Raw genomic sequence first — 115,343 nt, 5'->3', positions numbered from 1 at the left:
GACAGCCGTTCAAGCATGCCCGGCGACAGGAGCCGTTCGGGGGAAACATACAGGATATCAAGCCGCCCGGCGGCAAGGTCGGAACGGACGCGCATGGCATCGTCCGCTTCCTGTTCGGAATGGAGGGCGCCTGCATTGACGCCAAGCTGGCGCAGGGCCGCGACCTGATCGTCCATCAGCGCGATCAGGGGCGAAATCACCAGCCCCGTGCCGGGACGGCTCAACGCCGGCACCTGATAGCACACGCTCTTGCCGCCACCGGTGGGCATCAGGACCAGGCAGTCCTGCCCCGCCATCACCTGATCCACGGCCTGCTGCTGCAGGCCACGGAAATCAGGGAAACCAAATATGCGTGACAGTATGCCGCGCGGGGATGTGTCAATGTCCTGGGCCATCGTCACACATCCACCGGCAGATGAAAAAACCGGATCACCGGACGGATCATCCCGTCGGGGATCAGTTGCGGGTCACCTCGATCTCGACGCGACGCGACGCAAGGGCGCCGTCCTCGTTATTCACGGGGCCACGGGGCTGCTGACGGATGCGGCTGGCGTCCACGCCATCGACCGCCAGCTGGCGCGCCACGATCTTGGCGCGGTCGATCGCCAGCAGTTCATCAGCCGACAGGTCCTTGGACGCCGCGGCATATCCCTCGACCCGGACGGTACCGTTATGCGACAGGGCGCGCTGGGCCGCCTGCGAGATGACCGTCTGGGCCGGGGGATCGATCTGGGTGGAATTCTGGGTGAAGAACACGACGTACTTGGCAGGGTGCCCCCCCGCGCAACCCGCCAGCAGACCAAGACCCAGAAGGATAGACAGGCGACGCATGATGGACCACTCCTGATAAAAATATATTTACGCTGGACCGTCGGAACCGCATCCCCGCATCCTGCGCAGGCGCGATACGATCCGTAATTTCCGCTACTTCGTGCCCCCAGAGCGGACCTACGTCAATCCTTTCCGGGCGGCGGGCATTCATTATCGCGCCACCGCCACCGCATGGCCGCCCGAAATACGCCATATTCTGTCCAGCTGCTCCACCCCCGTCAGGCGATGGGCGATCAGGATGACCGTCCGGCCCTGCGTCACTTCATTGAGGGTCCGCAGGAAGTCCTGCTCCGTTTCCGCGTCCAGCCCGGTGGCGGGTTCGTCAAGGATCAGGATGGGCGCGTGCGACAGCAGGGTCCGCGCCAGCGCGATGCGCCGCCCCTGTCCGCCCGACACACTCGCCCCGCCTTCGCCCAGCCACGTATCAAGGCCTTCGGGCATGTCGCGCACCAGATCGCCAACCCGCGCGCGGTCCAGCGCGACCCACAGGTCATCGTCGGACGCATCCGGACGGCCCAGCAGCAGATTGTTGCGAATCGTGTCCTCGAACAGGTGGGTGGCCTGCGACAGCCACGCCATGCGCTGGCGCAGGGCATCGTCGGAAATGCCGGCGATATCCTCGCCCCCCAGCAGCACGCGCCCGGAATCCGGCGCCACTACCTTGAGAAGAAGCGCGGCCAGAGTGGACTTGCCCGCGCCCGACGGCCCCAGCACCGCGACACGGCTGCCCGCCGGGATGTCGAGCGACAGGCCGTCGAACACCGGCACGCGATCCTCGCTCCAGCGGAAAGCGACATTGTCGAAACGGATATCGGTGCCGGCGGGGGCCGGGGCGCTGCCCTGCGGGGCCGCGTGCCGGACGTTGGCATCAACCCCGACCACGCGTTCCGCCGCGCGGGTGACATTACCCGCAAGCGCGCCAGCGCGGGTCAGGCCGCCAATGCTTTCGAACGCCGCGACCGTCAGGAACAGCACGCCCGCCGCCGGCAGCGGGGGCAAGGGTCCCATGCCACCGATCCCGAGTGCCGCCGCCAGCACGATGACAACGGCAAGCTGCCCGCACAGGTACGACGCCCCGCCGGCAAGGGCCAGCGCGCGGGACTGGCGCATCTGCGCGCGGAACAGGGCCTCGTCCCGCGCCGTGACGTTGGCGAGCATCCGTCCCTCCGCCCCGAAGGTCCGGATTTCACGCAGGCCCGTCACCATGTCCAGCACGCCGATGCGCAGCTGTGCGGCCTGATGGTTGACCAGCCCGCCGTCACGCCGCGCAAGGACGGCGGCGCAGACCGGCATGACGAACGCGCCGATGGCGAACAGGACCGCGATGACGATCGCGAGGGGCGAATTGACCAGATTGATGGCAAGGAACAGGAACGGCAGCACCATGACCGCGCCGGCCAGCGGCACGATGATGCGAAGGTAAAGGCCGTCCAGCGTCTCCACATCCGAGACAAGGCGCGACAGCAGGTCTCCCGCCCTGCGGAAGCCAAGCCCCGCCGCGGCGCCGCGCGCAAGGTGACGGAAAAACCACACACGCACGTCCGCCAGCGCGCGGAACATCGCGTCATGGGTCACCAGCCGTTCCACATATCGCAGGCCGACCCGCGCCACGCCCAGGACCCGCAGGGCCGCGACGGTAATCACGATCCCGCCCATCGCCATGCCCGCGACACGGATCCCCGCCTCGCGCGTCAGCAGCAGGCCGCACAGCAGCGCCAGCAGCGACAGGATGCAGCCCGCCGTCAGCAGGGGCGCGCGCAGCCGCCAGATCGACAGGATGGTCAGTACGGGCGCGAACACATGCTCCCGCCTGCCTGTATGATGGCGATGTTCCGTACGCGATCTCATCATGCCGCCGTTTCCCCTGAAATCACCTGTCCATGGTCCAGCTCCACCCGCTGTCCCGTGAACATGCCGACCGATGCCGAATGGCTGGCAAGGATGACGGTCCTGCCCTGCGCCAGCCTGCGCAGGCAGTCGAAGACGTCCGCCTCCGTCGCGGGATCAAGGTGCGAGGTCGGTTCATCCAGCAGCAGCAGCGGCGCGTCCTTGAGGAAGGCGCGCGCGATCGCGATACGCTGCGCCTGCCCGCCCGACAGGCCAAAGCCGCCTTCGCCGATACGGGTTTCAAGCCCCTGCGGCAGGTCGGCTGCGAACCGGTCCACCGAGGCCGCATGGATGGCGGCCTGCACCGATGCCTCGTCCGCGTCGGGACGGGCGAACAGGATGTTTTCCCGCAAGGTGCCCGCGAACAGCACCGGCTTCTGCCCGATCCAGGAGATCAGGGCGCTCAGCGCCTGCGGCGGGATCGTGGTCATGTCCGTGTCATTGAACACGACGCGCCCCCGGTCGGGCGTGATGAAGCCCAGCAGCATTTCAATGATCGTGGACTTGCCCGACCCCGACGCCCCGGTCAGGATCAGCGTCTGGCCGGCGGGCACGCTGAAACTGACATCGCGCAATGTCGGCCCACGCGCCGCGTCCCACATGAAATCGACATGTTCGAACCGTACGCCGACGCCATGCCCGGCCACATCCAGCACCCTGTCCCGCGCCGCGCGCGTCTCCTGCGGGGTGGGAAGGGCGACCATCGCCGCCGCCGCGCCAGAGGCATGGGCACGATCCTGGTAGGCCAGCGCCAGCCCACGGAAGGGCGCGAAGAATTCCGGCACCAGAAGCACCACGAACAGCGCCCTGACCGCCGTTTCCGTCATCTGCGTCGCGGGTGCGCCCGCCTGATGCAGCGCCAGCAGGGTCGCGCCATTGCGCAGCGCGATCAGCACAAGCGCCACGACCATGGCGCAGTCGATGGAGGCGGAGGACAGGAACGCCACGCGCAGCACCTTCATCGTGCGCCGTCGCAGGTCATCGGCGGAAATGGCGAGCCTGCGCGCCTCGTCCTCGGTCCGGCCCGCCAGAACGATGGTCGCGATCCCGCGCACACGGTCAAGGAAGCGCGCCTGCAGCCGCTGCATCGCAAGAAACTGGTTGCGTGAGGCGACCGCCGCGCCAATGCCGAAAACCGCCTGCCCGAATGGCACCGCGATCCCGCACAGCGCCATGATGAGCGCCGATCCCGGCTGCACGAAGGCGGCGATGACGCCAAGGACGAAAGGTGCCCCCACCCACAGGATGGAGGCCGGAAGCCAGCGGGCGAAAAATCCGTCCAGCGCCTCGATCCGGTCGACCGCCAGCGCCGTCAGCGCCCCGCTGTGATGCTGGCGCAACAGGGCGGGGCCGCCATGCAGGATGGCGGACAGCACGTCGCCACGCAGCCGCCTGCGCGCGCCCATGCCGGCCCGCGCCGCCGCCATGTCCGACATCGCCTGACAGCCGGCGCGCAGCACCGCAAGAACCACCAGTGCCACCAGCGACCATGCGACGGACCCGCCGGGCGAAGGCGCAAGCACGTGGCCCAGCACATTGGCCACGCACCATACCTGTCCCGCGCCGAGCATGCTGGAAACAAGGCCGAGGCACACGATGGGCATGGCCTGCCTGCGTCCCAGACGTGACTGCGCCCGCGTCCACGCCTTCATCACTGTCTTGTCATCACTCATGATCGCTCCCTATACCGAAGGAACCGGGTCAGGGACAGTCATCAGGCCCCATGCGGCTGTAACGCATGCATGGGGCAGCCATGCGTTTTTTACCCCTCAGATATCATCCTGATCGGGTTCGGGCTGCTGGATGACGAAGACAAGCACGTAGCGCGTGCCATTTTCCTCGAACATCTGAAGCTCCCCGCCCAGCTGGCGGGCAAAGCCACGGATCAGCTGCAGGCCGATGCCGCTGCGCTCATCCCCGCCGCGTCGCACGCGGCCTGCCGCCATGCCGACGCCGTCATCGGCGATCCACAGGCACGCCCGCATCCTGTCGACCTGCCGCAGCCCGACCTCCAGCGTGCCGCGGGCGTGATCGGGAAAGGCGTATTTGATGGTGTTGCTGACCGCCTCGGTCACGATCAGGGCAAGCGGCACGGCCTGATCGGGCACCATCAGCAGGTCCTCGACCTGAATGTCGAGCGTGATGCGCCCGTCATCCGGCTCGCCGATCGCATGCATGATCTGCCCGCACAGTTCGCGCACGAAGCTCTGCATGTTCAGGTTGTACAGGCCGCCTTCGGCATAAAGGTAGCGATGCAGCGTCGCGAGCGCGCGCACCCGGTCGCGGGCCTGCGCGAATTCCTCCCGCGCGGCGGGCTGCGTTATGCGGTCGGCCTGCAGGTTGAGGAGGGAGGCGACGATCTGCAGGTTGTTCTTGACCCGATGATGCATTTCCTTGAGCAGCAGCTCCTGGCGCACCGCCGCGCGTTCCAGCCGACGCTCATGCCGCGCCAGCCTGCGCGTCGCCTTGCTGAAGGCATGGGCAAGCTGTCGCACCTCGAACGGCATGGCCCAGTTGGAACGCACGTCGTACACGCCCCCCAGCTGCCACAGATTGACCGAGGCCGTCAGCTTGCGCAGCGGGGAGACAATCAGCACATCCGCGCTTTTCGACGCGCCCAGCAGGCCGGTCAGCAGCAGCAGCCCGCTGGTGACCAGCGCGATCGCGAACATCAGCACGGCGTGGCGTTCGTTGGCGTTGCGCCGCGTGGCCGCCAGCACGAAGACGCCCCCCTCCACCCGGCCGAGGGAAAATGCCCCATCGGGCAGCGTGCCGCGCGCATGATCACGGCCGACATGCATGATGCGCCGCACCCGTTCCATCAGCATGGGCGATGGCATCGCGGGCCAGCCACAATCCCCGCACAGCGGCGCCGCCGCCGATCCGTTCGGGCTCATGACCCAGATGGCGACGGGACTGTCGCGCTGCACGATGTCGGGACGGGAATCGCCCGGACGCTGCGTGCGGTCCTGCCATGACAGCGGCATGATGCCGGTCAGGAAGCCACTGCGCGCCAGATGGCCGCTGCCATCGCCGATCATGGTCGCCACGGTCACGCGGAATGCGATGGGAATACCCTGCCCCTGCCCGTCGGCAGTGATGTAGGACACGCGCACGTCGCCCTGAAAGCGCGGCATGTCGTCAAGGACGAGGCGCTTTGCGCCCCCCGCCTGGCCCACCTGGGTGACGACATTGCCCAGCGCGTCCACCAGCGCGATCTGTTCGTAATGATGGCCGGTCAGGGACTGCGCCAGTTCCAGCATGTGCCGGATGCCGTCATCATCCAGCGCCATGTGCCCGACAACCCGCAGCATGCCGCCAAGGTCATCGACTTCGTGGCGGATTTCCAGATTGACGCGCTCCAGCATCAGGTCGGTGCGGTAACCGGGGGCGGCTAGCGTCTTGTGATAGTTCCGCCACGCCTGCACCCCTCCGATCAGGGCGATCGGCATGGCGGCGAACAGGATGATGGCCATCATGCGCACCCGCACCGCATCGAACAGCCGCCCGATGCGAAGCAGGGTGCGATGGGATCTGCCCTCGCCATTCCCGGCCGAGGAACGGCGAAACCATTTCTTCATCTATTTCTTGCGCTCGCGATCGTTCTTGATCAATCGCAGCAGTTCCTCAGGTATTGGTTCATTGGCGACATCATCGAACAATTGGTGCAGTCCCCGCTTCAACCACAATTCGAACGCGTCATTCGAACTATTATTGTTCTTTTTTTCTGGTTGCCTAGGAGGACAGTTCTCCTTTAACGGCATTTCATTATCCCGAAGCTTATATTCATTTGTTCACAAACTTCGGATAAGCATCGCAGTTGCAATCTATTTTCCGAAAGAAGTCGGGGGCACACGGACCCCGCTTCCTCACGTGCCACATTTTGATCACAATTCAAAGCGTCATTTAATAACTAATTAATGTGCAGGTTAATGTGCGGCCATCCCTATCGGGAACGGGCCTCCAGCCGGGAGGCAGCGCCCTGCCGCAGACGGGCGACCACACCGCGCAGGCGCACCGTTTCGGTGGTCTGTTCCTCGCCCTCCAGCCATGCCTCAAGCTGGCGGCGCGCGCGGAAAACGCGGCTTTTGGCAGTGCCGACGGCGCAGCCGCTGACTTCCGCCAGTTCCTCGTAGCTCATGCCCTGCATCACCACCATCACCAGCGCCTCGCGCTGGTCGGCCGGCAGGCGATCCATCGCGCTGGCCAGTTCCTTGACCGCGAGGCGTTCCTCATGCGCGCCACTGCAGGCGAGGACGGCGGTGGGGACGTCCTCGATATCGCCGGTCTCGCGCTTCTTGCGTAGGTCGGAGATGAAACGGTTACGCAGGATGCGATGCATCCACGCGGGGAAATTCGTGCCGGGGGTAAAGCTGTGCTGCGCGGACAGCGCGTTGCATACGGCGTCCTGCACCAGATCATCGGCCGCGGCACGGTTGCGCGTCAGGGAGAGGGCCTGGACCCGCAGTCGGGGCAGGAGTGCTATCACCTGGTCGTGAAAGTCATTTGTCATTGTCTTGTCCCCTTTCATACCTGTGCAATGAACGGGCTTGCAAAAGGGTTGCATCCTTGATGTAACGAAACCGTGAGTTGTAGCGCTCCCTCCCCGCGCCATGCGGCTCAGTCGTCGGAACCGGGGCCGGATTCAGCTGTGGGCGGCGCGTCGCGACCGGTGCCGATCATGTGCATGATCTGCGTCCTGGCCCGCGATACCCGCGCCTTGAGCGTGCCCACGCTGACGCCACAGACCTCCGCCGCCTCGGCATAGGTCATTTCCTGCACGCCGATCAGGATCAGCGCCTCGCGCAGGCGGGGCGTCAGCCGCCATATCACCCCGTCCAGATCGCGCAGGTCGTCGCCGTCGCTTGCGGGCCGGTCGGAACACGCGCGATCGGGACTGGTCGCGTAATCGGACATCACGTCGCGCTCACGCCTGCGCCGGCGCGCGGTTTCGTAAAAAAGATTGCGCGCGATGGTATAAAGCCACGCCCGCATGTTCGTGCCCGGCTGGAACTGGTCCAGCCCCGCCAGCGCGCGCAGCACGGTTTCCTGCACAAGGTCGTCGGCGGACGAGACCTCGCCGGTCAAAAATCTGGCAAACCCACGCAAATGCGGCAAAAGAGACATGATCTCCTTGCGCAGTTGGGTTACGGTCTGGGAACTGGCTGATATGCTCTGGGTCAGTTTGTTTAACTCTCCATAACTCCAGTTGCGCAGCCTAACGCCGTAATGGTTTACGGTGTAACAATTTCTTCGGGGGGATGAAGTCCACATGCCGCTTTCCCGGCGTCAAGATCTGCTCCGCGCCCTTCCCTATGCCAGACGCTATGCCAGGGCGCTGTCAGGCAGCCAGTCACGGGGGGATCTCCTGGTGGCTGAGAGCCTGCGTGAACTCATCGCCGTTGACGACCCCGCCCTGCGCCCTCGTCTTCGACTGTATCAATGGATATCGCGCCACTATACCTCGTCCGCGCCACCGCATGGCGGCGACCTTACGGTGCTGGACCGCCAGCTCCTGCTGCTGACCGCGCTGGAGGAATTAAGCCTCCCGGATGCGGCGCGCGTCCTGGGCCTGGACGAGGCCACCGCGCGCGCCACGCTGGAACGCGCCTATACCGGCCTGAAATCCTGCGCGCAGACGAACGTCCTCATCATCGAGGACGAACCGATCATCGCGATGGATATCGAGGAACTGGTGCACAAGTGCGGCCACAAGATCGCCGGCGTGGCCGCCACGGAAAAGGAGGCGGTCGAAATCGCCACCCGCACCCGTCCCGGCCTGATCCTGGCCGACATCAACCTTGGCGCGGGCGGCGACGGCATGACGGCGGTGTCGCAGATCCTGCAGCAGCAGAACATCCCGGTGATTTTCGTCACCGCCTATCCCGAACGCCTGCTGACGGGCGAACGGATCGAACCGGCCTTCGTCATCACCAAGCCGTTCGAACCCCTGACACTGGCGATCGCGACATACCAGGCGGTCAGCGGCGGCCTGCCCCTGACCTGAGGTCCCCGCCCTGGCGCCATCGTCCCGGTGTCATTTGATGCCATTGCCCTGGCGCCACCGGCCTGACGCCCGCGACATGATGTTTCCGGCCCGACATCAGACCCCCGCCACCGCGCGCCGGGGGCGCGGCACCCATCTTCCGGCCCGGCGCAGAACAGACACGCGACACAGGCATGACGAGGACCGGCTTGCATCGGTCAAGGTGCCTGCGACATTGTGAGGCCACCCGCTCGCGCAGGCATGAGGGCCCGGACAGATTGGAAGAGGAAAACATGAAACGGCTGGTCATCGTCTCCAATCGCGTCCCCGTCCCTAAAGAAGGCCTGAGGCCCGGCGGGCTTGCGGTTGTACTGCATGACCTGCTCGCCCTTCAGGGGGGTATGTGGTTCGGATGGAACGGCACCACCAGCGCGGACGCCGAAACGACCCCGCCGCAGATGCAGCAGGCGGGGGGCGTCGAATACGCGACCATCGGCCTGACCCCGGCCGAACACAAGCATTACTATACCGGCTTTTCCAATTCGACCCTGTGGCCGCTGATGCACTCCCTGCCGGAGTTCATACATTTCGAACGGCGCGAACTTGCGACCTACTGGGCGGTGAATGAACGGTTCTGCGCCAACCTCCTGCCGCTGCTCAGGCCCGACGACACGATCTGGATCCACGACTACCACCTGCTGCCCCTTGCCGCACTGCTGCGCCGCAAGGGGGTGAAAATGCCGATCGGCTTTTTCCTGCACACGCCTTTCCCCGCGCCGGACATGCTGGCGATCGCCCCTGACGGGGGGACGTTCCTGCGCGACATGCTGTGCGCGGACCTGCTGGGTTTCCAGACCAGCGACGATACGGCCAACTTCATCTTCGCGGCCCAGCGCACGGCCGGGGCCACGCTGGTCACGCACGACACCCTGCAGTTCGAGGGACACACGGTGCGCGTCAGCACGTTCCCCGTGGAAATCGACCCCGAAGCCTTTGCCAAGACGGCCGCCGACGCCATCGAGGTCCCGGAACTCAAGCAGCTCCGTTCCTCCCTCGCGGGGCGCAAGCTGATCTTTGGCGTGGACCGGATGGACCCGACCAAGGGCCTGTGCGACCGGCTGGCGGGCTATGACCGACTGCTCGAAAGCTATCCCATCTGGCAGCGCAACGTGACGTTCCTGCAGATCGCGGCGGAAAGCCGGGTGGACGTGCCGTCCTACAAGGCCCTGCGCGCGGAACTGGAGGGACTGATCGGCAGGCTGAACAGCCGCCGCGGGCAGGCCGACTGGACCCCGCTGCGTTTCCTGACGCGCGGCAGCCCGCGCCGGGTCGTGTCGGGATACATGCGGCAGGCGCAGATCGGATACATCACGCCGCTGCGCGATGGCATGAACCTTGTGGCCAAGGAATATGTCGCGGCACAGGACCCGGACGATCCGGGCGTGCTGATCCTCTCGCGCATGGCCGGGGCCGCGCGGCAGCTGGATGGGGCGCTGCTGGTCAATCCGCTGGACCATGACGACCTGGCCGACGCGCTGAACCATGCCCTTGGCATGCCCAGGGAAGAACGCCGCGAACGCTGGCGGACATGCCGCCGCAACCTTGAGGGCTGCACCGCGCTGGGATGGGGACAGGCGTTCCTGCGCACGCTGGAAGCAACGGTCCGCTGACCCCTTGCACCTGCGGCGGGAGTAGGTGACAAACGCGCATGGCCTTACCTCCCCTCCTCCTCCTTCAGGACATTACTCTGACCCTTGGTGGCGCGCCGCTGCTGGACGGGGCCGGATTTGGCGTATCGCCCGGTGAACGGATCTGCCTTGTGGGGCGAAACGGCTGCGGCAAATCGACCCTGCTGCGCATCGCGACGGGCGAACTGCAGGCCGACAGCGGCACGCGTTTCCTCCAGCCCGGAACCACCGTGCGCTACCTGCCGCAGGAACCCGACCTGTCGGGGTTTGAAACCACGCTGGATTACGTGCTGGCGGGCATGGGGCCGGGGGATCGGGATTACCGGGCGGCCGCCCTCCTGTCCGAACTGGGCATGACGGGACGCGAAAACCCCGCCAACCTGTCGGGGGGGGAGGCACGGCGATGCGCGCTGGCGCGGGCCCTGGCGCCAGAGCCTGACCTGCTTTTGCTTGATGAACCGACAAACCACCTCGACATGCCGACCATCGAATGGCTGGAACGCGAACTGCTGTCGCTGTCTTCCGCCATGGTCATCATCAGCCATGACCGCCGCCTGCTGGAAACGCTGTCGCGTTCGGTCGTCTGGCTGGACCGTGGCGTCACGCGCCGCCTGGACCAGGGCTTTGCCCGGTTCGAGACATGGCGCGAAGAGGTGCTGGAACAGGAAGAACGCGACGCGCACAAGCTGGACCGCCAGATCGCGCGCGAAGAAGACTGGATGCGTTACGGCGTGACGGCGCGGCGCAAGCGCAATGTCCGCCGCGTCGCCGAACTTGCCGCCCTGCGCCAGACCCGGCGCGAGGCGATCAAGCCCGCCACCGGCGCGAAGATGGAAGCGCGCGAGGCCGAACTGTCGGGCAAGCTGGTTTCCGTGGCGGAGGACATCAGCAAATCCTATGGCGAGCATACGGTGGTGCGCGATCTGGACCTGCGCATCCTGCGTGGCGACAGGCTTGGCATCGTCGGGGCCAACGGCGCGGGCAAGAGTACCCTGCTGCGCCTGATGACAGGGCAGGACACGCCCGACAGCGGCACGGTCACGGTCGGCACCGCCCTGTCCATCGTAACGCTGGACCAGCAGCGCAGGCAGCTTGACCCCAACCGCACGCTGGCCGACACGCTGACGGGCGGCGGCGGCGACATGGTGCAGGTCGGGCATGAAAAACGCCATGTCATCGGATACATGAAGGACTTCATGTTCCGCCCCGAACAGGCCCGCACGCCGGTGGGCGTCCTGTCGGGGGGGGAACGCGGACGCCTGATGCTGGCATGCGCGCTGGCGCGGCCGTCCAACCTGCTGGTGCTGGACGAACCGACCAACGACCTTGACCTTGAAACGCTCGACCTGCTGCAGGACATGCTGGCGCAGTACGCGGGGACCGTCCTGCTGGTCAGCCATGACCGTGATTTCCTCGACCGGGTCGCCTCTTCGGTGCTGATGGCTGAGGGCGAAGGCAGATGGGTTGAATATGCCGGCGGCTACAGCGACATGCTGGCGCAGCGGCAGGACGAAACACTTGCCGCCCGGCCATTGGCCGCCCCCCCGGCAAAGGCGCGTCCGGCGCAATCCGCCACCCCTGCCCCCAAGTCCGCCAGCCGCAAGCTGTCATACAAGGACCAGCATGCGCTTGAACGGCTGCCGGGACAGATCGCGGATCTGGAAAAGGAGGTCGAACGCCTGCGCGCCATCCTGGCGGATCCGGGCCTGTACGCCCGCGACCCGGACGGCTTCACCGCCACCACGGAGAAGCTGGAAAAGGTGCAGGCGGACCTGACGGCGGCGGAGGAAAAATGGCTGGAGCTGGAAATGCTCAGGGAATCGCTCAAGGCCAATTGAGGGACAGTCTGGAAACTGTTCATCAATAAACAGTCCCTGGCCCGGGCCGTCATGCCCGCATCATGATCAGTCCGGGAAACGCAGCACGCCTGATGCTTCCATCCGCGCGCGGGTGTCCGCGATGCTTTGCCCCACGGCAAGGGCGGCGGCCAGTGCCCGGCGACCCGCCTGCGCATCGACCAGAACCGGCGCGCCATCAAGACAGGACGCCGCGAACGCCTCGTGCTCCGCCGCCAGCGTGTCATGGTCGCTCCACGTCACGCTCTGCCGCCGGAAGCCCCCCGTCCCCGGCAGGGGCAGGCCGCTTTTGCGCCCGATCATCGTCAGTTCGCGCCGCATGAAATCCGCCGACAGGTATCCCTCCTGCGAGAAAAGGCGCATGCGCCGCTCGGTCTTCAGCGAAATGCGGCTGGCGGTAATGGTCGCGACACAGCCATTTTCAAACCGCACGCGCGCGTTGGCGATGTCTTCATGCTCCGAACTGACGGCCGCCCCCAGTGCATCGACACTTTCGATCGGGCTGTCCACGATCGCAAGCACGAGGTCCAGGTCATGGATCATCAGGTCGAGGATGACGGAAACATCCGTGCCGCGCGGCTTGTACGGCGCGATACGCGTGGCCTCGATATAAAGCGGGCGGCTGATCCGCTCGGTAATGGCGCGATGTTCCGCGGAATAACGCAGGAGGTGGCCAACCTGCAGTACCAGCCCACGCGCGCCAGCCAGTGCCGCCAGACGGTCGGCCTGTTCCAGCGTCGCGGCGATCGGCTTTTCGACAAGGACATGCCGCCCCGCCTCCAGCGCCTGCTGCGCCAGTTCGAAATGATACTCCGCAGGGGCCGCCACCACGATGGCATCGGAAACTTCCAGCAGCCGGGCATAGGACAGGGCGGGCGCACCGCCTGCCTCCCGCCCGACCTGTTCGGCGCGCGCATGGTCGGGATCGTATATGCCCGACAGGCTTTCCCGGGCGGAGGACGCGACCTTGAGCGCATGGTAACGCCCGAAATGCCCCGCCCCCGCGATTCCGACCCTTAACCGCCGTCCCGCCGTCGCGCCATCCGATCGTGCCTGCGTCATTGCCGCCGCTCCAAGCCATCCATGTTTTTTTCGAGCAGTGTCATGAATGGGCGCGATTAACAACCCGCGCCCCCGCACCCCAGCCCCCACCACGGGCGGCAGGGTCCCGCGCCATCCGGGTCACGTGGATGCGACAAAACGGCAACGCAATGATCCCGACATCCGCAACAGCGGTTGCATCCTGCGCTGTGGACCGGCATGTTCCCGCCCTGTTGTGATGCGTCATGGCACCATGGCGCCAGCAGATACGACACCAACAGACAGGGAGCCGGTCGCGGCCGGGCGTGGGGAGCACTCCTTTCAGTCATGATGTATTATAGTCGGCTCAAGATGGCTTCGGTCCTTGGCGTATGCCTCATCGGCCTGGCGCTGTGCCTGCCCAATTTCATACGCCAGCCCGTGGCCTCCATCCCGTGGCGGCAGATTCACCTCGGGCTTGACCTGCGCGGCGGGTCCTACCTGCTGCTTCAGGTGGACATGCAGAGCGTCACATCCGACCGCCTGCGGACCCTGACCGATGAAACGCGCCAGACGCTGCTGAAGAACGGGCTTGGCTACCGCAACCTCACCACGGGCACGCGGGCGGTGACGTTCACCCCGCGCGCACCGACTGAGGCCGAGGCCGACCTGAAGGCGCTGCGGGCGATGCCGATGAACGTGCCGTCGGAGTTCACGGTGACACAGGCGCCTGACGGCCTGGTGTCCGTCGCCCTGTCGGACGAGGCCAGCCACCAGCGCGCGCGCGACGCCATCACCCAGTCGATCGAAATCGTCCGACGCCGCATTGACGCCACCGGCGCGATCGACCCGCAGATCACCCGCCAGGGCGAGGACCGGATCATTGTCGAACTGCCCGGCATCAGCGACCCCGAGCGCGTAAAGCACCTGCTGGGCACGACGGCGAAGATGACCTTCCACCTTGTCGCGGATTCCGCGATCGGGTCGGCCGTGCCGCCGCCCGGCGTGACCATCCTGCCGATGAGCGACGCGGCACTGGGCACGCTTCCGGTCTATAACCATGTCGATGTCGATGGCGCGGACCTGACCAACGCCAGTGCTTCCATCGACCAGCAGAGCGGCGAATGGGCCGTCAACTTCACCTTTGATTCCGTGGGTGCCCGCCAGTTTGGCGAGGTCACGCGCACCAATGTCGGCAAGCGTTTCGCCATCGTGCTGGACAACAAGGTGATCGAGGCCCCGGTCATCCGCACCGCCATTACCGGCGGGTCGGGCCAGATCACCGGCGGGTTCAGCGCGCAGCAGGCGACCGACATGGCGCTGCTGCTGCGGGCCGGCGCGCTGCCCGCGCCACTGAACGTGATCGAGCAGCGTTCGATCGGGCCGTCGCTGGGCGCCGATTCGATCCGGGCCGGCGCGATGAGCCTGCTGGCCGGGCTTGTGCTGGTGATCGTGTTCATGGCGCTGTTCTATGGCCGGTTCGGCTGGTACGCGAACATCGCGCTGCTGGCGAACCTGGTGCTGATGATCGCGATCCTGTCGATGTTCGAGGCGACGCTGACGCTGCCGGGCATGGCGGGCATGCTGCTGACCCTGGGCATGGCCGTGGATGCCAACATCCTGATCAACGAACGCATCCGCGAGGAAATCGCGCGCGGCCGCACCGCCCTGCAGGCGATGCAGGCGGGTTTTGAACGCGCGACCTCCACCATCATCGACAGCAATGCCACCGCCCTGCTGGCGCATGTCATGCTGTTCGTTTTCGGAACCGGGCCGGTCAAGGGCTTTGCCCTGACCATCACGATCGGCATCGTGACGACCCTGTTTACCACCCTTGTGCTGTCGCGGATGCTGATGGTGCGCTGGTACGCGCGCACCCGTCCGACAGTCCTGCCGGTCTGAGGCGCGCTGACATGATGCTTGATCGTCCCCTTCTGCGTTTTGTTCCCCGTGGCACGAAAATCGATTTCATGCGCGGGCGCTTCATCGGGCTTGCGACGTCGGCCGTGCTGTCGATCGCCTCCCTGATCCTGTTTTTCCACCCCGGCCTGACGCTCGGCCTCGACTTTCGGGGCGGCATCGTGGTGGAAGCCCACACGCAGGGGCCGGCCGATGTGCCGGCCATCCGCGCGGCGCTGGCGGCGCAGCATGTCTCGGCCGCCGGCGTGCAGTCATTCGGCGGCCCGGACGATGTGCTGATCCGCCTCGATACCCCGGCGCAGAGCGATCCCGCGCATGAGGCGCAGACGCAGGCGCTGGTGGATTCCGTGCGCCACGCCATCGGCACCATCCCCGGCGCGCAGGTCCTGCGCGCCGACGCGGTCGGGGCGTCGGTATCGGCGGAACTGTTTCGCAACGGCATGCTGGCGCTGGGCATCAGCCTGCTGATGATCCTGGCCTATATCTGGTTCCGTTTCGAATGGGAATTCGCGGTCAGCGCCGTGGTCACGCTGGTGCTGGACCTGACCAAGACCGTTGGGTTCCTTGTGCTGACGCATTTCGAATTCGACCTTGTGATGGTCGCCGCGATCCTGACGATCCTTGGCTATTCCACCAACGACAAGGTGGTGGTCTATGACCGTATCCGCGAAAACCTGCGCAAGTACCGTTCCATGCCGCTGGCGGAACTGATCAACCTGTCGATCAACGAAACGCTGAGCCGCACGCTGGGCACGTCCTCGACGGTGTTCCTTGCCGCCCTTCCGCTGGCCCTGTTCGGGGGCGCGAGCCTGTCGGGCTTTGCATGGGTCATGCTGTTCGGGATCGTGGTGGGCACGTCCTCGTCCATCTTCATCGCGGCCCCCCTGCTGTTGCTGCTGGGGGAAAAGCGGCTGCGCCGCAGCGCGCGTCCGCCCGCGCGCAACTGAGCCACCCCGCCTGCCCCCCGGTGAGCATGGCCCCCGGGCATGGTCTTCCGGGGGCGGTCATTTGTGGGTCGTTCGCCGCCATTGCAGCCGATTACCCGGGGTCGGTTCAATAATCCGCTGAAATCATAAAAGCTTCCGGGTGTCGCCTTTTTTTTCGGAAAGGCGGCGTCTTAGGAAGCTTTTTGCAAAAAGCTTCACCAAAAACTTCTGTCATTTTTTATCGGCAGGTTATTTCAACCGGCCTCTTATCGTGGCGGCTTTATTTTGCTGGCATTCTTCAGCAGGGCATGGGGATCGGCGATGCAGTGCGGCGCGGGCGGCGCATCCTTGCTGAGGGTGTCCGGCTGCGCCGTGCAGGCGATGATCAGTTCCACCGCCTGACGCGCGCGTTCCCGCCGGCGGTGGGAAGGATGCATCAGGTTGTTCAGGACCATGAGCCTGCCGTATTTCAGGGAAATCGACATGTCCAGCACCTGATCACGCGACAGGGCGCCATCCTGGATACGGCTGAGCAGCCCCCCTTCCGCCATCGCGTAGGTGGTCACCAGGAGGTAGTTCTGCACGTCGCGGGGCAGGTGATTGACATCACGCACCTGCTGTTGTCCATGACAACCCGCAAGAATGCAGCAACCGGCCACGGCGAGGACCGATGTTCGTAATCGCCTGAAAATACTTTTCATCGGGCCGAAGCCTAGCACGTTCCGTGACACGATGGGCAAGGGATCGCGTCACGGCCGCCCGGCAGCAATATCCCCATGAATGCAAAAGGCGGGTCCGGCACCATGGCCGGACCCGCCCCGCATGGACGCAACCGCGAAGCCGTATCAGGCGGACGGCGTCGTCTTTGTCTTTTCCTGTTCCTTGAGGACATCAAGGATTTCCTGAAGCAGCACTTCGCTGCGCGGCGGCGGCGGCGGAGCGGCGGGCGCTGCCTCCTTCTTGGCGGCGAAGCGCGAAATGATCCGCACCACCCAGAAAATCACAAAGCCGATAATGATGAACTGGATCACGGCATTGAGGAACACGCCGATATTCAGCGTCACCGCGCCGGCCTTCTGCGCATCCGCCAGCGTGGGCATGTGCGGCCCGCGCAGGGTGATGAAAAGGTTCGTGAAATCGATGCCCCCGATCAGGAGGCCCAGGAACGGGGTGAAGATATCCTTCACCAGGCTGTTGACGATCGCGGTGAAAGCCGCGCCGATGATCACACCGACTGCAAGATCAACCACGTTGCCGCGCATCAGGAACGCGCGGAAATCCCCCAGCCAGCTGGGGGCGTGGATTTCAGGCACATGCAGGTGCGTTGGCTTTTGCGCCATGCTGTATCATCCTCTTTTGAAAATCACTCTCCTGCACTGTCTAACAATCTGTCATCTTATTTACGACATGGGAAATGACATGCCATGCGCTCCGTCATCCGGGTGATGCGGAAAGGTGACAGATTTCCGCCGAGTGTAACGTGATGGATACATGAAAAACCGCATGTGCCGGCATGGCGCCGCCTGGCGGGACAATCAGATGTTGATCGGGACGGCGTCCTCGTCTATACGCCAGCGAAAGTTATGCCCCGGTCGGCATCGGGGCCCCCAACGCGCGAAAGTTGTTGAACATGAAACCCGGCATCCATCCCGACTATCACGAAATCACTGTCGTCATGACCGACGGGACCGAGTTCAAGACCCGTTCCTGCTATGGCACGCCGGGCGCGACCCTGCGTCTGGACGTCGATCCGAAGTCGCATCCGGCGTGGACGGGCGTGCAGCGCATGCTCGATACCGGGGGCCAGGTGGCGAAGTTCAACAAGAAGTTCGGCGGCCTGGGCCAGCGCAAGAAGTCCTGAGGGGCGTAAAACCTCCGCCCGCAGTCAGGCCTGCCTGCCAGCACGTGAATGCCCGGCCCTTGAAAAAGGGACCGGGCATTTCCATTTCCAGTGTGTCGCAATGCCGCATGACGGGTTGCGGCGAACTACCGGAAATGGCGGTCCGCTCCGTATCGAGGGACCGCGTGACAACAGGCCTTGCTCACTTTCAGGAGGTTTTTATGAGTTACGATTTTGCCCCCCTGTTCCGCAGCGCGATCGGTTTCGATCGTCTGGCGCAACTGGTCGACACGGCGGCACAGAATCCTGTCAGCCCGTCCTATCCCCCCTACAACATCGAAAAGCTGGCGGAGTCGCAGTACGTGCTGACGATGGCGGTGGCGGGTTTCGGGCCGGATGACATCGAACTGACGGTGCAGGACAACACGCTCATCGTCGCCGGACGCGTGTCCAGCACGCAGCCCGACCGCGAAATGCTGTATCGTGGCATCGCAAAGCGCGCGTTCGAGCGTCGCTTCGTGCTGGCTGACCATATCGTGGTCGAAGACGCCAACCTCGATAACGGGCTGCTGTGCATCGCGGTGCGCCACATCGTCCCCGAGGCGCTGAAGCCACGGCGCATTCCCATTTCGTCCGGCGCGCGCGCCACGGTTCCGACCCCGGCCGAACATGCCGCGTCCGCGCCACAGGCAGCCGGGGCCGGCGAACATGCCACAACAGGCTCCGTCCCCGCGCCATTGCCAGGCACGTTCGGCGCGCATGATGCGGAGGCCAGCCACGCAGGCGCCGCCCGGCAGGCCGCCTGACGGGAACAGGTGCGGTCAGGCAGACAGTCAAAGGGGAGGCCGCATTATCGCGGCCTCCCCTTATTTTCATTTACAGGGCCGCACCTCGGCAATGGTGATGAAATGCGCCGTTGCGCGCACAACCCACTTGACCTTTGCATGGCCGCGCCTTCATATCCCATCCCATCAAGTGCTTTTGTTTCTTGCGCGCCAGCAGGCACGCACGATGCCCGCGGGGGCATTGACGATTTGCCCTTCGTTCCGAGGTGCCTGCGCGTGGCGCCATCACACGCAGTAGGACCTGTCTTGCAATGAACGCTCTGCCCCTTATGCCCAAGGCCACCGCCGTGTGGCTGATTGAAAAGACTGCGCTGACCTTTACCCAGATCGCCGAATTCTGCGGCATGCATCCGCTGGAGGTCCAGGCAATCGCGGATGGCGAGGTCGCGCAGGGGATCGTGGGTTATGACCCGGTCAAGAATCATCAGGTCACGCAGGCGGAAATCGACCGCTGCGAAAAGGACCCGGCACAGCGCCTGAAGGTCCTGCCGGCCCCCAACCCGATCCATCGCCGGTCCAAGGGCGCGCGCTATACCCCGGTGGCCAAGCGGAATGACCGCCCCGACGCGATTGCGTTCCTGCTGCGCAATTTCCCGCAGCTGTCGGATGTGCAGATGGTCAAGCTGCTGGGCACGACCAAGGACACGATTGAAAAGGTCCGCACGCGCCAGCATTGGAACAGCGCGAACATCAAGCCGCGCGACCCGGTCATTCTGGGCCTGTGCAGCCAGACGGACCTGAACGCGATGGTGACGGCCGCCAACGATCGCCTCGCCCGGGAGGGACAGGCCGTCCCGCCGCCGATCGAACTCGACAACGACCCGGTCTGATCTGCGGGCTACCGTCCCCCTGCGCCCCGCGCGACAGGGGGACGGGCCATGTTTCAGCCCTGAAGGCTGAGCCGTTCGATTTCTTCCTTGAGCCGCAGTTTCTCAAGCTTGAGTCGCATCAGTACCCGCTGGTCGGGCATGGGGCGCCTGTCTTCGTCAAAAATCTGGTCATCCAGACGGGCATGACGGGTTTTGAGGCTGTTGATACGCGCTTCGTACAGCATGGACTCTCCTCCAGCATGTTTGGCTACGACGGGGGTACGCTAACGCAACCCGATTGCCCGATGCCATGACAAAATCGCACCCTTGCGCGAATTCGCCATCATTTCGTTTTTTGCATGCGATGTGCTTAGGATGGCATCATGTTCATGTGCTGGATGGAGCGCCATGCTGACAGACCGGGATACCCTCCTTCGCAAGCTGCACGAGCTGCGCAGCGAGCATCGCGACCTTGACACCGTCATCAGCCGGATGGGCGAACAGCCAGTGGACCAGCTGCATATCCAGCGCCTGAAAAAGCGCAAGCTGCTGCTCAAGGATGAAATCATGTGGCTCGAAAGCCGCCTGATCCCCGACAGCATTGCCTGATCGCGGCATTTCTTCTAACTGCCGCTGGCATATCCGCCCTTCCTGCCGCAAAGCCGTGAAAGTAAAGACGCCGTGACCAATTCCCCTGCCCCTTCCTCCGCCAAGGACAGCGCCGTGCATGTGGGGCTGATCATGGGCAGCCAGTCCGACTGGGAAACGATGCGCCATACCGCCGCCGTTCTGGAGGAGCTGGAGATTGCCCATGAAATCCGGATCGTGTCCGCCCACCGCACGCCGGACCGGCTGGCGGAATACGCGCGGACGGCGCGCGGGCGGGGGCTGTCGGTGATTATCGCCGGGGCGGGCGGCGCCGCCCACCTGCCGGGCATGTGCGCCGCGTGGACCAGCCTGCCGGTGCTGGGGGTGCCGGTCGAATCGCAGGCGCTCAAGGGAATGGACAGCCTGCTGTCGATCGTCCAGATGCCCGGCGGCGTGCCGGTCGGCACGCTTGCGATCGGTCGCGCGGGGGCGAAGAACGCCGGGCTGCTGGCCGCGTCCATCCTGTCGCTTGGTGATGCCGCGCTGACGCAGCGGCTGGAAACGTGGCGCGCGACCCAGACGGAGTCCGTCGCGCAGGAGCCCGTGCGATGACGCCGCTTTCCCCGAACTCCGTCCTTGGCATCGTTGGCGGCGGGCAGCTTGGCCGCATGTCGGCCATCGCCGCGGCACGCCTGGGCTTTCGCGCCCATATCCTGACGTCGCAGGCCGATGGCCCGGCCGCGCAGGTCGCCCATGCGGTGACCATCGGCGCCTATGACGACCATGACGCGCTGCGCCGCTTTGCCAATGCGGTGGATGTCGTGACGTTCGAATTCGAAAACATCAGCGCCGACGGGCTGGACCTGCTTTCCTCCCTCCGCCCGGTCCATCCGTCAGGCAGGATCCTGCGCATCAGCCAAGACCGCATTGCGGAAAAGACATTCCTGCGGGATGCCGGAATCCCCATCGCCCCTTTCCATCTGGTGGAGAACGAGGCCGACCTGCAGGTCGCGGCCACGCAACTTGGCTATCCATTCATCCTCAAGACCACGCGGCTGGGATATGATGGCAAGGGACAGGCGCGCATCCACGCGCCGGAAGACCTGTCCGCCGCATTTTCCCGCCTTGCCCCCCATCCGCTGGTGGCGGAGGGCATGATCGATTTCGCGTGCGAGGTCAGCGTCATGGTGGCGCGCAACGCCATGGGCGGGACCGTCACGTTCGATACGACGGAAAACCGTCACCGCAACGGCATCCTTGACCTCAGCCTTGCCCCCGCGCGGATTTCCGACGGACTTGCACAGCGCGCCCGCGAACTGGCAGCCGAAATCGCCCGTGCGCTGGACCTGACCGGCATCATGGGGGTGGAGATGTTTGTCGATCGCGACGGGGGGCTGCTGGTCAATGAAATCGCCCCGCGTCCGCACAATTCGGGTCACTGGACCATGGATGCCTGTCCGGTGGACCAGTTCGAGATGCATGTCCGCGCGGTCACCGGGCTGCCGCTGCCGCCCGCGACGCGCCATAGCGACGCGGCGATGAAAAACCTGATCGGCCCCGACGACATGGCCCTGTGGCCCCGGATCATGGCTGCCCCCGGCCTGCTGGCCCACCATTACGGCAAGGCGGAGGCCCGTCCGGGGCGCAAGATGGGACATGTCAACGTGCTGTTCCCCTATGGCGGCCTGCCGGGGGAATTCGGGGTGGAGGCGGCGCTGGGCCCCCTCGCGACGCCGGCGGACGGGGACTGAGGCCCTAGATCAGGCCCGCCCTGCGGAAACTGAGGCTGCGGCCGTTTCCCACGACCATATGGTCATGCAGGCGGATGCCCATGACGCGCGCGATCTGTTCTATGTGCATCGTCATCTGGATATCCGCCGCGGACGGCATGGGATCGCCGCTGGGGTGATTATGCGCGAGGATCAGGATACGGGCATCCAGATCCATGGCGTGGCGCATGATTTCACGCGGGTAGACGGGGGCCTGATTAACGGTCCCCACCCCCAGCACCCGGTCATCCACCAGCCGGTAGGCAGCGTCAAGGAACAGCACCCTGAACTGTTCGGTGCTGTCATGACCCATCACCGCCTGCAGGTAATCCACGATGCGACGATGCCCCGACAGCGCATCGCCATGGCGTACATAGGCACGGTGCAGGCGCAGCGCCGCCTCCCGCAGGGCGGCGATCAGGGGGGAAAGCATGGGATACATGCCCGTCACCGCGTCAAGATCCTGCGGGGATGCCGACAGCACCATCCCGGCGGATCCGAAGCGCGCCAGCAGGATATCGGCCAGAACGTCGGCATCGGCATGGCGGGGATCCAGCGTCCGGATCACATGGCGCAGGAGTGTCCGGTCATCCATCCCCGCCGCGTCATTTTCGCCCTCCCATGGCGCGGGCGGGGCGTCATGTGGCGATCCGTGCAGTCCCATTCGCGGCCAACCCCGTGCATGTGTCGATAAATTCAGGACAGACAGCCCGACGACAGGGCATAATGGGAACCAATAATCGATAACAGACGGAGGTCACATACCCGCATGAATTTTTCCATCCCCCCTGCCCCGCGCAATGCGGTCCTGTTCGATCTGGACGGCACGATCATCCGTTCCCATGACGGCATCATCGAATCCATCCATGCCGTCCTGCGCGACCTTGGCCATGAACCGGACCTGTCGATCGACCTGACATGGGTGGTGGGACCGCCGCTGCGTGATCTTCTGGGGCATATCCTGGCCCATTACGGCGACGACCGCGTAGACGAGGCGATGGACCTGTACCGCAGGCATTACGAAGGCGGCGGCATGCGCAAAAGCCCGCTGTTCGACGGAATGCGCCATGTCATCGAAACCCTGCATGCCGGGGGCACGCAGCTTTTCATCGCCACGTCAAAGCCACGCTACCTGGCGCGCAAGATCCTGCACCTGCGCGGACTGTCGGAGTATTTCGACGGCCTGTCAGGCGCGCGCGCCGATGACAGCGGCGCGGAAAAGCCGGAACTGATCGCCGCACTGCTGCGCGAACATGACGTGGCGCGCAACCATGCGCTGATGATCGGCGACCGCCGCTTCGACATCACGGGCGCGCATGCGAACCATGTCCGCGCGCTGGGCGTGCTGTGGGGATATGGGGGACGCGACGAACTGATCGCGGCGGGCGCCGATGCGCTGGTCAGCCAGCCGGACGAACTCCTGCAGGCCATCGCCACGCAGTTCGAACTGATGGCGAAGCATGCCGCCTGATCCTTGGCAGGCTGTTTGAAAACAGAAGTTTATTGGGTGTCGCCTTTTTTCAGTAAAGGCGACGTCTTACGAAGCTTTTTGCAAAAAGCTTCACCAAAAACTTTTATGATTTCAGGGTTTGGGGCCTGCCCTTTCAGGCTCTACCTAAAGCATCTTCTCCCGCCGCAGGGAGGTCCACTCCTTCGCGCCCGCGATGATGCAGTCATGCATGACCGTGGACAGCAGGCGACCATGGGCCTCCACCTGCCGCATGACGACGGCCGCGTCCTCCAGCAGCCGGGGCGCGGGCGGGAACGTCCCGCCCTCCCATACCGCCACCATCGAAACCGCATGCAGGTGCAGCACGCGCTGCAGGATCGTCCGGCACATGTCGGCGGGCGGGCCCGCGGGCACCCGTTCATCGCCCACCAGGCGGTTGCCCGCGTCCAGCAGCAGGATCGTCACCTGTCCCTGCGCATTGCTGTCCTGCCCATCGCGCGACGACGCGGGCATGGCATCGCGGGTGGTGGCGTAATGGGTCCATGCCGCCTGCAGGTCATGGATGTACGGACGCGATCGCCCGTCCCCCCGGCACAGCCGTCCCGCCACCAGCGCGGGCAGCCCCAGCACGGCGCAGGCACGCGGCCCGGCACCGGCGGCACGCAGTTCCCCCGCCCCTGCCGACAGCACCCCGCCAAGGGAGCCGAAACGCGCGATCAGGTCCTTGGCCATCGGCTTGGTATCGCGACGGGGAATGGCGGCGAACAGCAGCACCTCCAGAATCTCGTAATCCGCCAGCGATCCCTCCCCGGCGGCGCGTATGCGCGCGCGCATGCGTGCGCGGTGCCCGCCCGGCCCGCTGTTTCCTGATCCACTTCCCCTGCCATCCGCGCGCGATGCCACCTGTCCCCCTTCATTCCGTGCGGCCGCCCTGTCATGTCCGGCAGCGTTTCAGTTCCCGATGCGTGTGCGTCATGGCCTGTTGGCAAGGACATTGCTATAGGTAACCATGTGATGGACAGTCTTTTCCCCCCCACGCGCATTCCCGACGAAGGCGCGCCCGAGTACCTCGCCCGGCTGAACCCGGAACAGCGCGCCGCGATCGAGACGACGGACGGTCCGCTGCTTGTCCTTGCCGGGGCGGGCACGGGCAAGACGCGCGTGCTGACCACGCGCTTTGCCCATATCCTGCTGTCGGGACGGGCGCGGCCCAACCAGATCCTTGCCGTGACCTTCACGAACAAGGCCGCCCGCGAAATGCGGGAGCGAATCGGCGCACTGCTCGGCGCGCCGGTGGAGGGGCTGTGGCTGGGGACGTTCCATTCCCTGTGCGCGCGCATGCTGCGCCGCCACGCGGAATATGTCGGACTGACCAGCAGCTTCACCATCCTCGACACCGATGACCAGATCCGGCTGCTCAAGCAGGTGATCGAACCGCGCCGCATCGACACCAAACGCTGGCCGCCACAGGGCATCATGGGCGTCATCCAGCGGTGGAAGGACCGGGGCCTGACGCCCGATCGCGTCAGCGATGCCGAGGACTGTGATTTCGCCGATGGCAAATGCCGCGCGATCTATGCCGATTACCAGAAACGCCTGATCCAGCTGAACGCATGCGATTTCGGCGACCTGATGCTGCACATGACCGAAATCATGCGCACCCATCCCGACGTGCTGGCGCAGTATCACCGTTTCTTCCGCTATATCCTTGTCGATGAATACCAGGACACCAACACGATCCAGTACCTGTGGCTGCGCCTGCTGGCGCAACGCGGGGACGGGCGGGCCAACATCTGCTGCGTGGGCGATGATGACCAGTCGATCTATTCCTGGCGCGGGGCGGAGGTGGAAAACATCCTGCGCTTCGAACGCGACTTCCCCGGCGCGAAGGTCGTGCGGCTGGAACGCAACTACCGCTCCACGCGCCAGATCCTTGGCGCGGCGTCCGGCCTGATCGCACATAACGAGGAACGGCTGGGCAAGACGCTGCAGCCGGGACGCGAGGACGCGGAAGGCGAGAAGGTGCGCGTCGTCGCGGTATGGGATTCCGATGACGAGGCCCGCATGGTGTGCGAGGAGGTGGAACGCCTGCGCAATGACGGCCATTCGCTGGCGGAATGCGCCATCCTTGTCCGCGCCGGCTTCCAGACCCGTGCGTTCGAGGAGCGGCTGATCACCATCGGCCTGCCCTATCGCGTGGTGGGTGGCCTGCGTTTTTACGAACGCGCCGAAATCCGCGACGCGCTGGCCTACATGCGGGTGCTGAACCAGCCTTCGGACGACCTTGCGTTCGAACGCATCATCAACGTGCCACGCCGGGGCATCGGCGCGACGGGGCTGCAGAAACTCCACCTCCACGCCCGCGCGCGCGACATCCCGCTGACGGCGGCGGTGCTGGAACTGCTGGCCGATGGCGCGATCAAGGGACGCGCGCGCGAACATCTTGCGACGCTGATGCGCTGTTTCGGACAGTGCCGCGAGGACCTGCCGCGTGAAGGGCACGTGGTGGTGGTCGAACGCCTGCTGGAGGACAGCGGCTATCTCGACATGTGGAAGGCGGACAAGTCGCCTGACGCGCCCGGACGCCTCGACAACCTCAAGGAACTGGTGCGCGCGCTTGCCGATTTCGAGAACCTTGGCGGTTTCCTCGAACATGTGGCGCTGGTGATGGAGACGGAGGAGAATGCCGGGAACGAACGCCTGAACATCATGACCCTTCACGGCGCCAAGGGGCTGGAGTTCGATACGGTCTTCCTGCCGGGGTGGGAAGAAGGCGTCTTCCCGTCGCAGCGCACGCTGGATGAAGGCGGGATGAAGGGGCTGGAGGAAGAGCGCCGCCTCGCCTATGTCGGCATCACGCGCGCGCGGCTGCGCGCCATCATCAGCCATGCGGCCAACCGTCGCATCTATGGCAACTGGCAGTCCTCGATCCCCAGCCGCTTTGTCGAGGAGCTGCCGGACGAGCATATCGAGGCCGTGGGCGATTCGACGCGCGCGCGCCACAATGGCGCGATGCGCACGCCGGTATTCGGCGCGACCCCGTTTCCGGTCGTCGCCCGCCGCCGTCCCGTCACCGACGTCGCGACATCCCCCACGCAGGCGCGCAAGGGTGCCTTTCCCGTGGGCACCCGCGTCTTTCACCAGAAATTCGGATACGGCACCGTCGCGTCCGCAGAAGGCAGCCGTCTGGAGGTCGCGTTTGAAAAAGCGGGCACCAAACGGGTGATCGATTCCTTTGTTGAGCAGGTATCATGACCATTCCCCCCCGCCGCCACGCCACCGAACTGGAGACCATTTCGGTCACCGTGCCGCCAGAGGCCGTGGAAGCCTATGAAAATGCACTGGCCACCGCCTGCGCGACCATCGGCATCTTTGAAGTGGACGACGCCCAGACCCGGTGGCGGGTCGAGGGCGTGCGCGATATCGGCAATGCCGAAGCCGAACTGCAGGCGGCACTTGTGCTGGCGGCGGCCCTGAGCGGCGTGAACGCCCCGCTGGAACGCGCCCGCACGGAATCCGAGGGCTGGCTTGCCCGCACGTACGAGGCCTTTCCCGAACAGACGGCGGGAAAGCGGTTCGCCATTCGTGGCACGCACCTGGAACCCGGCGCGAACCCGCAGCGCATCACCCTGGTGCTGGATGCGGGCGTCGCGTTCGGGTCGGGGGAACATGGTTCGACCCGCGGGTGCCTGCGCGCGCTGGAAATGGTGGCCCATCGCAGGCCACGCCGCATCCTCGACCTCGGGTGCGGGTCGGGCATCCTTGCCATGGCGGCGGCAGCACTGCTGAAACAGCCGGTTCTGGCGACCGACATCGACCCCTGGTCCGTGCGCGTCACCCGGCGCAACGCGCGGATGAACGGCCTTGCCAACATGGTGACATGCCGCCTTGGCAACGGGTGGAGCACGCCTGCCATCCGCCGGCATGCGCCCTATGACCTCGTCTTCGCCAACATCCTTGCGCGTCCGCTGTGCGCGATGGCGGGCGATCTTGCGCGCAACCTCATGCCGGGGGGGACGGCCATCCTCGCGGGGCTGCTGCAGACGCAGGTGCGCATGGTGCTTTCGGCCCACCGCCGGCAGGGGCTGGTACTGGAACGTCGCCTGCGCGAAGGCGACTGGGCCACGCTGATCCTGAGAAAACCCGATGCCTGAGCCCACGCCCCCCGTTCATATCCGTCCCGCGACGGACGACGACATCCCCGCGATCGTGGACATCATCAACGACGCCATCCGCAACAGCACCACCCTGTGGGAAACGCGCGAGACGACGGTGCCCGCCCGGCTGGAGTGGCTGCATGACAGCCAGAAGAACGGCTTTCCCATCCTTGTTGCCGTCACGCCGGAAGGCGTGGTCGCGGGATACTGCAGCTGGAAGACCTTCCGCCCGTTTTCGGGCTATGCCCACACGGTCGAACATTCCATCTATATCGCCCCCGCGTACAAGCGCCGGGGCATTGGCAGCCTGCTGCTGGGGCACCTGTGCGAGCTTGCACGCCATTCGGACGTGCATGTGATGGTCGCGGCCATCACCGCGTCGAACACGGCGTCGCGCCTGCTGCATGAACGTTTCGATTTCCAGCGCGGCGGCACGATCCCGCAATGTGGGACCAAGTTCGGAAAATGGATGGACCTGATGTTCCTCTACCGGCTTGTCCCGAACGACTGAGCGTCGTCATGAACATGACGCGCGCGCCTGCTTTTCCATTCCAGAAACGGAGTCACGTTCCATGACGGATGCCCCCACCCGCCTCCGCGCCCTGCGACAGATCCTGCGGGAGGACAATGTCGATGGTTTCATCCTGCCGCGCGGGGACGAACATCTGGGCGAATATGTCGCCCCCTGCGCCGAACGGCTGGCGTGGCTGACGGATTTCACCGGCAGCGCGGGCATGGCGACGGTGCTGATGGATCGCGCGGCGGTCTTTTCCGATGGCCGCTATACCACCCAGATGGAACATCAGGTGGACGGGCTGTGCTGGGAACGGCTGCACCTGCGCGAAACGCCGCCCGCCCAATGGCTGGCCCAGCACGCCGCAGGCGCGCGGATCGGGTACGACCCGCGCCTGCTGAGCGAAAATGCCCTCCTGCCCTTCATCCAGGCGGGACTGACGCTGGTGGCCCTGGTGCGCAACCCGGTTGACGCCGTATGGACCGACCGCCCCCAGCCGCCACGCACCCCCTGCCTGGAACAGCCGCTTGAATATAGCGGCATCGACAGCCTGACCAAGCGCCAGACGCTGGCGGCACAGCTGCGCGCGTCGGGCGAAGCCTGCGTGGTGCTCAGCGATCCGGCCTCCATCGCATGGCTGCTCAACATCCGTGGCAACGATGTGCCCTATACGCCGCTGAGCCTGTGCTTTGCCATCGTCAACGCGGATGCCTCCGTCTCCCTGTTCATTGACCCGGTCAAGCTGACCCCGCGCACGCGCGAATGGCTGGGGGAGGACGTGCGCGTCTTCACCCCCGATGACCTGCCGGCGCAGCTGGCGGCGCAGGCGGGACAGCGGGTGCAGATCGACCCGGCGGCGAATTCCGTGTGGTTCATCCAGACGCTGGAACAGGCCGGCGCCACCGTCATCCGCGCCACCGACCCGTGCCTGCTGCCCAAGGCCATCAAGAACCAGGTGGAACAGCAGGGCGCGCGCCACGCCCATGAACAGGACGCCATCGCCATCTGCCGCTTCCTGCACTGGCTGGACACCGAAGGGGTCGGCACGGGCGAGCTGGAGGCGGCGCAGCGCCTGGACGCATTCCGCAAGGGATCGCAGGATTATCGCGAGGAAAGCTTTCCCGCCATTTCCGGCTCCGGCCCCAATGGCGCGATCATCCATTACCGCGTCACGGCCGAAACCGACCGCATCCTGCGCCATAACGAGGTGTACCTGATCGACAGCGGGGGACAGTATCCCTATGGCACCACGGACATCACCCGCACCGTGTGGACCGGCCCCGAACAGCCCGACGATGATGTCTGCGACGCCTTTACCCGCGTCCTGCGCGGCCATATCGCGCTGGCGCGCGCCCATTTCCCGCACGGCACCACGGGACACGCGCTCGACGCGCTGGCGCGGCAGGCCCTGTGGGAAGGCGGGCTGGATTACGACCATGGCACCGGGCATGGAATCGGCAGCTACCTGTCGGTGCATGAAGGGCCGTGCAACATTTCCACCAATTACCGCCCCGTCCCGCTGGAAGCGGGGATGATCATCTCGAACGAGCCGGGATATTACCGCCCCGGCGCGTTTGGCATCCGCCTGGAAAACCTGCTGCTGGTGCAGCCCGCGATCACCCCGGCGGCCACCACGGGCGCGACGCGGCGTTTCCTGGCGTTCGAGGTGCTGACGCTGGCGCCGTTCGATCGCCGCCTGATCGCGGTGGACATGCTCAACACCACCGAAATCGCATGGCTCGACGCCTATCATGCACGCGTTTTTGAACAGGTCGCGCCACATCTGGACAAAGTCGGGCAGACATGGCTGCAGGCGGCCTGCGCGCCGCTGAGCGCCAGATAATGTGACCACGAATCTGGTCCCGGACGGGGGGGATGGAATTGTCACATGCCGGTCCGGGGCCTAGGACTTTTTACCAGTTCCGACGCAACTGGATCCGAAGCATCAGCGGAAACAGCCAAGCCGGTGCGCAACCTGCCCCCCGGGCAGGCGCAAGCACGATAGGGAGACGTTCAAAATGTCCGCAGAAAAAACAATTCCCGCCACCCTGATCCCCGGCGACGGGATCGGCCCTGAAATTGTTGACTCCGTCATCGAAATCCTCGACGCCGTCGGCGCACCGTTCAAGTGGGAAAAGGCACTGGGTGGCGTCGCGGCCCTTGATGCCACCGGCAGCCCGCTTCCCAAGGAAACGATCGAAAGCATCCGTCGCACCGGCCTCGCGCTGAAGGGTCCGCTGACCACCCCCGTCGGTGGCGGCTTCAAGTCCATCAACGTGACACTGCGCCAGGAGTTCGGTCTGTTCGCGAATGTCCGTCCCACGAAAACGATCGTGCCAGGTGGCCGCTTCGACAACATCAACCTCGTCATCTTCCGCGAAAACCTCGAAGGCTATTACGCCGCCCTGGAAAACTACATCCCGGTTGGCGACGACCCGCATGCCATCGCCACCAGCGCGGGCTATACCTCGCGCGCGGAATGCAACCGGATCGTGCGTTACGCCTTTGAATACGCGGTCAAGAACAACCGCAAGCGCGTGACCCTGGTGCACAAGGCCAACATCCTGAAGCTGCTGACCGGCCTGTTCCTGGAAGAAGGCCGCAAGGTCGCCAAGGAATATGAAGGCCGCGTGGAAGTGAACGAGCGTATCGTCGATGCCTGCGCCATGCAGCTGGTGACCGATCCGTGGCAGTTCGACTGCATCGTGACCACCAACCTGTTCGGTGACATCCTGTCCGACCTGACGGCCGGCCTGGTGGGTGGCCTGGGCCTAGCGCCCGGCGCGAACATCGGCGAAAAGGCCGCCGTGTTCGAAGCCGTCCACGGTTCCGCCCCCGACATCGCGGGCCAGAACAAGGCCAACCCGACCGCGCTGCTGCTGGCGGCGAACATGATGCTGCAGCATGTCGGCCGCAAGGATCTTGCCGATCGCATCGACAGCGCCATCAACAAGGTCATCACCTCCGGTGCGGTGCGCACGGGCGACCTTGGCGGCAAGGCAACCACGACCGACCTGACGGCGGCCCTGAAGCAGGCGCTGGTCTGATCCGGTGATTACTCCCGCGACGGCCGATGGCTGTCGCGGGACATGAGAAAAGGGCCGTGGCAGATGATGCCACGGCCCTTTTTACGTTTCCGTCCGGCGGAAACAACAAAAGTTCCCGAGTGTCGCCTTTTTGCAAAAAGCTTCACCAAAAACTCCCTACCGGCTTTCAGCTTCCGCGATAGGTCGAAAACCCGTAGGGGGAGACCAGAAGCGGCACATGGTAGTGCCCCCCTTTCTCCCCTGCCGTGGCCCCCGCCATGCCAAAGACGATCGGCACGACATCGAGGAATGGCGGATCGGACAGCGCCACCCCACGCCCCCGGAAATAGGCTGCAACGCCAAATTCCAGCCGATAGGTGCCCTCCGCCATCTCCCCCGTCGCGGCCGACAGGTCGGGGCAGCGCCCATCCGCATTGGTGATCCCGTGGAACAGGCGCTCATCGCCCGACCACAGGGTAATTTCCATGCCAGCCGCAGGCAGTCCGGAGACAAGGTCCAGCACATGCGTCGAAAGGGTGCTCATGACGCGTCGCCCATCTGTCTGAGGATGCTGTCCTGTCGCAGGGCCGCGATCCTGGCGATTTCGTCAAGCGCTGCCTGAATTTCGGTGTCGGGGTCATGCTCCAGCCGCCGCTCCATCTCCGCGAGGATCCGTTCCTTGTCCGCCAGCCGGACGCAGATGATGAACGGAATGCCGAATTTGGCCGCATAGGCATCATTGAGCGCACGGAACCGGGCGAATTCCTCCGGCGTGAGGCGGTCCAGTCCGGCGGAGGCCTGCTCGGCGGCGGAGGCATCGGTCAGCGTCGGGTCCACCCCGACGCGACGCGCAAGTTCGGGATGGGCGCGGATCAGCGCCATCTGTTCCCCGTCCGTGGCGCGGCGCATCTCATGGTCCATGACGCGCAGCATGTGCGCGGCATCCGTGAACGGACGGTGGTCGAACGCGCGTTCGGCCACCCAGGGGGAATGTTCGTACATCGGCCCGAACAGTTCGACGAACCCCGCCTCGTCCAGCGCATTGACGCGTGCGATATCCGCCGTCATGCCGGATGCACCGACAGCCAGTGCCGCGCGATATCCAGCCGTGTCGCGACCCACACCTGATCCTTGGTGGCGATGTAATCAAGGAACCGCGCCACGGCCCGCGCGCGGCCCGGCCGCCCCGCCACCCGGCAGTGCAGCCCGACCGACATCATCTTCGGCGTCTGTGCCCCTTCCTCATACAGCTCATCGAACGTGTCGCGCAGGTAGTGGAAGAACTGCTCCCCCTCGGTAAAGCCGTTCAGGGCGACGAAGCGCATGTCATTCACATCCAGCGTATAGGGCACGATCAGCTGCGCGCGGCCATTCGCGCGATCGTAATACGGCAGGTCGTCGGCGTAGGAATCGGCGTCATAGACAAACCCGCCTTCCTGCGCGACCAGACGCGCGGTGTTGGGGCTGGTGCGGCCCTGATACCATCCCAGCGGACGCGATCCCGTCACCTTGGTATGCAGGGCGATGCATTCCTCGATATGGGCGCGTTCCACCGCCTCGGGGATGTGCTGGTAATCGATCCAGCGCAGCCCGTGGGAGGCGATTTCCCACCCGGCGTCCTTCATCGCGCGCACGGCATCGGGGTTGCGGGCCATGGCCATCGCGACCCCGAACACGGTCACGGGCTGGCGCCGCTGCGTGAAAATCCGGTGCAGGCGCCAGAACCCGGCACGCGCGCCATATTCATACAGGCTTTCCATCGCGATCGCCCGCGCGCCGGGGATGGAGGACGCGCCGATCATTTCCGACAGGAATGCCTCGGACCCGCGATCGCCATGCAGGATGGAGTTTTCGGCCCCCTCCTCGTAATTGATGACGAACTGCACCGCGATGCGCGCCCCGCCCGGCCATTTCGCGTCCGGCGGCGATGCGCCATAACCGACAAGGTCACGCGGATATCCGGTCTGCTGTTCCATCACGTCATTCACCATATTCTGCCAGCGCGGCATCGACCGCACGTCCCGAAACCAGGTCGTGCCCCTCCTGCCGCAGGACTGCCTCCAGCGCGCCGAGCGTCAGGAGGACCTTGTGCTTCGCCGCGTTGTATCCCATCGCGCCGATACGCCAGATCCTGCCCTGCAGCGGGCCAAAGGCCGATCCGATCTCGATCTCGAAATCCTCGCGCATGCGCGCACGCACCCGTTCGCCGTCAACGCCATCGGGGATGAGGACACCGGTCACGTTGGTCATGCGGTGCGCGTCACTGCCGAACAGGCGCAGGCCCATCGCGCGCAGGCCCGCGCCCATCGCCCGGCTGGCGGCGGCATGGCGGGCGAAACGCGCCTCCAGCCCTTCCTCCACCATGATGCGGGCGGCCTCGCGCGCGGCATACAGCATGCTTGTCGCCTCGGTATGGTGGTTCAGGCGCTTTTCGGACCAGTAATCCATGATCATCGCAAGGTCGAAATAGTTCGAGGCAATGCGCGCGCGCGTTCCGTCCGTGGTCGTGGCGCTGCGGATCCCGGCCTCCACATGGCGGCGCGACATGATGTAGTCGGCGGCGCGGTCCGAAATCGTGATGGGCGAGGATCCGGGCGGCCCGCCCATGCATTTCTGCAGCCCGCCGGTCACGATATCCACGCCCCAGCGGTCGGTCGCAACCGGCATGCCGCCCAGCGTCGCCGTCGCATCGACATACGACAGCACATCATGCCGGCGACACAGTTCCCCCACCCCGTCCAGCGGCTGCGCCATGGTGGTGGAGGTATCGCCATGGATGCACGCCAGCACATGCGGGCGATGCGCGACGATGCCCTCCTCGATCTGCTTCAGGGTCGCGACCTCGCCCCACGGGATGTCGATGGTAAAGATTTCCGCGCCTATCCGCTGCGCGATTTCCGACAGAAGCAGCCCGAAGCGCCCCGCGCGCACGATCAGCAGCCGCGCGCCGGGTTCCAGCAGGGAGACAAGCGCCGCCTCGATCCCCGCGCGCGCCGTGCCGTCAATCAGCAGCGTCCAGCGGTTTTCGGTCATGAAGACCTGACGGTACAGCGCCATGGTCTGGTTCATGTAGCCGGTCATTTCGGGATCGAACTGCCCCAGCATGTCGGCCGCCATGGCGCGCAGCACGCGCGGATGCACGTTGACCGGCCCCGGCCCCATCAGCATCCGCGAAGGAGGATCGATCTGGCCAAAAATATTCTGTGTCATCAACAACGTCTTTCAAACAGGCGGACAAAATCCATCATGGCGCGCAGGGCGATTTCCACATCCGCCGCCGTCACGGCCTCGGCCGGGTTGTGGCTGATCCCCTTTTCACAGCGGACGAACAGCATCGAAACCGGGACCAGATGCGCCATGACCATCGCGTCATGGCCCGCGCCACTGACCAGCACGCGCGCCGGGGTACCCGTCACATCCGCCACCGCCTGTTCCATCAGCTGCGTCAGGACGCCATCACAGGGGGTAGCCGACAGGTCCTGCTGCAGCTCGACCTCCAGCCCGATCCCGCGCCGGTCCGCAATCTGGCGCAGTTCGTGGCGTATCGCCTTCGCCGCCGCATCGCGCCGCGCGTTGGTGCCCGCGCGGACATCGATGCTGAAGACCACGTCGCCGGGCACGACATTCGCGGCACCCGGCGAAACCTCCAGCCGTCCCACCGTGGCGACAAGGTCATCCGGCCCGCCGCGGCCGATACGTTCCACCATCGCGATCGCTTCCGCCGCCGCCGCCAGCGCGTCATGGCGCAGGCGCATCGCAATCGTGCCCGCATGGCCCGCGACACCGTGCATCCTCACGAGATAGCGGTACTGCGCGGCAATGGCGCTGACGACACCCACGGCGTGTCCTTCTGCCTCCAGCACCGGCCCCTGCTCGATATGCGCCTCGACATAGGCCAGCACGCGTTCGCGCGACATCCGGGCCTCGTCGATGCTGGCAAGGTCGAGGCCGAATTCCGACAGGGCCTCCGCCAGGGAAATCCCCTCACGATCCGTCATCGACAGGTCGAAGCCATCGCGTGTCCCCGCGACCGTGCGCGACGTCAGCATGGCGGCGGGAAAGCGTGATCCCTCCTCATCCCCGAAACCGATGACCTCCAGCGCGAAGGGAAAGCGCCGTCCCTCCCGCGCGAAGCAGGCCACCACCTCGATCCCCAGGATAACGCCAAGCATCCCGTCATAACGGCCGCCATCGCGCACGCTGTCCACGTGCGAGCCAAGCAGGAGCGCGGGCGCGTCGGGGACACTGCCTTCGTACCGTCCCACCACGTTGCCCACCGCATCGACATGCACGGACATGTCCGCCAGCGACATCCACGCCGCGATCCGGTCCAGCGTCGCCCGGTAGCCGGAACCGAGATAGGGGCGGAACAGGCTGCCCGCCTCGTCGGAATAGGGGGGACGGCCCAGCAGGTCGCAGCGTTCGACAATGCGACGCCCGCCCGGCGGCAGGGCGGAAATTTCCTGCATGTTCACCATGCCGCCACCCCCCCGTCGCTGCGGGGGTCGGTCGCCCCCTCGATCAGGCCCGTTTCATGGCGCACCAGTGCCCCCGCATGTCCCATGGCCTGTGAAAATGCCTCCACCCGTTCCATCTGGTGACCGGCGGCCGACATGCGCGCGATCAGTTCGGGGTCAAAGCGGTCCTCGTATTTCAGGCTGACGCTTTCCTCCCCCCACGTGCGGCCTAGCAGCCAGCGCGGGGCGGTGACGGCGCGCTGCAGCGGCACGCCGTAACAGGCGTAACGGGTAAACACCGCCGCCTGCGTCTGGGGCTGTCCCTCGCCCCCCATGGTGCCATAGACCATGGCGCGGCCGTCATCGAAACGCGCCCCGGCGGGATTGAGGGTATGAAAGGGCTTGCGCCCCGGACGCAGGCCGTTCCAGCCATCAGGGTCCATGCCGAAGCTGGTGCCCCGGTTCTGCCACACCACGCCGGTGCGCGGCAGGACAATGCCGGAGCCATATTCGAAATACAGGCTCTGGATCATGCTGACCGCCAGCCCGTCGGAATCGACGACGCCCAGCCACACCGTGTCACCCGGCTGTGACGGGTCGGGCCACGGCGCCGCGCGCTGCGGGTCGATGGACGCCGCCATGCGGTCCAGCGCCCCCGCGTCGTCAAGGATATCCTGCGCCCGGACGGTCATCAGTGCGGGATCGCCCACATGCGTGTCGCGATAGCGAAAGGCGATCTTCGTCGCCTCTACCAGGGTGTGCATGTAATCGTAACTGTCCGCCTTCGCCGCGCGCAGGCGATCGAACAGCGACAGGATCAGCAGGGAGGCGACGCCCTGCGTCGGGGGCGGGACATTGTAAAGATCCGCCCCCCTGATGCGCGCATGCAGCGCGGGCTGGTGCACGGCGCGATGGGCCTGAAGGTCCGCCAGCGCAAGCGGGCTGCCCAGATCGGCAAGGTCGGCCGCAAGGTCGGCCGCGACCCGCCCGCGATAGAAACTGTCCAGCCCGTCATCCGCCAGCGCGCGCAACGTGCGGGCAAGGCGCGGGTTATGCAGGATATCGCCCGCGCGTGGCAGGCGGCCATGGGGCATGAACTGATCCGCGAACCCCGGAACCTTCCGCAGTTCGTCCGCCTTTGCCCGCGTGATGTCGGCGGCACCCGCCGTAACCGGCGCGCCCTGTTCGGCGTAATAGATCGCATCGCGCAGCACGCGCCCCAGCGGCAGGCCGGGCTGTATGCCATGGCTCCATGACAGGGCCATGTCCCAGCCCGAAACCGTGCCCGCCACCGTATTCGCCGCCAGCGGCCCGCGCCATGGAATGCGCGACAGGCCCCTGTCGCGGTAGAAACCGACATCCGCATGCCGCGCCGCCGCGCCGCAGGCGTCGATCGTTTCCGCCCGCCCGTCAGGCCACAGCGTCAGCCAGAACGCGTCCCCGCCAATGCCCGTCATGTGGGGATAGACCACGGCCAGCGCCGCCGCGGTGGCGACGGCGGCCTCGATCGCCGTGCCCCCGGCCTTGAGGACATCAAGACCCGCCTGACTGGCGAGGTGATGGGGCGATGTCACCATCCCCCGGCAGGAGCGCGGCGTGTTGAGCATGAAGGTTCAGTTCCCGGTGGTCAGTGGCGTGCAGCGGGCAAGCCCCGCGCGTTGCAATTCCCCCGCCACCGCGAACAGCGCGGCCTCCGCCCCGGGCGCGCCGATCAGCTGCAGGCCCAGCGGCAGCCCGGACGGATGGGCCAGCGGCGTGGAGAGCACCGGCACGCCCGCCAGGCTGATCGGCTGCGTGAACAGGCCCAGGTTGGCGCGGGCCGAAACCTCGCGTCCCTCCACCACGATGGTGGGCTGGTCGATACGCGGCGCGGGACCGACGGTCGCCGGCGCGACCAGAACGTCATGGTGGCTGAACAGTTCATGGATCCGCGCGCGGAACCAGTTGCGAAAGCGCTGCGCCTGCACCAGCGTCGCGGACGGCAGCATCGCCCCGGCCATCAGGCGGCTGCGGGTTGCGGGGTCGTACTGCATCGCGCGCTGGCGCAGGCGCGGCAGGTGCAGGTTGCCGCCTTCGGACGCGGTAATCAGGAACGAGGCGGCACGCGCGCGCGCGGCCTCGGGCAGTTCGATGACCTTCGTGCTGTTCAGGTGGGCCATCACCGCGTCAATGGCGGCGGTGAAATCCGCGCTGATATTGCGCGCGAACCAGCCCCCCAGACGCGCGACACGCAGCGAGGCGACATCGGGCAGCGCCCCCAGCGAACGGCCATCCATGACCTCGAACACCGCGCGCAGGTCCCCGATGCTGTCGGCCATCGGCCCCACGACATCAAGGCTGGCGGCAAAGGGATAGGCCCCGTCGCGCGGCACCCGTCCGAATGTCGGCTTCAGCCCCCATACCCCGCACAGTGCCGCGGGCAGCCGGATCGAGCCGTTGGTGTCCGATCCCAGCGCGAACGGCATCAGCCCCGCCGCCACCGCCGCCGCCGAACCGCCCGATGACCCACCGGCAAGGCAGGCCGGGTCATGCGGGTTGCGCGTCACGCCGGTATGCGCGTTCTCGGTGGAGAAGCCATAGGCGAATTCGTCCATGTTCAGGCTGGCGACCGCGATCGCGCCCTGCGCCTGAAGGCGCGCAACCACGGTGGCGTCATGCTGCGCGGGCGGATTGCCGCGCAGGACGATGGACCCCGCCGTCGTGACCTCGCCCGCGATATCGAACAGGTCCTTGACCCCGAACGGCACGCCGGCCAGCACGCCGGGGTCCTCCCCGCGCGCGATCCGCTGGTCCAGCGTTTCGGCGCGCGCCACTGCGGCGGGGCCGAAGATGCGCGTCACGCTGTTGTAACGGGTGTCGCGGGCCTCGATATCGGCGATGACGCCCGTCACGACGGAAACGGCGGTGCGCCGGCCCGCGCGGACGTCCGCCGCGATCCCCAGCGCGTCACGCGCCGTCGTCCCCGCCTGCGCCTGCGTCATGGGACGTACTCCCCGGCGGGTTCGCACGTATCGGGCAGGGCGAAACCGTTCAGCAGGTCGGCATATCCCTGCAGGAGCGCCGCATTGGCGGTCACATCGTTCATGCATGCCGGCGGGACGCTCAGCCCGATGCACCGCGCGACCTGAACCACTGGAAAGACGCCATCGCCACCGGGCGTCACGACAGGTGATGGCGGGGGTGCCGTCTCATCATGCAAAGGGCTGCTCATCCGTTCTTCTCCCGGAACTGTCCGTTGAAATACCGTCTCCTTTTAGACGGGATCGGAGACAGGGGGGTCAAGGCTGACGAGTTCGGGCGTGTCGTAGGAAAGCAGGCTGTCGAGGTGTTCCTGCCCGTCCGCGACATACAGGTCGCGCCCCAGCCCCTGCGCCAGCCGTTCGACGCCGAAACGCATGCCACTGATGGAGGCGCCGGAAAGGCCCATGCTCGGCGTGGCGGCGAAGGTGAAGTTATGGATGTTCGCAAGCATCGGCGCCAGCGGATCGGCGGGATCGCGCGCGATGAACTGGTACCGCTCCCCAAGGTAGGGATACGTGCCCAGCACCTCGCTTTCCTCGCCCGCGGGCGGGACATAGCGTTCGCGCCACAGCGCCACGGAATGCGCGAACGAACGGGTTTCGGGACGGCGCGACAGGTCGACACTGAAGCCCGTGCCGATGATGACGAAATCGAACCTCATCTCCCCCTTCGGGGTGCGCACGACAATGTCATCGCCGTCCATCCGTACACCTTCCCACGGACAGCCAGTGTGATAGGCGAAATTCGCATGGCGACGGCAACGCCAGAACGTATCCTGCGGCGGGGGCTGGTTCAGTTCGAAGATGCGCCGCATGAAGCCCCAGCGCAGCCGGTCCTCCAGCGCGGGGAAATAGGCAAGGAAGCCGGTGTTTTCCATCCAGCGGTACGGGTTGATCGAGGGGATTTCCCGCCGGCGCAGGCACAGCGTGACCGACCCGGCCCCGGCCTCCAGCGCGGTAGCGGCGTTGTCAAAGGCCGATGCCCCGGCCCCCAGCACCCCGATCCGCCTGCCCTTCAGCGCGGCGAAATCGATGGATTCGGACGTATGGGCGAACCGTTCGCGCGGCAGGCTGTCGCGGATGAAGGCGGGCACGTGCCATTCGCCGCATCCCTCGATCCCGGTCGCAAGCACCAGCTTGCGCGCGTAATGGGTGTGGACATCCCCGCCCGACGTGCGGAACGACAGGCGCAGCAGGCCGTCTTCCCATTCCACCGCCTCAAGCGCGTGGTCATTGGCGACCGGCAGGTCGAGGATGTCGCGATACCAGTCCAGATAGGCCTGCCAGTCCTGACGCGGTATCTTGTCGAGCTTTTCCCACGCCTGCGCGCCGTAACGCGCCTCGAACCACGCGCGCGGCGTCAGGTTCGGCACGCCAAGGTCGGGTCCCGTCACGTATTTGGGCGTGCGCAGGGTAATCATGCGGGCAAAGGTGATCCACGGTCCCTCCCCCCCACGGGCGGCGCGGTCGAAGATCTGCACGTTGTCGATGCTGGTGCGCCTGAGCGCGAAGGCGGTGGCAAGGCCACCCTGCCCCGCGCCGATGATCGCGACATCAAGCACCCGCCTGCCGTCATGATAGCGTGGGGGCACCCATTCGCGCCGGGGATAGCCGATGACCTCCAGATCACGGCGCACGGCCTCATCCAGGGTCCCGAGGCCACCGCGCGCATCCGTGCCGTCCCGTCCGTGCATCGTCATATGCCTGTCCCACCGTCATTTGCGTCATTGCCGATGCAGTGGGCGTGGCGTCCCCCGACACCACGCGTCCGATATCCCCCCAACCGCACCGTTGATGAAACAGTGTAATCAGGCCGTCGCGTGTTTCGTCCAGTAGAATGATCTGACCATTCTGTTTCAGAAAACAGAACAGGAAGACAGTGCGCTGAGCTACAGTATCTTTTCGTCGCCCACGCCCTGTATCCGGCGCAGTTCCTGCCGCAGTTCCTCGATCACCGTTTCCAGCAGCGGCGGCAGCCAGCGCGATTCCCGCACATAGACCCCAAGGTCCGTCACCGCGCGGGTATCGCGCAGGGGGACGTGGCACAGGCTTTCATGGCCGGCCTGCATTTCCACCGCCAGCGGCGACTGGAACGCAAGGCCACTGCCGGCAGCCACCATGCGGTTCGTCAGTTCGATGGATCCGGTATGCAGCACGACATGCAGGTGTTCCTGCCAGGGACGCAGCATCGGTTCCATCACGCGGTACAGCGACAGCGTCCGCGTGGGCAGGATCAGGCGATGGCGCACGCATTCCTCGATCGTGACGGTGCGCAGGGGGGCGACCGGATGGTCCCGCCGCACCACCGCCCCCACGGGGAAATGCGCCACCGCCACGCGACGCAGGTCGGGATACAGCGCCAGCGAGAACGCGATGCCAAGGTCCACGCTGCCATCCTGCAGGGCGGAGACGATGTTCTTGGGCGATCCGATCTCCACATTCAGGTCCACGGCGGGATACATCCGCGTGATCCGTTCCAGCAGCGGCGGCAGAAGCTGGCCGGTCACCCCCTCCACCGCCATGATGCGCAGGCGCCCGTCCTGCCGTCCCGACAGCGCGTTGATCTGTTCCTCCGTCCGGGCGGCGTCCTGCATGACGGTCACGATATGCCGCGCCATGATGCGCCCCACCTCCGTCAGGACCATCCCTTCGGGCAGGCGGTCAAACAGGGGGGCGCCGACCTCGGCCTCCATCTGCGCCAGCTGCCGCGTCAGGGCGGAAGGGGTGACATTCAGGCGGCGCGCGGCCTCGCGGATGGAACGGCATTCCCGCACGGCGTTGAAATAGGAAATGCCCCGCGCATGCAGGCGCATCATGCGCGGGGTGCGCAATAACGGCTCACTCATGCGCGATCACCCGCCAGCATCACGGACACCGCCGCCAGATCCCCCCGCGTCGCACCGCCATGGCGGCAGGCCATGCGTTGCGTGCCATCCGACCGTGCCTGCCATTCCATGTCCAAAGCCGCTCCCCGCGTCATACAGATGCGCCCGGCATCGCCCCATCGGGCACGCAGGCGCGAAACATCCCGGCGGGATGATACTTCATTCGCGCCCGGTTGCCAGAACCCGCGCGGGATATCGTCCAATATCGCCTAACCATCCTGTGCCGCCAGATGCGCGCCGCGCCTGACCCGCGCGGAAAGTTCACGCCCGAAACAGGGGCGCGCGACATGCCGGCCCCGCCCGGCCCCGCACGCCTGCGTGCCGGACCATGCCAGCACGCCACCGCGCACCACGTGGCGGACGCATCCCGACATGACCGGCGCGCCGTGACAGGACGACAGCGCCCTGGCCTCGCCCCGCGGGTCCCACAGCACGAGGTCCGCATCGGCCCCCACCATGATCGCGCCCTTGCGGGGGTAGATGTTGAAGGCCCGCGCCGCGTTGGCGGAGGTCACGGCCACGAATTCCTCCACCGACAGGCGACCTGTTCCCACCCCGTGATGCCACAGCAGCCCCAGCCGTCCGGACAGGTCGGGCATGGGACGCGCATCCTCATCCGTCAGCGTCCCCTCATCACCCGCGCCGCTGGCGGTCATGCCCGCCATGCCCGCCGACAGGCCGCCCCACAGGGCCTGTCGGTGCTCTTCCCCCCGCAATGGCGGCAAATCCGGGCAGAACGGCGCATCGTCGTCTTCCGTCATCACCAGATGCCGGACCAGCACCTCCGCGCTGGTGCGCTGTCCATGCAGGCGTGCCGTCGTGATCGCGCTGATGGCCCCTTTCGTCGAAACCGGCCCCAGATGCACCGGCGAACCAAGGACGCCCACCAGCATGAGGGCACGGGCGGTCCCGGCGTCCTCGATCATGGGGACGCAGGACAGCGCCTGTGCCTCAGCCGTTCCGATCCCGGCATCGCATAACCCGACACGCAGATAGTCCGCGACCTGCCCCCGGTGCGTATCGAACGCACACAGCGCGCCCAGCGCCATCGCATGGTCGATCACGCCCAGCAACTGCGTATCCAACAGGTCGCCGCCACAGGACAGGCGAAAGGAATTGACCCCGCAATCCCGCGTGACCGCCCGCATTCCGGCCGCCATCCGCGCGTCCCAGTGATTGACGACCATATGGGCCGAAAAATCAACGCCGCCCCCGCGCGCCGCGTGCCGCCATTCCTCCCACGCCGCGCGCATTTCGTGCCCGGCGGGCACGTCGATGCAATCGATAAGCGTGGTCGTTCCCGCCGCCAGCGCGGCATGGCCGATATCGGCAAAGCGGCCGGCATCCCCCCCGATGCGGGTATGGGGATCAACGCCACCGGGCATCACCAGCAATCCCCCCGCATCCAGCACGCGGCATCCATGGGGGATGTCCAGCGCGGGGCCGATGGCTGCGATCTCCCCGCCCCTGCCGCACAGGACGTCAATCCTGAAGGAGGCCTCCGCCGTGACCACCGTCCCACCGCGCACCAGCAGCATCGCCTGTTTCCCCCATCCATTCCGAACAGCCCATTTTCAGGGAAGATGACGTTCCATGCAAAAGGCCGCGATATCCCCCATCCGGCAGGCGCGAATCCCCCGATGACAGGCGCGAAGGAGACAATAACGGCCTCCGGATGTCGCACTTTTTCAGGAAGGCGACATCCCTCGAAGCTTTTTGCAAAAAGCTTCACCAAAAACTTCATGATTTCAGGAGATTACTGAACCTGCCCTTTTGAATGGCCCGCTAGACGCTCTGCGCGATCGCGGTCGCCACAGACAGGCTCGCGCCCAGCCGCTCCAGCCGCCGCCGCACGCTTTCGCCCTGCACCACGTCCTGCCCCGACGCGAAACGCAGGGTCAGCGTCTGCCCGTCGAACAGGAGTTCCGTCCCGCGCAGCAGCGCATCGGTGCCCCCACTGACGCTGTAGGCCAGGCGAAGCGCCTGCCCCAGCACCACGGCGCGCGCGAATTCCGCCTCGTCCAGCAGCCGGCGCGAGGGTTCGAGGCAGGCGATTCCCATGTCGACGCCGTACCGCACCGCCAGCGTCAGCGCGAGGGAGGCGCGCGCCGTATGCGTGAAACCGACCCCCTGCATGCGCAGGATCCGCAGGTAGGTCTGCTCCGCCCGGTATTCCGGATGATCGTATGACCCGACATCCGACATCCAGCACGCGGCATGCCGCAGGCGGCGCGCCGCCTCGTCCTCCGCCGGGAACAGCGGCGCCGTCCATGGCACAAGCCGCAGCGGCAGCGTCATGCTGCGTCCCAGGCGCGCGCACATTTCCTGCGCCACGGCTTCCTGCGGATCGGTGCCGGCCACGGCGGCCGCGACCTTGCGCATGTACCATCCCTCGCGCAGGCCATCGACGCAGAACACCAGCCGTTCGGGCTGCACCCGGCGCATCAGCCGGCGCAGGACCGTCGCGGCGAAGGGCGCGTCCTCCAGCCGCTTGCGCGGGACGCCGGGCAGGCGTTCAAGCGTGCGACGCGACGATCCGATGATCCACTCCGCCATGTCACGCGCGTCCGTCGCGCCCAGTTCATAAAGGTGGACGATATTGAGCGGATAGGCAGTGCGCGCGATCTGCAGGCGCGCAAGCGCGCGGAACCCGCCGCCAACGACATACAGCGGGCATCCGCGCACTTCATCAAGCCAGTCGATGCGCGACAGGTCCGCATCGACGATCTGCCGCGCGGAGCCGAGATCGCCCTGCGCCCGGTCATTGAGGCGGATGACCCCCAGCGGCAGCGTGCACGCCTCCATCCTGCGCCCGCCCACCAGCCGGATCAGTTCCAGCGACCCGCCGCCGATATCGGCCACCAGCCCATGGGCGTCGGGAATCCCGCACAGCACGCCGGTGGCGGAATATTCGGCCTCCTGTTCCCCCGACAGGATATGGATCGGAACCCCCGGCAGGCGGGAACGCAGGCCCGCGACGAAATCCGGGCCATTGGTGGCGTCGCGGACCGCCGCCGTGGCCAGTACCTCGAACGGGCTTGCGTCCATGCCGCGGGCGATGGCGTTGAAACGGTCCATGACCTCCATCGCCATAGGGACCGCCTCCTCGTTCAGGCGGCCCGTCGCGTTGAGGCCGCGGCCAAGGCGCAGGACAACCTTTTCATTGAAAATCGGGACGGGATTGCGCGAAATCCCGTCAAACACCACCAGGCGCACGGAATTCGAACCCAGATCGATGACGGCCGAACGGTTCTGCCCCGATGCCCCGCTCACGCAGGGGCTCCCGCCATGGGGAAGGCGACGGTGGGAACGTCACGGGTCATCATCATGGTGCCTGCCATGGCGGGTATGTCCTCAGTCCTCAATACTCTGCTCCGTATGCCACGGCTGCGATGCGCTGACGCGGATACCGCCATCGCCGGGCGCGCGTCCCCCGCCAGAGGGATGCTCCATGAAATATTCATGCGCCGAAAAAGGCGCGCGTCCGGGTTCCAGTCGTCTCCATACGCCATTTCGCTGCAATATCCATGACTGAAGATTGTCCTTCAGGTCCGCCATCATGATCTGGTTCAGCACGCGGGCATGCACGGCGGGATCGCGCATCGGCACCATGCTTTCGACGCGCCAGTCCATGTTGCGTACCATCCAATCGGCGGATGAGATGTAAAGTTTCGCGTTGCGCGACGGCAGGCGGTGCCCGTTGCCAAAGGCAAAGATGCGGGCATGTTCCAGGAAACGCCCGACGATCGACTTGACCCGGATGTTTTCCGAAAGTCCCGGCACACCGGGGCGCAGGCAGCAGATGCCGCGCACCACCGCCATGATGTGCACCCCCGCGCAGGACGCCTCGTACAGCCGGTCGATCAGCCCCGGATCGACAAGGGAGTTCATCTTGAGCCAGATGCGCCCCGGACGCCCGGCCTTCACATGTTCGATTTCCGCGTCGATCAGTTCATTGAGGGTGGAGCGGATGGTCACGGGCGAAAACGCGATCGCCTCCATCCGCGCGGGCATGGCATAGCCGGTCATGTAATTGAACAGCCGCGCCGAATCGCGCACCAGTTCCGGATCGCAGGTAAAGAACGACAGGTCGGTATAGATGCGCGCCGTGATCGGGTGGTAATTGCCGGTCCCGAAATGGGCATAGGACCGCAGCGTCCCCCCCTCGCGCCGGACCACGAGGCTGAGCTTCGCATGGGTCTTGAGGTCGGAAAAGCCGAAGACCACCTGCACGCCCGCCGCCTCCAGCGCGCGGGCAAGGCGGATGTTCGCCTCCTCGTCGAAACGCGCCCGCAGCTCGACCATCGCGGTGACGGACTTCCCCCCTTCCGCCGCCTCGATCAGCGCCTTGACGATCGGGCTGTCGCGCGAAGTGCGGTAGAGCGTCTGCTTGATCGCGACCACCGCCGGGTCCAGCGCCGCCTGACGCAGGAACTGCACCACCACGTCGAAGCTTTCGAACGGATGGTGCACGATCATGTCGCGCGCGCGGATCGCGGCGAAGCAGTCACCCCCGCAATCGATGATCCGTTCGGGAAAACGCGGGGTATAGGGCGGGAACAGCAGGTCCGGCCGGTCATCGACGATCAGCTGCTTCAGATCCACCACCCCGATCAGGCCCGACTGCACCAGCACCTCGTCCGGCGGCGCGTTGAGGGAGGCGGCCATGGAGCGGGCCAGGTCCTCGGGCATGCGCGATTCGATGTCGAGATGGATGACCACCCCGCGACGCCTGCGCTTGAGCGCGCTTTCATACGAGCGGACCAGATCCTCGGCCTCGTCCTCGAACTCCACGTCGGTATCGCGCACCACGCGCATCACCCCCCACTCCCCGGCGACCAGACCGGGGAAGAGGCGTCCGATGCACATCACGATCAGGCGTTCGAGCAGGATGAAGCGCGTCTGCCCCGGCGGCGAGAGGGAATCGGGCATGCGGATGAAACGTTCGATGCGCGAGGGCAGCAGGATCAGCGCCTCCATCACGAACTGCCCGGTGCGCGCGTTCATCAGGCGCAGCGCCTGCGCGATGCCCATGTTGGGAATGAAGGGCAGCGGATGGGCCGGGTCGATCGCCAGCGGCGTCAGCACCGGAAAGACCCGTTCCATGAAGCAGGTGTCGAGCCATTCCCGCTCCGCCGTGTCAAGCTGGTCCTCGTCACACAGGACGATCCCCGCCTCCGACAGTTCGTGGAGGAGGTCGCGCCAGATGCGCTGCTGTTCATGCAGCAGGCGGGCGGTACGTTCACGCACCGCGACAAGCTGCTGCGCCGGGGTCATCCCGTCGGGCGACGGGGCGATCAGCCCCTCGCGCACCTGTCCCACCAGCCCCGCGACGCGCACGGAATAGAACTCGTCCAGGTTGCTGGCGCTGATGGACAGGAACCTCACACGCTCCAGCAGGGGATTGCGGGGATTGTCCGCCTCGTCCACCACGCGCTGGTTGAAATCAAGCCATGACAGTTCGCGGTTTATGAAACGCTCGGGCGAATGCGCGTCCGGCGCGGGCATGTCGGGACACGGGTCATGCACCACCAGATCACGCGACGGCGCGGCATCGGCATCGTCCGCCGCCTTTGTCGTGGCGCGCGCCGTCGCGTGCGCGCGCGTGGTCCGGCGCGGAGCGCGACGCGGCGCGGCCCTGCCGTCTTTTGCCGTGGCGGAGGAAGCTGGCTTGCGCGGAGGTCTGGACAAGGAACTCGATCTCCCGATAGGGACCGCCGCCGCGAAAGGGGGCGACCGTGGCCAAAAGCAGTCATGCAAGGGTAGGACAGCAGCGCGGGCATTGACCAGAGGGGGCTTTGCTACGCCTCCCCCGCCGGAAGGGTTTCGCATGCGGCATCGGGGGGCAGCAGGTCGCCCAGTTCCGCTATCGCCATGGCGCGCGTGACCGGCCGCCCTGTGGCAAGGGCGGCATGGTCAAGCCGACGCGCGACCTCCACCATCGCGGCGGCAGTGCGCGGCAGCCGGCGCAACAGCCACTCCAGCACGGGATGCGCCACGACAATCTGCCGCTCCGCCAGCAGCCGCAGGAGCACGATCCGCAGCAGCGTATCCTCGGGCTGGCGCATCTCCACCGCCATGGTCGCGCGCAGCCTGCTCTGCAGATCCGCCAGTGTGACAGGCCAGCGCGCTGGCGCCGCCCGCCCGGCCAGCGCCAGCGCCATGCCATGTTCGCGCGCGCCGTTGAGCAGGTGCAGCACCGCGCGTTCGTCCGCGCATCCCTGCGCATCATCCAGCGCGATGGCCATGATGCCCGAACGGCGTTGCGCCCCGAACAGGCGCGCGACATCATCGCGCGTCAGGTCCGGCCCCGACAGCAGCACCGCGTCATGTTCGCTGGCCCAGATTTCCAGAAGGTGCGTCTTGCCGCATCCCCGCGCGCCCCACAGCGCCAGCCGCCGGTCGGGCCACGCCGTGCGCCCCAGCAGCCACGCGCGGGCCGCCGCGTTGGAGGGGGCGGCGACAAAACCCGCCCGCGTGAAACGCGGCTTGTGCGCAAAGGGCAACACAAGCTGCCCGATCGTGTCGCGGATCGGCATTTTCTCCGTTTTCGGCCCTGTGCGCGTAACCACCGCTTGGTGCCCGGCCCCGGCTTGACGTAAAGAGAAGCGCAAAGACCGTATTGACCCCAATGCTGTCGCATCCATCGCGTCTTCCATAGCCCGCGGGCAGGAGTCCGGGAAAGCGATAGTTTGACGATGAAGGCCCCTGCGCATGACTTCCGCCCCCACCAATCCCCCCACCCCTTCGTCCCCCGATGCGTCCCGCGCGGACGCAGCGTCCGGGGGGGCGACCTATCGCGATGCGGGCGTGGACATCGCCGCGGGCGACGCGCTGGTGGAGGTGATAAAGCCGGCCGCCCGCGCCACCGACCGTCCCGGCACGATGGGCGGGCTTGGCGGATTCGGCGCGCTGTTCGACCTGAAGGCGGCGGGGTTTTCCGACCCTATCCTGGTGTCGTGCACCGATGGCGTCGGCACGAAGCTGATGATCGCCATCGAAAGCGGACTGCATGAAACGGTGGGCATCGACCTTGTGGCGATGTGCGTGAACGACCTTGTGGTGCAGGGGGCGACGCCGCTGTTCTTCCTCGACTACTTCGCGACGGGGCACCTGTCGGTCGATGACGCGGCGAAGGTCGTGCGCGGCATCGCGGCGGGCTGCGCGGGGTCGGGCTGCGCCCTTGTCGGGGGGGAAACGGCGGAAATGCCGGGCATGTACGCCGCCGGGCATTATGACCTTGCCGGGTTTTCGGTGGGGGCGGCCGAACGCACCGCGCTGCTGCCGCGCGACATCCGGCCCGGCGACACGCTGATCGGGCTGCCGTCCGCCGGGGTGCATTCCAACGGATTTTCGCTGGTGCGCGCGATCGTCAAGCGTTCCGGCCTGCAATGGGACGCGCCGTGCCCGTTCGCGGCGGGACAGACGCTGGCGCAGGCGCTGATGACGCCGACGACGCTGTATGTCCATCAGGTCCTGAACCTGCATCATGCGGGCCTGTTGCAGGCAGCGGCTCATATCACGGGTGGCGGCCTGCCGGGCAACCTGCCGCGCGTGCTGCCGCGCGGCACGCGCGCCGTGATCGACGGGCAGTGGGATATCCCGCCCGTCTTTGGCTGGCTTGCGAAAACCGGTCAGGTCGCGACCGACGAAATGCTGCGGGTATTCAACTGCGGGATCGGCATGGTCCTTGTCACGCGCGATCCTGACGAAGTCATGAAGCGCCTGTCCGAAACGGGCGAAAAAGCACATGTCATCGGCCGGATCGAGGCCGCCGACACCCCCGACGCCGATGCCACGCTGGTGATGAAGACGCAGCCGGATTTCGGCGCGACCGGGACCCGTGCCTGAAATGACGGCCATGACCAAGCGCCCCATCGGCATCCTGATCAGCGGGCGCGGCAGCAACATGGGCGCGCTGATCGCGGCATGCGCGGCGGCGGATTATCCCGCGCGCATCGCCATCGTCATCAGCAACAACCCCGACGCGCCGGGGCTGGAGACCGCGCGCCGGGCGGGACTTGCGACGAAGGCGATCGACCACCGCACCTTTGGCCGCGACCGCGCGGCGCATGAGCGCGTGATTGACGCCGCCCTGCGCGACGCAGGCGTGGAGGTCGTCTGCCTGGCGGGATACATGCGCCTGCTGACGCCGTTCCTGACGCAGGCATGGGCCGGGCGGATGCTGAACATCCATCCCAGCCTGCTGCCGTCCTTTCCGGGGCTGCACACGCATGAACGCGCGCTGCAGGCCGGGGTGCGCCTGCATGGCTGCACCGTGCATCTGGTGACGGAAGAAATGGATGAAGGCCCCATCATCGGGCAGGCGGCGGTGCCCGTCCTGTCCGGCGATACGCCCGACAGCCTTGCCGCGCGGATCCTGACGCAGGAACACCTGCTGTATCCCGCCGCCCTGCGCCGCGTGCTGATGCCCGACACGCGGGCGGAGGCGACGGCGGACGCGCTGCTGTGTGTCTGAAAAACCGCTTTGGGCGGGTTACTTGAAATAAACGTTTCCGGGTGCTGTCTTTTTTAAGAAAGGCGGCATCCTTCGAAGCTTTTTGAAAAAAGCTTCACCAAAAACTTCTGATATTCAAAGGCAGCCTTCATAAAGATCCGTCCATAAAAAAAGCCGGCATTTCTGCCGGCTTTTCCCACTGATGTCCGCAGGGACGATCAGGGCAGGATTTCGGTCCCGGCGAAGAAGAACGCGATTTCGTTCTTCGCGTTTTCCAAGCTGTCGGAGCCATGGACGGAGTTCGCTTCGATGCTTTCGGCGAACTGCGCGCGGATCGTGTGGGCCTCGGCCTTCTTCGGGTCGGTCGCACCCATCACTTCGCGGTTCTTCGCCACCGCGTTCTCGCCCTGCAGCACCTGCACGACGACCGGGCCGGAGACCATGAAGGACACCAGGTCGTTATAGAACGGGCGTTCCTTGTGCACTTCGTAAAACGCGCCGGCCGTGGCGGGCGTCAGCTGGATGCGCTTCTGCGCGACGATGCGCAGACCCGCGTCCTCGAACACGGCGTTGATCTTGCCGGTCAGGTTGCGGCGGGTCGCGTCGGGCTTGATGATCGAAAGGGTACGTTCGACAGCCATGGAACTGGCTCCTTTTTAACTCAGATACGTTGTGATCGACAGGACATGGCACCACAAGGGCACGTGGCGTCCTTACCTGACGCCATCTAGAGCATATCGCCAAGGACTGGTAGGTACTAGCGCGACGAATCCTGCCATCCGCGCCACATATTCCCGGAGTACCGCGTTTCGTGAGCCTGCTTGTCATATCCGACCTGACCCTTCGCATCGCGGGGCGCACCCTTCTCAACGGGGCCAGCCTGACCATCGATCCCGGCCGCAAGGTGGGACTGGTGGGGCATAACGGGGCGGGAAAATCGACGCTGCTGGCCGCGATCGCGGGGGATATCGCGCCCGATGGCGGGGAAATCCGCCTGTCGTCGCGCGCGCGCATGGCCCGCATCCGGCAGGAGGCGCCGACGGGACATGGCTCACTGCTGGAAACGGTGCTGGCAGGCGATACGGAACGCACCGCCCTGCTGGCGGAGGCGGACAGCGCGACCGACCCGATGCGCATCGCCGACATCCATGAACGCCTGCGCGCCATCGACGCCCACAGCGCGCCCGCGCGCGCGGCGGGCATCCTGTCGGGCCTGGGATTCGACATGGCGGCGCAGGCACGTCCCGTCTCGGATTTTTCGGGGGGATGGCGCATGCGCGTGGCGCTGGCGACCGCGCTGTTCCTCAATCCCGATCTGCTCCTGCTCGACGAGCCGACGAACCACCTCGACCTTGAGGCCACGCTGTGGCTGGAGGGGTGGCTTGCGCGTTTCGCGGGCGCGGCGCTGATCGTCAGCCACGATCGCGGGCTGCTGGACCGCGCGGTCGATGCGATCGCCCATCTGGACCGCGGCAGGCTGACGCTGACGCCCGGCGGGTATGAGGAGTTCGTGCGCATCCGCACCGAACAGGCCCTGCAGCAGGCACGCATGGCCGAACGCATCAATGCGCGGCGCGCGCACATGCAGTCCTTTGTCGACCGTTTCCGCGCCAAGGCCACCAAGGCGAAGCAGGCGCAGGCGCGGCTGAAGGCGCTGGAGAAGCTGCCGGTCATCGAATCGGTGGTCGAGGATGCGCCCAGCCAGTTCTCCTTTCCCGAACCCTCCCCCCTGCCGCCGCCGATGCTGACGATGGACCGGGTTTCGGTCGGATATGGCGACACCACCATCCTGTCGAACCTGTCGCTGCGCATCGACATGGAGGACCGCATCGCCCTGCTGGGCGCGAACGGCAATGGCAAGTCCACCTTCGCCAAGCTGGTGGCCGGACGGCTTGCGCCGCAATCGGGCACCCTGTCGCACAGCCCCCGCCTGCGCGTCGGCTATTTCGCGCAGCATCAGGCCGAGGAACTGCGTCCCGACGAAACGCCCGTCGATCACATGGCCCGCGCCCTGCCGGACGCGACCCCGGTGGCGGTCCGTTCGCAGCTTGCGCGTTTCGGGCTGGATGCCGCGCGGGCCGAAACCGTCACGCGCGACCTCTCGGGCGGGGAAAAGGCACGCCTGCTGCTGGCCCTTGCCACGCGGGATGCGCCACACCTGCTGATCCTTGATGAACCGACGAACCATCTTGACCTGGACGCGCGCGACGCGCTGATCCGCGCGCTGGCGGAATTCGAAGGCGCGGTCCTGCTGATCAGCCACGACCCGCATCTTGTGGAACTGGTGGCCGACCGGCTGTGGCTGGTGGGCGATGGCGGCGTCCGCACGTTCGAGGGGGACATGGCGGAATACCGCGCATGGCTGATCGAACGCGCCCGCGCGGCCTCCTCGGACGGGGAAAGCCCGCGTCCGGCCGCGCCCGCGCGTCGGGAGGACCGTCGCGAACGCGCCGAGGCGCGCAAGGCGCTTGCCCCCCTGCGCCGCCGCATCCGCGACGCGGAGGCACGCATGACGAAGCTCGCCACGGAACAGGCGAAGGTGGAAGCAAGGCTGGCGGATCCCACCCTGTATGAAGCGGCAGGCAGCGCGGAAGAAGTAACCGCCCTCAACACCCGCCTCGCCACCCTGCGGCGGGAGCATGAAGCAGCGGAAGAAGACTGGCTGGCCGCGGAAACGGAACTCGAAGCCGCCGAGGCGCAATGAGCTTGCGCCCGGCATGGCGTCCGCGACCGTCCTGTCGCGCCCCTGTCGCGACGGGGTTGCGCGCATGGCGCGTCGTTCCTGCACGCTTTCTTCATATCGCGGGGCGCATGGTGGCCCCGCATGTTGCGGCGGCACATGGACGCGACGATGATGCATTCGCGGCGTGACCTTGCGCGTGGCGACATATCCGCCACCGCATGAAAAAACACGAATGTCGCGGGGGCGACCGCCATGTTGGCGCGTTTCCCAAGACCTTCGCGCAACGCGACGGCAGCATTCCGATCATTTCCCCCATCCTTACCAACCCACGGAAACCCTGATGCCCTCTTCCAAGACAGAGCGTGACGCCCCGCCCGAAGCGGAAGGAGCGGCGGAGACCGCCCTTGCCCGCGACCCGCAGGCGGAACAGCTTGCCCGCATTCACCACCTCCTGCGCCTTGCCCTGGTGGTCACGATGCTGGTGGTGTCGATCTGGCTGGTGGGCGATGTGCTGATGGTGCTGTTCGCTGCCACGCTGGTGGCGGTGATCCTGCATAACCTCGCCACCCATCTGGAACGTCACACGCGCCTGCCCTACTGGCTGGCGCTGAGCATTGTCGTGCTGGTCATCATCTCCGCCCTGACCGGCCTGATCTGGAGCAGCGGGCCGGAGATTTCGGAACAGGCCATCCGCCTGCGCGCCGCCCTGACGGAACAGGCGCATAACCTTCGCGACCATATGGCCGACAGCACGCTGGGGCGCATGATCCTCGACAACCTTCCCGCCTCGCTCGGCGGGAACGAACATTCGTCCGAAGGCAACGGCTTTGGCTCCATCGCGGGATCCATGACGGGGTTCGTCACCTCCGCCTTCGGCGCGGCGGGCACGCTGGCGGTGGTCCTGATCGCCGGGCTGTATTTCGCGATATCGCCCGAAATCTATGTCAACGGCACGCTGCGTCTGGTGCCGCGTGACTATCGCGCGCGGGCGCGCGACCTGCTGCTGACGGCGGGGCAGACGCTGTGGGCGTGGACGGCGGGACAGGCGCTGGACATGACGGTCGTGGGGCTGCTGTCATTCATCGGCCTGTGGATCATCGGTGTGCCGCTGGCCCTTGCGCTGGGGGTCGTGGCGGGGCTTGCGAACTTCATCCCCTATATCGGCGCATTCGTCGGGGCGGTGCCTGCCGTCCTGATCGGGCTGTCGCAGGGGACGCGCGAAGGGCTGACGGTCCTGGGCCTGTATGCCGCCATCCAGTTTTTCGAGGGCAACGTCATGGCCCCGCTGATCCAGCGTCACGCGGTCAAGATGCCGCCGGGACTGACCATCCTGTCCCAGACGATTTTCGGCACCATCCTGGGCATTCCGGGGCTGATCCTTGCCTCCCCCCTGACGGCGGCACTTCTGGCGATGATGGACAAGGCCACGCCGCCACTGTCGGATGACGAACGGGTCTGAACGCATCACGGGCGCGGAAGCCCCCTCCCGCGCCCGTTCATGACATCCTGAGCGACACGCGCCGCCCCGATACGCGTCCCTGGGGGACATGGTCCCCGAAGTCAGGCCCGATGGCAGGGACGCATGCCGCCACCTGCCGATTCCCCGCACCGGCAACTATCGGTCCATGCCGCCTGACACCCGGCATAGACGGGGCAGACGTATGACGGCGGACTCGCCATCATGATGTTTCTGACGGTTCAGCGCCGTGGGTATATCGTGGCATTCTTCTACATTCATGTCCGGCAAAAAACGTCTGAGAAGACCCGTATAGTCCTTTTCGCCGGGGTCGCCGGGTTCCACCATCCAGATGGGCCGTCCCGATGTCAGAAGCATCCGGGCGGTTCTGCCGGGAAAGTAATCAAATGACGCCTCCATCATGTCATTCATGCCCACGAAATGAAGGTTTTCCGGGTGTCTGAAAAACGGGGCCAGATAACTCAGGTTCCGGCCCATCAGAAGCACGACGCTATCCCTATCCACATCCTGTGCCGCCACATCGAATGTCTTTTTGGAAAAATTGTTATGCCCGAACCCCGGATAACGTGTCGTCAGCCCCAGAAAGACGAGGAGTGCGGTTGTCGTAATCATGACGGGCGTCCTGATCGATTTATGATCCGCGCATAACAACAGATCCCTTGTGGCACTTATCATCAGGAACCCGGTCATGGCCTCTATGGGAATGGCATAGCGCAGGATCGAATACAGTCTGATCCAGACGACATATCCCACGATAGAGAAAGCAAGGACGGCGATTTTCCGGCGCCCATCAACCGTAAGCGGGCCTTTTTCCCTGAACGAAAAGGCCAGATGCACGACCAGCCAGAGACATGAAATCATGGCCAGGGCAAAGCGCCAGTCGGTAAAGGCCGGTTCGGTGACGATCTTTTCCTTATGGCCCAGCCAGAAAAATGGATATGCGATCCATTGAAGTATTGTCTTGGGCTTGTAACGCTGATCCGTGAATGCGCTGGCTGGCGCCCAGTTGGAATGGAAGAATTCGTTGAACATCGGGAAAACAGGATTTCCCGTCTGGTGCCACAGATGGACCGCCCACCATCCATATGTCACGAAGAATCCCATGGCGCATCCGGCAAGGCACAGAAGCGCCGAAAGCATGCGCGTGCGCCTGTCTGATGACATGACCAGAACCGCGGCAAGGATGGCGGGACCGTACGTCACTTCGGTAGGTTTGATCCCGGCGGCCAGACCGGTCATGATCCCGCCGGCAAGGCTCCTCCATTTCAGGGAACTGTCAGTCTCCTCCACCGTATTTTTCTGCGGAGAGAGTATGACAAGGCCAACGCCGACAAGCACAAGATCGGCAAGCGGCACTTCATTGGACGACAGCCCCGCCTGACATACCGCCGCGGATCCGGTCACGCCGATAATTACGGATGCAATTATTTCATACAGGCCGAATCCCTGCTTTTTGTCGTCATTGCAGGCAATGCCCTTCATGAACCATATGACGATGCATATCAGTACACCGTACCAAAGCCCCTGATACGCAGCGAAAATACGTGGGTGGTCGGAAAATATCCCGGTCCCGAGCCAATAAAGCGGAAGGTCACCAAGGGGATTGAAAAAGGTCTGCAGATCCGCCGGATAAAGGTCCAGCCCTTCGCGATGCGTAACAAAGGCCCAGGGATCATAAAGGTGGTAATTCCTTAAATCTGCCGATCTGTCCTGCCTCATGCCGACTGAAACAACAGAACCTGCGATCAATGATAATAAATAAGGAACCGCCCGTCGGAAGATCGTGTGAAGCAAGCCTCACCCCCCAGTAATATTAAACCGCGACATGCGATCGAATGAGAAACCTATATATTTGATGGGAAGGAATTTCCGGTCCTTTCTGACACCCTGCCGAAATATGATAAGGAAACCCGGACCTGCCGGATTCGATCTTTACCGGCCGGACAGGAAGGGAATCTGGCATGATTTAATGAAATCCGCTGATCTGTGTTTGATATTCGCATATGTATGCGCTGTAAATTATTTATAAGTATCAATAGGTCACAACTTCCTCCTCCTCCCTTGCGCCCTGTTACGACAGCGTGGTTTCCCGGGCGGTTTCTTCGGTCAGGATATATGCCAGCTCCGTGGCATCAGGGGCCGCCTGAAAAGACAGGCCCAATAATTCCTGAAATCATAAGGAAGTTTTTGCTGAAGCTTTTTTCAAAAAGCTTCAAAGAACGCCGCTATTTTGAAAAAAAGACAACACCCGGAAACGTTTGTTGCCTTATATCAGCAGGCTGTTTTCAAACAGGCCCGGAAATCCTTCTTCCAGGATCAGGCCAGCAATGTCGCGACATCGACATAGGCCATGCCGGCGTTCCGCGCGGCGGCCATGCCTTCGCGACTGTCCTCGAACACGAAGCAGTGCTCCGGCGCGACCCCCAGCCTTTTCGCGGCGGCAAGGAACAGGTCCGGCGCGGGTTTGCCATGCTGCACGTCATCAATGGTCAGCATCGCATCGAACAGGTGATCCAGCCCCACCCGCGACAGCGATGCCCGCACGATCTGGCGCGACCCGTTGGAGGCGACAGCCATCGGCAGGCGACGGTGATACTGCCGCGCGATCGCGGCCACGGCCGAAATCTCCTCCAGTTCCTCCAGCAGGTCATGCAGGCTGGCCCGCGCGGTGGTGATGATGCGTTCGCGGTCCACGCGACGGCCCAGACGATCCTCCACGATATCAAGGACCATGTGTTCGGACATGCCGCCATGGCCGTAAAACCATTCGCGTGGGACGGGCTGCCGCGTCACCTCCTCCAGCGTCGCAAGCCACGCCCGCAGATACAGGGGCAATGTATCGACAAGCGTGCCGTCACAATCGAAAATCAGCGCCTTCATGCCCGGCGGCACGATGCTCATGGAAATGCGGACCGGGGATAGTTGTACTGGTTGATGAGTTCGCGCAGCGGGGCGAAATCCTTGTCGCTGAAATGATGGATGCGGATGACCGCGCCAGGCCGTTCCTCGACAAACACGGTGTTGTTCCAGTCGGCGGCACTGATTCCGGTCCACAGGGTGATGCGGAACGGCCCGTCATCGCCCGGCGGCGGGGCGGAGGCATTGTCCACATGCGCGACGCGCAGTTCCAGGATCGCGTCACCACTGGATGGCGGCGTCTGACCCAGCGGGCCCCAGCCCGCCTTGTGATCGGCAAGCCAGTCGTTAAGCGTCTTGACCTGTGCCGCGGTCAGGACCCGATCCTTGCGCATCGGGCCGACGGAAATGGTGCCTGACTGCAACTGCGGGAAAGTCAGGGGATGGAAATTGGGCATGGCCATCGACCACAGCCCCGCGGCCGTACCAATCGTTATGACCAGGAACCCGATCAGCAGGGCTGTCTCACGTCTCATCTGTGTCTGTTCTCCTTGGCGCATCTTCCGGCGCCATGTGCCCCGGAACGCGCGAACGCGCCCCCATCAGTACCGCATATCCGCATGCCGGGATATCCGGATCCCATACTGCAAACCCGCGCGCCGCGACCACCCTGCCGGGGTAGGACCTGCCACGCGCCGCCGCCGGTGGGCAGATGCCCCGTCATCAGGCGGGATTCAGTCATGCCCGCAGACAGCGGCGACGACACGCGCGACATCCCACCGCGCCAGCTGCGGATGCAGCGGCAGGGCGAGGATGCGATTCGACAGGTCCTCCGACACCGGCAGCGACACGCCATCATGATGCGGCTGGTACGCGGGCTGCTTGTGCAGGGGACGCGGGTAGTAAATCGCGGAGGCCACGTTGCGCGCCTGCATCTGCCGTTGCAGGGCGGCGCGATCCTCCGGCCCGCGCGTCAGCACGGAATAGATCGCCCACACCGACTCGCTATCGGGCACGCGCGCGGGGGGGATGACCCGCTCCGCCACGCCGGCGTCATAGACGCGCGCGATGTCGCGACGGCGGGCAAGATCCAGGTCAAGGACATCCATCTTCGCCAGCAGCACCGCCGCCTGAATGGTATCAAGCCGGGCATTCATGCCGGTCCGCAGCACCTCGTACCGGGTTTTGCCCTCCCCATGGCTGCGGAGCGAACGATACAGCTCGGCGCGTTCCGGGTCGTCGGTCAGGATGGCCCCGGCATCGCCATAGGCGCCCAGCGGCTTGGACGGAAAGAACGACAGGGTGGTCGCCGTCGCCTCGCGCCCCAGCCGCCGTCCCGACAGGCTGGCGCCAAAGGACTGCGCGCAGTCCGCCATCAGGAACATGTCCTCCGCCGTGGCGATGGCGCGCAGTTCCGGCCACGGCGCGGGCTGCCCGAACAGGTCCACGCCGATGATGGCGCGCGGCCGCAGCCTGCCCTGCGCGCGGACATGGGCGATGCGCTGGCGCAGGCTGGCGGGATCGATCTGGAAGGTATGCGGATCGACATCGACAAAAACCGGGGTCGCCCCCAGTACCAGCGGCACCTCCGCCGTGGCGGTATAGGTAAAGGCGGGCAGGAACACAGCATCGCCCGCGCCGATTCCTTCCGCCATCAGGACGACCTGGATCGCATCGGTACCCGATGACACGCCCACGCAGGCCGCGGCCCCGACATAGGCCGCCAGCCGTTCCTCCAGCTCCTGCACCTCGGGCCCCATGACGAAACGGCAGTGTTCCATGACCCTGTCGAGGCGGACCCGCAGGTTATCGGCTATCACCTTCTGCTGGCGGGGCAGGTCCAGAAAACCAATCGGTTGTTCAGCCGAAGAGGTCATGATGCGTTCCTTTCACGGTCGGTCCCACGGGCCGGCGCCGGCTGGACGCCGGATGCTCCCCTGTGGACGAATTCAGGCACAAGCTTCTTGAGCAGCACAAGCGCGGCGCCAGCATCGCCTGCCCTGCATGCCCCTACCATCGCATCCATGATAGACGTCGCCAGCGCAAGGTCCACCGTGCGCGGCGTTGCCATGCGCAGCCCGCTATGGCCGGTGGGGCGCGGCACCTCGCGCTGGTGAAACAGGTCTTCGGACAGCTTTTCGCCCGGCCGCGCGCCGGTAAAGCGGATGTCGATGTCCTGCCCCGGACGCAGCCCGGCAAGGATGATCATCTGATGCGCCAGGTCGACGATACGGACCGGCTGCCCCATATCGAGGACGAATATCCCCCCCGCCCGCAGCATGTCGTCGATCCGCCCCTCCCCCGGCCGGGTGTCCATCCCGCGCGCGCTGGCCTGCAGCACAAGGGCCACGGCCTCCGCCACGGTCATGAAATAGCGTTCCATTTCGGGATCGGTGATTGTCAGCGGGCCGCCACGTTCGATCTGGTGGCGAAACAGCGAGACGACGGACCCGGCGGAGCCCAGCACATTGCCGAAACGCACCGTGATGCAGCGCAGGTCCCGGCCATCGCGCCGCGCCGTCATGTCGAGGGCCTGGCAGTACATTTCCGCCACGCGCTTGGACGCGCCCATGATGCTGGAGGGATTGACGGCCTTGTCGGTGGAAATCTGCACCATGGCCCGCGTGCCATGCCGGCGCGCCGCGTCCGCGACGACGCGGGTGCCCTCGATATTGGTCAGCAGTCCCTCGCACGGATTGTCCTCGACCATCGGGACATGTTTCAGCGCGGCGGCATGAAAGACCAGTTCAGGGCGATAGCGCGCAAAAACCTGTTCGATGCGCTGCGGGTCGCGCACATCGGCAATCACGATATGGCGCGGCACCCGTGGCGCCTGTTCGGACAGGGCGACGTCGATGCGCCACAGGGGATATTCCCCGTTATCCAGCAGGATCAGGCTTTCGGGGGCATAATGCGCGATCTGGTGGACAAGCTCGGTCCCGATGGATCCCCCCGCCCCGGTCACCAGAACCCTGCGCCCGCGCAGCATCCCCTCCAGCCGCCCGAAATCGGGGGGAACAGGCGGCCGGTTCAGCAGCTCCTCGATCTCCACGGGGTAGAGTTCGCTCCATTCCGGGGCCGTGACCGCCGCGATATCGGGCATGCGCCGCACCTGCGCCCCATGCGCCTGCGCAATCCGCAGCACCGTGGCAAGCGCGGTCCCGGTGCAGCACGGATCCACGATGACCCTGACCGCATGGGACGCACCGTGGGCGCACAGGCGGTCGAGGACCTGATCGAGTTCATCGACCGTCCCCAGCACGGGCACGCCATGGATGCGTCTGCCGCGACGGTGCGCGCCATTGACCACCATGCCGGTCACCGCCATTCCCGCCGACGCCGCGCGCAGGAACAGGTCCGCGCTCTTGCCGTCCGCCACCAGCACGATGCGGCACTGGGCGTCGCTTCGCGCCCTGCGCTGCTGTCGCCACTGCCGCCATTTCTGGTAAATCAGGCGGCTACCCGCCAGCATGACCATCAGTACGAGCATATGGATGACGGGAAACGTCACCCCCGGCGGCCCGTGGCCGACAAGAACCTGCCCCCCGGCATAGAAAAGGGCCGCCAGTAGGGCAGCCCATGCCAGACGCCAGAAATCGGCACTCCCTGAAAAACGCCAGTGCTGCTGCGCGATGCGGAAAGGAAGTCCCCCCGCCAGCAACGCAATGGCGCCAGCCGCCATCGGCCGCCAGCCCCAGCCTGCGACCTCCCCTCCGGAGGCCAGCCATCGCGCGCAGGGCACGGCGCAGGCCCCGATGCAGCAATCGAGACTTACGTTCACGACGATTGCCTTTATCGTAAGCAGCCGATGAATGAACGCGCCTGACCTGAGAGATTGCACAACCATTGCCCTTCCCCCTATAGCCCAGCAGAAAGAGCGTCCAAAGGGAAGATCATGTTCCAAAGCGTAAAGCCGGTCCCGTGATGGCGACGGCGGCACTGTCCGTGGCGATCTGGTGTCTTTCCGCGCTGCTGGTGCGGGTCATGATCCGCGTGCGGGTGCTGGATCATCCCGTCGCGCGCAGCGCCCATGCCGTCGCGGTGCCGACCGGCGGGGGGATCGGCGTCATGACCGCGTTCATGGCCGGGCTGCTTCCCGCCTTCATGATATGGGGAACAGGCTGGAGCAGCTTTCCGGTGGGGGGTTTCCTCGGCGGGCTCGCGCTGCTCTGCCTTGTGTCGTGGTACGATGACATCCGGCCACAATCCGCCGCCATCAAGCTGCTGGCACAGTGCGCGGCAGCTGTCACCATCGTCTTGTCCCTGCACGTTTCATACGGCGGCCAGACAGGAATTTTCGACATCATCGCCAGCATCGCCTGGCTGGTCTTCATGGCGAACTGCGTCAATTTCATGGACGGGCTGAACGGGCTGGCATCGGGGACGGTCCTGTGCGCCTGCCTGATGCTGGCATGGCTTGCCCCCATGGCGGGGGCCGGGGTCGTCACGCCCATCGCCCTGGCCATGGCGATCGCGATGACAGGCTTCATGCCGTTCAATTTTCCCCATGCCCGTATTTTCATGGGCGATGTCGGCAGCCAGGGATGCGGCATGGTGCTGGGGACGCTCGGCCTGATCATGGGCCATAAGGGCGGCTGCTGGGGCTGGAGCGTCATGGTGCTGCTGCTGGCCAACTTCATGGGCGACGTGCTGTTCACGCTGGTACGGCGATATTACGAAGGCGAATCGGTTACGACGGCACACCGGGGGCACCTGTACCAGATCGCGCACCGGACCGGGCTGTCCTGCGCCATCATCGCACCCATGGCATGGGGGGGCTGTCTTCTGGGGGGGAGCATGGCGTGGATGGCCCGCGCGGGACTGGTATCGCTTCCGGTCGCCTTTGCACTGGCCCTTGGTCCACAGGTGGCGTGGGCCGCCTATGTCATCCATCGCACCCACACCCATCCCATCGGCGGGTGGTAGGCTTTTCCCAACAAAAAAGGGACCGACCCTACGGCCGGTCCCCCTTGTGACTGTCGCCCCGCAACGGGGTGCATGGATGTCAGGCGCGCTTGCTGGACGCCAGCTTACCTGACCATCGTGATCTTCATGCCCTGCGCCGCGGCGGCAAGGCGACCGCCCTTGCTCTGGGTCACCAACTTGATCTTCACGCCGTTGGGGTTGCTCAGCACGATACCCCCGACGCCTGTCCCGGCAGTGGCCTCGCCATTCACGGCGGCATAGCTGCCTTCCAGATCCTTGGCGGCATGCAGATTATAGACTTCGCCGCTGCCCGTGACCTTGGAATAGCCGACCGCCGCGATGGACCCACCATCGATGCGGAAACGATAGGTATGTTTCTGGAACGTCAGACGTCCCGATCCCCAGGTGCGACCGATACCGATATCGGCGGACTGAACCTTGATCGTGACATGTCCCACCGGCGTTCCAAGCGCATCATCGGCCTGAGCCGCGACGCCAAGAAGAGGCATCGCCACAAGGGCGACTGCCGCCGCGCGGGTTACCATGCGAATCATCGATTTCTCCTACCCGTTTGCCCGTTACCGTATGAAAGGAAGATAGCCACCACCTGACGCGCCACAAGGGCGGCGGTTGCATGGGGCCATGAGAAACTCACAGCCCCCTGGCCAGGCAGCCTCAGCCCGCGCGACGCAGGCGATCTTCCATACGGCGGCCGCGCACCTTGCGGACCGGGGCTGCGGCTTCCTCTTCGCGCGGGGCCGTCGCCTCGTTCACGATGGCCGACAGGTCGCGCAGGTAGGCCTTGCCCTTGAGCGTGCGACGGATCAGGACCGAACGGCCATCCATCGGGTCGCGCGTGCGCCACGCAAGGTCGAGGTCCTGCAGGCGGTCCAGCGCGCGGGTGATCGCGGGCTTGGACACGTTCAGCTCCGCCGCGAGGCCACGCACCGTATGCGCGTCATCCTGCAGGTAGCAGGTCAGGAAGACCGCCAGCTGACGCGCCGACAGATCGGGGCCATCACGACGCACCATCGAAACAATGGTGTCGCGCAGGGTATTGATCATCGAATCCGAACCTGATGACATTGCCATCACTACAATCCTTGTCTGTTGTCCAGAGGCCGGCCCGGACAGGCCTCCCTGCCTGCGGTGTCGGTCGGACACGGGGTAACTATGGTATTGCACATATAATTGGCAATTACGGCATATATAAGTCGCAGAATGCAAATTAGTTTCTGGGACGGATCGTTACTTCAGTCACCTTTTCTCCCACCGAAATCGAAGATTTTTAAAATTCCTTCGTAAGTTGCTCTTAAACAAAGGTTTTCTCCACCCTCCGGACGACCGGGACGTGCGGAATCATTCCATCCATACGTATCGATATGAGCCCAGCGCACACCAGTTTTGACAAAATTCTGCAAAAACAGGGCCGCCGTGACCGCCCCCGCCATGGGTCGGGATGAAATATTGTTCATATCTGCCACCGGACTGCGCAGCCATTCGCGATACCCGTTCCACAGCGGCAGACGCCACATCGGATCGGCGCACATGTCGCCCGCCGCCAGCAGGTGAACCGCAACCGCATCGTCATTGCAGAACAGCGCGGGCAGGTCCGGCCCCAGCGCCACGCGCGCCGCCCCGGTCAGCGTGGCCGCGTCGATCAGGAGATCAGGGCCGGAGTCGCACGCAGCACTCAGCAGGTCGCACAGCACCAGCCGCCCTTCCGCGTCGGTATTGCCGACCTCCACCGTCTGTCCCGAACGGGTGACAATCACGTCCGACGGACGCATGGCATGGCCCGACACGCTGTTTTCAACACAGCCCAGCCGCAGTTCCAGACGCAGCGGCAGGTCGCGCAGCATCACCAGCCGCGCCAGCGACAGCATCAGCGCGGCGCCCCCCATGTCCTTTTTCATCCGCAGCATGGAGGACGCGGGCTTGATGTCGTATCCCCCCGTATCGAAACACACCCCCTTGCCCGCCAGCGACAGCAGCGGCGCATTCACGTCCGCCCCGCTGCCACGCCATTGCGCCACCACGACGCAGGGCGGCCGGTCGGATCCCATGCCCACATGCGCCACGGTGGGATAGTCGCGCCGCAGTTCCTCGCCCGTGATGACCTTCACATCCGCGCCCTGCGCCGACAGCGTCAGGCGCGCGGCATCGGCCAGGTCCATCGGTCCCATCAGGTTGGGAGGCGTGTTGATGAGGTCACGCCCCTGGCAGATGCATGCCGCGACCTCGGCGGATGCGACGGCCTGTTCCGTCACCACAAGGCGGGGGGCATCACTGTCCGATGACCGGGCGCGCCCGAACGCGGGCATCCGGTAGGCGCCAAGGCAGAAGCCAAGGACGATATCCCCCGCCCCGACATCCGCGGGCGCCTGCACACGCCACGCGCCTGCGGGCAGGCGCGGCGGCAGCGCCCCGAAGACGAACGGATCACAGCCGCCATCGTCCCTGCCATCGCCCAGCCCCAGCAGCGCCGATTCCACGCCCTGATCGCCGGGCAGAAGCAGCACCTCGCCATATTTCGCGCCAAAGCCCATGTCCGTGGCAAAGGCCACCGCCCGGCCGCCCGCCAGGTCAGCAAGCTGCGGCAGCTGGGCAGGGCGAAGCGCATGGACCACCCGCACGCGATGCCCGCCCACCGCCGCCTGCGGCAGCAGGCAGGGAAAATCGTCAAGTGTCATGACATCTGGCCCTTTCATGTCATTTTCATCTCCAGCGTGCGTCCGACACGCGCGGCGTGCAAGCCATGACAGTGCAATATACGGACAGGTATGCGGGTTTTGCTTGCATTTGCACGCAGGTCGCCAGAGCATGCTGGCATGACGGGTGTACCCATGGGGGCTGGCCCCCTTCATTCCGCCGCCGGACGCGCGACCGGCATTTCGTCCTCCGCGCAGGTGCGCGCCGTACTCGGCCCCACCAATACCGGAAAGACGCATCTGGCCATCGAACGGATGCTGGCGCATGCCAGTGGCATCATCGGCTTTCCGCTGCGTCTTCTGGCACGCGAAAACTATGACCGCATGGTCGCGCGCAAGGGGGCCGGGGCCGTCGCGCTCATCACCGGCGAGGAAAAGATCATCCCGCCCAACGCGCGCTGGTTTTCCTGCACGGTGGAGGCAATGCCCCTTGACCGGCGGGTCGCGTTCGTCGCCGTCGATGAAATCCAGCTCTGCGCCGATCCGGACCGGGGGCATATCTTCACAGACCGCCTGCTGCATGCGCGCGGACAGGTGGAAACCATGTTCCTGGGGGCCGACACCATCCGCCCCCTGCTGCGCCGGCTGGTGCCGGGCATCGAAATCGACCACCGCCCGCGCCTGTCCCACCTGGCGCATACCGGGGCCACCAAGCTGACGCGCCTGCCGCCCCGTTCGGCCATCGTCGCCTTTTCCGCGGCCGAGGTTTACGCCATCGCCGAACTGATCCGCCGCAGGCGCGGGGGATGCGCCATCGTGATGGGACAGCTGTCGCCGCGCACCCGCAACGCACAGGTCGCCCTGTATCAGGACAAGGAGGTCGACTACCTCGTCGCGACGGATGCGATCGGCATGGGGCTGAACATGGATGTCAACCATGTCGCCTTCGCCAGCCTGTCGAAGTTCGACGGCACGCGCATGCGCCCCCTGACGCCCGCCGAAATCGCGCAGGTCGCGGGCCGGGCCGGGCGGGGCCTGCGCGACGGAACCTTCGGCACGACCGGAATGTGCCGCCCCCTGTCCGAAGAGGTCGCCGAAGCGGTGGAGGAACACCGTTTCGACCCGCTGACGCGCCTGTCGTGGCGTAACAGCGAACTCGATTTTTCCAGTCCCGACGCGCTGCTGTCGAGTCTGGGGCGCTCCCCGCCGCTGCCGGAACTGACAGCGGGGCATGAGGCGTCGGATGTGCTCGCGCTCGCCAGTCTGGCGGCCAATCCGGAAATCCGCGCCCTTGCCCGTTCACGCGCGGCGACCCGCCTGTTGTGGGAAAGCTGCCAGATCCCCGATTTCCGCAAGCTGGGCGATGAAAGCCATATCCGCCTGTGCGCGCGCGTCTTTTCCTATGTCATGCGCGACGGACGGGTGCCCCCTGCCTGGATGGAAGGGCAGATCGCCGCCTTCCTGCGTCCCGAGGGCACGATCGATTCCCTGATGCACCGCCTGTCCGGCATCCGTGTCTGCGCCTATATCGCCGCGCGTCCCGACTGGCTGCGCAACGCGCAGTACTGGCAGGACCGCACGCGGGAGGCCGAAAACCAGCTTTCCGATGCCCTGCATGAACAGCTGACCGCCCGCTTTGTCGACCGGCGCGCGGCAACCCTGATCCGGCGCCTGGATGAAGGGGGTGCTGACGACCTGCTGTCCGCCGTCACGGCACAGGGCGAGGTCCTGGTGGAGGGCCATGCCGTCGGGCGCATCGCGGGGCTGGACCTTCTGGCCGAGGGGATTGATGTCCCGGACCGGCGGCTGCTGATGCGCGCGGCGCGACGGGCCGTGCGCACCGAAATCCCGCGCCGGGTGCATGTGCTGGCCCACGCGCCGGATTCCTGTTTCGATTTCGCGGAGGACGGCCGCCACCTGACATGGGAAGGCGTCAATGTCGCGCGCCTGCGACGGGGCCATCAGCTGCTGCATCCCCGTATCGAGGTCCTGGACAATCCGCTGCTGGATAACGTGCAGCGCGAGCGTATCCGCGAACGGCTGGCGGAATGGCTGGGGCGGCATGTGCGCGAGGTCTTCGCCCCCCTGTTCGCGGCCCAGGCCGCCATGCCGGACGACCCGACCCTGCGTGGGGTCGTGCATCGCCTGATGGAAGGCGCGGGCCTCACGCCACTGGAACGGCACGAGGAACGTTCGCGCGGCCTGCGGGGGCACCTTGGCCGGCTGGGGATCCGCATCGGGCAGCTGGCGCTGTTCATGCCCGCGCTGATGAAGCCGCGCGGCATGCGCCTGCGCGCCATCCTGACATGCGCCCACATGGAAACGGAAATCCCGGACCTGCCAGCCCCCGGCAGGATCTCCGTGCCCCATGACCTGCTGCCCGCCCCGTTCATGGACCGCATGGGCTGGATGCGGGCAGGCCCCGTGCGAATCCGCGTCGATATCGCGGAAAAGCTGATTACCGAACTGACACGCCAGACACGGCAGCATCCCGTGCCGCTGTCGCACGCGCTGGCATCGCGCCTGAGCATCCGCCGTGACGCCATACAGGCCGTGCTGAAGGGGCTGGACATCCATGTGCGGCCACCACGCCCGATGCCACCTGAACAGTTCGGCCCCCCTGCCCCGACCATGCTGGTGGGCCGCCTGCGCCGCAAGGGATCATCCGGGGCGTCAGGCCCCGTATCGGGCCGCCATTCCCGGCGGCAGGAGGGCGCGCATGGACATGGATCAGCAGGGGATGTTCAGGTCGTCGCCCGTCGCCCGGCCATTCGCGAGGATCACCCCTTCGCCGCGCTGGCGGTGCTGAGGGACCGCAGGGCATGAGCCGCAGGCCATCCGCCGCGCCCGTCACGCAGGACGGGATCGCGCAGACGCAGCGGCTGGACCTGTGGCTGTGGCATGCACGATTTGCGCGGAGTCGTAACGACTGCGGGGAATTCATCGCAACGGGGCATGTCCGCATCAACCGCCAGCGCACCGTAAAGGCCCATGCCCAGGTGCATATCGGCGATGTCCTGACCCTGCCGTCACCGGATCGTCGCACCGTGATGGTCGTTCGCGTCACGGGCTTTGCCCGCCGCCGCGAAGGCGCGTCAGCTGCACGGATGCTATATGAGATTATTCCAGAAATTGATGAAAAGCATCGCGAATAACACACCACGCCACGGATTATTCATTTATGGGCGTCTTTGACTTGCCACAATGGCAAAAGCCTCTCATATCTTCGGCCATTCTCGATGAGGTTTTCTGCCCTGGATGGCGCCCTCGTCTCATGTCCCTGGCTGGAAGACATACTGCTTCGGCCTGTAAATAATGATCGGAGATAGGCGATGACCTATGTGGTCACCGAAAACTGCATTCGCTGCAAGTTCATGGATTGCGTCGAGGTCTGCCCCGTCGACTGCTTCTATGCGGGTGAAAACTTCCTGGTAATCAGCCCGGACGAATGCATCGACTGCGGCGTGTGCGAGCCGGAATGCCCGGCCGAGGCAATCTTTCCCGATAGCGACGACCGCGCCACCGCCTGGGCGGAAATCAACGCCAAATACGCAGGCGTCTGGCCCAACATCACCCGCAAGGGCGAACCCCCCGCCGATGCGGAGGAATGGAAGGACAAGCCCAACAAGGCCGAACTGCTGTCCCCGGAACCCCAGAAAAACTGATCTAGGGAAAACTGGCCCGGAGAAAACTGATCCGGGCACCCCGTTCATGAAAAAGGGCCGGCGAGGATTTCCTCGCCGGCCCTTTTTTTGATCCCTGGCCGGGCATCCTTTGCGGGATGCCCGGACCCGGCTGATATCGCTTAGCGCGACATCATGTTGATCGCGGTGTCATGCATGATGAAGACCGTGCCGCCAACCAGGATCAGAACCGTCACGACCGTGAAAGCGAAGGCCATGACATTCCAACGCTGCTCGGACGAAGCGTTCATATGCAGGAAGAAGATCAGGTGAACGACGATCTGCACCACGGCGAGGAGCGTGATCGCCCCGGCGGTTCCGGACGGTGAGAACGTATGCGCCATCACCAGACCGAAGGCCGCTGCCGTCAGCAGAACAGAGATCACGAACCCGGTGAGGTAAGACCCTACACTCCCGTGGCTCTCGCCTGAGGCGGATGTATGTGCATCAGACATCAGATCACACTCATCAGATAGACAAAGGTGAAGACACAGATCCAGACGATGTCCAGAAAGTGCCAGAACAGGCTGAGGCAGGTGAGCTTGTTGATCATGCGCTCGTTCAGCTCGGTCTTGCCTGCCGTCTGGAACAGCAGAACCGCCATCCACAGAAGGCCGCAGGTGACATGCAGACCATGCGTGCCAACCAGCGTGAAGAACGACGACAGGAACGCGCTGCGATCCGGGCCGTTGCCTTCGGCAATCATGTGAGAGAACTCACGAAGTTCCATGAACAGGAAGCCCAGGCCCAGCAGGAAGGTCACCCCCAGCCAGGTCCGCATCGTGCTGATCTTGTTATCGTGTGCGGCGATCATGCCGAAACCGTAGGTAATGGAGCTGAGCAGCAGGATCGCTGTTTCAATTCCGACACCCGACAGTTCGAAGACTTCATGACCATTCGGTCCGCCGTTGAACTGGGTCCGCAGCACCGCGAACACAGCAAACAGCGTGCCGAAGATGATGCAGTCCGTCATCAGATACAGCCAGAACCCGAACACCACGGGAGATTCGTGGTGTTCTTCGTGGGCGTGGGCCGCATCAGCAGTAATATTATGCGCCATTATTCTGCTGCCTGTGCTGCCATAAGGTTGTGGGTGTGCTCGTTTTCAATGCGGACAACCTCGGAAACCGGCACATAGTAGTCGACATCGTTGTCGGACGAACGTGCGATCACCGTCGCGATGACGCCAATCAGACCAACAGCTGCCAGCCACCAGATCCACCACACAGCGGCAAAGCCAAGGATGAAGCTGAACGCACCGATCAGGAAACCACAGGCCGTGTTCTTCGGCATATGGATCGGCTGGTAATCACCACCCGCATTGCGCGTGTCGATACCGGCTTCCTTATCGTGGGCAAACGCATCCAGTTCATGAACAACCGGCAGGATAGCGAAGTTGTAGAACGGCGGAGGCGAAGACGTGGACCATTCCAGCGTGCGCGCATTCCAGGGATCACCCGTCATGTCACGGTTTTCAGCCAGGTTGCGATCACGGATCGAAACATACAGCTGCGTCAGCTGGCACACGATACCCAGGGCGATCAGGACCGCACCGAATTCCGCGATCAGCAGCCAGGGGTGCCATGCGGGATTGTCGTAGTGGTTCATACGACGGGTCATGCCCTCGAAGCCAAGGACATACAGCGGCATGAACGCGAAGTAGAAGCCAACGAACCAGAACCAGAACGCCCGCTTGCCCCACGCTTCGTTCAGCTTGAAGCCGAAGGACTTGGGGAACCAGAAGTTCATGGCCGCGACGTAACCGAAGTACACGCCACCGATAATCACGTTATGGAAGTGGGCGATAACGAAGAGACTGTTATGCAGCACGAAGTCCGAAGCCGGGATCGCAAGCATAACGCCGGTCATGCCACCGATGGAGAAGGTGATCATGAAGCCGATGACCCAGTACATGGTCGCGTGGAATTCGACGCGGCCCTTATACATGGTGAACAGCCAGTTGAAGATCTTCACGCCCGTCGGGACCGCGATGATCATGGTCATGATGCCAAAGAACGCGTTGACGTTCGGGCCGGCACCCATGGTGAAGAAGTGGTGAACCCACACGACCAGCGACAGGACCATGATGGACGCCGTGGCGTAAACCATCGTCTTGTAGCCGAACAGCGGCTTGCGGGAGAAGGTCTGGGTGATTTCGGAGAAGGCACCGAAAGCAGGCAGAACCAGGATGTACACTTCGGGATGGCCCCAGCCCCAGATCACGCTCAGATAGAGCATCTGGTTGCCGCCGCCGTCATTGGTGAAGAAGTGCATGCCCAGGTAACGGTCAAGACCCAGCAGACCCATCGCAACGGTCAGGATCGGGAAGGCCACCATGATCAGCACGGTCGTGCAGAAGATGGTCCAGGTGAACACCGGCATCCGCATGTAGTCCATGCCAGGCGCACGCATCTTCACGATGGTCGTGAAGAAGTTCACACCCGTCAGCAGCGTGCCGACACCAGACAGCTGAACCGCCCAGATGTAGTAGTCGACGCCGACGCCAGGGCTGAACTGCTGTTCGGACAGGGGCGGATACGCCAGCCAGCCGCACTGCGAGAACTCACCGATGAACAGGGAGACGTTGACCAGCAGGAAGCTGATGGTCGTCATCCAGAAGCTCAGCGTGTTCACGAAGGGGAAGGCAACGTCGCGCGCACCGATCTGCAGCGGCACCACGATGTTCATCAGACCCTGCATGAACGCCATGGCCATGAAGAAGATCATGATCGTGCCATGGGCGGAGAAGATCTGGTCATAGTGATGCGGCGGCAGGTAACCGGGGTTCCCGGCATAGGCCAGCGCAAGCTGCGAACGCATCATGATGGCGTCGGCGAAACCACGGAACAGCGCAACGAGCGCGACCACGATATACATGACGCCAATGCGCTTGTGATCGACCGAGGTCAGCCACTCACGCCACAGGTAACCCCATTTGCCGTAATAGGTAATCAGCCCCAGAACAGCCAGCCCCGCGATCGCGGCACCGATAAAGGTTCCAACAAGAATCGGCACATCGATAGGAATGGCCGACCAGGTTAATTTTCCTAACATCTGTCCTATTCCTTCATATTCATGTCGGACATTGCGGACTGCTGCATGTGCAGCATTTTGCCGGTGCTCTTATCCATGACCATGCCGTTGTTGTACTTGGCAACGATATCGTCAAACAGAGTCGCATCGACATGCGAGAAGTACTCGACCGGGTTCGCCTCGCTCGGCGCAGCAAGCTTGGGATAGCTTGCGCTGTCCAGCTGCTCGGACGAAGCCTTCACCTTTTCCACCCACGCGCTGTACTGGTCCGCCGGCATTGCCAGGGCACGGAAGCGCATGTCGGAGAAGCCACGGCCACTAAAGTTAGAGGATTCACCCTGGAAATCACCAGCCTCATTTGCGATCAGGTGAAGCTGCGTCTGCATGCCTGCCATGGCGTAAATCATCGTGCCAAGCTGGGGAATGAAGAACGAGTTCATCACGGAATCAGAGGTGATCCGGAAATCAACCGGCGTATTCACCGGCATCGCCATCTGGTTGACGGTGGCAATTCCTTCATCCGGATAGATAAAGAGCCACTTCCAGTCCAGCGCCACGACCTCGACATGGATCGGCTTGACGTTCGCTTCGGCCTCAAGCGGCTTGTACGGGTCAAGCGAATGGCAGGTCTGGTAGGTCAGCACAGCCAGGAACAGGATGATCAGGCTGGGCACGGCCCAGATAATCACCTCGATCTTGTTGGAATGCGACCATTTCGGCAGATATTCCGCCGAGGTGTTGGACTGACGGTAATGCCAGGCAAACACCAGGGTCAGGATACATACCGGAATGACAACCAGCAGCATCGCATAGGTGGAGGTCAGGATCAGGCTTTTTTCCTGTGCCCCGATCACACCTTTGGGGTTCAGCGTATCCCAATCGCATCCTGCCAAGAGGGCTGCGGAGGACAAGCACATTAATTTCGATAATCTTGGCAAGATTTTTTTCTTCATCTCACGCCTCGTTGGTTTCGACATCACCCTATTTCGCTCACATCCTCGCTTCATCCACGGGCACTAACAACAACGGTCACGTTATACGCACGCCACGGGCCCTGCATCTGCGTTCGTGCAGGCAACAACGTCCCACAACAGCGACATCGCGCCTTCGTCAACTCCCGAAAATCAAACATAATGGTTTTTTTCGGTTTGCATCTGTCATGAGTTGGTTGCCGACCGGCTGACCATGATTTCGATCAATCCAGCCCATCAGATATCAATCCTGTTTTCTGTCAGGGCAGATCGGACCGGTAATCGCGATGCCGTCCTGTGTCTTGAAGCGTACCTTTTTCGTGCCGTATCCCTTTCACATGTTTTCTCTATTCAAGGGTTATCCGACCTGAACCCCACTATAAGCAAGTCTTCACATAATATTTCAATAGATTTCAATGAAGCCTGCTTACGATTTTTTATCTTTCTAAAACAATGCACTAACTCTTCGTCGCATGCATCACACTCTCGTCAACAGACTGTTTCTCATAATGAATAAGTCTTATTTCAGGCGCCGTTTGTTCTGATATGCCCCAAAATGTTCCATTCCTGTTCATGGCTTCGTTGTGATGTGGGGACGATACAAAAAAACCCGCCACATGCGTGGCGGGCTGATTTGGCTGAGTCTCTGTCCTGCGTGTCATTCCGGCATCAGGCGACAATGCCGGGAGAGGGCTTGATCAGTCGTTGTTGTTGTTCCGCACACCCATGAACTGCAGCATGAACTGGAACAGGTTGATGAAGTTCAGATAGAGGTCCAGCGCATCGTAAACCGCACGCCGCGCCGCCATGTCCGGCCCCTCATACGCCGCGACCTGCTGATAGGTCAGCTTGATCCGCTGCGTATCGAACATCGTCAGGCCGATGAACAGCGCCAGCCCCACCACGCTGTAGATGAAATAGACAGCCGGGCTCTGCATGAAGATATTGACGACTCCGGCGATCACCAGACCGAAAAGCCCCATGATCAGGAACGAGCCGAAACGGGTCAGATCAGCACGCGTGGTGTAACCCCATATGGACATCGCCGCGAATGTGGCCGCGGTTATGAAGAACACGCGCGCCACCGAAACGCCGGTAAAGACCAGGAAGATGTTCGCCAGGCTGCATCCCATGACGCCACAGAACAGCCAGAACAGTCCCTGCACCGCCTGAAGCGACAGTCGATTGACGCCAAACGACATCACCAGGACGAATCCAAGCGGGGCAATCATTGCCAGCATCCCCAGCCCCGTCGGCCGGATCGCCGCACCCGCCGGGGTATTTACGATCTGGTAGAACAGGGACTGAAGGGCGGCGTTATGGGCGATGAGATAGGCGACGAGTCCCGTCAGCACCAACCCAGAGGTCATCCAGTTGTAAACGCGCAACATATAGGTGCGCAGCCCCATATCGATGGAGCCGACGGCGCCATTTGCCGCAGGGCGGGCAAAAGTTCGCGAATCCGGGCCAAAAGCCATTTCAAGTTTCCTTCATCCACGTCATGCGAACGTGTCATCCCTGAATGTTGGGGCATCCTATAGAGGCTTCAAGAACGTCCGCGTGGCCAACACATTAAAAGATGGCAAGACAAGCCTGTTACCAGGGGACACTACCCCACAAACGCAACGGCGTCATAGATGCCTATACTACTATATAGTACAGCAATGGCATTATCCGCTTTCCGGGACAAAACGGTCATGCGGCATGTCCCCTTTGTGGCGCATCTTCCCTCCAATCAACCTGACTGGTCTGCCTGATGAGACTCTTCATTGCCCTTGGCATTCCCCATCCGCTTTCGGAACTGCTGAACGGGCTGCGGGGCAGCCTGTCCGAGGTGAACTGGATGCCGCCCGAAACCTATCACCTCACCCTGCGCTTCATCGGGGAGGTCACCGACCGGCACCTGATGGAAGATATCCATTACGCGCTATCGACCATCCACGCCCCCGCATTCGACCTGTTCCCCGATGCGCCGGGCCTGTTCGAGCGACCGGCATCGCCGGCGGTGCTGTGGATGGGAGTCGCGCGCAACGACTCCCTCCTCCATCTCCAGCGCAAGATCGATACCGCGATGCGGCGCGCGGGGCTGGCGGAACGTCGCAGGCGGTTCGTGCCGCACATCACGCTTGGCACCATTGCCCACCCCGACCCGTCGCGACTGGCGTCCTGGCTGCAACGACAGGCGCCTTTCAACAGTTCCCCCACGCGGATCAGGAACTTTTCCCTGTACAGTTCACTGCGGGGAAAAGAGGCACCGACCTATGAGGTGCTGGAGGATTATTCCCTGAGTCCGTGATGCAAAGAGTCCATGACGCGAAACCTGCATCAGTTTCGAAACAATTTGCCCTTCGACCGATCCGATCCATCCCTTTTGCGGATATATGAAATGCAAAAGTGGCATACAAAGTTGTCATCTTGCGATATGCGCACGCGCTCCAACTTCTAAAATATCCTTTAAAAACAAATACATTTCAAAAGATTACACGAGGTTCATCTAAGAGCATTCATTGCTTATCGGACACCTTGTTCACAATTTAGTGAACTCAAACACTAAAATGTCAGAAGACGTATGTAATCCCGACAGTATGTTCGGATGAAACGGACTACCTGCTTAATTCTCCCTATCGAAGGCCGGTTTTTCAATCTCTTGGGCAGGTGTAGTGACTGGGGTCGGATTTGTGGCTCCGCCCCTGCGCTGGAAATGAAAGACCCGCCCCGGCGGAAAGTTGCAGCGGCGGCGTCCCGAATTCGAAACCGTTAGTTTTCTGAGGACATCACATATGATTTCTGCCGTTTTCGGAAAAAGACGTTCTCTGAGCAGAACGCTTACAGCCGGAACGATATGTGCGGCTCTCGTCTCCGGTTACGCCAACATGGCATTTTCCGCTGATGAGGGTCAGGGCCAGACCGGGGAAGCGATCATCCACGCGGATGACCATCCCGAGAACTGGATGACCTATGGTCGCACGTATTCTGAACAGCGCTACAGCCCGCTGGATCAGATCAACCGTTCCAATGTCGGAAACCTCAAGCTGGCATGGTATCTGGATCTCGATACCAACCGTGGCCAGGAAGGCACGCCGCTGGTTGTTGATGGCGTCATGTATGCCACCACCAACTGGAGCATGATGAAGGCCATCGATGCCGCCACCGGCAAGCTGCTGTGGTCGTATGACCCGCGCGTGCCCGGCAACATCGCGGACAAGGGCTGCTGCGATACCGCCAACCGCGGTGCGGCGTACTGGAATGGCAAGGTCTATTTCGGCACGTTCGACGGTCGCCTGATCGCCCTGGACGCCAAGACCGGCAAGCTGGTCTGGAGCGTGAACACCATTCCCCCCGATGCCGAACTCGGCAAGCAGCGTTCCTATACGGTTGATGGCGCCCCGCGCATCGCCAAGGGCCGCGTGATCATCGGTAACGGTGGTTCCGAATTCGGTGCCCGTGGCTTTGTCACCGCGTTTGACGCGGAAACCGGCAAGGTCGACTGGCGCTTCTTCACGGTTCCCAACCCCAAGAACGAGCCCGATCACGCAGCATCCGACAGCGTGCTGATGAACAAGGCCTATCAGACCTGGAGCCCGACCGGCGCCTGGACCCGTCAGGGTGGCGGCGGCACCGTGTGGGATTCGCTTGTCTATGACCCCGTGACCGACCTGGTCTACCTTGGCGTGGGTAACGGCTCTCCGTGGAACTACAAGTACCGTTCCGAAGGCAAGGGCGACAACCTGTTCCTGGGCAGCATCGTCGCGCTGAAGCCTGAAACCGGCGAATACGTCTGGCATTTCCAGGAAACGCCGATGGACCAGTGGGACTTCACCTCGGTCCAGCAGATCATGACGCTTGACCTGCCGATCAATGGTGAAACCCGCCACGTCATCGTTCACGCGCCGAAGAATGGCTTCTTCTACATCATCGACGCCAAGACCGGTGAGTTCATTTCGGGCAAGAACTACGTCTATGTGAACTGGGCCAGCGGCCTCGATCCGAAGACGGGTCGCCCCATCTACAACCCCGACGCGCTGTACACGCTTACGGGCAAGGAATGGTACGGCATCCCGGGCGATCTGGGTGGACACAACTTCGCCGCCATGGCCTTCAGCCCCAAGACGGGCCTGGTCTATATCCCGGCGCAGCAGGTTCCGTTCCTGTACACGAACCAGAAGGGTGGCTTCCTGCCGCATCCCGACAGCTGGAACCTTGGTCTTGACATGAACAAGGTCGGTATCCCCGACTCCCCCGAAGCGAAGGCTGCCTTCGTCAAGGACCTGAAGGGCTACCTCCTGGCATGGGATCCGCAGAAGCAGGCCGAAGCATGGCGCGTCGACCACAAGGGTCCGTGGAACGGCGGTATCCTGGCAACAGGCGGCGACCTGCTGTTCCAGGGTCTGGCGAACGGTGAATTCCACGCCTATGATGCCACCAACGGTTCCGACCTGTTCCACTTTACGGCTGACAGCGGCATCATCGCACCGCCTGTGACCTACCTTGCCCATGGCAAGCAGTATGTCGCGGTGGAAGTGGGCTGGGGCGGCATCTATCCGTTCTTCCTCGGTGGCCTCGCGCGCACCAGTGGCTGGACGGTCAACCACTCCCACGTGATTGCCTTCTCGCTCGACGGCAAGGCCGGTCCGATGCCCAAGCAGAACGACCAGGGCTTCCTGCCGGTGAAGCCGCCTGAAAAGTTCGATGCAAGCCGCACCGATAACGGATACTTCCAGTTCCAGACCTATTGCGCGGCCTGTCACGGCGATAATGCCGAAGGCGCTGGCGTGCTGCCTGATCTGCGTTGGTCCGGTTCGATCCGCCACAGCGACGCGTTCTATAACGTTGTTGGCCGCGGTGCCCTTACCGCCTACGGCATGGATCGCTTCGACGGCAACATGAACCCGAACGAGATCGAGGATATTCGCCAGTACCTGATCAAGCGTGCGAACGAAACCTACCAGCGGGAAGTTGATGCGCGGAAAAACGCAGCCGGTATCCCCGAGCAGCTGCCGTAATCCCGTTTTTTTCAATTTTTCGCATCAACGCGACGCATGATGGTGAACATAATGATCAACAGGCTTAAGGTGACTTTCGGCGCGGCAGCGCTTAGTCTGCTGGCTGGCACAGCATTGGCGCAGACGCCCGATGCCGAGCTGGTCCAGAAAGGGGCATATGTCGCAAGGCTGGGTGACTGCGTGGCATGTCATACGGCCCTGCATGGAACGGCATATGCCGGCGGGCTCGAAATCAAGAGCCCGATCGGGACAATCTACTCGACGAACATTACCCCCGATCCGACGTACGGTATCGGCCGCTATACTTACGAGGAATTTGACGAAGCCGTTCGTCATGGCATCCGCAAGGATGGTTCCACGCTGTATCCGGCGATGCCCTATCCTTCCTTCTCCCGCATGACGAAGGAAGATACCCGCGCCCTGTATGCATATTTCATGCATGGCGTGCAGCCGGTGGCGCAGCCGGACAAGCAGCCCGAGATTTCGTGGCCGATGTCCATGCGCTGGCCGCTGTCGATCTGGCGCATGATGTTCTCTCCCTCGCCCAAGGATTTCACGCCGGCTCCCGGTACGGATCCTGAGGTCGCACGGGGTGAATATCTCGTCACGGGCGCCGGGCATTGCGGTGCGTGTCATACCCCGCGTGGCTTTGCCATGCAGGAAAAGGCCTTGGATGCTTCGGGTGGTCCCGACTTCCTGGCCGGTGGCGCGCCCATCGACAACTGGGTCGCCCCCAGCCTGCGTAACGACCCGAACGTGGGTCTGGGACGCTGGTCCGAGGACGACATCTACCTCTTCCTGAAGTCCGGCCGTATCGATCATTCGGCTGTCTTTGGCGGAATGGGCGATGTCGTGGCGTGGAGCACGCAGTACTTCACCGATGACGACCTGCATGCCATCGCGAAATACCTGAAGAGCCTGCCGCCGGTGCCGCCGTCACAGGCCCCGTACACCTATGACGCGACCACGGCGAACACGCTGGCGTCCGGCAATTTCGCGAACATTCCGGGTGCTGATACCTACGTCAAGGAATGCGCCATCTGTCACCGTAACGATGGTGGTGGCGTGCCGCGCATGTTCCCGCCGCTGGCTGGAAACCCGGTTGTCGTGACCGACGATCCGACTTCGCTGGTGAACGTGATCGCGCATGGTGGCGTCCTGCCGCCGAGCAACTGGGCACCGTCCGCCGTGGCGATGCCGGGTTACAGCAAGACGCTGTCGGCACAGCAGATCGCGGATGTCGTCAACTTCATCCGCACCAGCTGGGGCAACAAGGCGCAGGGCACCGTCTCCGCCGCCGATGTGGCCAAGCTGCGCGATACGGGGGCCCCGGTCTCCAGCGCGGGCTGGAACTCCACCAGCAGTGGCTGGCTTGTCTTCCAGCCGCAGCCTTACGGCCATGGCTGGACGTTTGCTCCGCAGACGCATACTGGTGTGGACAACGCTCAGTAAGATCAGTCGGTTTCATACCGATTGCGACTATCAGGGACCGCCGCAGACACTGTCTGCGGCGGTTTTCTTATGCGCGCCGTTCCTTCACACTGCGAAGGTGGACAGGCTGTGATAAAGGAACCCTCATGCAACGCATCGTTGTCCTTACCGGCGCGGGAATAAGCCAGGAATCCGGTCTTCAGACCTTTCGGGGGGAAGACGGGTTATGGAATCACGAGCGGATCAGCGACATCTGCACGCCAGAGGGATTTGCGCGCGATCCCCTGCGGGTGGACCGTTTCTATAACGGGCTGCGCGCTGGCCTGGCCCATGTGCATCCCAACGCCGCCCATAAGGCGCTTGCCCGGCTGGAGGAATGTTCCAGTGCCGGCACATGGGACGGGGAACTGCTGATTGTCACGCAGAACATCGACGACCTGCATGAACGTGCCGGCAGCCGCAACATCATCCACATGCATGGTGAACTGATGCGCGTCCGCTGCACCAGCTGTGGCGCGACCCCGCCATGGCATGCCGACTGCCTGCCTCAGACCCCATGCCCGACCTGCCATCGCCCGACATTACGGCCCGACGTCGTCTGGTTTGGCGAAATTCCCTATCACATGGACCGGATCGAGCGGGCGCTGCATCAATGCGACCTGTTCGTGGCCATAGGGACGTCTGGCGTGGTCTATCCTGCTGCGGGATTTGTCCAGCAGGCCTCAACGCATGCCGAGACGATGGAATTCAACATGGAACCCTCCGCCGGAAACGCCCTGTTTGACCAGACGATCCTCGGCCCCGCCACGAAAACGGTTCCCCTGTGGGTCAGGGATCTCCTCAACGGATGACACGTCGCGTTTCCTCCCCCGACGCGAATCCCGACGCGACGGGGCCGGACGATGCGCTGGAACGGCTGGTGCGCGAAATCCGCGCCTGCACCGCCTGCGCCCACGTGCTGCCACTGGGGCCACGCCCTGTCCTGCATGTCTCCGCAACCGCGCGGATCCTGATTGCAAGCCAGGCGCCGGGGACGCGCGTTCATGAAACGGGACAATCCTTCAATGACGCATCGGGGGACCGCCTGCGGGGATGGCTTGGCATCGACCGGGCGACATTTTACGACGCCAGCCGCATCGCCATCATGCCCATGGGAATGTGCTACCCCGGCCGCATGCCCAGGGGCGGCGACAGGCCGCCACGTCGCGAATGCGCCCCGTTATGGCGCGACAGGGTGCTTGCGCTGATGCCCGAAATCCGCCTGACGCTGCTGGTCGGATCATATGCCCAGGCCTATGTGCTGGGACCGGGCAGGGTGGAGGATCGCGTGCGGCATTATCGTGATTTCCTGCCGCGCTATTTCCCCCTGCCCCATCCCTCGTGGCGGACGGGCGCATGGGAACGTCGTTCCCCATGGTTCGGGGCCGAGGTGCTGCCCGCGCTCCGCACGGCGGTTCACGCGTTGCTGTAAGTGGTCAGTGGCCCATCTGCGCGATGTTATGGGCCATGAACATGACAACCCCCTGCACGCCGGTAATCAGGATCTGCACCCCGATCGACAGCAGGATCAGGGCCACCAGCCGCGATACGATGCGTGTGCCCGTCGTCCCCAGCAGGGCCATGAGCTGATCGGCATAGGCATAGGCGACCCAGATGATGCAGGCCACGGCCAGGGCTGCCAGCGACAGGATGCCATAGAACATGACGGTGCTGCCGCCAGTGGATCCTTCGGAACTGAGCGCGATGGCGACCGCAATCGTACCGGGGCCGACGGTAAAGGGCATCGTCAGCGGAAAGAACGCCAGTTCCATCCCGTTCGTGCGCGTGGCACTCAGGCCGCCCTGGCTTGCCTGCGCCTGCTTGCGCGCTTCTTCCGTTTCCGGTGCCTGGAGCAGCGACCATGCCCGCACCGCCACGACCAGCCCACCGGCAATCCGCAGGGCGTCGATCGTGATGCCGAAGAAGGACAGGATGGTCCCCCCCATCCAGATGGAGGCAATCATCAGCATGGCGGAATAAAATGCCACCTTGCGCGCCAGCGCCAGACATTCCGCGCGGCTGCGCCCATCGGTGACCTGCGCGAAAATCAGCGCGGCCCCCAGCGGATTGACGATGGAAAACAGCGCTGGGAACGCCATCAGGAACGCACCCGATGCGCTGGTCAGGCCGATGGGGACGCTCAGATGCGTCAGGACGTCATGGGAAACAGCCACGCTTCATACCTTTTCTCGGCAGGACCTGTTGTCAACGCCGCTGGCATCCGTCCCACAACGGGCATGATTTATGCAGCATCTTTTCTGGAACATGCCTTATCCGCCAAATCGCGCCGCATCCACCCCTACCCGCGCATAAGCGACTGCAGCAGGCGCGCATCTTCCGGCCGGGCACACAGATACAGGGACTCGTCCGCCTCCGGTTCCGTCTCCGACGGCCCGGTCGTGACAGGCCATGCCGTCAGGCCCAGCCCGTTATAGACCGACAGGAACATTGACCCCACACACCAGAAGGCGGCCTGCCGTCCTTCCTGCACCGCCAGATCACGCAGCCACCAGATCGCGGACACACAGTCCTGCGCATTGCCCGCAGGATCGCCCAGACCGATCAGGAACGTCCCCCGCCGCACGAACGGCAGCAGCGCCTGTCCCCGCGCCCCCACGATCAGGCCCGCGGGCACCCAGGCTTTTCCCACCGCGTCGATCGCATGATCCAGCATGCGGTAACGCGCCTCCCCCTCGGCATCCCATGGCACGATGGCGATCCGGCCCGGGCGGATCAGGCGCATGATCATCAGCAGCCCCAGCATGACCGCCAGCCCCATCGTCCAGCGCCCGACCCCCGATGACGACGCGAACAGCATGATTTCCCACCAGCTGCCGCCCATCTCGTCATCCGGTCCGGCGCATGCCAGCACCACCACGCAGGCGATCAGCAGCAGCAGGGACATGATCGTGGGAAAGGACAGCGGCTCGCTCAGCACCCGCGCGTGGCGGTAATAGGAACTCCGGAAAGGCGCGATCAGGATCGCCACCAGCGCCGGCAATGCCGGAATGATGATGGGCGATCCACGCAGCAGGGTCAGCCCCGCCGCCGTTACCAGCAGGCCCAGCGTCACCTTCCACGCCAGCGTCACCCGCTGCGACAGGCCAATCGCCAGCCCGATCAGGGCAACCCCGATCAGGGACAGCAGGTAATCCCCCGCCATGCCGAACAGGCCGTGCAGCCGTCCCGCCGCGTTATCCCATGTCTCGGGGTCCAGGATCGTCAGCGCGATCAGCACGCCACCACACAGCGACACCGCGCCCGTCGCCACGGCAACGGAAAAATCGGCCTCGCTTTCGCGGATCACGATGCTGGGCCGTGTCGTCCGGGGGCCGCGCACGGGCGCGCCCTGCGCGGCCTTGCGCGACAGCAGCACGGCATCGCCACGCAGGAACAGTTCATGCCCCGCGAACATCACCCCGGCGATGAACAGCGGGATGATGTAATAGAACAGGCGGAAAATCAGGATCGCCGTGATGATGCGCGGCGCAGGCATGTAGCTTCCCAGCGCCAGCATCATCGCCCCGTCGAAAACCCCCAAGCCCCCCGGCACGCTGGCCACCAGCCCGGCGGTATAGGACGCGATATAGATCGCAAGGAACACGCCGTATCCCAGCCCCGGCGCATCAGGCAGGAAGATGTAGGCGATGGCCGCCGTCGCCGCGACCTCGGCCGCGGAAACGACCGTCTGCGCCACCGCCATGGAGGACGAGGGGAAGGTGATGGTCCACCGCCACAACGTGACCTCGTTCAGGCGACGCCCCATCAGGATATACAGCCCGACACCGCCCCACAGCAGCAGCCCGATCGCCTGCAGCACAAGATATGGCACGCGCGCGCCCACCACCGGCACCATCTCCGGCTCCCACAGCAGGACGCCGCCGATCAGGACGGCGGCACCCAGCAGGTAGGTGGCGGAGCAGAAGGCAATGATCTGCGCGACCTCAAGCGGGCGCAGGCCCCAGTTGCCATACAGCCGGAAACGCACGGCCGCGCCGGAAATGGCGGAAAATCCAAGGTTATGCGACAGGACATAGGAACAGAACGCCGCAAAGGCCGTGCGCCTGAACGGCATCGTGCGCCCGATCTGCCGCACCGCAAGCCAGTCGTAAAATGACAGGACGGTATAGGACAGGACCGTCATGCCGGCCCCCGCCCACAGCGTGGTGTGCGGGATGCCGGCCAGCGCGCGGCGGATGTCGAGCCAGTGCAGGTTGCGCATTTCGCGCTGCACCACGATGATGGCGGCGATCATCAGCAGCAGGCCCATCGCATGGGGCAGATGCCGCAGCAGCCTGCGCCATCCCGTCCTGCCCTTTCCCTCCGGACAGGGGGGGGAGTTGGGCGGACGCGATGGGGAAGGACCGGACGTCACGGGAAATACGCTGCCATCAGACGGACAAGTCCTGACGCGCCTACGATTGGTCGGCCTGCGACACGCTGCGGGTCAGGGCGGCCTCGATCAGGGCAATGGTTTCGCTGACGCCATACAGCGCGATGAAAATTCCGAAACGCGGTCCTTCCTTCTGTCCCAGCAGAACTTCGTAAAGACAGCCGAACCAGCTTCGCAGGGGTTCGAACTGGTGACGCTTGCCGATCTCGAACACGAGGTTCTGGTAATCATCCGGCGTGGCGGCCGATCCTTCCATCCCACGCAGCGCATCCGCCAGGTCGGACAGTGCCGCGCGTTCCTTGCCTTCGGGCGCGCGATAGCTTTTCGTGGGGCGCACGAAATCGGCGTAATAGACGATCGCGTGATCCACCAGCCGCGCCAGCATGGGAAAGCGTCCGGGCGTTGCGTCAGGGTCGTAGCGCTGGATGAATTTCCACAGCACGTCCGGCGTTTCGGCATTGGCGACGCTGGCAAGGTTCAGCAGCATGCCGAACGTGACCGGGCTGCCCGCGTCATCAGGAATCCGGCCGCCATGGATGAACCATGCCGCGTTGGTCCACAGCGCCGGATCCTGCGCCGCCTGTGCCACGCGCGCGCGGGTGACATTGGCGAGGTATTCATCCGTCGCCTTGGGGATCACGTCGAAAAACAGCCGCTTTGCACGCTGCGGGGCGTTGAACATGTATTGGCCCAGACTTTCGGGCGGGGCGTAACGCAGCCATTCCTCCACCGAAATGCCGTTGCCCTTCGACTTGGAAATCTTCTGCCCGTTTTCATCAAGGAACAGTTCATAGGTCAGGCCCGCGGGCGCGCTTCCGCCAAGGATACGGCAGATCTTGCCCGACAGGCGCACGCTGTCGATCAGGTCCTTGCCCGACATCTCGTAATCGACGCCCAGCGCGTACCATCGCATGGCCCAGTCGGCCTTCCACTGCATCTTGGCATGGCCGCCCGTCACCGGGGTCTCGAACGTCTCGCCTTCGTCATCGGTCCATCGCACGGTGCCCGCCACGGGGTCGATCGCATCCATGCGGACCTGCATCACCTGCCCGGTGCGCGGATGGATCGGCAGGACGGGGGAATAGGTGGCGCGGCGTTCCGCGCCCAGCGTCGGCGCGATGACGTCCACGATCCTGTCATGCACCTCCAGCACGCGACGCAGGGCGGCGTCGAAACGACCGTCCTCGTAATACCGCGTGGACGAGGCGAATTCGTAATCGAAGCCGAAACTGTCAAGGAATGCCCGCAGGCGCGCGTTGTTGTGGGCCGCGAACGATTCATGCGTGCCAAACGGATCGGGCACCCGCGACAGGGGCATGCCGATGAACCGGCGCAGCATGTCCTGGTTGGGAACGTTGTCGGGCACCTTTCGCAGGGCGTCCATGTCATCGGAAAATGCCAGCAGGCGCGTCGGCTTTCCGGTGATGGCGGTAAAGGCCTGCCGGACCCATGACGTGCGCGCGACCTCGCCAAACGTGCCGATATGCGGCAGGCCCGACGGACCATAGCCGGTTTCCAGAAGGACCGGCCGTTCAGCGCTGACGGGCCTGTCGCCGACATGGGCCGCGAGTTTGGCGGCTTCCTCGAAAGGCCATGCCTTGGGCAGGGGGGAGGAGGGAATGCGATGCTGTTCTGACATGGGCCCGAAAGCTATGAATTGCGGAAAGGCAGGTCAATCACCACCTTACACCATAATCGGCGCCAAAGATAATTTACGTTACATGGAACTGGCGACATCGCGGGCCATGTGCCCTATATGTTCACCATCATGACAGCCCCCCCGTCCCTGCCGGATACCGCGCCTGCCCTGATTGCCAGACATGGCGCCTGTTCGGTCCTGACGCCGGATGGGGAAATCCTGTCGCTGTCGCCCGCCGACGTGCGGCGCGAACTGCGCGACTGGCCCGCGCCGGTCGTGATCCATGCCCCCGCCACCGCGCGTCGCCTCGACCTGCCACCGCCGGGGCAGCCGACCCCGTGGCTGGATCTGCTGGAACTGTTCGCGTTCGCCATGCCCGCGCGGACGGTCCCGCCAACCGTGCGCGGACTGGGCCGGGCGCTGGATTTTCCCCTCGCCCGGATTGAAAACGCCGAAGCCGACCTGCTGCTGGACATGGCCGACGACCTGCTGGGCCGGATCGCACGCCAGCGCCACGGCGCGGATGGCCCCATGATGGCCGCGCTGGCGTTCAGGATGCGCCAGATGGGCTGGGCGTGGGGCGACAGCGTATGCCACGCGCTTGGCGTCGGCACGGCCATCCCCCCCGAGGACCTGCAGCCCAACGACGCGATCCGGGTCTGGCGCACCCTGCCGAAGTGGGAGGAAGCCGCCCCGCGTCCGCCCCCCGGCCCCCATCCCGTCACCCCGGCGGAAGCTCGCGCCCGGCTGAGCGAGATCCTTGGTCCCGATGCGCAGACCCGCGCGGGACAGGCGGATTTCGCCGATGTCGCCACCGCCGCCTTTGCCCCGCGCGACAGGCGCGGCGCCCCGCACATGGTCCTGGCGGAGGCAGGGACAGGCACGGGCAAGACGCTGGGCTATATCGCGCCCTCCAGCGTGTGGGCGCGGCGCAATGACGCCGCCGTATGGATCAGCACCTATACCCGTCACCTCCAGCGGCAGATCGAATCGGAACTGTCGCGCCTTTATCCCGAACCCGCCATCCGGCGCGAACACGTGGTGATCCGCAAGGGACGGGAAAATTACCTCTGCCTCCTCAACATGGAGGAATCGGTCAACATCGCGCTGTCGCGGGGAAGCAATGCCGCAGGGGCGATGATCGGGCTGTGCCTGATCGCGCGCTGGGCCACGGCCAGCGCCGATGGCGACCTTTCGGGGGGGGACCTGCCGGGATGGTTCGGCGACCTGTTCGGGCGCGGGCTTCTGGCCGGGATCGCGGACCGGCGGGGCGAATGCATCCATGGCGCCTGCCCGCATTACCAGCGCTGTTTCGTGGAACATTCGATCCGCCGCGCCCGGACGGCCGACCTTGTCATCGCCAACCATGCCCTTGTGATGTCGCAGGCCGCCTGGCACGCCCTGGACGGCGCGGGCACCGGCAGCGAGGACAATATCCCCACGCGCTATGTCTTTGACGAGGGGCATCACCTGATGGATGCCGCCGACAGCGCATTTTCCACCGAACTGTCGGGGCTGGAGGCGGCGGAACTGCGTCGCTGGCTGCTGGGCGCCGAAGGGGCGCGGTCGCGCGCGCGCGGGCTGAAAAGGCGGCTCGACGACCTCGTGGTCGGCATGCCGCATTTGGAAACCCCGCTGGACGCCGCCCTGCTGGCCGCCCATGCCCTGCCCGCCCCCGGATGGTCCGCCCGCCTTGCCGACGTCCGCCCTACCGATGCCCACCCTGCCGACGCGCAGGACGCGCCGCCGCCTGAACCCGACGCCCCGCCGCCGCAGGGCGAACTGATCGAAACGGCGGCGGAACCGGTCGAGCCGGTGCTGTCGAATCCGACGGAGGCCCTGCTCCACCTGCTGCGCCAGCAGGCGCTGGCCCGGACCCATGGCGCCCCCGGCGGCCCGCAGCGCGGCACGGTGGAATGCGACCTCCACCCCGTCCCTGCCCCCCTGACCGAAGCCGCGCGGACGCTGGCGCGCGCGTTGCAGCGCCTGTCCACGCCGCTGCGCACGCTGGTCGATCGCCTTGGGGAACGGCTGGAAGATGATGCCGACATGCTCGACAGCGTGTCGCGCGAACGTATCGAGGCCGCGATCCGATCCATCCGCAAACGCGCGCTGGCACGCGTGGATGGATGGATCGCCATGCTGGGCGCCGTTGGCGACGGCAGGTCGTCCGAACCGGGGGATACGCCGCAATATATCGATTTCATCCGCCTTGACCGGCGCGAGGGACAGCGGCCGGGCGAACGCGATGTCGGGCTTTACCGTCACTGGCTGGACCCGACCATCCCGTTTTCCGCCGTACTGGCCGCGCCCGCGCACGGGCTGCTGGTGACATCGGCCACCCTGCGCGATGAAAATGGCAGCGAGGACGAGGACGAAGCCGAACGCGCATGGGAAGCCGCCGAGGCCCGATCCGGCGTCACGCACCTGCCCATGCCGGCGCTGCGCGCCTCGCTCGCCAGTCCGTTCGATTACCGCAGGCAGAGCCGCGCCTTCATCATAACCGATGTCGCCCATGACGATCCGGCCTCGCTGGCGGGGGCGTACCGCACCCTGTTCGAGGCTTCGGGCGGTGGGGGGCTGGGGCTTTTCACGGCGATATCACGACTGCGCGACGTGCATGCGCGCCTGGCCGGACCGCTGGAGGCGGCGGGCCTGCCGCTTTATGCCCAGCATGTCGATCCGATGGACAATGCCACACTGGTCGATATTTTCCGCAGCGAACGCAATTCATGCCTGCTGGGGACCGACGCCATGCGTGACGGCGTGGACGTGCCCGGACAGGCGCTGCGTCTGGTTGTGTTTGAACGGGTGCCATGGCCGCGTCCCGATATCCTGCATCGCGAACGACGCATCCATCTGTCGGGCGGGGCACCATCGCGGTACGATGACCGCATCGCGCGCCTGCGGCTGCGCCAGGCCTTTGGCCGGCTGATCCGCAGCGAAAGCGATCGTGGGGTCTTTGTCCTGCTGGACCGGCGCACCCCGTCGCGCCTGCTGTCCGCCTTTCCGGCGGGCGTGGCCGTCCACCGCATGGGACTGGCCCATGCGGTGCGGGAAATCACCCGGTTTCTGCAAACCGGTGACGGAACGCACGGCGTCCCGCCAACGTGATCCTTCGGCAGCCTGTCAGGGCCTAGAGCGGCTTGAGGTTGCTTGCCGCCGCCTTGCCACGTTCCATCGTGATGTCGTAGCTGACGGGCTGGTTCTCATCCAGACCACGCAGACCAGCTGCCTGCACTGCGGTGATGTGCACGAAAACGTCCTTGCCACCATCGTCAGGCATAATGAAACCAAAACCCTTGGTCGCGTTGAACCACTTAACTTTTCCGGTTGCCATAGCCGATATACTCTCCTGCGCCTCTTTGCCGGTCCCAATACCGGGAATTCGGGCTCTTGCCTTTACGGTCATGAAAAAAACAGGGCATCCGGAAAAACACCCAGTCGGATTTCACGTCGTTCGTGCTGCCTATAGGGGCAGCATGAATAGCTGCCCCTTGTCAAATCGCATCTTTTAAAAAATGCTTGTAAACATAAAAAAAGGGGAAGACGGACATGCCGCCTTCCCCTTTTTCGCGTTGCCGCGGGGCCCGGAAAATGGAGGAACGGTCCCGGCCGGAAACCGCGCCCCCACTTTTTCCGTGGTGGAGTGGATCAGAAATCCATTCCGCCCATGCCACCCATGCCGCCCATGCCACCTTCGGGCATCGCGGGCGCCTTCTTCTCCGGCCGTTCCGCCACCATCGCTTCGGTGGTGATCAGCAGGCCGGCAACCGACGCCGCGTCCTGAAGGGCGGTGCGCACGACCTTCATCGGATCGATGATGCCGGCGGCGACCAGATCCTTGTAGGTGCCTTCCTGCGCATCGAAGCCGAACGGATAGCTGTCGTTCTCCAGCACCTTGCCGGCGATGACCGCACCATCTTCGCCCGCGTTGTGGGCGATCTGGCGCAGCGGGGCCTGCAGGGCCTTGCGGATGATGTCCGCGCCGACGCGCTGGTCGTCATTGTGGAAGTGCAGGTGACCCAGCGTCGTGGACGCACGCGCCAGTGCCGTGCCACCACCCGGAACGATGCCTTCCTCAACCGCGGCGCGGGTCGCATGCAGCGCGTCATCGACACGGTCCTTGCGTTCCTTCACCTCGATTTCGGTCGAACCACCGACGCGGATCACCGCGACACCACCGGCCAGCTTCGCAAGACGTTCCTGCAGCTTTTCACGGTCGTAGTCGGAGGTGGTTTCCTCGATCTGCGCGCGGATCTGGCTGCAGCGGCCCTTGATGGCCTCGCCTTCGCCCGCACCCTCGACGATCGTGGTGTTTTCCTTGTCGATGTGCACCTTCTTGGCGGTGCCCAGCATGTTCAGCGTGACGCTTTCGAGCTTGATGCCCAGATCTTCGCTGATGACCTGGCCGCCGGTCAGGATCGCGATGTCTTCAAGCATCGCCTTGCGACGGTCGCCAAAGCCCGGAGCCTTCACCGCGGCGATCTTCAGGCCGCCACGCAGCTTGTTGACCACCAGGGTCGCCAGCGCCTCGCCATCGACGTCCTCGGCGATGATCAGCAGCGGACGGCCCGACTGCACGACCGCCTCAAGCAGCGGCAGCATCGGCTGCAGCGACGACAGCTTCTTTTCATGGATCAGGATGTAGGGGTTATCCAGATCGACGGTCATCTTTTCCGCGTTGGTCACGAAATACGGCGAGATGTAGCCGCGGTCGAACTGCATGCCCTCGACAACGTCGAGTTCGGTGTGCAGGCCCTTCGCTTCCTCGACGGTGATCACGCCCTCGCTGCCGACCTTCTGCATGGCCTGCGAGATCATTTCCCCGATTTCCTTTTCGCCGTTGGCGGAAATCGTGCCGACCTGCGCCGTTTCGGCGGGGGTGGTGATCTTCTTGGTGTTCTTCTTCAGTTCCTCGACAACCGCGCCGACAGCCTTGTCGATGCCGCGCTTGAGGTCCATCGGGTTCATGCCGGCGGCAACCGCCTTGGCACCTTCGCGCACGATCGCCTGCGCCAGGACGGTCGCGGTGGTCGTGCCGTCACCGGCGATGTCGTTGGTCTTGCTGGCGACTTCGCGCACCATCTGCGCGCCCATGTTCTCGAACTTGTCAGCCAGTTCGATTTCCTTGGCGACCGACACACCGTCCTTGGTGATGCGCGGTGCGCCAAAGCTCTTGTCGAGGACAACGTTACGTCCCTTCGGACCCAGCGTCACCTTGACCGCATCGGCCAGGATATCAACGCCACGCAGCATGCGCCGACGTGCTTCATCGCCGAACTTTACGTCCTTGGCAGCCATTTTCAGTTTCTCCAGTAGGAAAGGTTAAATTGATCGGACAGAAGGAAAGCGCGAAAGGATCAGGCGACAACGCCCATGATGTCGCTTTCCTTCATGATGAGCAGTTCCTCACCATCGATCGTCACTTCGGTGCCGGACCACTTGCCGAACAGCACGCGGTCACCAGCCTTGACGTCGAGGGCGACAATCTGGCCCTGCTCGTTACGGGCACCCGGCCCGACCGAGATAACCTCGCCTTCCATCGGCTTTTCCTTGGCGGTCTCGGGGATGATGATCCCACCAGCCGTCTTCTCCTCGCTCTTCAGGCGACGGACAACCACACGGTCATGCAGGGGACGAAATTTCGTCATTGGATGGATCGCTCCATAATCTAAAAAAGGTAACGCCCTTGAATTAAGCAACGCCACCGGTTTGGCGCGCGCGCCAGGCCGCATCGCGTTAGCACTCCCCTCATGAGAGTGCTAGAGAGCAGATAGGAAGCCCCCTTTTTGGTGTCAAGGGACGACACGGAGATTCCGGCGCAAGTTTCCATCCCCCATGGCCGGCAGTTCATGCCAGCCCGTTCATTGCGAAAATATCACTTGTCCATCAAACGGTTAACCGGACATTGCGCGCCCGTCCTCCGCGCCACGCCAGTCACCCGGCCATTGCATGGCGCCAACACGTCCCCTGCATGTTCCCGGCCCCATCCATGGGATGACACGGGCGGGGATAACGTCCGTGAGGAGACCATGTGTCGGAGAGCGGAACGGATGTGATATAGGTACATCCACGCGACGATAACGACAGGATCGTTACCTCAACACAAACAACAACCCAGGAATCAGGGGGGAGACATACATGGGATCGATCATCACCCTGTCCGCCGCGGACAGGCATCAGTTTTCCGCCTATCGCGCCGGACGGCCGGACGCCCCGCGCGCGGTGGTGGTGGTGCAGGAAATATTCGGCATCACCCCCTATATCCGCGCGGTCTGCGACCATCTGGCCAGCAATGGTTACCAGGTCATCGCGCCCGCCATTTTCGACCGCGTGCGGCGCGATGCGATCCTTCCCTATACCCCGGAGGGAATGAAGGAAGGGCTGGACCTGCGCGCGCAGGTTCCGCTGGAAAAGACCCTGCTGGACCTGAGTGCGGCGGCAGAGGGGCTTACGACGGAAAAGAAGGGGATCATGGGCTTCTGCTGGGGTGGCACGCTGGCGTGGGAGGCCGCATGCCGCACCACCGACTTCGCCGCCGCGGTGGGATGGTATGGCGGCGGGATCGCCGCCGAACGCGCGCTGACGCCCAACTGCCCGGTGCAGCTGCACTTTGGCGCGGAGGACGCGCATATCCCGCCCACGGACATCGATGCCATCCGCGATGCGCATGAGGATATCGAAATCTTCGTCTATGAAGGCGCGGACCACGGTTTCGGCTGCACCGACCGTGCCAGCTATAACGAGGCGGCGGCGACACTGGCGATGCAGCGCTCGCTCAGCTTCTTCGAACACTGGCTCTGACAGGACGCTGACCTTATGGCGGGGCGGGGCGACGCGACTCGTGCCATCCCGCCTGCAGGCGGGCATTCGCCCGGCACTGCCATGACCCTTTCGATCAAGGGGCGCGCAACGCGCGCCCTTGATCGAAAGACATTCATTCAGAGAATGTCTAAAAATAACTCCTTGATAAAAATAAAAGTTTTTGGGTGTCGCCTTTTTTCAAAAAGGCGACGTTCTTCGAAGCTTTTTGAAAAAAGCTTCACCAAAAACTTTTACAATTCCAGGGCATTATCAGGGTCGCCTTATTCAAACAGCGCGTTCAACGCGGGGACAGCACCCGGCCCGCGATCGCATCCAGCTTCGCCAGCAGTGCGGGATCGCGGCGATCGGGGGCAGTAATGATGGCATGTTCCAGCGCGCGGTCGCATCCGGCGTGACACGGGCCGCGCGGCTTGCCCAGCTGCGGGATCACGGCACGGACCAGCGCGCGGGCACGGCTGGAGTTTTCCTGCATCACCTTGACCACCGCATCGACCGTCACGCTGTCATGGGCGTCATGCCAGCAGTCGTAATCGGTGACCATCGCGACGGTGGCGTAACAGATCTCCGCCTCGCGGGCGAGCTTGGCTTCGGGCATGTTCGTCATGCCCACGACCGAACATCCCCAGGAGCGGTACAGGTTGCTTTCCGCGCGGGTGGAAAACTGCGGCCCTTCCATCACGAGGTACGTGCCACCGCGCGTGACATCCAGCCCCAGCGTCCGGCATTCCCCCTCCAGCACGTCACCGATGCGCGGGCACAGCGGGTCGGCCATGCTGACATGCGCGACGCATCCGCTGTCGAAAAACGTCTTTTCCCGCGCGAAGGAACGGTCGATGAACTGATCGATGACCACGAAATGACCGGGCGGCAGTTCCTCCTTCAGCGATCCCACGGCGGAGAGGGAGACGATGTCGGTCACGCCAGAACGCTTCAGCGCGTCGATGTTGGCGCGATAGTTCAGCCGTGTCGGCGGCAGCGGATGCCCGCGCCCGTGACGCGGCAGGAAAACGCAGCGCACGCCATCCAGCCGCCCGAACAGCAGCTGGTCCGACGGCTTCCCCCACGGGGTTTCGACCGTGCGCCATTCCTTGTCTTCCAGGCCCTCGATATCATAGAGGCCGGATCCTCCGATCAGGCCGATGACAGGCTCGATCACCTCGGACTTGGGGGCGGGTTCAGTGGACATCGGACCATATTCTCCGTTTCAGACAAAAGGTAAGGACAAGCAGCACAAGCAGGAAGGCGATGACACGCACCCCCGTGCGATGGCGTTCCTCCAGATGGGGCTGCGCCACCCAGGCAAGGAAGGTCACGACATCATCGGCCTGCTGCGCCGCCGTGGGCGACGTGCCGTCCGCATAGGTCACGCCGCCATCATGCAGCAGCGGCGGCATGGCGATCAGCCCGTTGACGGCATAGGGGTTGTAGAAACTGCCTTCGGGCACCTGCGTCCCGGGGGGCGGGGACTGCCCGTATCCCAGCAGAAGGGCGCGCATGCGATCCACGCCCCCCGGATAGACCACCGCAAGGCGCGACTGGTCCGGCGGGCGGGCGCCGTGATTGGCGGCGACAGCCGCCGCGGGCGAGGCATAGGGCGAAAGGAGATGGTCATCCGACGTCGCGGGCCGCGAAACCGGCTTGCCCGTGGCGTCGGTCCCGGCGCGGACATGATGGGCATGGGCGATGCGGCCCACCTGCTCCTCCGTCAGGCCCATGCCGCCAAGATCGCCATAGGTCACCGCCGTCATGCCATGGCACGAGGCGCAGACCTGGTCATAAACGGCATAGCCACGTTGCACCGCCGCCATGTCGAAATGGCCCAGCGGTCCCGTGAAGCTCCATGAATGGCGGGGGACGGGCGTGGGCGACTGGGCGCGGGCGACGCCCGGCAGGCCACCGGCAACACCCGCCAGCGCAAGGCAGGCGACAAGCGCGCCGGTCGCGAATGCGCCGGGACCTTTTCCAGGTGCTTCGGGGCGCGATGACCGTATCGTAAAGGCTTCAGGCTTCATTACAGGCGCGAATATGCAACATGGTGATCCGGTCATGTCCGTGTCGGCAGCAGGCATGGCCGCCTGCGTTCATCCGGCGCCGAACATAGCCGCCCCCGTTGCCTTTTCCTAGCGGCGGCACGAGCCGTCTTGCAATCGAAAGGACAAACAGGCACCCATACCCAATCACGGACCAGACCTGAAGAATGACACGAATGACCAGCCCCAGCCCTCCTCTTGCCCACGACGCCATGAAAGAGGCGGCCCGCACATGGTTCGAAAGCCTGCGCGACCGCATCTGCGCCGCCTTTGAACAGATCGAGGACGAAGCCGCGCGCGCCGGTTCCCCCGTGCTTGGCGATCGCACCGCGCCGGGACGTTTCGAGCGCACCCCGTGGCAGCGCACGAACGAGGACGGGTCGTCTGGCGGCGGCGGCGTCATCGGCCTGATGCGCGGCCGGGTATTTGAAAAGGTGGGGGTCAATGTCTCCACCGTATCGGGGACCTTCAGCCCGGAATTCCGCCACAGCATCCCAGGCGCGTCCGAAGACCCGCGCTTCTTTGCGACGGGCATCAGCCTTGTCGCCCATATGTGCAGCCCGCTGGTCCCTGCGGCGCATTTCAACACGCGCATGATCATCACCACCGAAGGGTGGTTCGGCGGCGGCGGCGACATCACGCCGATGTTTCCCGACAGCGCCGAAGCCATTGCCGATGCCCGGCGCTTTCATGACGGGTTCCGGCTGGCCTGCGAAAAGCACGACCCCGAATATTATCCGCGCTTTCGCGACTGGTGCGACCGGTATTTCCACCTGCCCCATCGCAACGAACCGCGCGGGCTTGGCGGGATTTTCTATGACCGCCTGCACAGCGGCGATGCCGAGGCCGATTTCGCCTTTACCCGCGATGTGGGACTTGGCTTTCTGGAAACCTACCCCGACATCGTGCGCAACCGCATGATGGAGCCATGGACCCCCGCCCAGCGCGAGGCCCAGCTGGTCCGGCGGGGGCGTTACGTGGAATTCAACCTGCTGCATGACCGCGGCACCCTGTTCGGGCTGAAAACCGGCGGAAATACCGAAGCGATACTGATGAGTCTTCCCCCTGAGGTGCGCTGGCCCTAAATTGGCCGCACGGCTGCCGCAATGCGCGGCGAGCATCCCCTTGAACCCCCAGCCGGCGGAGTAGCCACGACTTGTCCCCACCCCCTCCCGAGGATCCGCCATCCCAATGTCGCGTCCGCCGCGCGCGCGCGGACGGGTGGGCGATGCGACGCCGGAATTTCCTGATGGGCGCCATTCCCCTTGCGGGCATGGCGCTGGGCGCGCGGGCGGGGGCTTCGGAACTGCCGGTAAAGCGGATGCCGGTACAGGCACAGTCCGTCAGCAATCCGCAGCTGCTGCTGGGCGGGGACAGGGGCAGCATGGCCGGGCGATGGGGCGGGCTGCTGGCGCCCGCGCTGGAACATGGCTTCATCCAGGCACAGAACGTTTCAACCCGGATGACGGTGGGACAGGATGGCGTCACGGCGGCCAACCTGTTCGATACCCAGACGCCGCCCGACGGCACCACCGCGCTGGCGGTTCCGGGGGCGGCGCTGGTGGCGGCCCTGTCGGGGGAACCACGCATCCATTTCGATTACACGCGCTGGCTGCCGCTGTTCTTCAGCCTGCTGTCGCCGGTCGTGATCGGCCGCGCGCAGTTACACCACAACCTCGAAAACTTCATGCGCGACCGCCCGGTGCGCATCGCGGTCTCCACCCTGACGGGGATAGAGCTGCCGACCGTGCTGGGCATGACGCTTTTCGGCCTGCGTCCCATTCCGGTCCCGGGACTGGCAAGCGTGAAGGACGCCGTCGGCGCCCTGCGCGACAATCAGGTCGATGTCATACAGATCCTCGACCCGCTGGGATCGCCCGAAACACGCGACGCGATCGCGGCACTGGCGAGGGATGGCTATCCCGCGCTGTTTTCCCTGATGGACAACATGCCGCCGGACGCCGGCACGCCGCATGTGCCATGCATGCATGACGTGCTACTGCGTGAAAACCGTTCCGCCGCGTCCTCCCTGCTCTATTCCGCGTGGACGGCGCTGGCCGGCGCCGCCTCCCTCGACATCGCGCTGGTGCTGCCGATGCTGACGCCGCCCGCCCTTGTGGCGGAATGGCGCCACGCCACGGACATCGCCATCGACAGCGCGGACATCCGCGCAATGGCCAGCGAGACGGGACGCAGGCTGGTGAGCGGGTCGGCATGCGCCGAACCCTTCCGGCAGATGGCAGGCGATGTCACGTCCGTCATGGCGCTGCGGCGCTGGCTGGCGACCCACCTGCCGGACTGGCGGATGGGATGACGGACGCCTACCGCCGCGACTGACGCCGCAGCAGGACGCGCACCGCGCCCTGATTGGCGGCATGCGGATGCACCACTGCCAGGATGAAGCGCCGCATGTCCGCCCGCCCCAGCCACAGCGGAAGTTCGCGCCGCAGGATGCCGCCATTGGCCCCGCTGCCAAGCCCGGTAATGATTTCCACGCAGCGCACATTGTCGGCACGCGCCTGAAGCAGGAACGCATGCAGGCGATGAAAGGCCGTCTGCGCGATCTGTCCATGCAGGTCCAGCCGTCGCTGCGGACGCAGCCGCCCACTGACCAGCCCGCGCCAGCTTGTGTCATCCAGACCAGGCCGCCTCACCCCGATTTCAATCGCGCTGCCACGGTCATGTTCCGTCCTGCCGTGGGAAGGGGCGTGGTGATGCAGCCCCGGCGCGGCAAGGCGGCGGATATCATCCATCGACACTGATGGTGCTGGCGGTCCTGCCGCCTGCGCGGGTTTTTCGGCGGGGGCCGCGCGTGGGGTGGCGGGACGCGCTGCCCGGGCATGGCGCAGCGGGGAAATGTCCTGTGTAAAGGCCGCCCACAGCGCCTGCTCGTCCTGATTGAGTGTCCGACGCCGCCGCACGTTTATCGCCCTTCCCCTTAGTGCTGGTCCCGTTTCGCGAAAAACAGTGCCTCACGACAGGGTAGCGTGCGGCCTGTAACAAAGCATAGTCCTATTGCCATCCCTTATCATGACGGCGGGTAATATCCGCATGAGAAAACCCCGCCACATGATGTGGCGGGGTTGAGCCGGAAACGCGCCGGAACCGGGGACGCTGCCCTGTAATCATGAAGAAGTTTTTGGTGAAGCTTTTTTGCAAAAAGCTTCAAAAGAACGCCGCCTTCAAAAAACTTCTGCCACTTTCCCAGCATGTTGTTCCGAAATACGCCTTACTGGCCCAGCGTCAGGGTCTGTCCCTGGTACTTGCCCGTCAGCGTATTGAGGAAGGCGACGATATCGGCGACATCCTGATCGGAAATGTCGTGATCCGGCGTCTGGTACCGCGCCATGTCACGCACCGCGCCATCCAGCGTCTTGACGCTGCCATCGTGGAAATAGGGCGCGGTCAGGGCGACGTTGCGCAGGTTCGGCACCTTGAAACGTTCCATGTCCTGCTGCTGGTGGGTCACGGTAAAACGTCCCTTGTCCGCATCGGTCAGGGCACCGCCACGCGCGGCGAAGTAATTCCCCTCCAGCCCCATGACCTCGAACGCCTGTCCGCCCATGGACGCGCCGGTATGACAGCCCGAACACCCGATGCTCTTGAACAGTTCATAGCCATGTTTTTCCTGCGTATTGAGGGCGGTATCATCCCCCTTCAGATACTGGTCAAACCGGCTGTCGGGGGTCAGCAGGGTCTTTTCGAATTCGGCGATCGCGGCGGTAATCGTGTCCTGGTTGATATCCGGGCTGCCAAAGGCGGTCTGGAAATCCGCGACATAGGTCGGGTCCGAACGCAGGCGGTCCGCGACACTGCCCCAGTCATGCGATCCCATTTCCAGCGGGTTCATGACCGGGCCGGCCGCCTGATCGGCCAGGGTCGCCGCGCGCCCGTTCCAGAACTGGCTCTTGTTCAGGGCGGCGTTAAAGACGGTGGGATCGTTGATCGGCCCCTTCTGCCCATAGATGCCCGTCGCCGTCACAAGGCCATCCATGCCCGCGTGCTGGAGGCTGTGGCAGCTGGCGCAGTTCAGCTCCCCGTTCTCCGACAGTTTCTTTTCAAAGAACAGGCGCTGGCCCAGCGCGACCTTGTTCGCATCGACAGGTATGGATTCGGGCACCGGCTGCACCGGTTCGGCGACAAAGCGCTCGGCAACGCCCGGCGTCATGTAATGCTCACGCCGTTCCTGCGCGATCCATGCCAGGACGGCATCGCGCTGCGCGGCCGACATATGGGCATGCCAGTGCATCAGCAGGTAAAGCGACGGGGGCATGCGGTTCTGGCGCACGACTTCCTCGATCCGGGCAAGGGCTTCCTCGCCGGGGACCTTGCCGGTCTGCAGGGCCTCGATCACGGGTTCGACCCGGAAATGGCGCAGGCCCTGATCGCGGTCGCTGCTCATCAGCTGGTTGGCGACAGGCACCTTGAAATAGAACGGCAGTTCCACCTTGGCCGCGTGACAGTAATCACAGCGCGCCTCGCGGATGACATTCAGCGCGGTGGCGGAAACCGCATCCACATCGGCCGATGCCGGCGCGGGGGCCGTTTCGTGATCGAAATGCGTCAGATAGGCCACGACACCACCATATGCCACGCCACCTGCGGCCATAAGTCCCAGAATCGCCTTTCGTACCGACATGTCCTCTTGTTCCCCCCGTCAGTGTTCAGGGGCTGTTCTGACCGATCGGCAAAGCATTTGTCAAAATAATCATTTCAATGAAAACGAGTGGAAAGTTCGATAACGCGGGCCGCGTCGCGACTCATGCCCCGCTTTCGCGCAGGGCCGCGCGCACCCGTTCACGCGCGATATCGACATATCCGCTGTCCAGGTCGATCCCGATTCCACGCGCCCCCTCCCGCAGGGCGGCGACAATGGTGGTGCCGGTCCCCATGAACGGGTCAAGCACCACCGCGTCGGGACGGCCATGCAGGCGTATGCACATCTGCGGCAGGCTGACGGGGAATGTGCCCGGATGGTTGTATTTCTGCGCCTTGCCCTGCACCGTTTCATACGGGACGAACCATGTATCGCCACGGCATCGCCGGTCCTGCCGATGGCCGCGCCGCGCGATGTTCGACTTGTCCATATAGGGCACGCCGACATCAAGCCGCCGCAGGTTCACGTCCCCCGAGCGCGTCAGGTGGAAAAGATGTTCGTGGTTGCGATGCAGGTAGCGGTGGCTGTTGACCGGCTTGAAATGACCGAACGTCTCCGTCCCGATCGAAATCGACTTCACCCAGCTGATATGGTTCTGCAGCGCGAACAGGGCGCGCAGCCGCACCATCAGTTCAAACGGCAGCCATGGCTGGGCCGAGGACCCGGCGATGTTGAGAAAGAACGACGCATCGGGTTTCATCACGCGTCGGACCTGCCGCGCGACCGCCATCATCCAGTCCAGATACCCCTGTTCGTCCAGCGTATCATTATAGGTGCTGTAGCGCAGGCCGATATTGTACGGCGGCGAGGTCACCACGACATCGACGCTTTCCGCCGGCATGCGGCGCAATACCTTCAGGCAGTCGCCGCGCACCAGCTGATGCGGCCCTTCACGATAACGCACGGTACGTGGCGGCGCGGCCCCTTGCGGACCGCCCGCCGTGGTGGTGGACCGCCCAGCCATGGCTTTCTACTCTTTTTTCGCACGATCACTGACGGACGGTCAGGACCCGTCGTCCTTGCCGTCTTTCGCTACCTTGTCCTGCCGGGCCACCGGACGGGGCAGCAGCACGGTCATCTGGCCCACCGAATGCTGCTCCGCCGCGTCCTGCGCCGCCTCAGGCCCCCAGCCGAGATACAGGTCCGCCCGTCCGGCGCCCCTGACATCCTTGCCAAGGTCCTGCGCGAAGCCCAGACGCTTCCACGCTTCCAGATGGCCCGAAGTGCTGACGGACGTATCGATCCAGACCGGCGCACCCAGCGGGATGACATGCCGGTCGACCGCCAGCGAACGGCCCGGCGTCAGGGCCACGCCCAGCGCCCCCGGCGCCCCGACATCAGCGGAGGCGGAAGCCAGTTCGGTAAAGAAGACATAATTCGGGTTCTGCTCCATCACCGCGCGCGCCTCGTCGCGATGGGTTTCCAGCCAGCCGCGAATCGCCTGGAAACTGACCTGCCCCTGCTGGAGATAGCCCTTCTGCACCATGATCTGGCCCAGCGGCACATAGGGCTGTCCGTTATGCCCGTCGAACCTGAGGCGGACGACCTTTTCATTCGGCAGGCGCACGCGCCCCGCCCCCTGCACCTGCATGAAGAACAGGTCCACCGGATCGGCAACCCACAGAAGCTCCAGCCTGTGGCGCGCCAGGGCACCATCGTCGATCTGCGCGCGGGTGGGATAGGGCACGAATTTCTTGCCCTTCCAGCGTCCGATCTGCATGTGCCCCTGTGCGTCGCGGACGCGCTGCAGGTCGGCGGGGCGGCGATAGACCGGGGTCTGGTAAATCCCCCCGCGCTTCAGGGAGCCACGGATTTCCGGCTCGTAATAGCCGGTGAACAGCGTGCCCTGACGATCCGCCGTCCCGATGCGGTACGGCTGGAACCATGTCTGAAAGAAATTGCGGGCGGCGGCACTGTTATCGGGTGCCACCGCGCGCGCGGCGGCACAGGCCGGCAGCCAGTCCCCGACATGGGTGCCCATGCCGCCCGTGTCATCGCCAAGCGCGCTGTCCGCAGGCAGCGCCCCCAGCCGGTGGCATTCCCCGGCGAAGACGGACAGGGCCTGGGTCGCGTCATCGTCGTTCCAGCCCGGGATCTTCGCAAAGGACACGGCCTTTGTCCGGGCGGGGAACCTGTGATCGGCGGAAGACTGATGATCAAGCCGGGGAGCAATGTTATGGCAGGCGCACAGCAGCAGGACCGATGCAACGGCGGAAAGACGCTTTGTAATCACTATGGGGAAATCACGCTCATGGGGGTTGTACGGGTCGGGTTCAGGCACTGCGGCTGGCGCCAAGGCGCCATTGCGTCGCCGGTGTCGCACCATCCAGAATCCGCTCGAAGGTCCAGAGGTCGGAAAACTCCGTCACGGCATCAACGCCAGCCACCGGCTGGCCATTCTGGTCCAGCGTCACGCTGATCTGGTCCGAAACGATCCGGACCTCGATCCGGGCATAGGGCAGGCTCGCATCCTCGACAAGTTCGGCATCCACGATCGCCATGTCGGTAATGTCACGGATTTCGCTGCGCAGGGTTTCATGCGCCTGCTGGCGCGACATGATCGCGGCCTCGAACGTGGTGAACGTGCTGTCGGTCAGGCGCTGGCGCAGGGTCTGGATATCGCCCGCGGCATAGGCCTGCACGATCTGGCGGAAGGCGGCCTCGGCCTCCCGGATGAAAGTATCGGGCGAAAAACCGGGCTGACGCTGTGCGATCGCGGCCAGCACCTGCCCCACGCGCGTATCGGGGGTGGGAATGTCATAGGTCGTCGCGGGCGGGACGGGTTCGGCCTTCCCCTCGATCACCGGCGCGACAGGGGCGGCGGGCTGCACCGGCTGCGGGGCGGGTTCGACGCCGACGCGCTTTCCAAGGATGCTTCTCAGGCGGAGCACCAGGAAAGCGGCGACGAGCCCCAGAAACACCAGGTCGAGGGGGAAATGCCCAAATAAAAAATCCATGCCGCCTGTCCATACCGTCGGACGGGTTGCCCCGTCCCGCTGAAAAATTCTTAGGCAAACATAGGCAACGCCTGATCCCAAGACAATGCGACCATGGCGTTTAATGTACATATCGCGGCAATTGCCCCGTCGCGCGATATGGTTGGCGAACGCGCGGAGGCATGCTACCGGCTGGAAAGACGTTTTTTTCTTCTATTTGCGTTTTCAGGGAATACAGATCCACATGACCGACACGCCTTCCATCCTTCCGAAGGACGACGAGGAACCGCAGGCACAGCCCGCCCCCCCGATGGCGCTGAACATCAACCACCAGTACATCAAGGACCTGTCGTTCGAGGTGCCGGGTGGCGCGGCGATCTTCCAGCTCATGCAGGGTGCCGCGCCGACCATTTCGATCGACATCGACACGCAGGCCAACCGTCTCCAGCAGGACCAGCCGATCTATGAGGTGACCCTGACCACCAAGATCGAGGCAAAGCTGCCTGCCGCCACGCAGGACGGGACGGCGGGCCGCACCCTGTTCATCGCGGAGCTGAGCTACGCCGCGATCGCAACGCTTGTCGCCGCGCCCGACGCCATGGTCGAACCGATGCTGATGGTCGAGGTGCCGCGCTTCATCTTCCCGTTCGTGCGCGCCATCATCTGCGACGTCACCCGCGACGGCGGCTTCCCGCCCATCGTGCTCCAGCCGATCGACTTCGTGGCGCTGTGGCAGTCAAAGCGCAATTCCTTCGCCCAGGCGGCGGGTCACGCCTGATCGCCAGCCCCCCGGACTGCCATTGATCAAGGCCCGACGGAAACCCCGCCGGGCCTTTTTCATGCCACCGGCCCCAGCGGCCCGTTCCCCAGGCACGCCAGCATGCCCGCGCTGTCGGGGGTGGACGCGACCCCGACCGACCTCCATTCCCCCATTTCCAGCACCGCTGCCGTGCGCTCGGAAATGACGATGGCCCGCACCTGCCGCAGCATCGCACGCTGCGACGCGGTCAGGGCCGCCATGAACGCCTGCGCCGTACGGGGGGAAAAGAACATGACCGCGTCGGCCCGGCCGCCGATCATCGAGGCGATCCGCGCAGGCAGACGTCCGCGCGCCATCACGCGATAGACACTGCGCCGCTGAACCCGGAACCCGGCATCGCGCAGCATCCCGGCCAGTTCCATGCCATATCCCCGCCCCACCGCCAGCAGCAGCGCGCCCGCGGCGGGGGACAGGTCATGCGCCACCATCCGGCCCAGCCCGTCGGCGGTGCCTTCATCGGCCATTTCCACATGGGCAAACCCGGCGTCGCGCGCGCGACGGGCCGTGGCCGCCCCCACGGCATAGCACGGAACATCCAGCAGGTCGGGACGCGCAATGGCCCCCACCGCCTGCCCGCTGGTCAGAATGATGGCCTGGGGCCGTGGCGCAGGGGCGAAAAGCAGGGGAAGCGCCGCGATATCGAGCATCGGTGACGCCACCGGCAACCAGCCCCGCGCCCCCACCGCCTCCATCGTTTCGGCAAGTCCCGGCGGGGGCCGGGTCACCAGCACCGCCACCCGTCCCCCTGCGGGACGGGCGGGCGTATCGTGTGTCGGGTGTTCCCTATTCGACAAAGATGTCCGCCGGGCTGTCGGCCCGCAGGCTGCGCCCCAGCGCGCGGCCCAGTCGCGCGGCATCGGACGGTGCGCCGCTGATGGAACGCTTGAGCAGGAAGGAGCCGTCCTCGCGCGCCACAAGCCCCGTCAGGTGCAGTTCCGGCGCGCCCCCGGCGACCACCGGGATCAGCCGGGCATACCCGCCGATCGGCGTACGGCACGACCCGTCCAGTTCGGCCAGCAGCGCGCGTTCGGCCGTCGCGACGGCCCGCGCCTCGTAATCCTCGATCGCGGCCAGAAGCTCGCGCAGTTCGATATCGCTTTCGCGCACCGTCACGCCAACGATCCCCTGCCCGGCGGCGGGGACCATGATGGTTGGGTCAAGGATCACGTCCGCGCGGTCCTCCATCCCCAGGCGACGCAGCCCCGCCAGCGCCAGCAGCGTCGCGTCGCACTGCCGCGCCGCCAGCTTGTCGAGGCGCGTCTGCACATTGCCGCGCAGCAGGCCGAATTTCAGGTCGGGACGCACATGCAGCATCTGCGCCTGCCGCCGGACGGAGGCACACCCCACCAGCGCGCCTTCGGGCAGGGCGGAATACGGATCCATCGGGTCGGGAGTCGCGCAGTCGGGACCAAGGATCAGGACATCGCGCGCATCCTCGCGCCGCAGGGTGCAGGCCAGCACCAGACCCGGCGGCAGCGTCGTTTCAAGGTCCTTGAGGCTGTGGACCGCGAAATCAATGCGCCCGTCGAGCAATGCCTCGTGGATTTCCTTGGCGAACAGGCCCTTGCCCCCGATCTCCGCCAGCTTGCGGTTCTGGACCTGATCGCCGGTGGTGCTGATCTGGTGTTCCTGGAACGCGCCCATGTCGCGCAGGACCGGACAGAAACGCGTCAGCACGGTCAGGAAGGCGCGCGTCTGCACCAGCGCGAGCGGGGACGCGCGCGTCCCCACCTTCAGCGGCAGCTGCCGGCGATGCGGTTCGGCGCGGGTGGTGTCCTTTCGCTGGCGTGCAGCGGCCTCGGCCGCGACTTTCTGCAGCGCGGACGATGGAGCAGGGGCGGAAGACTTTGCGAAATCCATATCGCGTGTCTATTACCCCCTCGCGATAAAGGAAAGATGACATTCGCCCCAAACGGACTGTATTTTGCACGATGAGCCTGCGCCCAGCCCCCATTCCCGACCTGCCGTCACCCGTCCTGGCGATTGAATCTTCGTGCGATGACACGGCCTGCGCCATTGTCGGGGCCGACGGGACGATCATGGCAGAGGCGACATTATCGCAATCCGGACATGTGCCATTCGGTGGGGTCGTGCCCGAAATCGCGGCCCGCGCCCACCTTGGCGCCCTGCCCGCGCTGGTGCGCGACGTGCTGGCGCGCGCAGGCATGCGGCCCGGCGATATCGGCGCGGTGGCCGCAAGCTGTGGCCCCGGTCTGATTGGCGGGCTGATCGTCGGCGCGAATTTCGCAAAGGGGCTGGCGATCGCGCTGGAGCGTCCCTTCATCGCCGTCAACCATATCGAGGCCCATGCCCTGACGGCGCGCCTGCCGGGGATTGCCCCCGATGGCGCGCCCTTTCCCTACCTGCTGCTGCTGGTGTCCGGCGGCCACTGCCAGTGCATCGCGGTGGAGGGCGTGGGCCGTTACCGCAGGCTGGGCGGGACGATCGACGATGCGGCGGGCGAAGCCTTCGACAAGGTGGCGAAGATGCTGGGCCTTGGCTGGCCCGGTGGCCCGGCGGTCGAAGCCCTGGCGCGGGAAGGCGATCCCGCCGCCTTTGCCCTGCCGCGTCCGCTGATGGGGCGGGCGGGATGCGATTTTTCCTTTTCGGGCCTGAAGACGGCGGTGGCGCAGAAGCTTGCCCCCTATGACCGCGACGCGCTCCCGCATGGCGTGGCGGCGGGACTCGCCGCCAGTTTCCAGCTTGCGGTCAGCGACATCGTGGCCGACCGAATCGGCCATGCGCTGGACATGATGCCCGACGCGCGCGGGCTGGTGGCGGCCGGCGGCGTTGCCGCCAATACCGTCCTGCGCGCCCGCCTGACGGACATCGCGCATGCACGCGGCCTGCCCTTCGCCGCGCCGCCGCTGCGGCTGTGCACGGACAACGCGGTCATGGTGGCGTGGGCGGCGATCGAGACCATGCGCGAAGCCGTGGCGCGGGGCCTGCCGATTCCCGACGACATCGCCCTGCGCCCCCGCCCGCGCTGGCCGCTGGGGGAAATGGCCGCGCGCCTTGCCGCGCCGCAGGCCGGGACCTGAACGGCGCACACCGCGCAACATCCTGAAAATCATAAAAGTTTTTGGCAAAGCTTTTTGCAAAAAGCTTTGAAAGACGTCGCCTTTTTGAAAAAAAGGCGACACCCAAAAACTTTTATAATTTTATCCAAGCAGGTGTTTTCAGCCCGACCGGGGACTTTCCGACGCGGCGTCCCTCATCCCCGGCATTCCGCAACCGGGGCATCTCCCCTTGCATGGGTTACCCCTTCGGGCGCATGCCATTACGACATTCCATCCACCACCGTCGAGGAGCAGTCCGGCCATGGGCAGCGCACGTATCGCCATCATCGGCGCGGGAGCATGGGGAATCGCGCTGGCAATACAGGCGGCGCGCGCGGGGGCACGGGTGCATCTGTGGGCGCGGCGTCGCGAAACCCTGTCATCGCGACGCACCCTGCCCCGCCTGCCGGATGCCTCCCTGCCCGAACGCATCACGCTCAGCGCGGACATGCCCGAACGCGCCGATGCGATCCTGTTCGCCGTGCCCACCCAGCACCTGCGCGATATCTGCGCGCGGGTGCCCCCCGTCGCGCCGATGATCGCATGCTGCAAGGGGGTGGAACTGTCGACCTGCCTGCTGCCGACGCAAATCATGGCGCAGGTCCATCCTACGGTGGCGCATGGCGTGCTGTCCGGCCCGAATTTCGCCCATGAAATCGCAGCCGGCCTGCCCGCCGCCGCCGTCCTGGCGTGCGACAGCGCCGTGCGCGCACGCGCGCTGGGCGACCTGCTGACCACTCCATCCTTTCGCCTTTACGCCAGCGACGATCCCACCGGCGTGCAGGTCGGCGGCGCGGCCAAGAATGTCATCGCCATCGCCGCCGGCGCCACGATCGGCGCGGGCATGGGCGAAAATGCCCGCGCGGCCCTGATGACGCGCAGCATCGCCGAACTGGGCCGCCTGTCCCATGCCCTTGGCGGGCGGGCGGAAACGCTGTCGGGTCTTGCGGGGATCGGGGACCTGATCCTGACATGCACGGGTGGCGCGTCACGCAACCAGACGCTGGGGCTGGCGCTGGGACGCGGGGAATCGCTGGCGTCCATCATGACGCGCGGCAATGGCGTGATCGAGGGCGTGACCACGGCCCCGGCGCTGCTGGAACTGGCGCGCGCGCACGGCGTGTCCGTCCCGGTCATCGAGACCGTCGCACTTCTGCTGGAGGGGACGATCGACCTGTCGGATGCGCGGGCGCGCCTGCTGAACCGTCCCGTGGGGCAGGAGTTCGCCCGTCATCAGGCATGACATATATCCGACGCACATGACCGGCATGCGCCCCCTGTTACATCATGTTCATACAAAACCCCGCCGATCCCACCGGTCGGCCCTTGACTGCGCCGGATGAATATTCGCCTATCCCCGACAGGCCGACGGCCAAAGCCATGACGGCCAGACCATACCCGTTTCCAAAGCCCGAGCGATTTCCATGACCTGTGCGTACGATTTCACGCTGCCTGCCCTGAACGGAACCCCGATCGACCTTTCCACATGGCGTGGGAAGCCCATCCTGATCGTCAACACGGCTTCGAAATGCGGCTTTACCCCCCAGTACGAGGGGTTGCAGGGACTGTGGACCACATGGCGCAGCCATGACCTGATGGTGCTGGGCGTGCCGTCGAACGATTTCGGCGCGCAGGAACCCGGCGACGCGCAGCAGATCGCTACGTTCTGCGAACGTAACTATCATGTCACCTTCCCGCTGGCGGCGAAATGCCATGTGCGTGGCCCGCAGGCGGTGCCGCTGTTCCGCTGGCTCGCGCGGGAGGGCGGGTTCCTGGCGCGGCCGCGATGGAATTTCTACAAATACCTGATCGGGCGCGACGGCGCGCTGGTGAACTGGTTCGCCTCCATCACCTCGCCCGAATCGCGTCGCGTCCGCATGGCGGTCGAACGCGCCGTCATGGACCACTGATGCCATCACCCAACGTCGCCCGGCAGGGGAGCGGAAGTGCTTAGGGGCTTCCTGACGGTTGGCGGCTGGACCATGCTCAGCCGCGTGCTGGGGCTTGTGCGCGACCAGCTGCTTGCGGCACTGATCGGGGTGGGGCCGGTCCAGGATGCCTACCAGATCGCTTTCCGGCTGCCGAACATGTTCCGCCGCCTGTTTGGCGAAGGCGCCCTGAACGCGGCGTTCGTGCCCCTGTTCTCCTCCCTGCTGGCGACCGAAGGCCCCGTCCCCGCGCGGCGCTTTGCCAATGAAACCCTCAGTGTGCTGATCGCATGGCTTACGCTGCTGACGGTGGGGGGGGAGGTTTTCATGCCCGGCGTGCTGCGCCTGCTGGCGCCGGGGTTCGCCCATGACGGCGTGCGCGACACGCTTGCGATTTCGCTCAGCCGCATCACCTTCCCCTATCTCGTGCTGATCTGCGGGGCGGCACTCGTGTCGGGGGTGCTCAATGGCATGCACCATTTCGGCGTGGCCGCCGCCGCCTATGTCAGCTTCAATGTGGTGGGAATCGCGGCCATCGTGCTTCTGCCGCCCTATGTGGGGGGCGTGGCGCATGCCGCCGCGTGGGGCGTTACGGCGTCGGGCGTCATACAGTTCGGCATCCTGCTGTACGCGCTGCATCGCGCGGGGATGACGCTGCACCCGGTCATGCCCTGCGTGACGCCACGCATCCGCATGCTGCTGGGGCGCATGGCCGTCGGCCTGCTGGGAAGCGGCATCACGCAGATCAACCTGATGATCGACACCATCATCGCCACCCTCCTGCCGACAGGCAGCGTGTCGCTGATGTATTTCGCCGACCGCGTGAACCAGCTTCCGCTGGGGGTGCTGGGGGCGGCGGCGGGCACCACCCTGCTGCCGGTGCTGACGCGCCACCTTGCCCGGGGGGAGATGGCCGATGCCCATGCCGTCCATAACCGCGCCATCGAATACGCGCTGATCCTGACCCTGCCCGCCACGCTGGGGCTGATCCTGGTGGCGGACCCGGTAATGATGACCCTGTTCGGCCATGGGTCATTTTCCGCCCGCGACGCGGTCCTGTCGGGACAGTCGCTGCGGGCCTATGCGCTGGGGCTGCCGGCCTTCGTGATGGTCAAGGTGCTGTCGCCCGGATATTTCGCGCGCGGCGATACCCGCACCCCCGTGCTGATCGGGCTGATGACGCTGGCGCTCAACCTCGTGCTCAACCTGATATTCATGCACCCCCTGGCCCATGTCGGCCCGCCGCTGGCCAGCAGCATTGCGGCCATCGTCAACATGATGGTGCTGGGGATCGTCCTGCTGCGCACGGGCGCGATGCATGTGACCGATGGCCTGATTTCGCGCCTGTCGCGGATGTCCGCCTGCACGGCCATCATGGGGGTGGTGGTCATGCTGTGCTGCCTGCTGACGCCTGCGGGTCACATGATGGAAATGGGGGGCACCGCGCGCCTGCTGACGCTGGGCGCGGTCATGACGGCGGCGATGGCGACATACGCGACGGGCCTGCACCTGACCGGGGTGATCGACATGGGCCGGGTCAGCGCCGCGATACGCCGCCGGCTGGGCCTGCGCCCCACGTCCCCCCGCGCATGAACCCCGCGCGGCCGGCGGGCTGGCAGCGCCCGGGAAGCCTTTTGGCGCGCGTCGGCATCGGGGGTCTGGAAAATCGGCCATGGCCCCTTTACACATCCACACCATGACCATCCCCTCCCCCGAAGGCGCCACCCCGGCCATGGCGCAATGGTTCGCCCTCAAGGCGGAGCATCCCGAAGCCCTGCTGTTTTTCAGGATGGGCGACTTCTACGAACTGTTCTTCGCCGATGCGGAGGCGGCGGCGGCGGCACTTGACATCTCGCTGACGGCGCGGGGCACCCATGCGGGCGCGCCCATCGCGATGTGCGGCGTGCCGGTCCACGCGGCGCCAGCCTATCTCGCACGCCTGATCCGCCGGGGCTTTCGCGTATCCGTCGCGGAACAGACGGAGGCCCCGCGAAAAGGACGCGGCGCGGCGAAAGGCCCCCTGCGGCGCGAGGTCGTGCGGCTGGTCACCCCCGGCACCCTGACCGAGGACGAACTGCTGGAGGCGGGACGCCAGAACCTGCTGGCCTGCATCGTGGCCGGGCGGTCGCACGCGCGGCTGGGCGTGGCGTGGATCGACATTTCCACCGGCCTGTTCGAAACCGCCACCGTGGGGGCGGAGGGGCTGCAGGACCTGCTGGGACGGCTGGACCCGGCGGAAATCCTGTGTGCGGAGGACATCGCGCTGGGCGATTTCGACAGCCGCCGCGCACCGCCCGTCATCCCCGTCGCGGCGGCCGTCGCGCGCGCGCGCATGGCCGAGACGTTCGGCGCGGCCAGCCTGGACGCGTTCGGCACGTTTTCGGACGAGGAAGCCATGGCGGGCGCCACCGCCATCGACTACATCCGCCGCAGCCAGGCGGGGCAGCTGCCGCGCCTGTCGCGCCCGCAGCCCCATGACAGCACGGATGTCCTTGGCCTCGACCCCGCGACACGCGCCAGCCTCGACCTGCTGCGCACCCGCGACGGGGAAAACACGCACACCCTGTTCGCCGCCGTCGACCGCACGGTAACGGCGGCGGGCAGCCGCCTGCTGAGCGAATGGATCGCCGCCCCCCTGACGGACGTGGCGCGCATCACCGCACGGCAGGACGGATGGACGTGGCTGCTGGACAAGCCACAGGTGCGCCAGTCCCTGCGCGATGCGCTGCGTCCCGCGCCCGACGTGGCGCGCGCGCTGGGCCGCCTGTCGCTGGGCCGGGGACAGCCACGCGACGCTGCGGCGATCCGCACGGCGCTGTCCACCGCGCGACAGGTCGCGGCCATCGTGCGTGAAACGACGGACGCCCCGGCGCTGGTCCTGCGTGCTACAGCCCACCTGGACAAGGCGACGGAGCTTGAGGCGCTGCTGGGCCGCGCCCTGTCCGACAGCCTGCCCGCGCGGCTGGAGGATGGCGGCGTCATCGCAGGCGGATATGACGCCGAACTCGACAGCGAACGCGAACTACGCGATGGCAGCCGCCGGGTCGTCGCCGCCCTGCAGCAGGAATATGCCGATGAATTCGGCATCTCCAACCTCAAGATCCGCCACCATGCGCAGCTTGGCTACGTGATCGAGGTGCCATCGGCCGCCTCCGCCCGGCTGAAGGGGCGCGACGACCTGATCCTGCGCCAGGGCACCGCCAGCGCCGCGCGGTTTTCCACCGACCGCCTCGTCACCCTCGACCAGCGCATCATCGAGGCCGCCGAGCACGCGGCCGCGCGTGAACGCGCCCTGTTCACCCAGCTTGTCCAGCGCATACTCGACGAACCGGCCCTGCCCGACATCGCAACCGCGCTGGCGGTCCTCGATATCGTGCAGTCATGCGCCGAACTGGCGGGCGGGGGAACATGGTGCCGTGCGGCCATCAGCGACGACACCACGTTCGACCTGACCGACTGCCGCCACCCGGTGGTGGAGGCGGCGCTGCCGCGCGACGCGCGCTTTACCCCCAACAGCTGCGACCTGTCGCCCGACCGGCGCGTCATGCTGCTGACGGGGCCGAACATGGCAGGCAAATCGACATTCCTGCGGCAGACGGCGCTGGCGGTCATCCTGGCGCAGGCGGGACTGCCGGTCTGTGCCGCGGCCGCGCGCATCGGCATCGTCGATCGCCTGTTTTCGCGCGTGGGCGCGGCGGACGACCTGGCGCGCGGGCGTTCCACCTTCATGGTGGAAATGACGGAAACGGCCGCGATCCTGAACCAGGCCGGTCCGCGTTCGCTGGTGGTGGTCGATGAAATCGGGCGCGGGACGGCAACGCTCGACGGGCTGGCGATCGCGTGGGCCGTGCTGGAGGCCATGCATTCGACGCTGCGGTGCCGGGCGATATTCGCAACGCATTTCCATGAACTGTCCGAACTGGCCGAAAGCCTGCCGCGCCTTGCCCCCCATACGATGAGCGTGCGCGAATGGAAGGGCGAGGTGATTTTCCAGCACGAGGTCATCGCCGGCACGGCGCGGCGCAGCTGGGGCGTGCATGTCGCGCGGCTGGCGGGCGTGCCCGAACCCGTGGTAAAACGGGCCAGACGCCTGCTGGCGGGACTGGAAAAGGAACGTCATGCCGCGGCCCCCGCCCTGCCCCTGTTCGAGCGGGTGGGCGCGTCCCCGGCGGCGGCGGAACCGGCCATGCCCGCACTGCCGGAAAAAGTGATCGAGATGGTCATCGCCCTCGACCCCGACGGACTGACCCCGCGCACGGCGCTCGACACCCTTTACCAGTTAAAAAAACTCCTACATTCCAGTAAGGAACCTCTGGACCCGTAACAGCAAAGACCGGCACACTCGTCCGGCCATTCGCCCAAAGGACGCCGATCACACCCCGATGCCGAGCCATGCCCACGCCTCCTCCACTGTCGAGGACATGACCCTTGCCCTGCGCGAGACGCTGGGGCTGAGCGGTCCTCATGCCCCGTGTCCGTCGCGTGAAGAGGCGATCAGCCTGTTCCGCAGGCATCTGGCGCATTTCCAGACGCACGTGCGCGAGGAGTTCGAGGCCCATCGCCTTGGCGGGGCGGCGGCGGGCAAGCTGCTGGCGGCATATACGGACGGGATGATCCGCACGCTGTGCGATTTCGCGACCCGCAGCGTCCCTGCCGAGTCGCAGGAAGAGGACGACATCAGTTTCGCCATCACCGCGACGGGGGGATACGGGCGCGGGCTGCTGGCGCCCTTCAGCGATATCGACCTGCTGTTCCTGACATCCGACACGCCATCGGACAACGTGCGCGGCATTGTCGAATACATCCTGTATTTCCTGTGGGACCTGGGGCTGAAGGTCGGGCACGCGACACGCACCATCGACGAATGCATCACCGAGGCCGAGGCCGACACCACCGTGCGCACCACGCTGCTGGATGCGCGGCTGCTGGCGGGGGACGCCAACCTGTTCGCCATGTTCGAGGCCCGTTACATCGTGGCCTGTGTCACGGTGGGGGCGGCGTCCTTCATCACGGACAAGCGGCGTGAGCGCGCGGCCCGCCACCACCGTTTCGGCGACAGCCCCTATCTGGTGGAACCCAATGTCAAGGAAGGGCGCGGCGGCCTGCGGGACCTGCAGACGCTTTACTGGATGTGCCGCTACACCTTTGGCACGCGCCATGTCTCCGACCTGCTGGCGCCGGGATTCAACACGCTGGGCCTGCTGACGGAGCAGGAGGCGAAACGCGCGCGGCGGTCATGGGATTTCCTGTGGCGGGTGCGTTTCCACCTCCACTACGTCTCCGGCCGGGCGGAGGAACGCCTGACCTTCGACGTGCAGCCGGTGGTCGGCGGCCGGATGGGATATACCCGCCACGGCCGACAGGTCGGGGTGGAACGCTTCATGCGCCACTACTTCCTGACGGTGCGGGAGGTGATGCGCCTGACGCTGGTGCTCGAACCCGCGGTGCTGCGCCAGGCGCTGGGTCCCATCGCCAACGCGCCACAGGCCGACACGCAGATGCGCGACGCGGGCTTTACCGTCATGGATGGCCGCATCCTGCCCGAACGCGGAACCTCCTTCGAGCATGAGCCCATCCAGATGATGCGGCTGCTGGCCTGGGCGAAGAAGCGCAAGCTGCCGATCCATCCCCTTGCGATGCAGCAGATGATCCGCTGGGAACGCCATGCGGCCAGCCTGCGCGGCAATCCCGAGTCCTCCGCCATTTTCCTTGACCTGATGTGCGGCACCCCGCCCGATCGCCCGCGCCACGTCACATCCGGGGCGGCGCAGGGCGATGACGCGCCCAGTTTCCACCAGATGGACGAGGGACGGCGCAAGGGGAACGCCTACTGGCTGCATATCCTCAACGAAACCGGGCTGATGGGGCGGCTGCTGCCGGACTGGTCGCGGGTCGTGGGGCAGATGCAGTTCGACACCTATCACGTCTTTACGGTGGACGAGCACATCATCGACGCGCTGCATATCCTGGAGCGGGTGGAACATGGCGCGATGGCCGACGAAATCCCGCTGGCCTATGAACTGGCGCGCAACCTGCATTCGCGCCGGGCGCTGTATGTGGCGGTCCTGCTGCATGACATCGCGAAGGGACGCGGGGGCGACCATTCCGAAATCGGGTCCGAAATCGCGCTGCATGTCTGCCCCGAACTGGGCATGGACAGCGAGGAGACCGAGACGGTCTCGTGGCTGGTGCTGCATCACCTGCTGCTCAGCCATACGGCGTTCCAGCGCGATATCGACGACCCCAAGACGATCCTCGACCTTGCCGACATCATCCAGTCGCCCGAACGGCTTCGCCTGCTGCTGCTGCTGACCATCGTGGACATGCGCGCCGTCGGCCCGCGCGTGTGGAACGCGTGGAAGGCGACGCTGCTGAACGAGCTTTACATACGCGTGGCGGAAGTCCTCGAAGGCAGCATGGCGACGACGGAGCGTGACGTCCGCGTGGCCCGCGCCAAGGCCGCGACCGCCCAGTGGCTGGCCGAGGACGGGCTGCCTGAAAAGGACATCACCCATTTCATGGGGCTTGGCTATGGCAGTTACTGGCTGTCGTTCGACCGTGACACCCATCGCCGCCATATCCGCCTGATTACCGATTCGGAAGCACGCGAATCCCCCCTGACGATCGAATCGCAACCCATTCCCTCGCGCGGTGTTACCGAAGTCACGATCTATGCCGGCGACCATCCGGGGCTGTTTTCGCGCATCGCCGGCGCGGTCGCCATTGCCGGCGCGTCCATCGTGGATGCACGCATCCACACCATGACCAACGGCATGGCGCTGGATACGCTGTGGATACAGGATGCGGACGGCGCGGCGTTCGAGGAACCGCAGCAGCTGGCCCGCCTGTCGATGCTGGTGGAACAGGCGATGTCGGGACGCATCAACATCAGCCGCGAAATCGCCGGATGCGGGCGGCGCGGCAGTGGCCGGCGCATGCGCGCCATCCATGTCCCGCCGCGCGTGGTGATGGACAACCGCGCCTCCAATGCCTGCACGGTCATCGAAATCAACGGGCGCGACCGTCCCGGCCTGCTGCATGACATCACCGCGACCATCAGCGACCAGAAACTGCAGATCGCCTCCGCCCACATCACCACCTATGGCGTGCGGGCGGTTGACGTCTTTTACGTCAAGGACCTTTTCGGGCTGAAAATCACGGACCAGTCCCGGCTGGATACCATCCGCCAGGCCCTGCTGTCGGGCCTTCAGAAGGCGGAGGCGGACGCCACGCGCCTGACCTCGCAGTTCGACAGCATCACGATCTGACGTCCCGCGCCGCGCGCCAGTCGCGCAGCGCGTCGCGCACCTGCATCAGGACATCATTCCACGAATCCGGCGGCGTGCGGCATTCCGCCTGCCGGAACTGCCGCACGCCGGGATACCAGCAGCTTCCCCGCTGCCCATAGGGCGAAGCCCCGCCCCCATCCAGCGCGGCGGACCAGCGCCAGTCCCCGCCATGGCGGTTCAGCAGCCAGACCGGCCATCCCATCGCACCGGCAAGATGCGCGACCATCGTATCCACGCAGATCACCAGATCCAGCGTGGCGATGACCCGCGCCGTCGCCATCACGTCATCCATCGCGGGGATTTCCATGGGGAACGGCAGGTCACCCGCCGTCGCCCCATGTTGCAGGCTGACGAACTCCACCCCCTCCACATCACGCAGCAGCGCCATCCGCGCCGCCGGAACCGAACGTAGCCTGTCAAAACGGTACTGCGCGTTCCCCGACCAGCACAGTCCCACCCGGACGCGTCCCGCCCGGCGTGGCGGCTCATGTGGTCCGACATACGCGCCCGCCGGCCGGGGCAGGACATCAAGTCCCAGAAGATGCGGCAGGCTGAACAGGTCACATTGCGCGAAAACTCCCGCAGGATATCTGTCATCAGGTGCGATAATTTCCACACGCGACCCGACTGGCGCGCCTGTCCGGTCACGCAGGCTGCGTGCAAGACGGTGCAGCGCGGGCGGCAGCACCAGCACCACGCGCCATCGCCGCGCCAGCAGCGGGACATAACGCAGGAACTGGATCGTATCGCCCATGCCCTGCATGGCGCGCACCACGATGCGGCGTTCCGCCTGCGTACCGCCCTCCGCCATCGGGGGACCATTTGTCACAAGGGCGCGGTCGCAACAGGGCAGCACGGGATAATGCGTCACGACAGCCGGCATGAGCGCGTGCCGCGCCTCCCAGCAGGCCCATCCTTCGGCCATGCGTCCCTGCGCCAGCAGGATCGTGCCAAGGTTGAATCGGGCCTGCGCCCTTGTATGGCTGTCGGCCTGCGCGTCCTCCATGACGGCGCGGCACAGGCTGGCGGCCTCATCCCTCCCCTCCCCCTGTTCCGACAGGACGGTGGCAAGGTTGACG

99 protein-coding genes (2 of these 99 running past the window's edge) are annotated in these 115,343 nt (G+C 64.9%); 41 read left to right on the top strand and 58 right to left on the bottom strand.

Going from position 1 to position 115,343, the window contains the following annotated elements; translation table 11 throughout:
- From recQ to CFR71_RS03875, 8 genes are all read right to left on the bottom strand, one after another.
- Nucleotides 1-395 carry the start of a DNA helicase RecQ gene (gene recQ / locus CFR71_RS03910; protein ID WP_110527234.1) on the bottom strand. It extends 1,438 nt beyond the left edge of the window, so only the first 395 of its 1,833 coding nucleotides appear in the window; the start codon lies at nucleotides 393-395; its stop codon lies beyond the left edge, outside the window.
- Nucleotides 396-456: 61 nt separating this feature from the next.
- Nucleotides 457-831 carry an OmpA family protein gene (locus tag CFR71_RS03905; RefSeq protein ID WP_110527231.1) on the bottom strand — a complete coding sequence of 125 codons (375 nt, stop codon included), beginning with the start codon at nucleotides 829-831 and terminating at the stop codon, nucleotides 457-459.
- A 150-nt stretch (nucleotides 832-981) separates the two neighbouring features.
- Nucleotides 982-2,679: a thiol reductant ABC exporter subunit CydC gene (gene cydC, locus CFR71_RS03900; protein ID WP_110527228.1), complete on the bottom strand. Its 1,698-nt coding sequence runs from the start codon at nucleotides 2,677-2,679 to the stop codon at nucleotides 982-984.
- On the bottom strand, nucleotides 2,679-4,391 hold the full coding sequence (cydD, locus tag CFR71_RS03895; protein ID WP_110527225.1) for a thiol reductant ABC exporter subunit CydD: 1,713 nt from the start codon (nucleotides 4,389-4,391) through the stop codon (nucleotides 2,679-2,681). Before cydD ends, cydC begins: the two co-directional genes overlap by 1 nt.
- 96 nt (nucleotides 4,392-4,487) lie before the next feature.
- Nucleotides 4,488-6,299: a sensor histidine kinase gene (locus CFR71_RS03890; protein ID WP_206057853.1), complete on the bottom strand. Its 1,812-nt coding sequence runs from the start codon at nucleotides 6,297-6,299 to the stop codon at nucleotides 4,488-4,490.
- The gene (locus CFR71_RS16820; RefSeq protein WP_110527221.1) at nucleotides 6,300-6,482 is read right to left on the bottom strand and encodes a NepR family anti-sigma factor; all 183 of its coding nucleotides are present in this window, start codon (nucleotides 6,480-6,482) and stop codon (nucleotides 6,300-6,302) included.
- A gap of 182 nt (nucleotides 6,483-6,664) precedes the next feature.
- A complete protein-coding gene (locus CFR71_RS03880) occupies nucleotides 6,665-7,231 on the bottom strand; it encodes a sigma-70 family RNA polymerase sigma factor (protein WP_110527218.1) in 567 nt (188 codons plus the stop codon).
- A 107-nt stretch (nucleotides 7,232-7,338) separates the two neighbouring features.
- Entirely contained in the window at nucleotides 7,339-7,860 is a 522-nt protein-coding gene (locus CFR71_RS03875; protein ID WP_110527599.1) for a sigma-70 family RNA polymerase sigma factor, read from the bottom strand.
- A 130-nt stretch (nucleotides 7,861-7,990) separates the two neighbouring features.
- Between CFR71_RS03875 and CFR71_RS03870 the strand changes: the two genes are divergently transcribed.
- The 3 genes from CFR71_RS03870 (at nucleotide 7,991) to CFR71_RS03860 (ending at nucleotide 12,230) form a co-directional block, all read left to right on the top strand.
- A complete protein-coding gene (locus tag CFR71_RS03870) occupies nucleotides 7,991-8,725 on the top strand; it encodes a response regulator (protein ID WP_110527214.1) in 735 nt (244 codons plus the stop codon).
- A 272-nt stretch (nucleotides 8,726-8,997) separates the two neighbouring features.
- Nucleotides 8,998-10,374: an alpha,alpha-trehalose-phosphate synthase (UDP-forming) gene (locus CFR71_RS03865; RefSeq protein WP_110527596.1), complete on the top strand. Its 1,377-nt coding sequence runs from the start codon at nucleotides 8,998-9,000 to the stop codon at nucleotides 10,372-10,374.
- A 38-nt stretch (nucleotides 10,375-10,412) separates the two neighbouring features.
- The gene (locus CFR71_RS03860; RefSeq protein WP_110527211.1) at nucleotides 10,413-12,230 is read left to right on the top strand and encodes an ABC-F family ATP-binding cassette domain-containing protein; all 1,818 of its coding nucleotides are present in this window, start codon (nucleotides 10,413-10,415) and stop codon (nucleotides 12,228-12,230) included.
- A gap of 66 nt (nucleotides 12,231-12,296) precedes the next feature.
- On the opposite strand, the gene CFR71_RS03855 is transcribed toward CFR71_RS03860, so the two are convergent.
- The gene (locus CFR71_RS03855; protein WP_110527208.1) at nucleotides 12,297-13,310 is read right to left on the bottom strand and encodes a Gfo/Idh/MocA family protein; all 1,014 of its coding nucleotides are present in this window, start codon (nucleotides 13,308-13,310) and stop codon (nucleotides 12,297-12,299) included.
- Nucleotides 13,311-13,616: 306 nt separating this feature from the next.
- Between CFR71_RS03855 and secD the strand changes: the two genes are divergently transcribed.
- Both secD and secF read left to right on the top strand, forming a co-directional pair.
- Nucleotides 13,617-15,170, top strand: coding sequence for a protein translocase subunit SecD (gene secD, locus CFR71_RS03850; protein ID WP_110527205.1), 1,554 nt, complete (start codon nucleotides 13,617-13,619; stop codon nucleotides 15,168-15,170).
- A 14-nt stretch (nucleotides 15,171-15,184) separates the two neighbouring features.
- Nucleotides 15,185-16,135: a protein translocase subunit SecF gene (secF, locus tag CFR71_RS03845; RefSeq protein WP_110527593.1), complete on the top strand. Its 951-nt coding sequence runs from the start codon at nucleotides 15,185-15,187 to the stop codon at nucleotides 16,133-16,135.
- Nucleotides 16,136-16,380: 245 nt separating this feature from the next.
- Here secF and CFR71_RS03840 read toward each other — a convergent pair whose 3' ends face one another.
- Nucleotides 16,381-16,728 carry a hypothetical protein gene (locus CFR71_RS03840; protein ID WP_110527202.1) on the bottom strand — a complete coding sequence of 116 codons (348 nt, stop codon included), beginning with the start codon at nucleotides 16,726-16,728 and terminating at the stop codon, nucleotides 16,381-16,383.
- A gap of 231 nt (nucleotides 16,729-16,959) precedes the next feature.
- Nucleotides 16,960-17,454, bottom strand: coding sequence for a large-conductance mechanosensitive channel protein MscL (mscL, locus tag CFR71_RS03835; protein ID WP_110527199.1), 495 nt, complete (start codon nucleotides 17,452-17,454; stop codon nucleotides 16,960-16,962).
- A gap of 290 nt (nucleotides 17,455-17,744) precedes the next feature.
- On the opposite strand from mscL, the gene rpmE reads away from it, so the two are divergent.
- From rpmE to CFR71_RS03820, 3 genes are all read left to right on the top strand, one after another.
- A complete protein-coding gene (gene rpmE / locus CFR71_RS03830) occupies nucleotides 17,745-17,975 on the top strand; it encodes a 50S ribosomal protein L31 (RefSeq protein WP_110527196.1) in 231 nt (76 codons plus the stop codon).
- 200 nt (nucleotides 17,976-18,175) lie between these two features.
- Entirely contained in the window at nucleotides 18,176-18,760 is a 585-nt protein-coding gene (locus tag CFR71_RS03825; RefSeq protein ID WP_239020253.1) for an Hsp20 family protein, read from the top strand.
- Nucleotides 18,761-19,050: 290 nt separating this feature from the next.
- Nucleotides 19,051-19,629: a DUF1013 domain-containing protein gene (locus tag CFR71_RS03820; RefSeq protein WP_110527192.1), complete on the top strand. Its 579-nt coding sequence runs from the start codon at nucleotides 19,051-19,053 to the stop codon at nucleotides 19,627-19,629.
- A 53-nt stretch (nucleotides 19,630-19,682) separates the two neighbouring features.
- Here the strand turns inward: CFR71_RS03820 and CFR71_RS03815 are convergent, their stop codons facing one another.
- Nucleotides 19,683-19,853 carry a YdcH family protein gene (locus CFR71_RS03815; RefSeq protein ID WP_110527189.1) on the bottom strand — a complete coding sequence of 57 codons (171 nt, stop codon included), beginning with the start codon at nucleotides 19,851-19,853 and terminating at the stop codon, nucleotides 19,683-19,685.
- Nucleotides 19,854-20,016: 163 nt separating this feature from the next.
- Between CFR71_RS03815 and CFR71_RS03810 the strand changes: the two genes are divergently transcribed.
- The 3 genes from CFR71_RS03810 to CFR71_RS03800 all read left to right on the top strand — a co-directional run bounded on the left by CFR71_RS03810 (nucleotide 20,017) and on the right by CFR71_RS03800 (nucleotide 21,947).
- A complete protein-coding gene (locus tag CFR71_RS03810) occupies nucleotides 20,017-20,217 on the top strand; it encodes a YdcH family protein (RefSeq protein WP_110527590.1) in 201 nt (66 codons plus the stop codon).
- 132 nt (nucleotides 20,218-20,349) lie between these two features.
- On the top strand, nucleotides 20,350-20,808 hold the full coding sequence (purE, locus tag CFR71_RS03805) for a 5-(carboxyamino)imidazole ribonucleotide mutase (RefSeq protein ID WP_110527587.1): 459 nt from the start codon (nucleotides 20,350-20,352) through the stop codon (nucleotides 20,806-20,808).
- Nucleotides 20,805-21,947, top strand: a complete 1,143-nt coding sequence (locus CFR71_RS03800) for a 5-(carboxyamino)imidazole ribonucleotide synthase (protein WP_110527186.1) — start codon at nucleotides 20,805-20,807, stop codon at nucleotides 21,945-21,947. Before purE ends, CFR71_RS03800 begins: the two co-directional genes overlap by 4 nt.
- A gap of 4 nt (nucleotides 21,948-21,951) precedes the next feature.
- Here CFR71_RS03800 and CFR71_RS03795 read toward each other — a convergent pair whose 3' ends face one another.
- Nucleotides 21,952-22,629, bottom strand: coding sequence for a JAB domain-containing protein (locus tag CFR71_RS03795; protein WP_110527184.1), 678 nt, complete (start codon nucleotides 22,627-22,629; stop codon nucleotides 21,952-21,954).
- A gap of 105 nt (nucleotides 22,630-22,734) precedes the next feature.
- On the opposite strand from CFR71_RS03795, the gene CFR71_RS03790 reads away from it, so the two are divergent.
- On the top strand, nucleotides 22,735-23,436 hold the full coding sequence (locus CFR71_RS03790; RefSeq protein ID WP_110527181.1) for an HAD hydrolase-like protein: 702 nt from the start codon (nucleotides 22,735-22,737) through the stop codon (nucleotides 23,434-23,436).
- A 144-nt stretch (nucleotides 23,437-23,580) separates the two neighbouring features.
- On the opposite strand, the gene CFR71_RS03785 is transcribed toward CFR71_RS03790, so the two are convergent.
- Entirely contained in the window at nucleotides 23,581-24,318 is a 738-nt protein-coding gene (locus CFR71_RS03785; protein WP_239020252.1) for a JAB domain-containing protein, read from the bottom strand.
- A gap of 111 nt (nucleotides 24,319-24,429) precedes the next feature.
- Between CFR71_RS03785 and CFR71_RS03780 the strand changes: the two genes are divergently transcribed.
- The 5 genes from CFR71_RS03780 (at nucleotide 24,430) to CFR71_RS03760 (ending at nucleotide 31,133) form a co-directional block, all read left to right on the top strand.
- Nucleotides 24,430-26,670: an ATP-dependent helicase gene (locus CFR71_RS03780; RefSeq protein WP_110527584.1), complete on the top strand. Its 2,241-nt coding sequence runs from the start codon at nucleotides 24,430-24,432 to the stop codon at nucleotides 26,668-26,670.
- The gene (locus tag CFR71_RS03775) at nucleotides 26,667-27,569 is read left to right on the top strand and encodes a 50S ribosomal protein L11 methyltransferase (RefSeq protein WP_110527175.1); all 903 of its coding nucleotides are present in this window, start codon (nucleotides 26,667-26,669) and stop codon (nucleotides 27,567-27,569) included. The genes CFR71_RS03780 and CFR71_RS03775 overlap by 4 nt, the downstream gene beginning before the upstream one ends.
- A complete protein-coding gene (locus CFR71_RS03770; protein ID WP_110527172.1) occupies nucleotides 27,562-28,083 on the top strand; it encodes a GNAT family N-acetyltransferase in 522 nt (173 codons plus the stop codon). The genes CFR71_RS03775 and CFR71_RS03770 overlap by 8 nt, the downstream gene beginning before the upstream one ends.
- A gap of 61 nt (nucleotides 28,084-28,144) precedes the next feature.
- Nucleotides 28,145-29,929 (top strand): aminopeptidase P family protein, encoded by a 1,785-nt coding sequence (locus CFR71_RS03765; protein ID WP_110527169.1) that lies wholly within the window; start codon nucleotides 28,145-28,147, stop codon nucleotides 29,927-29,929.
- Nucleotides 29,930-30,104: 175 nt separating this feature from the next.
- Entirely contained in the window at nucleotides 30,105-31,133 is a 1,029-nt protein-coding gene (locus CFR71_RS03760) for an isocitrate/isopropylmalate dehydrogenase family protein (RefSeq protein WP_110527166.1), read from the top strand.
- 166 nt (nucleotides 31,134-31,299) lie between these two features.
- Here the strand turns inward: CFR71_RS03760 and uraH are convergent, their stop codons facing one another.
- The 14 genes from uraH to CFR71_RS03685 form a co-directional block, all read right to left on the bottom strand.
- Entirely contained in the window at nucleotides 31,300-31,656 is a 357-nt protein-coding gene (gene uraH / locus CFR71_RS03755; RefSeq protein WP_110527163.1) for a hydroxyisourate hydrolase, read from the bottom strand.
- On the bottom strand, nucleotides 31,653-32,180 hold the full coding sequence (gene uraD, locus CFR71_RS03750; RefSeq protein ID WP_110527160.1) for a 2-oxo-4-hydroxy-4-carboxy-5-ureidoimidazoline decarboxylase: 528 nt from the start codon (nucleotides 32,178-32,180) through the stop codon (nucleotides 31,653-31,655). Before uraD ends, uraH begins: the two co-directional genes overlap by 4 nt.
- Nucleotides 32,177-33,088, bottom strand: coding sequence for an allantoinase PuuE (gene puuE, locus CFR71_RS03745; RefSeq protein WP_110527581.1), 912 nt, complete (start codon nucleotides 33,086-33,088; stop codon nucleotides 32,177-32,179). The genes uraD and puuE overlap by 4 nt, the downstream gene beginning before the upstream one ends.
- A gap of 4 nt (nucleotides 33,089-33,092) precedes the next feature.
- Nucleotides 33,093-34,322: a pyridoxal-phosphate-dependent aminotransferase family protein gene (locus CFR71_RS03740; protein WP_110527157.1), complete on the bottom strand. Its 1,230-nt coding sequence runs from the start codon at nucleotides 34,320-34,322 to the stop codon at nucleotides 33,093-33,095.
- Complete coding sequence (locus CFR71_RS03735) at nucleotides 34,322-35,581, bottom strand: allantoate amidohydrolase (protein WP_110527154.1); 1,260 nt, start codon at nucleotides 35,579-35,581, stop codon at nucleotides 34,322-34,324. Before CFR71_RS03735 ends, CFR71_RS03740 begins: the two co-directional genes overlap by 1 nt.
- Nucleotides 35,582-35,583: 2 nt before the next feature.
- Entirely contained in the window at nucleotides 35,584-37,176 is a 1,593-nt protein-coding gene (locus CFR71_RS03730) for a gamma-glutamyltransferase family protein (protein WP_110527151.1), read from the bottom strand.
- Between the two features lie 6 nt (nucleotides 37,177-37,182).
- The gene (locus CFR71_RS03725) at nucleotides 37,183-38,550 is read right to left on the bottom strand and encodes an AtzE family amidohydrolase (RefSeq protein ID WP_110527148.1); all 1,368 of its coding nucleotides are present in this window, start codon (nucleotides 38,548-38,550) and stop codon (nucleotides 37,183-37,185) included.
- The gene (locus tag CFR71_RS03720; RefSeq protein WP_110527144.1) at nucleotides 38,547-38,780 is read right to left on the bottom strand and encodes a DUF4089 domain-containing protein; all 234 of its coding nucleotides are present in this window, start codon (nucleotides 38,778-38,780) and stop codon (nucleotides 38,547-38,549) included. Before CFR71_RS03720 ends, CFR71_RS03725 begins: the two co-directional genes overlap by 4 nt.
- Nucleotides 38,781-38,822: 42 nt before the next feature.
- The gene (locus CFR71_RS03715) at nucleotides 38,823-40,289 is read right to left on the bottom strand and encodes an NAD(P)-binding domain-containing protein (RefSeq protein ID WP_207781320.1); all 1,467 of its coding nucleotides are present in this window, start codon (nucleotides 40,287-40,289) and stop codon (nucleotides 38,823-38,825) included.
- 189 nt (nucleotides 40,290-40,478) lie between these two features.
- Complete coding sequence (locus CFR71_RS03710) at nucleotides 40,479-41,435, bottom strand: LysR family transcriptional regulator (RefSeq protein WP_110527141.1); 957 nt, start codon at nucleotides 41,433-41,435, stop codon at nucleotides 40,479-40,481.
- Nucleotides 41,436-41,683: 248 nt separating this feature from the next.
- Complete coding sequence (locus CFR71_RS03700) at nucleotides 41,684-43,012, bottom strand: amidohydrolase family protein (RefSeq protein WP_110527135.1); 1,329 nt, start codon at nucleotides 43,010-43,012, stop codon at nucleotides 41,684-41,686.
- A gap of 247 nt (nucleotides 43,013-43,259) precedes the next feature.
- Nucleotides 43,260-44,747 carry a Ppx/GppA family phosphatase gene (locus CFR71_RS03695; RefSeq protein WP_110527132.1) on the bottom strand — a complete coding sequence of 496 codons (1,488 nt, stop codon included), beginning with the start codon at nucleotides 44,745-44,747 and terminating at the stop codon, nucleotides 43,260-43,262.
- Between the two features lie 81 nt (nucleotides 44,748-44,828).
- Nucleotides 44,829-46,982 (bottom strand): RNA degradosome polyphosphate kinase, encoded by a 2,154-nt coding sequence (locus CFR71_RS03690; protein WP_239019252.1) that lies wholly within the window; start codon nucleotides 46,980-46,982, stop codon nucleotides 44,829-44,831.
- A 293-nt stretch (nucleotides 46,983-47,275) separates the two neighbouring features.
- Complete coding sequence (locus CFR71_RS03685; RefSeq protein WP_110527126.1) at nucleotides 47,276-48,013, bottom strand: P-loop NTPase family protein; 738 nt, start codon at nucleotides 48,011-48,013, stop codon at nucleotides 47,276-47,278.
- A 175-nt stretch (nucleotides 48,014-48,188) separates the two neighbouring features.
- Here CFR71_RS03685 and purM point away from each other — a divergent pair, with 175 nt between their 5' ends.
- Complete coding sequence (purM, locus tag CFR71_RS03680; protein ID WP_110527123.1) at nucleotides 48,189-49,325, top strand: phosphoribosylformylglycinamidine cyclo-ligase; 1,137 nt, start codon at nucleotides 48,189-48,191, stop codon at nucleotides 49,323-49,325.
- Nucleotide 49,326: 1 nt separating this feature from the next.
- On the top strand, nucleotides 49,327-49,953 hold the full coding sequence (gene purN / locus CFR71_RS03675) for a phosphoribosylglycinamide formyltransferase (RefSeq protein ID WP_110527120.1): 627 nt from the start codon (nucleotides 49,327-49,329) through the stop codon (nucleotides 49,951-49,953).
- A gap of 197 nt (nucleotides 49,954-50,150) precedes the next feature.
- On the opposite strand, the gene ndk is transcribed toward purN, so the two are convergent.
- Nucleotides 50,151-50,573, bottom strand: a complete 423-nt coding sequence (gene ndk / locus CFR71_RS03670; protein ID WP_110527117.1) for a nucleoside-diphosphate kinase — start codon at nucleotides 50,571-50,573, stop codon at nucleotides 50,151-50,153.
- Nucleotides 50,574-50,743: 170 nt separating this feature from the next.
- On the opposite strand from ndk, the gene CFR71_RS03665 reads away from it, so the two are divergent.
- The gene (locus tag CFR71_RS03665) at nucleotides 50,744-52,636 is read left to right on the top strand and encodes an ABC-F family ATP-binding cassette domain-containing protein (RefSeq protein ID WP_110527114.1); all 1,893 of its coding nucleotides are present in this window, start codon (nucleotides 50,744-50,746) and stop codon (nucleotides 52,634-52,636) included.
- A gap of 319 nt (nucleotides 52,637-52,955) precedes the next feature.
- Entirely contained in the window at nucleotides 52,956-54,074 is a 1,119-nt protein-coding gene (locus CFR71_RS03660) for an AI-2E family transporter (RefSeq protein ID WP_239019240.1), read from the top strand.
- A 156-nt stretch (nucleotides 54,075-54,230) separates the two neighbouring features.
- Here the strand turns inward: CFR71_RS03660 and CFR71_RS03655 are convergent, their stop codons facing one another.
- From CFR71_RS03655 to CFR71_RS03635, 5 genes are all read right to left on the bottom strand, one after another.
- A complete protein-coding gene (locus tag CFR71_RS03655) occupies nucleotides 54,231-55,574 on the bottom strand; it encodes a hypothetical protein (RefSeq protein WP_239020251.1) in 1,344 nt (447 codons plus the stop codon).
- Between the two features lie 834 nt (nucleotides 55,575-56,408).
- Entirely contained in the window at nucleotides 56,409-56,993 is a 585-nt protein-coding gene (locus tag CFR71_RS03650) for an HAD family hydrolase (protein WP_110527106.1), read from the bottom strand.
- Nucleotides 56,990-57,484, bottom strand: a complete 495-nt coding sequence (locus tag CFR71_RS03645; RefSeq protein ID WP_110527103.1) for a hypothetical protein — start codon at nucleotides 57,482-57,484, stop codon at nucleotides 56,990-56,992. Before CFR71_RS03645 ends, CFR71_RS03650 begins: the two co-directional genes overlap by 4 nt.
- A 198-nt stretch (nucleotides 57,485-57,682) precedes the next feature.
- A complete protein-coding gene (locus CFR71_RS03640) occupies nucleotides 57,683-58,825 on the bottom strand; it encodes a DegT/DnrJ/EryC1/StrS family aminotransferase (protein WP_110527100.1) in 1,143 nt (380 codons plus the stop codon).
- Nucleotides 58,822-60,795 carry a polysaccharide biosynthesis protein gene (locus CFR71_RS03635; protein WP_110527097.1) on the bottom strand — a complete coding sequence of 658 codons (1,974 nt, stop codon included), beginning with the start codon at nucleotides 60,793-60,795 and terminating at the stop codon, nucleotides 58,822-58,824. Before CFR71_RS03635 ends, CFR71_RS03640 begins: the two co-directional genes overlap by 4 nt.
- 77 nt (nucleotides 60,796-60,872) lie before the next feature.
- Here CFR71_RS03635 and CFR71_RS03630 point away from each other — a divergent pair, with 77 nt between their 5' ends.
- The gene (locus tag CFR71_RS03630) at nucleotides 60,873-61,874 is read left to right on the top strand and encodes a glycosyltransferase family 4 protein (RefSeq protein ID WP_110527094.1); all 1,002 of its coding nucleotides are present in this window, start codon (nucleotides 60,873-60,875) and stop codon (nucleotides 61,872-61,874) included.
- Between the two features lie 104 nt (nucleotides 61,875-61,978).
- Here CFR71_RS03630 and CFR71_RS03625 read toward each other — a convergent pair whose 3' ends face one another.
- The 3 genes from CFR71_RS03625 to CFR71_RS03615 form a co-directional block, all read right to left on the bottom strand.
- Nucleotides 61,979-62,425 (bottom strand): hypothetical protein, encoded by a 447-nt coding sequence (locus CFR71_RS03625; RefSeq protein WP_165829191.1) that lies wholly within the window; start codon nucleotides 62,423-62,425, stop codon nucleotides 61,979-61,981.
- Between the two features lie 124 nt (nucleotides 62,426-62,549).
- Complete coding sequence (locus CFR71_RS03620) at nucleotides 62,550-62,966, bottom strand: MarR family winged helix-turn-helix transcriptional regulator (RefSeq protein ID WP_110527091.1); 417 nt, start codon at nucleotides 62,964-62,966, stop codon at nucleotides 62,550-62,552.
- A gap of 161 nt (nucleotides 62,967-63,127) precedes the next feature.
- A complete protein-coding gene (locus tag CFR71_RS03615) occupies nucleotides 63,128-64,585 on the bottom strand; it encodes a leucyl aminopeptidase family protein (RefSeq protein WP_408889261.1) in 1,458 nt (485 codons plus the stop codon).
- A gap of 120 nt (nucleotides 64,586-64,705) precedes the next feature.
- On the opposite strand from CFR71_RS03615, the gene CFR71_RS03610 reads away from it, so the two are divergent.
- The 3 genes from CFR71_RS03610 to fdxA all read left to right on the top strand — a co-directional run bounded on the left by CFR71_RS03610 (nucleotide 64,706) and on the right by fdxA (nucleotide 68,190).
- A complete protein-coding gene (locus CFR71_RS03610; RefSeq protein ID WP_110527085.1) occupies nucleotides 64,706-67,351 on the top strand; it encodes a helicase-related protein in 2,646 nt (881 codons plus the stop codon).
- Nucleotides 67,348-67,680 (top strand): RNA-binding S4 domain-containing protein, encoded by a 333-nt coding sequence (locus tag CFR71_RS03605; RefSeq protein WP_110527082.1) that lies wholly within the window; start codon nucleotides 67,348-67,350, stop codon nucleotides 67,678-67,680. Before CFR71_RS03610 ends, CFR71_RS03605 begins: the two co-directional genes overlap by 4 nt.
- Before the next feature lie 177 nt (nucleotides 67,681-67,857).
- Complete coding sequence (fdxA, locus tag CFR71_RS03600) at nucleotides 67,858-68,190, top strand: ferredoxin FdxA (RefSeq protein ID WP_110527080.1); 333 nt, start codon at nucleotides 67,858-67,860, stop codon at nucleotides 68,188-68,190.
- Between the two features lie 140 nt (nucleotides 68,191-68,330).
- On the opposite strand, the gene cyoD is transcribed toward fdxA, so the two are convergent.
- The 5 genes from cyoD to CFR71_RS03575 all read right to left on the bottom strand — a co-directional run bounded on the left by cyoD (nucleotide 68,331) and on the right by CFR71_RS03575 (nucleotide 73,690).
- The gene (gene cyoD / locus CFR71_RS03595; RefSeq protein WP_110527077.1) at nucleotides 68,331-68,663 is read right to left on the bottom strand and encodes a cytochrome o ubiquinol oxidase subunit IV; all 333 of its coding nucleotides are present in this window, start codon (nucleotides 68,661-68,663) and stop codon (nucleotides 68,331-68,333) included.
- Complete coding sequence (cyoC, locus tag CFR71_RS03590; protein ID WP_110527074.1) at nucleotides 68,663-69,268, bottom strand: cytochrome o ubiquinol oxidase subunit III; 606 nt, start codon at nucleotides 69,266-69,268, stop codon at nucleotides 68,663-68,665. Before cyoC ends, cyoD begins: the two co-directional genes overlap by 1 nt.
- A complete protein-coding gene (gene cyoB, locus CFR71_RS03585) occupies nucleotides 69,268-71,262 on the bottom strand; it encodes a cytochrome o ubiquinol oxidase subunit I (protein WP_110527071.1) in 1,995 nt (664 codons plus the stop codon). Before cyoB ends, cyoC begins: the two co-directional genes overlap by 1 nt.
- Nucleotides 71,263-71,267: 5 nt before the next feature.
- Nucleotides 71,268-72,194, bottom strand: coding sequence for a ubiquinol oxidase subunit II (gene cyoA, locus CFR71_RS03580; protein WP_165829188.1), 927 nt, complete (start codon nucleotides 72,192-72,194; stop codon nucleotides 71,268-71,270).
- 716 nt (nucleotides 72,195-72,910) lie between these two features.
- The gene (locus CFR71_RS03575; protein WP_110527064.1) at nucleotides 72,911-73,690 is read right to left on the bottom strand and encodes a Bax inhibitor-1/YccA family protein; all 780 of its coding nucleotides are present in this window, start codon (nucleotides 73,688-73,690) and stop codon (nucleotides 72,911-72,913) included.
- 278 nt (nucleotides 73,691-73,968) lie between these two features.
- On the opposite strand from CFR71_RS03575, the gene thpR reads away from it, so the two are divergent.
- From thpR to CFR71_RS03550, 5 genes are all read left to right on the top strand, one after another.
- Nucleotides 73,969-74,508: an RNA 2',3'-cyclic phosphodiesterase gene (gene thpR / locus CFR71_RS03570; protein ID WP_110527061.1), complete on the top strand. Its 540-nt coding sequence runs from the start codon at nucleotides 73,969-73,971 to the stop codon at nucleotides 74,506-74,508.
- Nucleotides 74,509-74,992: 484 nt separating this feature from the next.
- Complete coding sequence (locus tag CFR71_RS03565; RefSeq protein WP_110527057.1) at nucleotides 74,993-77,215, top strand: PQQ-dependent dehydrogenase, methanol/ethanol family; 2,223 nt, start codon at nucleotides 74,993-74,995, stop codon at nucleotides 77,213-77,215.
- A gap of 51 nt (nucleotides 77,216-77,266) precedes the next feature.
- The gene (locus tag CFR71_RS03560; RefSeq protein ID WP_206057851.1) at nucleotides 77,267-78,667 is read left to right on the top strand and encodes a c-type cytochrome; all 1,401 of its coding nucleotides are present in this window, start codon (nucleotides 77,267-77,269) and stop codon (nucleotides 78,665-78,667) included.
- A 125-nt stretch (nucleotides 78,668-78,792) separates the two neighbouring features.
- A complete protein-coding gene (locus CFR71_RS03555) occupies nucleotides 78,793-79,497 on the top strand; it encodes an NAD-dependent deacylase (RefSeq protein WP_110527051.1) in 705 nt (234 codons plus the stop codon).
- Nucleotides 79,494-80,117 carry a uracil-DNA glycosylase family protein gene (locus CFR71_RS03550; RefSeq protein WP_110527048.1) on the top strand — a complete coding sequence of 208 codons (624 nt, stop codon included), beginning with the start codon at nucleotides 79,494-79,496 and terminating at the stop codon, nucleotides 80,115-80,117. Before CFR71_RS03555 ends, CFR71_RS03550 begins: the two co-directional genes overlap by 4 nt.
- Before the next feature lie 4 nt (nucleotides 80,118-80,121).
- Here the strand turns inward: CFR71_RS03550 and CFR71_RS03545 are convergent, their stop codons facing one another.
- From CFR71_RS03545 to CFR71_RS03535, 3 genes are all read right to left on the bottom strand, one after another.
- Nucleotides 80,122-80,784: a MarC family protein gene (locus CFR71_RS03545; protein ID WP_239019239.1), complete on the bottom strand. Its 663-nt coding sequence runs from the start codon at nucleotides 80,782-80,784 to the stop codon at nucleotides 80,122-80,124.
- A 200-nt stretch (nucleotides 80,785-80,984) separates the two neighbouring features.
- Entirely contained in the window at nucleotides 80,985-82,955 is a 1,971-nt protein-coding gene (locus CFR71_RS03540; RefSeq protein WP_110527569.1) for a lysylphosphatidylglycerol synthase domain-containing protein, read from the bottom strand.
- 145 nt (nucleotides 82,956-83,100) lie between these two features.
- The gene (locus tag CFR71_RS03535) at nucleotides 83,101-84,717 is read right to left on the bottom strand and encodes a lysine--tRNA ligase (RefSeq protein WP_110527043.1); all 1,617 of its coding nucleotides are present in this window, start codon (nucleotides 84,715-84,717) and stop codon (nucleotides 83,101-83,103) included.
- A gap of 129 nt (nucleotides 84,718-84,846) precedes the next feature.
- Between CFR71_RS03535 and CFR71_RS03530 the strand changes: the two genes are divergently transcribed.
- Entirely contained in the window at nucleotides 84,847-87,831 is a 2,985-nt protein-coding gene (locus CFR71_RS03530) for an ATP-dependent DNA helicase (protein ID WP_110527566.1), read from the top strand.
- A 22-nt stretch (nucleotides 87,832-87,853) separates the two neighbouring features.
- On the opposite strand, the gene CFR71_RS03525 is transcribed toward CFR71_RS03530, so the two are convergent.
- The 3 genes from CFR71_RS03525 to CFR71_RS03515 form a co-directional block, all read right to left on the bottom strand.
- On the bottom strand, nucleotides 87,854-88,057 hold the full coding sequence (locus tag CFR71_RS03525; protein ID WP_110527040.1) for a cold-shock protein: 204 nt from the start codon (nucleotides 88,055-88,057) through the stop codon (nucleotides 87,854-87,856).
- Between the two features lie 314 nt (nucleotides 88,058-88,371).
- Nucleotides 88,372-90,021, bottom strand: a complete 1,650-nt coding sequence (gene groL, locus CFR71_RS03520; RefSeq protein WP_110527037.1) for a chaperonin GroEL — start codon at nucleotides 90,019-90,021, stop codon at nucleotides 88,372-88,374.
- Between the two features lie 59 nt (nucleotides 90,022-90,080).
- A complete protein-coding gene (locus CFR71_RS03515) occupies nucleotides 90,081-90,371 on the bottom strand; it encodes a co-chaperone GroES (RefSeq protein ID WP_110096383.1) in 291 nt (96 codons plus the stop codon).
- Nucleotides 90,372-90,861: 490 nt separating this feature from the next.
- On the opposite strand from CFR71_RS03515, the gene CFR71_RS03510 reads away from it, so the two are divergent.
- Nucleotides 90,862-91,524, top strand: coding sequence for a dienelactone hydrolase family protein (locus CFR71_RS03510; RefSeq protein WP_110527034.1), 663 nt, complete (start codon nucleotides 90,862-90,864; stop codon nucleotides 91,522-91,524).
- A 298-nt stretch (nucleotides 91,525-91,822) separates the two neighbouring features.
- Here CFR71_RS03510 and CFR71_RS03505 read toward each other — a convergent pair whose 3' ends face one another.
- Together CFR71_RS03505 and CFR71_RS03500 are read right to left on the bottom strand one after the other, a co-directional pair.
- Nucleotides 91,823-92,731 (bottom strand): S-methyl-5'-thioadenosine phosphorylase, encoded by a 909-nt coding sequence (locus CFR71_RS03505; RefSeq protein WP_110527031.1) that lies wholly within the window; start codon nucleotides 92,729-92,731, stop codon nucleotides 91,823-91,825.
- A complete protein-coding gene (locus tag CFR71_RS03500) occupies nucleotides 92,721-93,557 on the bottom strand; it encodes a cytochrome c1 (RefSeq protein WP_110527028.1) in 837 nt (278 codons plus the stop codon). Before CFR71_RS03500 ends, CFR71_RS03505 begins: the two co-directional genes overlap by 11 nt.
- A gap of 194 nt (nucleotides 93,558-93,751) precedes the next feature.
- On the opposite strand from CFR71_RS03500, the gene hemF reads away from it, so the two are divergent.
- Nucleotides 93,752-94,660, top strand: a complete 909-nt coding sequence (hemF, locus tag CFR71_RS03495; protein WP_110527025.1) for an oxygen-dependent coproporphyrinogen oxidase — start codon at nucleotides 93,752-93,754, stop codon at nucleotides 94,658-94,660.
- Nucleotides 94,661-94,731: 71 nt separating this feature from the next.
- The gene (locus CFR71_RS03490; RefSeq protein WP_239020249.1) at nucleotides 94,732-95,889 is read left to right on the top strand and encodes a hypothetical protein; all 1,158 of its coding nucleotides are present in this window, start codon (nucleotides 94,732-94,734) and stop codon (nucleotides 95,887-95,889) included.
- 7 nt (nucleotides 95,890-95,896) lie between these two features.
- On the opposite strand, the gene CFR71_RS03485 is transcribed toward CFR71_RS03490, so the two are convergent.
- The 5 genes from CFR71_RS03485 to CFR71_RS03465 form a co-directional block, all read right to left on the bottom strand.
- Nucleotides 95,897-96,496 carry a Smr/MutS family protein gene (locus tag CFR71_RS03485; protein WP_110527017.1) on the bottom strand — a complete coding sequence of 200 codons (600 nt, stop codon included), beginning with the start codon at nucleotides 96,494-96,496 and terminating at the stop codon, nucleotides 95,897-95,899.
- 308 nt (nucleotides 96,497-96,804) lie between these two features.
- Nucleotides 96,805-98,214: a cytochrome-c peroxidase gene (locus tag CFR71_RS03480; RefSeq protein WP_110527014.1), complete on the bottom strand. Its 1,410-nt coding sequence runs from the start codon at nucleotides 98,212-98,214 to the stop codon at nucleotides 96,805-96,807.
- 121 nt (nucleotides 98,215-98,335) lie between these two features.
- Nucleotides 98,336-99,196 (bottom strand): DNA-methyltransferase, encoded by an 861-nt coding sequence (locus CFR71_RS03475; RefSeq protein WP_110527011.1) that lies wholly within the window; start codon nucleotides 99,194-99,196, stop codon nucleotides 98,336-98,338.
- Nucleotides 99,197-99,235: 39 nt separating this feature from the next.
- On the bottom strand, nucleotides 99,236-100,465 hold the full coding sequence (gene mltA, locus CFR71_RS03470; RefSeq protein ID WP_338065918.1) for a murein transglycosylase A: 1,230 nt from the start codon (nucleotides 100,463-100,465) through the stop codon (nucleotides 99,236-99,238).
- A gap of 40 nt (nucleotides 100,466-100,505) precedes the next feature.
- A complete protein-coding gene (locus CFR71_RS03465; protein ID WP_110527005.1) occupies nucleotides 100,506-101,189 on the bottom strand; it encodes a Tim44/TimA family putative adaptor protein in 684 nt (227 codons plus the stop codon).
- Between the two features lie 223 nt (nucleotides 101,190-101,412).
- Between CFR71_RS03465 and secB the strand changes: the two genes are divergently transcribed.
- Nucleotides 101,413-101,946, top strand: a complete 534-nt coding sequence (gene secB, locus CFR71_RS03460) for a protein-export chaperone SecB (RefSeq protein ID WP_110527002.1) — start codon at nucleotides 101,413-101,415, stop codon at nucleotides 101,944-101,946.
- 59 nt (nucleotides 101,947-102,005) lie between these two features.
- Here the strand turns inward: secB and CFR71_RS03455 are convergent, their stop codons facing one another.
- Nucleotides 102,006-102,782: a uroporphyrinogen-III synthase gene (locus tag CFR71_RS03455; RefSeq protein WP_239020248.1), complete on the bottom strand. Its 777-nt coding sequence runs from the start codon at nucleotides 102,780-102,782 to the stop codon at nucleotides 102,006-102,008.
- Nucleotides 102,772-103,848 carry a hydroxymethylbilane synthase gene (gene hemC, locus CFR71_RS03450; protein WP_110526997.1) on the bottom strand — a complete coding sequence of 359 codons (1,077 nt, stop codon included), beginning with the start codon at nucleotides 103,846-103,848 and terminating at the stop codon, nucleotides 102,772-102,774. Before hemC ends, CFR71_RS03455 begins: the two co-directional genes overlap by 11 nt.
- A gap of 71 nt (nucleotides 103,849-103,919) precedes the next feature.
- Between hemC and tsaD the strand changes: the two genes are divergently transcribed.
- From tsaD to CFR71_RS03420, 6 genes are all read left to right on the top strand, one after another.
- On the top strand, nucleotides 103,920-105,029 hold the full coding sequence (gene tsaD, locus CFR71_RS03445) for a tRNA (adenosine(37)-N6)-threonylcarbamoyltransferase complex transferase subunit TsaD (RefSeq protein ID WP_110526994.1): 1,110 nt from the start codon (nucleotides 103,920-103,922) through the stop codon (nucleotides 105,027-105,029).
- Between the two features lie 280 nt (nucleotides 105,030-105,309).
- Nucleotides 105,310-106,290 (top strand): NAD(P)H-dependent glycerol-3-phosphate dehydrogenase, encoded by a 981-nt coding sequence (locus CFR71_RS03440; protein WP_110526991.1) that lies wholly within the window; start codon nucleotides 105,310-105,312, stop codon nucleotides 106,288-106,290.
- A gap of 181 nt (nucleotides 106,291-106,471) precedes the next feature.
- Nucleotides 106,472-106,957, top strand: a complete 486-nt coding sequence (locus CFR71_RS03435) for a glutathione peroxidase (RefSeq protein ID WP_110526988.1) — start codon at nucleotides 106,472-106,474, stop codon at nucleotides 106,955-106,957.
- A 36-nt stretch (nucleotides 106,958-106,993) separates the two neighbouring features.
- Complete coding sequence (gene murJ, locus CFR71_RS03430) at nucleotides 106,994-108,568, top strand: murein biosynthesis integral membrane protein MurJ (protein ID WP_110526984.1); 1,575 nt, start codon at nucleotides 106,994-106,996, stop codon at nucleotides 108,566-108,568.
- Nucleotides 108,569-108,671: 103 nt separating this feature from the next.
- Nucleotides 108,672-111,299 carry a DNA mismatch repair protein MutS gene (gene mutS / locus CFR71_RS03425; RefSeq protein ID WP_110526981.1) on the top strand — a complete coding sequence of 876 codons (2,628 nt, stop codon included), beginning with the start codon at nucleotides 108,672-108,674 and terminating at the stop codon, nucleotides 111,297-111,299.
- A 58-nt stretch (nucleotides 111,300-111,357) separates the two neighbouring features.
- On the top strand, nucleotides 111,358-114,243 hold the full coding sequence (locus CFR71_RS03420; protein WP_110526978.1) for a [protein-PII] uridylyltransferase: 2,886 nt from the start codon (nucleotides 111,358-111,360) through the stop codon (nucleotides 114,241-114,243).
- Here CFR71_RS03420 and CFR71_RS03415 read toward each other — a convergent pair.
- On the bottom strand, nucleotides 114,233-115,343 hold the 3' portion of the coding sequence (locus tag CFR71_RS03415; RefSeq protein WP_110526975.1) for a tetratricopeptide repeat protein. It continues 839 nt past the right edge of the window; the window shows 1,111 of its 1,950 coding nt (coding positions 840-1,950); its start codon lies off the right edge, out of view; it ends in the stop codon at nucleotides 114,233-114,235. The genes CFR71_RS03420 and CFR71_RS03415 overlap by 11 nt on opposite strands.

The sequence above is a fragment of the Novacetimonas pomaceti genome, from assembly GCF_003207955.1.
GTDB lineage: Bacteria > Pseudomonadota > Alphaproteobacteria > Acetobacterales > Acetobacteraceae > Novacetimonas > Novacetimonas pomaceti.
The sequence above is the reverse complement of the archived record's forward strand: the minus strand, read 5'-3'. Positions and strand labels throughout refer to the sequence as shown.

Coding starts and splice junctions, on each gene's coding strand:
- CFR71_RS03905 (WP_110527231.1), bottom strand. CDS start 831: ATGCGTCGCCTGTCTATCCTTCTGGGTCTTGGTCTGCTGGCGGGTTGC.
- cydC (WP_110527228.1), bottom strand. CDS start 2,679: ATGAGATCGCGTACGGAACATCGCCATCATACAGGCAGGCGGGAGCAT.
- cydD (WP_110527225.1), bottom strand. CDS start 4,391: ATGAGTGATGACAAGACAGTGATGAAGGCGTGGACGCGGGCGCAGTCA.
- CFR71_RS03890 (WP_206057853.1), bottom strand. CDS start 6,299: ATGAAGAAATGGTTTCGCCGTTCCTCGGCCGGGAATGGCGAGGGCAGA.
- CFR71_RS16820 (WP_110527221.1), bottom strand. CDS start 6,482: ATGCCGTTAAAGGAGAACTGTCCTCCTAGGCAACCAGAAAAAAAGAAC.
- CFR71_RS03880 (WP_110527218.1), bottom strand. CDS start 7,231: ATGACAAATGACTTTCACGACCAGGTGATAGCACTCCTGCCCCGACTG.
- CFR71_RS03870 (WP_110527214.1), top strand. CDS start 7,991: ATGCCGCTTTCCCGGCGTCAAGATCTGCTCCGCGCCCTTCCCTATGCC.
- CFR71_RS03865 (WP_110527596.1), top strand. CDS start 8,998: ATGAAACGGCTGGTCATCGTCTCCAATCGCGTCCCCGTCCCTAAAGAA.
- CFR71_RS03860 (WP_110527211.1), top strand. CDS start 10,413: ATGGCCTTACCTCCCCTCCTCCTCCTTCAGGACATTACTCTGACCCTT.
- CFR71_RS03855 (WP_110527208.1), bottom strand. CDS start 13,310: ATGACGCAGGCACGATCGGATGGCGCGACGGCGGGACGGCGGTTAAGG.
- secD (WP_110527205.1), top strand. CDS start 13,617: ATGATGTATTATAGTCGGCTCAAGATGGCTTCGGTCCTTGGCGTATGC.
- secF (WP_110527593.1), top strand. CDS start 15,185: ATGCTTGATCGTCCCCTTCTGCGTTTTGTTCCCCGTGGCACGAAAATC.
- mscL (WP_110527199.1), bottom strand. CDS start 17,454: ATGGCGCAAAAGCCAACGCACCTGCATGTGCCTGAAATCCACGCCCCC.
- rpmE (WP_110527196.1), top strand. CDS start 17,745: ATGAAACCCGGCATCCATCCCGACTATCACGAAATCACTGTCGTCATG.
- CFR71_RS03825 (WP_239020253.1), top strand. CDS start 18,176: ATGAGTTACGATTTTGCCCCCCTGTTCCGCAGCGCGATCGGTTTCGAT.
- CFR71_RS03820 (WP_110527192.1), top strand. CDS start 19,051: ATGAACGCTCTGCCCCTTATGCCCAAGGCCACCGCCGTGTGGCTGATT.
- CFR71_RS03815 (WP_110527189.1), bottom strand. CDS start 19,853: ATGCTGTACGAAGCGCGTATCAACAGCCTCAAAACCCGTCATGCCCGT.
- CFR71_RS03810 (WP_110527590.1), top strand. CDS start 20,017: ATGCTGACAGACCGGGATACCCTCCTTCGCAAGCTGCACGAGCTGCGC.
- purE (WP_110527587.1), top strand. CDS start 20,350: ATGGGCAGCCAGTCCGACTGGGAAACGATGCGCCATACCGCCGCCGTT.
- CFR71_RS03800 (WP_110527186.1), top strand. CDS start 20,805: ATGACGCCGCTTTCCCCGAACTCCGTCCTTGGCATCGTTGGCGGCGGG.
- CFR71_RS03795 (WP_110527184.1), bottom strand. CDS start 22,629: ATGGGACTGCACGGATCGCCACATGACGCCCCGCCCGCGCCATGGGAG.
- CFR71_RS03790 (WP_110527181.1), top strand. CDS start 22,735: ATGAATTTTTCCATCCCCCCTGCCCCGCGCAATGCGGTCCTGTTCGAT.
- CFR71_RS03780 (WP_110527584.1), top strand. CDS start 24,430: ATGGACAGTCTTTTCCCCCCCACGCGCATTCCCGACGAAGGCGCGCCC.
- CFR71_RS03775 (WP_110527175.1), top strand. CDS start 26,667: ATGACCATTCCCCCCCGCCGCCACGCCACCGAACTGGAGACCATTTCG.
- CFR71_RS03770 (WP_110527172.1), top strand. CDS start 27,562: ATGCCTGAGCCCACGCCCCCCGTTCATATCCGTCCCGCGACGGACGAC.
- CFR71_RS03765 (WP_110527169.1), top strand. CDS start 28,145: ATGACGGATGCCCCCACCCGCCTCCGCGCCCTGCGACAGATCCTGCGG.
- CFR71_RS03760 (WP_110527166.1), top strand. CDS start 30,105: ATGTCCGCAGAAAAAACAATTCCCGCCACCCTGATCCCCGGCGACGGG.
- uraH (WP_110527163.1), bottom strand. CDS start 31,656: ATGAGCACCCTTTCGACGCATGTGCTGGACCTTGTCTCCGGACTGCCT.
- uraD (WP_110527160.1), bottom strand. CDS start 32,180: ATGACGGCGGATATCGCACGCGTCAATGCGCTGGACGAGGCGGGGTTC.
- puuE (WP_110527581.1), bottom strand. CDS start 33,088: ATGGAACAGCAGACCGGATATCCGCGTGACCTTGTCGGTTATGGCGCA.
- CFR71_RS03740 (WP_110527157.1), bottom strand. CDS start 34,322: ATGACACAGAATATTTTTGGCCAGATCGATCCTCCTTCGCGGATGCTG.
- CFR71_RS03735 (WP_110527154.1), bottom strand. CDS start 35,581: ATGCAGGAAATTTCCGCCCTGCCGCCGGGCGGGCGTCGCATTGTCGAA.
- CFR71_RS03730 (WP_110527151.1), bottom strand. CDS start 37,176: ATGCTCAACACGCCGCGCTCCTGCCGGGGGATGGTGACATCGCCCCAT.
- CFR71_RS03725 (WP_110527148.1), bottom strand. CDS start 38,550: ATGACGCAGGCGCAGGCGGGGACGACGGCGCGTGACGCGCTGGGGATC.
- CFR71_RS03720 (WP_110527144.1), bottom strand. CDS start 38,780: ATGAGCAGCCCTTTGCATGATGAGACGGCACCCCCGCCATCACCTGTC.
- CFR71_RS03715 (WP_207781320.1), bottom strand. CDS start 40,289: ATGACGATGCACGGACGGGACGGCACGGATGCGCGCGGTGGCCTCGGG.
- CFR71_RS03710 (WP_110527141.1), bottom strand. CDS start 41,435: ATGAGTGAGCCGTTATTGCGCACCCCGCGCATGATGCGCCTGCATGCG.
- CFR71_RS03700 (WP_110527135.1), bottom strand. CDS start 43,012: ATGCTGCTGGTGCGCGGTGGGACGGTGGTCACGGCGGAGGCCTCCTTC.
- CFR71_RS03690 (WP_239019252.1), bottom strand. CDS start 46,982: ATGCCCGCGCCGGACGCGCATTCGCCCGAGCGTTTCATAAACCGCGAA.
- CFR71_RS03685 (WP_110527126.1), bottom strand. CDS start 48,013: ATGCCGATCCGCGACACGATCGGGCAGCTTGTGTTGCCCTTTGCGCAC.
- purM (WP_110527123.1), top strand. CDS start 48,189: ATGACTTCCGCCCCCACCAATCCCCCCACCCCTTCGTCCCCCGATGCG.
- purN (WP_110527120.1), top strand. CDS start 49,327: ATGACGGCCATGACCAAGCGCCCCATCGGCATCCTGATCAGCGGGCGC.
- ndk (WP_110527117.1), bottom strand. CDS start 50,573: ATGGCTGTCGAACGTACCCTTTCGATCATCAAGCCCGACGCGACCCGC.
- CFR71_RS03660 (WP_239019240.1), top strand. CDS start 52,956: ATGCCCTCTTCCAAGACAGAGCGTGACGCCCCGCCCGAAGCGGAAGGA.
- CFR71_RS03655 (WP_239020251.1), bottom strand. CDS start 55,574: ATGAAGGGCATTGCCTGCAATGACGACAAAAAGCAGGGATTCGGCCTG.
- CFR71_RS03650 (WP_110527106.1), bottom strand. CDS start 56,993: ATGAGCATCGTGCCGCCGGGCATGAAGGCGCTGATTTTCGATTGTGAC.
- CFR71_RS03645 (WP_110527103.1), bottom strand. CDS start 57,484: ATGAGACGTGAGACAGCCCTGCTGATCGGGTTCCTGGTCATAACGATT.
- CFR71_RS03640 (WP_110527100.1), bottom strand. CDS start 58,825: ATGACCTCTTCGGCTGAACAACCGATTGGTTTTCTGGACCTGCCCCGC.
- CFR71_RS03635 (WP_110527097.1), bottom strand. CDS start 60,795: ATGGTTGTGCAATCTCTCAGGTCAGGCGCGTTCATTCATCGGCTGCTT.
- CFR71_RS03630 (WP_110527094.1), top strand. CDS start 60,873: ATGGCGACGGCGGCACTGTCCGTGGCGATCTGGTGTCTTTCCGCGCTG.
- CFR71_RS03620 (WP_110527091.1), bottom strand. CDS start 62,966: ATGGCAATGTCATCAGGTTCGGATTCGATGATCAATACCCTGCGCGAC.
- CFR71_RS03615 (WP_408889261.1), bottom strand. CDS start 64,585: ATGAAAGGGCCAGATGTCATGACACTTGACGATTTTCCCTGCCTGCTG.
- CFR71_RS03610 (WP_110527085.1), top strand. CDS start 64,706: ATGACGGGTGTACCCATGGGGGCTGGCCCCCTTCATTCCGCCGCCGGA.
- CFR71_RS03605 (WP_110527082.1), top strand. CDS start 67,348: ATGAGCCGCAGGCCATCCGCCGCGCCCGTCACGCAGGACGGGATCGCG.
- fdxA (WP_110527080.1), top strand. CDS start 67,858: ATGACCTATGTGGTCACCGAAAACTGCATTCGCTGCAAGTTCATGGAT.
- cyoD (WP_110527077.1), bottom strand. CDS start 68,663: ATGTCTGATGCACATACATCCGCCTCAGGCGAGAGCCACGGGAGTGTA.
- cyoC (WP_110527074.1), bottom strand. CDS start 69,268: ATGGCGCATAATATTACTGCTGATGCGGCCCACGCCCACGAAGAACAC.
- cyoB (WP_110527071.1), bottom strand. CDS start 71,262: ATGTTAGGAAAATTAACCTGGTCGGCCATTCCTATCGATGTGCCGATT.
- cyoA (WP_165829188.1), bottom strand. CDS start 72,194: ATGAAGAAAAAAATCTTGCCAAGATTATCGAAATTAATGTGCTTGTCC.
- CFR71_RS03575 (WP_110527064.1), bottom strand. CDS start 73,690: ATGGCTTTTGGCCCGGATTCGCGAACTTTTGCCCGCCCTGCGGCAAAT.
- thpR (WP_110527061.1), top strand. CDS start 73,969: ATGAGACTCTTCATTGCCCTTGGCATTCCCCATCCGCTTTCGGAACTG.
- CFR71_RS03565 (WP_110527057.1), top strand. CDS start 74,993: ATGATTTCTGCCGTTTTCGGAAAAAGACGTTCTCTGAGCAGAACGCTT.
- CFR71_RS03560 (WP_206057851.1), top strand. CDS start 77,267: ATGATCAACAGGCTTAAGGTGACTTTCGGCGCGGCAGCGCTTAGTCTG.
- CFR71_RS03555 (WP_110527051.1), top strand. CDS start 78,793: ATGCAACGCATCGTTGTCCTTACCGGCGCGGGAATAAGCCAGGAATCC.
- CFR71_RS03550 (WP_110527048.1), top strand. CDS start 79,494: ATGACACGTCGCGTTTCCTCCCCCGACGCGAATCCCGACGCGACGGGG.
- CFR71_RS03545 (WP_239019239.1), bottom strand. CDS start 80,784: ATGGCGTTCCCAGCGCTGTTTTCCATCGTCAATCCGCTGGGGGCCGCG.
- CFR71_RS03540 (WP_110527569.1), bottom strand. CDS start 82,955: ATGGGCCTGCTGCTGATGATCGCCGCCATCATCGTGGTGCAGCGCGAA.
- CFR71_RS03535 (WP_110527043.1), bottom strand. CDS start 84,717: ATGTCAGAACAGCATCGCATTCCCTCCTCCCCCCTGCCCAAGGCATGG.
- CFR71_RS03530 (WP_110527566.1), top strand. CDS start 84,847: ATGACAGCCCCCCCGTCCCTGCCGGATACCGCGCCTGCCCTGATTGCC.
- CFR71_RS03525 (WP_110527040.1), bottom strand. CDS start 88,057: ATGGCAACCGGAAAAGTTAAGTGGTTCAACGCGACCAAGGGTTTTGGT.
- groL (WP_110527037.1), bottom strand. CDS start 90,021: ATGGCTGCCAAGGACGTAAAGTTCGGCGATGAAGCACGTCGGCGCATG.
- CFR71_RS03515 (WP_110096383.1), bottom strand. CDS start 90,371: ATGACGAAATTTCGTCCCCTGCATGACCGTGTGGTTGTCCGTCGCCTG.
- CFR71_RS03510 (WP_110527034.1), top strand. CDS start 90,862: ATGGGATCGATCATCACCCTGTCCGCCGCGGACAGGCATCAGTTTTCC.
- CFR71_RS03505 (WP_110527031.1), bottom strand. CDS start 92,731: ATGTCCACTGAACCCGCCCCCAAGTCCGAGGTGATCGAGCCTGTCATC.
- CFR71_RS03500 (WP_110527028.1), bottom strand. CDS start 93,557: ATGAAGCCTGAAGCCTTTACGATACGGTCATCGCGCCCCGAAGCACCT.
- hemF (WP_110527025.1), top strand. CDS start 93,752: ATGACCAGCCCCAGCCCTCCTCTTGCCCACGACGCCATGAAAGAGGCG.
- CFR71_RS03480 (WP_110527014.1), bottom strand. CDS start 98,214: ATGTCGGTACGAAAGGCGATTCTGGGACTTATGGCCGCAGGTGGCGTG.
- CFR71_RS03475 (WP_110527011.1), bottom strand. CDS start 99,196: ATGGCTGGGCGGTCCACCACCACGGCGGGCGGTCCGCAAGGGGCCGCG.
- CFR71_RS03465 (WP_110527005.1), bottom strand. CDS start 101,189: ATGGATTTTTTATTTGGGCATTTCCCCCTCGACCTGGTGTTTCTGGGG.
- secB (WP_110527002.1), top strand. CDS start 101,413: ATGACCGACACGCCTTCCATCCTTCCGAAGGACGACGAGGAACCGCAG.
- hemC (WP_110526997.1), bottom strand. CDS start 103,848: ATGGATTTCGCAAAGTCTTCCGCCCCTGCTCCATCGTCCGCGCTGCAG.
- tsaD (WP_110526994.1), top strand. CDS start 103,920: ATGAGCCTGCGCCCAGCCCCCATTCCCGACCTGCCGTCACCCGTCCTG.
- CFR71_RS03440 (WP_110526991.1), top strand. CDS start 105,310: ATGGGCAGCGCACGTATCGCCATCATCGGCGCGGGAGCATGGGGAATC.
- CFR71_RS03435 (WP_110526988.1), top strand. CDS start 106,472: ATGACCTGTGCGTACGATTTCACGCTGCCTGCCCTGAACGGAACCCCG.
- mutS (WP_110526981.1), top strand. CDS start 108,672: ATGACCATCCCCTCCCCCGAAGGCGCCACCCCGGCCATGGCGCAATGG.
- CFR71_RS03420 (WP_110526978.1), top strand. CDS start 111,358: ATGCCGAGCCATGCCCACGCCTCCTCCACTGTCGAGGACATGACCCTT.